We start from the raw sequence: 115,343 nt of genomic DNA, 5'->3' as shown, positions 1-115,343 counted from the left end.
TCAGTATCGAAACTTTCATCAGTTAACTGAACAATTTTATCGCTCATTTATATCTCCATTAAAGGTGGCCTATCGCCAATTGGTTAAGATTATACCTTCATCACCATTAATTACCAACATTGATATATAACAGTTATCGACGTTTTATTTCAAAATCAACTAATGCTATCAATTTATTAAGGCTTTTATGTGAATCTAATTTTTATTAATAGCGTAACCTGTTAAGCTAGCGGTATGAAAAAAACACACTTAACAGAAATAAAGTTCTCCGAACTTAAGCTCGAGCCTACCGTGGTAAACGGCCTCGAATCAATGGGCTTTGAATATTGTACTGCAATTCAAGCAAAGTCTCTTCCTATACTCATGACGGGCAAAGATATTGCCGGTCAAGCGCAAACTGGTGAAGGTAAAACTATTGCCTTTTTAGCGGCAACATTTCATCATTTATTACAGAAAAAAGATGTTAGCCACAATCAACCGCGTGCCTTAATTATGGCGCCAACACGTGAGCTTGCAATTCAAATTCATCGCGATGCCATTGAAATGGCAAAAAGTACCGGGTTACGCCTTGGTATTGTATATGGTGGTGAAGGTTACGAAAGTCAACGCCAAGAACTTGAACAAGGTGTAGATATTTTAATCGGCACTTGTGGCCGCTTACTTGATTACTTAAAACAAGGTATTTATAACCTTAGTAATATCGAAGTTGTGGTACTTGATGAAGCGGATCGTATGTTCGATTTAGGCTTTATTAAAGACATTCGTTATATGTTTGGAAAAATGCCAACAGCGACTGAGCGTTTAAGCATGCTATTTTCTGCTACCTTATCTTTTCGGGTTAAAGAATTAGCTTTTGAACACATGAATGATCCTGACAGTGTTGAAGTAGAACCCGACCAGAAAACCAATGTTCGTATTTCTGAAGAGCTATTTTATCCTTCTAACGAAGATAAAATGTCTTTACTACAAACATTGATTGAAGAAGATTGGCCAGACAAAGCGATTATTTTTGCCAATACTAAACATGTTTGTGAAAAAATATATGCCCACCTTGAAGCGGATAATATTCGCGTAGGTATGCTTACCGGTGACGTTATTCAAAAGAAACGTCTGAAAATTTTAGAGCAATTTACCGCGGGGCAACTTGATGTTTTAGTCGCTACCGATGTAGCAGCACGTGGTTTACATATTGAAGCCGTGACTCATGTATTTAATTATGACTTACCTGATGACTGTGAAGATTATGTACATCGTATTGGCCGTACAGGCCGAGCGGGTGCTACTGGCCATGCCATTAGTTTAGCATGCGAGCAATATGTTTTTAATTTACCCGCAATTGAAAGCTACATTGATCATTCATTACCTGTCAGTAAATATAATCATGATGCGCTATTGACCGACTTACCAAGACCTAAACCACGCCCGCGTCGTCATAAGCCTCACAATGGTGGCCAAAATCGAAGCCGCAATCCAGGTACTAGGCCTCAAAGGAACAGCTAATTAATGACGACCACTTCAATGGAGACTTTATCACCTCTGTATGCCGTGGTCGATTTAGGCTCCAATAGCTTCCATATGTTGCTCACTCGACAACTTGCCGATAGTGTGCAGGTTGTTGACAAAGTAAAGCGTAAAGTGCGCCTTGCTGCTGGCCTGAGTGCAGAAAATATATTGTCTGAGCAAGCCATGGCAAAAGGCTTAGAATGTTTAAGTTTTTTTGCCGAGCGCCTGCAAGATATCCCCAAAGAAAATATTCGAATTGTGGCCACTGCCACTTTAAGGTTAGCGCATAATCGTGCTGATTTTATGGCCAAAGCTGAGCAGGTTTTGGGACATAAAGTCACCTTGTTAAGCGGCATTGCTGAAGCTAAGCATATATACCTTGGCGTAGCTCATACCAGTTATAGCGCAGATAAACGCTTAGTTTTAGATATTGGCGGTGCTAGTACAGAGATTATTGTTGGCCGAGGCTTTAGGGTTAAACAAGCTCATAGCCTTAACTTGGGTTGCGTCACTTATAATCAACAGTTTTTCCCCGATGGTACGCTTACGGCTGAAAACTTCGCTGATGCAATATCCGCCGCTGAACAGACTATTGCCACGGTAAAAGCTGATTTTTGTGCAATTGGTTGGCAATGCGTACTAGGCGGTTCAGGTACTATGCAAGCATTAGCCGAAATGTTGATTTATCAACATAAGCCCAGTGTGCTTTCATTGGACTTTCTTTATCAGGTGCAAAAACAATTACAAACCTTTGAGCATATCAAGGATATTAATTTACCCGGTTTATCAACCGAGAGAAGTCCTGTGATTGCCAGTGGCTTAGCTATTCTCATTGCCTTATTTCAACAATTTTCTATTCAACAATTAACACTCTCTAGTGGTGCCTTACGTGAAGGCTTACTATACGAAATGTTACCCGATAGCCACACCACTAATATTCGCCAGCGCACTATCCAGGCGTTAAGCCAACGTTTTCATATTGATCAACAACATGCCGATAGTGTAAAGCGGCAAATTCGCACGCTGTTTACCCAATTGAAAAGCTCATGGAATTTACCTGAGGGTAATGCATTAGAGTTATTATTGGCCAGTGGGGACTTGCATGAAATAGGTTTATTGCTTGAATACAAATACCATCAACAGCACAGTGCTTATATTCTTACTCATGCAGACCTTGCGGGCTTTAGTCAGCCAGATCGGCAATTACTGGTGAGTTTGGTCACACTTTATAAAGGTGATATCAACCAAGTGCTTATTGAACAACAATCAGCGATAGAGGCTGAAAGTGCGACAAAATTATTAATTATTCTTCGCTTAGCGGTAAAATTGTGCCGTCGCCGCAAAGACGATAAATTACCAAACTACCATATAAGGCTCAATGAGAAAGCTTTGCACTTGTCCTTACCTAAAGCTTGGCTCATGCAACACGCGCTGATTCATGATGAATTAAAGCAAGAAAATGATCATATTGCTCGCCTAGGTTATCGCTTGCACATTGACTGTGAAAATGAGTTAAGCGTTTTGGCCACGCCAGACTGAAAAATCATCAAACTTGTACCCTTAACTCTTCTGATTATTAGTGTCTGGAAGAAAAAATCGCCCCTTGCTCCTGAGCATAAAAAAGTCGTGCTATATAGCACGACTATTAACTGACAGTAAATTCAGCACAGTTTTGAGTATTTCAACGGCTGTTTAGGCGTTTTGTTCTTCTTTTAACCAACGTGCTACTCGCTTAGCAAAATAGGTAAGAATACCGTCTGCTCCGGCTCGTTTAAAGGCCAACAAACCTTCCATTACACAAGGTTTTTCTGCTAACCAGCCATTTTGAATTGCGGCCATATGCATGGCATATTCACCACTGACTTGATAAGCATAAGTCGGCACTTGAAAATTATCTTTTACTCGGCGCACAATATCTAAATATGGCATACCCGGCTTAACCATCACCATATCTGCCCCTTCATGAATATCTTGTGCGACTTCATGCAAGGCTTCATTACTATTGGCGGGATCCATTTGATAAGAAAATTTATTACCCCCTTTGATATTACCTGCAGAGCCTACCGCATCACGAAATGGACCATAGTAGCTAGAGGCGAATTTGGCAGAATAAGCCAGTATTTTCGTATTAACAAAATGGTGCAGCTCTAACTCTTGACGAATGGCGCCGATACGACCATCCATCATATCTGAAGGAGCAACAACATCAGCACCCGCTTGTGCATGAGACAAGGCTTGTTTAACTAAAATATCCTTAGTCACGTCATTCAGTACATAACCGTTATCATCGATAATGCCATCTTGACCATGGGTAGTGAATGGGTCTAAGGCAACATCAGTTATTACACCTAAGCTTGGGAACTTTGCCTTCACTGCTCGCACGGTGCGTTGAGCCAAACCATCAATGTTATAAGCTTCTTCAGCCAACAATGACTTTTTATCAGCTGGGGTAACTGGAAAAATGGCAATCGCAGGTATGCCTAAAGCGACCAGTTCCTGACATTCTTCTAATAACAGATCGATACTCTTACGTTCGACACCTGGCATTGAGGCAATAGCTTCACACTGGTTTTCACCTTCTAAGACAAAAACAGGGTAAATCAGATCATTTACACTCAGTTGATGTTCTGACATTAAACGTCGTGAAAAGTCATCAGAGCGCATACGACGCATACGACGGGCGGGATATTGGCCAAAGACGTTGTTCATACTTATTTCCTATAATAATTTAATTTTACTTTTCTATACGTATAGCTACACCCACTGAATTAATGCACTGACAACTTTGCCTATAGCTTTTTAAACTGGCCCCTAGTGAGCTCACTAGCCATTAAATGGAGGCTAAAAATGCATGATAAAGAACTATACTTAACATGTTCTTCTTTTTATCAAATCGCTATTGAAGCACTAAGTTGACAGATTCATTATTTCAATGGGCATTACTTGTACTTGATCTCGACCCGCTTGCTTAGCTTTATAGAGGGCTTTATCTGCCTTATCAAAGATAATTTCAGGTGTCACACCTTGCTCTTGCTGATACCTTGTCAGACCACAACTGACGGTTAAATGAATAACATTTTCATGATTGAAAATATGTTGTTGGCGCGCACGTTGACAAATATCTTCTGCCAAAGCTAAAGCCCCTTTTTCATCTGTTTCAGGCAGGATCAAGCAAAACTCCTCACCACCATAGCGACAAGCAACATCCGTACTGAATTACGCATTGCGAGTACTTAAATTGAAAACGCGTTCACTATTAAGGGTTGTTTGTTTGATAATTTCCTGTTCACTATAACCCATTAATTCGGCTAACACAGTGACAATATAAGGTAAGTAGCTAGGTTCATTACGGCTACTTTTGGGTTTTGGACGAATGTTTCTTGGCGTTAAATAAGGCGCATCTGTTTCGATCATTAGTCGATCTAGTGGAATAAAAGGCACAATATCGCGTAACTCTTGACCACGACGCTCATCGCAAAGCCAACCGGTAATGCCAATATACATGTCAGCATCTATGCATTGCTGTAACTCTTTTTGATTGCCGGTAAAGCAATGGGAAACCATCGCGGGAATACGAGCAATATAAGGTTTTAAAATTTCAAACCAAGGTTCAAAGGCGTCACGTTGATGTAAGAATAAGGGTAATTGAAGTTGCTCTGCTAACGCCACTTGCTGAGTAAAAACATTTTTCTGATTGACGGCACTTGAGAAATTACGATTAAAGTCTAGCCCGCACTCACCAATCGCTTTAACGCAGCTATTTTCAGCTAAATCAGCCAGTTGTTGTTGGAAATTTTTCTCGGCATGGTCTGCGTCGTGCGGATGAATACCGGCAGTACTATATAAGTAGTCTGGATAGTCCTGGCAAAGCTCAATCGCTTGCTTACTTGCAAAAATATTAGTGCCAGTAACCAGTAAGGCATTAATATTTTTTGCTTTAGCGCGGGTAATAACAGCAGAAAGATCTTTGTCAAACCGTATGTTGGTTAAGTTGACACCAATATCAATCAAGGGACTATAAACTCGTTATTTCATGCGTTTAACACGAATCTTTCGATTGGAATCTGGGAGGTTTTTCTTCAAATAAACCGCACTCATAAAGCCTTTTTTAAGTAAGACACTATCGCCGACTTCAATTTTAAGAAAGTCATTATCAGTTTGCTGCCATTGTTGACCGTTGGTAAAGGTGAAGCGCCATTTATCGTAGTGATCTTTACTTAACTGCTCAACAATCAACACAACTTGTTGGTCTTCTTCAGCTACTTTGTATGTGGTTAAATGTTCTGCACCAAAGTCTGCTACTTTTGTCGACGTAGGAGCCATGGTAGTTTCATCTTTAACCTCGGGCGTATTTTTTACCATTTTAGCCTTCACATTGACGGCTGGCACAGCTTGCTCAGCTAAGTCATCAAAACAAACCAAACGCGCTAAACTGTCTTGAATTTTTAGACATTGGGCTAAGCTGACATTAAGTGTTTCTGCTTTTGTTGTTAATGATAACAAGGTCAAAATAGTAAGCGTTATAATAGAATTATTTTTCATTATTGTTCTTCCTTTGATGCTGTTTCTTCTTCTGTTCGATAATAAACAGAGGCGATAATAATACCTAACTCAAATAGCAATAGCATGGGTAATGCCAGCATGGTTTGAGAAATAATATCTGGTGGTGTTAACAACATACCAACGACAAATGCACCCACCACAATATAAGGGCGTTTAGTGCGTAAGCTAGCTGGAGTTGTTACGCCAGTCCAACACAGTAATATAATGGCAATAGGGATTTCAAATGCGGCACCAAAAGCAAAAAATAGTTTTAAAACAAAATCCAAGTAGCTGCTAATGTCTGTTGCAATGGTAACGCCATCGGGTGCTACCGAAGAAAAGAAGGCGAAAGCAACTGGAAACACCACATAGTAAGCAAACGCAATACCGCCATAAAACAATAAGGTACTACCGAGCATTAAGGGTGCCATTAAACGTTTTTCATGCTTATACAAACCAGGCGCAATAAACGACCACAATTGATATAAAATGTATGGCATGGCAAGAAATATCGATAAGACAATGGTGAGTTTAAATGGCGTAAAGAAGGGGGATGCTACATCAGTCGCGATCATTTGCGTACCCTCTGGCATAACGGCCAAAAGTGGCTTTGCGACATATTGGTAAATATCTTGGGCAAAGTAAATCAACGAACAGAAAATAACTAACACACCTAACACTGCATGCAATAATCGTGTTCTCAGTTCTAATAAGTGATCAAATAATGTGTGATTTTGTTTAGCGGCTGAACTCATTTACCCTGCTTTTCATTTTTATTATCATCGAGCTGTTCGACTTTTTCAGACGAGTCTGTTGTGTTTTCAGCTGTTTGATAAGGATTATTGACCATTGCTGCCGCTTCTTCTAGTGACTTCACTGACGCGGCAACTTCTGGTGATAAGTCTTTCATGCCAGCTTGTTCAGCTTTCTTTAAATTAGCATGCAGTTCATGAATACGCAGCTCTTCAGTGAGTTCATTTTTAACGCCCTCACTAAAATTACGCATGCTATTTATCCAGCTACGCACAGAACGAATTGCTACGGGTAATCGCTCGGGCCCTAGTACGACTAGGCCAATAATAGCAATTAATAGCAGTTCCCAAAAACCTATATCAAACATTAGACTTGGTCTTTCTCTTTTTCAGCCACAGTACTTTCTTTGGCTGTTTTATCACCTAAACTGTCGTTATTAGCTAAATCTTCTTGGCTAGCGTCTTCTTTTTTTGCTGTATCGTCAGTTACTGCACTTTTAAATCCTTTCACTGCTGATCCTAAATCAGTACCCAAATTACGTATTTTTTTTGTGCCAAACAACAATACGACAATGACCGCAATAATTAATAATTGCCAAATACTTATACCGCCCATAAAAAACTCCAATAATTTATTTGATTTCATTATAAAGTTTATAGAAAAAAAATCACCAACTGATATGATAAATAGTGAGGTAAAACAAATTTTGATAAGAATGTATTGTAAAAACCAGTGTTATTGGCATTTTTGCCTAGTGTTATTTTACTTTGCATTTGCAAGTTCAGCACAAGCTTATGCTTCAGTAGAAGTAAAAGCGCCCGCTGAACAAAAAGATGAACACTGGATGCAAGGATTGCATGAAACGGTTTCTGACTCCGTTTATCAATCTGCGCAATGGTTTGATAGTTTTTTTATTGCAAATGATAGTGAACAACAAAGTCCAAAAACAACCGCAAAAATTAGTTTTGCTTGGTTGCCAAAAAGTCGTGACTGGAGTGAAATCAAGCCACGCTTTCGATTGCGTGTTAAATTGCCGCATTTTCAAGACAGAGTTAGTGTGGTGTTATCTGACGAAACAGATGATGAACTCAACAATCTACCGCTAGAGTCAGTCAACACCAATTCGAGCACTGAAGAAGAAAAATTTTCTTTAGCACTAAACTATACACAAGATAAAAAAAATGACCGGTTAATGAATTATCGTTTGGGTATTTCAGGTGGCGATATATTTGCTAGAGCAAAACATAAACGTCGCTTAACTATTAATACCAAGCAAGGTTTTTTAGTTGAACCGTCAATGTATTACTACCTTAATGATGGCCTTGGCGCTAAATTATTGTTGGAGTACGATTATCAATTAAGTAGCAAATCACTTTTTCGTCTAAATTATAGTATTCGAGGCTCTGCGGCCTTTAGTGGTATTCGCTGGAAGCATGGTTTTTATAAACTAGAGCAAATAAATCACACCACGGCATCAGTGCTGAGCTTACAAGCTGAAGGTGAACGCAACGGGGCACGAGGCTTTGTTATTGATAAGTACACCTTAAGTTATCGATACCGCTTTAATGCTGTGCGCGATTGGTTGTTTTTTGAAATAGAGCCTTTTGTCGAGTTTCCCGAGCAAGAAAATTACAACACAACCCCGGGTATCGCCTTACGCATTGAAGGCTTTTTTCACAAGGGTTAGCGCTAACTTGTTCGAGCGTTAAACTAGGCCTGAATCATTGCTACCGCATTACTGTTAGTATCAATATAACTTTCATTTTCAGTATCAGTTTCAGCATTATTGCCCACTATTTTTCCTGGCCGGTTAATATAATAACCTTGGCCAAATTGACAACCTACGGTTTGTAGCTTCTTGAACATGACTTCAGATTCAATGCCTTCCGCCACTAGTTGGTAGCCAAATTTTGTCCCCAGCTCATGCAAGGCCTTAATTAAAGATAAGTTTTTATCATTGTGATTTAAAGCATGGATAAAACTGCGATCGAGTTTAATAAATTCAAACGGGTAATTATGTAAAAAATTTAAAGACGATAAACCAGCACCATAATCATCTAAAGCTAACTTAACGCCAAACTCTTTCAAGCTCTTTAAGCCTTTAAGTGCGAGTTCGGTATGTCGAGCAAAAGCAGATTCATTAAACTCAAGAATCAGTCGTTCAGGCTCAACTGTATTAGCACTGATTAAGGCCATTAATTTTGCTAATTGGTTCGCTTGAATTAAGTGACGGCCTGATAGGTTGACACCAATATAAGTGTGCTCATATTCTTTTGACTGTTGCCATCGTTTTAACTGCAAACAAACTTGTTCAATCACCCAGGTTTCTATATCCAAAATCATACCGGTTTCTTCTGCCATAAAAAGAAACTCACTCGGGGTTAACAAGCCCTTTGTTGGATGCTGCCAACGTAAAAGTACTTCAAAGCCTATAGTTTTAGTTGAGGTTAAATCTAAAATTTGCTGATAATGTAATTCAAACTGTTTGCTTTGAATGGCTTGCCTTAATTCTTGCTCAAGCGTCATGCTGGCAATAATTTTTTCCCGCATGCTGTCCTCAAAGAAAACGTATCGACCGCGGCCTAAACTTTTTGCTTCATACATTGCGGCATCAGCATCACGTAATATTTCGCTGGCATCTTTATAGCCAACCCGACTTTGAGCAATGCCCATACTGGCATTTGAATACAAGGTATGACCCTCAAGTTCAAAGGGTTGCGCAATTGATGTAATGATACGAGATGCAATTTCTTCAATATCTTCACGTGCTTGTAATGAGTCTAATAACACTACAAACTCATCACCACCTAACCGAGCTAAAGTGTCATTGTCGCGCACACAATAGCCTAGGCGACGCGCAATTTCGATTAAAAATTGATCGCCAGCGTGATGTCCTAGGGTGTCGTTGATCATTTTAAAGCGATCTAAATCAATAAATAAAACGGCAAACCTATGGCTAGGATGGCGCTTTAAATGTCGAATAGCATAGGTTAAACGCTCTGAAAACATCGATCTATTCGGTAGTTGTGTTAAAGCATCATGATGCGCGTCATGATACAAACGTGCCTCTGCTTTTCGACGTTCTTCAATTTGCATACGTAAATTGAGATTGGTTGCTTGGAGCTCTTGGGTGCGTTTATTGACTCTTTCTTCAAGCACTTCATGGTTTTTTCTTGCTTGTTGTTGCGTTTTTTGTCGTAAAATTTCAATGGCAATATGGTGACTAACAAAACGCATAAGCTCGAGATCTTTACTGTGATAAGCATTTTTGTCTTGATAATGCTGGATAGCAATAACCCCAAAAATCTCACCCTGATTAGATAAAGGGGCGGCCAGCCAAGCCTGTGTTAAGGCGAAATCAGGAGATGGCGAGCTAAAGTCACATTGTGTTACTTCACCTTCTGCCGCTAACGTGTACATTATGCTATCGCTCAAAAGAATAGGTTTACCCTTTCTTATGACCATTTCAGACAGGCCGCTACTGAGCTTTCTCGTCGCGGGCTGTGTAAATTTCTCATCACAATAGTAAGGAAATTCTAATTGGCTTTTATTTTCAGATAATAAGGCGATATAAAAATTTTTTGCGGGTAATAGCTTATTGATTTCGTCATGCAAGGCTTGATAAAGTTCGGAGATAGCTTGCGATTTTGTTGTTAGTTCAGAAATATTAAGCAGCACTTGATGTGTTTTAACTGCCAATTGCCTTTCAACAATTTCACGCTGTAACTCTTGATTGGTTTGCGTTAATTTAATGGTACGTTGTTGAATACTAGACTCTAATAACTCTCTACTTCGAACGCGATCTATAGCTGTGACTAAATGTTCAGCAATAAACTCTAAAATTTGGCAATTTTCCTCAGAAAAATAGCGTTTTTTATCATAACTTTGTAGAGAAATAACACCGATAACCTGTTCGCCACGTTTTAATGGCACACCAAGCCAATCTGTCCATACTGAGCCATACAAGACAATTTTATCCGCTTTGGCCAGTGCCATTCTTTCTTTGGCAGAACAATGTATTGGTGCTTGGCTTTCTAAAACTAGGCCGGTTAGACTTTTTCGTCCTTTAGCTACATCAAGATCTTCATGTAAACGCTTTTCTACAGGATTATGGCAGTAAGTGAATTGTAATTCGTTAGAGGGGGTTAACAAGGCTATATTGAAACTGTCAGTAGCTAGTAAGGTTTTAATTACGGATTCAAGACCTTGATAAAACGCATCTAGATCGGTTATTGAACTGGATAATTCAGACAGTTGTAACAAACTCGATTGTTTGTTTTTAAGCTGTCGATACTTTTTAAGTAGCGATTTTAACTTAGGAAGTTGGCGTATCGCATGAGTATTTTCCGTCGCCATCAAGTCCACTTATAAATTCCGTTTTATCATTAGTATTATTTTTGTACGGCTAGTCTAACAAAATAAATAGGCTTAGCGAGAGCTTAGCGTCATTTATTCTTTAATTATCATCAGATAAGTTCAGTTCTGGCTAAAAATTTCACGATTTCAAATAAATAGACTGTGACACAGCCTGCATAAACGATAAAAAAAGCATAGTTTAACTATGCTTTTTTTATGAGTAATTATGCACTATTACATGGTAAAGATGCAAGTTGCTTGATATAACTAGATGTTTTAATAAGGATGCTTTTAATATGATTTCATTATCCGCAGTGCAATGCCGCATTATCGGCGTGATGCTAGAAAAAGAAACGACAACACCAGAGCAATGTCCTCTTTCTATCAACAGCATAACCTTAGGCTGCAATCAAAAAAGTAACCGTGAACCTGTGATGTCACTGGCAGAAAATGAGGTGCAAAACGTTGTTGATGAACTGGTACAAATGCATCAGTTTATGATAGATCAAAAAGCTTCCAGCCGAGTAAATAAATACTTTCATCGCTTTTGTAATACTGAATTTGGCAATCTACAATTTTCAGCTCAGCAAAGAGCCATTATTTGCGTGTTATTCCTCAGAGGGCCACAAACACCAGGAGAGTTAAGAATACGTACCAACCGTCTAGCTGACTTTACTGATGTTAGCGAAGTTGAAGCGGCCTTAAATCAACTACAAAATCTTAACAACCAAACGCTAGTGAAAAAACTCGAGCGAGAGCCAGGAAAGCGTGAGTCCCGCTATGCACATTTACTCTCAGACCTTGATGCAGCTGACTTAGCTCAAAGGGACTTAGTTAAAGGGAACTTAGTTAAAGGGAACTTAGCTGAACCTAGCGTCACTCAAACAGAAAATATTGCCTCAGCCAATGATCCTAAACTAGCTCAGAGAGTAACCGGGTTAGAGCAACAAGTGGCGGCATTAACAGAACAACTGGCTTGTTTAACTGAGCTACTTGAAGACAATGACGATTAATTTACTCGCTGTGTGGAGCCAGTTTAGGTAACACTTATACTTGATTGAATTGTTTTGATTATTCTTTTGATCATTATTGCAGATGGACTAATCCGCTATCATCACGTTCAAAACCATGGCAGATATAACCGCTTTGTGGACGTTTTTTCTTGGCGATTTGATGGAAATGCTCAAAGCCGACTGAAAAGGCAAATGGGTTGGCGTTGTAGTCGGCATAAGCTTGATCACTGCCGTTCTTCGCTTCTCTGACGCCAGCAGCGAATGAGCTTAAAAAGTCATCTCTGTTATTGAGCAAAATGGTGGTTGGGCCATTTACATCTTCAACGAGTTCAAACGCGCCGAGTGCAATATACTTATCAACAATTAGGTTATTGAATACGCCACAGTATTGTTCAGTTTCTTGATCATAAGCCACGGGTGAGTCATCGCTTGCTTCCATTAAAGAGACAAATAACTCTCTTACTTTTTTTGAAATCATAAACTATTCCTTTTCAAGCCATATTTGCGTCGTCAGTTTAAGTTTAAGCTTTAACCCTTGTTTGCCATTATAAAGCTTTGATTAATTTATACGGCAAAGCTGCGTTCTGCCATAGCGTAAGAAGAGCTTATGCGGGTTAAGTTGATAACATTAATTGCCAGCCAACTTAGCCCGCGCTCAGCTTAACTACTGACAATGTGAACTGACAAATGTTAACTGCCTAATATTTTAAGTGGTAGCGACAATGCGTCATTGCCTGTTTGGCCCACTAGCCAAATAATGGCAGATAAACCCCCAACGGTAACGACATACCATAATGCGGAGACAATTTGTGCATAGCGATTAAGGGGCAGTAACTGGCTTAAATGTCGGCGTTTATATTCAAAAAATATTTCTATGCTACCAATAGCCAGTAAAAAGCCTAACAGCGCTAAACCAAAGTAATAACTGATATAAATACCCAGCGCTGCGCCTAAGGCACAAGCGACTAAACCTACTTTAGAGTTGATTGAAAAAGCGATGCTTTTCAGCACATGGCCACCGTCTAACGGCAATATGGGCAATAAGTTAAATAAATTGAGCAGGGCATTAAATACGGCCAAACCGGCGAGTATTTCTATATCGGTCAGCCAATAACCCACTAAGCAAGCGATAGAAAGTATTAAGCCGAAAAAGGGCCCCATAATTGAAATAACAATGTCTTGCCAGCGGGTATTAATTTTGTCATCGCTCAGCGCTAAACCGCCAACAAAGGGGATGAGATATATGCCTTTAGTTTTCAAGCCAAAGTATTTCATCGCTCGAATATGACCATATTCATGAAAAACGAGGCAAAGAATCAGTGCGATGGCAAACTCAATAGAGAATAACCAGCTATAAGCCGCTAAACTGCCGGCAGCAAATAGCACTTTAACCACCTTGGCACTTTTCAATAGCTTCAAGCCAAGGCCAGCCATACCGACTAAACTAAATTTAATTGGTTGCTTTTCCCCTTTGACAATTTGGCGTTGCTCTATGTCTTTTTCATTGAGGGTATTATCGTGTAATAGCTCGTTATTGACTAACAGTTGAAATTGCAGCGCAAAAGGTTGCCATTGCAGTGAACCATTGAGTTCTACGGGTAATTCGCCATGCTCATTTTGTAGGGTAAATTTATGTGTAAATGACTCACTGTCGGCATGAGCATTAATTTGTGAGACACATTGCTCATCCCAAAATACTTGCTGCCATCCAGCCATTGACCCTTCTAATCTTAGTGTTTTTCCTAGACATTCTACTTCTAATAATTGCAATTAATTAACTCAGCATATAAAACCTTGCCCGATTATCGCTATATTTGCAGCCGCATCAAGGTTTATTGATAAAACATTAAGGACAGTTAATATTTTAAAATATGTTGGACCTCATTTATTTGGCCCTGTTGACGTTAATTGTTGCCGCCTTAGACAGCATTAACTTGGCTATTCATATTGTGCCCATCAGGTTGATTTCCTGTGTAACGCTTGACGGACTCAAGTGTGAGCGACAAAAAAATGGCCTAAAGCTATACTGTGAACTGTAAAGCAATCTTAGCTTAAAGACTTACTTTCTCTCTCTCTAAGCTATCAAGCGCGCTGTAAAACACGGTAATTTATTGGTTATTGCTCAACTCGTGTCACCGCTAAAACACTGGCGACTAAGTAATCCATATGTTGCTCTGGAATGGATGCCAGATTAATGCGTCCGTTATTCAAGCCGTATATGGCATATTGATCTCTGAGTATTTCCATTTGCTCTGCGGTTGCTGGCAACATAGAAAACATGCCTTCTTGAGATAAAATATAATCAAAATAATTATCGCCTGAGTGTTGACGAAAGGCAGCGCAAAGTTTTGCTCTGATGGCTTTAATTTTAATATTTATCTGTGTCAGTTCATCTGACCACACTTTTCTCAGCTCAGGGGTTTTAACAATGGTTTTTACAATTTCAGCGCCATTAGACGGTGGTACCCAATAAGTGGTTTTACTCATAATAGCAAGTTGAGCTTGCGCTTTGTCTGCCTCTTCTTGTGTTGGACTTAAAATATAAGCCGCACCGACTCGATCACTGTATAAACCGAAGTTTTTTGAACAACTCACGCAAAGTGCGAGGCGTTCAACCGTATTTGCGATAGTCAGTAAGCCAGCAGCATCTTCATTTAATCCGTCGGCAAAGCCTTGATACGCCGTGTCGATTAAGGGTAAAAAGCCGGTAGATTTTGAGAGCTGAGCAATTTGCTGCCAATGTGGCAATGTTAAACGTAATCCTGAAGGGTTATGGCAAGAGCCGTGCAAGAGCACAACATCATTTTCACCCAATTTTTCAAAGGTATTGAACATGCCCATTTCATCAAGCATCATGGTTTTTTTGTTAATAAAAGCGTATTCCTCATAAGCCAAGCCGGCGGCTATAATGGTGGGAATATGGTTGGCATAGGTGGGGTCACTTACCCAAATTTTGGCCTCAGGATTGGCGAGCTTAATTAAATCTAATATGGCGCGTAAGCCGCCACTGCCACCGGCTGTTTGAATGCCATTGACGTAGCCATTCACGGTTTGGTTTGCAAACACCATTGCTTGTAGTAATTGCACATATTCAAGATCACCTTTTGAACCGACATAGCTTTTATTTCGCCCGGCATTGGCGAGCTGTTGGTCGGCTTGCTTTACTGCTTGCATTAGCACGACCTTGTCATGGCTATCTTTATAAACGCCTACGGTTAAATCAACTTTAAAAGGCCTTTCATCTTGAGATGAACGTGCCATTAACTCTATAATTTCGTCAGTAGCAGGTAAGGGGATATTGGCAAACATGAGTTCTCTTTAATTAACTAATCAATAAGTAAGGTAATCGAATATATTCAAGGCAAGAGTATACGCTATTATTTACCATGATTTTTAGCCGAATTATTTAGCAGTATGATAAGGCAAAAAATATTTAAGGCCTTATTTGCGATACTGGCATAGGTTAATCTCAGACAAAAAACAGTCAGTAACATTATTTAAAATGTTACTGACTTAAATAATTTAACTAAAGAGCCAATAAAAAAGGCCGATACGTTAAGTAGCGGCCGTTAAATTCAGCTAAATCACATTAAGGTTTATCGGCACTTAGCCTTACTAAACCTTTAAGCTATTCATCTTCAGCATATCCGGCCCAAATATCGGCATTGACGGTCGGCTTCTTTTTGCGTTTTTTCTTACCGCTGCCTTCAGGTGCAGCCATCGGCTTTTCTGCGGCTAAAATTGAATCATCGCTAATTTCATCGGCCTCAAAACCTTCGACTTGCTCGCGTTCAAGCCAAATTTTATTCTTTTTCTCGATCACTTTAAAGTGATGATAATCTTCATGATCGATAAGCGATATCGCCAAGCCTACTTCGCCAGCACGGCCACTTCTGCCAATACGATGCATGTAGTCTGATGGACTTCTGGGTAAGTTAAAATTGATCACCACGGGTAGTTTTTCAATGTCTAGGCCACGGGCCGCAATATCAGTGGCAATTAACACGGCAATCTCGCCGGCTTTAAAGCCATCAAGCACTCGACTACGTTCGCCTTGGCCTTTATCGCCATGAAACACGGCAGCAGTAATGCCATGTTTAGCCAATTTTTCAGCCAAATGTTCACAGTGGTGTTTGGCATTGACGAAAATAAGCGCTTGTCGCCATTGCTGTTGCTGAATTAAATGCGCTAATACCGCTGTTTTTTCGCCCTTGTTAACAGTAAAAACCCGCTGTACCAAGGTGCTGGCGTCGCTACTTTGTAATTGTATTTCAATCGGGTTATTAAGCAGTTCTTGGGTTAATGCCTTGACTTGCTCAGGGAAGGTCGCTGAAAACAATAAGGTTTGTTTTTTCTTGGGCAATAAGGCTAACAGCGCAGAGAGTTCTTCAGTAAAACCGAGACTTAACATTCTATCGGCTTCATCAAGCACTAAGGTGTTGACCTTATCGAGCTTAATGGCATTACTTGAAATTAAATCCAGTAATCGACCTGGCGTTGCCACTAAAATATCACTGCCGCCACGTAAGGCCAGCATTTGCGTATTGGCTGATACACCACCAAAAACCGCCACGGTTTTTATTTTGCCGTTAAAATGCACAGCATAAGACTTAATGCTGTCCGCTACTTGCTTGGCAAGTTCACGGGTAGGCACCAAAATTAGGCCAGTAACATAGTTACCTTTAGTACTACTCGCTAATGATTTTTCAGCCTGTGGTGGCAAAGTAAGTTGCTGTGCTTGTATTTTTTGCAATAGCGGCAGTGCAAAGGTAGCTGTTTTACCTGAGCCAGTATTTGCCCCGGCAATTAAATCACGTCCGGCTAATACACTTGGAATAGCTTGCGCTTGAATGGGCGTGGGCTGTTGATATTCCAGTTCAGTTAGTCGAGCTAACAAAGGTGGAATTAGGCCAAGTTCTGTAAAATTGGCTGGCGTTGTGACAGAGGTCATTAATATAAAGGGCTCAAAGCTAGGGTAATAACTGCCTATTTTAGCGTATTTATGCCCAGCTGAGTTAGTGAAATCGATCATATCTTGGCGTAATCTTATGCCATCTTATTTCAGGTAAGCATACGGCGTACTATACATTGGTATCATCAGGAGCATTGAAGGTTTTAAGTCTCAGTGGTATTATTCGTATGAAACATGAGTAATCCGCAATCAGCAGTTAACCCTGAAAGTTCTATTACTATACTTAATACTTTTATCCTGTTGAGAAGATATAATGACTTAACTTTTCAACTTACCCATCTATTTGAGTTCTTAATAATTAAAACCTTATGGCTAAAAATACGTTTACACCTGAGTTACTTGAACAACACTTTACCAAAAATGAATGGAAAAAAGGCACGAGAATTTTTCAGGCTAAAGGTATTAAAACCTGTGCTCTTGACGGTGAAACAATTCGTGGCGTAGTTTTTAGTGAGCGCTCTCGCCAAGTAGGGTATTTAACACGGTTAGTTTTTGAAGAGAAACAGGGTGATATTACCAGTTATTGTGACTGTTATATTGGTCGCGATTGTAAACATGGCGCTGCTTTAGCGCAGTATTTTGTTGATGAACATTTTGATCACAATAGTATCGCCTCATCTGAAAAAATAGTGGATAAATGGCTGACCCGCTTTCAAGCTCAGCCCAGTAGATACCAACCCAATAGCCAACAAAAGTCATTATTATACTTTTTAAAGCCTAACAGCTATAACGAAGATGATTATTTTACCTTAGGGATTAAATCAGCTCGACCAAAAAATAGTGGTGGTTGGAGTCATACTCTTGGTAGTGAATATTCTGCCAGTTCGTTAATTAATAGTGCCTATGCGACGAACGAAGATGTTGGGGTACTAACCGAGCTTATTCGCACAAATCAATATGGCGATAACATTAAATATTTTGATTTATTTGCCCGTATTATAAAAACTAATCGCTGTTTTTGGCAGACAAATTATGACCTGAACGACGCAATTACCTTAGGTGATCCCCTAGAAGCACAATGGCAGTGGTTGGCATTGGGTAACCATTTACATACCTTGCAGCTGGTTTTTATGCAGCCATCAAGCAGTATTCTTATTATCAAAGCACAACCGCTGTGCTATTACGATGAAGAGCAAAATTGTTTTGGGGAAATTAAGACCAATACTCAATGTGATTTTGAAGCCGACTTACTCAATTCACCTATTTTTGAAGAAGATAAATTACCTTGGGTAATGAGCAAGTTGTCAATGTCGTTAGGTGATGCAGTGCAGCGCTTACCAAAACCAAAAACAGAATTTTCCCAAGAGTTAACTAAGCCTGAAGTGCATTTGCACTTTTCTACCCCTGCAGAAGCTAATCCACAGTCAGGTTTTGTGCGAGTTAATTTCTCTTATCAAGGTAATTTAGTTAATCCGCATAATGACAGTGTCACGGTTTCACCTGCTAACTTGACTGACGGTGACAGTGACGGCGCTAGCAAGGTAAAGCTGTATCGGGATTTATCCTTTGAACAAACGGTCATTGATAAACTCTCGACCTTAAAATTTAATGCTCAGCCTAAGCCTAAGCGTTACACTTTTACCAATGAAGACTATTTAAATAAAGACAAAGTGCCTAAGTTTTCAATGCTGATGCAAGGGCGCTATGCTTGGCATCACTTTTTACATCAAGAATTACAGGTACTTAAAGATCTGGGCTGGCATATTAGCTTTGCGGATAATTTTTATTATAAAGCACTTTCCACCGACAGCATATTTGACGCAGAAGTGATTGAAACTGATGATCATGATTTTTTCTCTTTAGGGTTAAATTTAACCATTGATGGTAAGAAAATGCCGGCGTTTCCTATTTTGCTAGGGGCTATTGAACAATTACCTAAATCGGTATTATTTGATCGTGACAAAGTGGCTGGCGATAAAATCGGTGGCGAAAAAACACAGCTTATAGCACCCGACTCACCGATTTATGTTGATCTAGATAATGGGGACTTTGTTGCTTTGCGTTATCAAAGCGTACAGCCGATCTTAAAACAATTTATTGAACTGTTTATGCCCAACGCCTTAAATAAAGATGGCAGGATGGAGTTATCACGCTTTCAAGGACATCAAACATTATCCATGTTAGATGACCAAGGCATGATAGCAACAGGTACCAGTAAGTTAAGAGCGCTGGCGGATAAATTGAGCAACTTTCAACAAGTTACCACCGTGCCTGTGCCCCTTGGTTTAAACGCTACGTTAAGAACTTATCAGCACCAAGGACTAAACTGGTTACAGTTTTTACGCGAGTATCAATTAAATGGTATTCTGGCGGATGACATGGGCTTAGGTAAAACCATTCAAGCCTTGGCGCACTTACTGGTTGAAAAACAGCAAGGCCGACTCAACAAGCCAGTACTCATTGTGGCGCCCACCAGCGTTATTTTTAACTGGGCTAATGAGATAGAAAAATTTACCCCACAACTTTCATATCAAGTATTACACGGTAGCAAACGCCAGCAACACTTTGACTGTTTTGATCAGAGTGCAGGTGGTGAAAATCAAGTTGATATCATTATTACCAGTTATGCCTTAATTATTAAAGATTTAGAGCATTACTGTGAACAACAATTTTATTACCTTATTCTTGATGAAGCGCATTATATAAAGAACACTAAAACTAAGTTATATCAAGCATTTATGGCATTAAAGGCGCAGCATAAATTATGCTTGACGGGTACGCCGATGGAAAATCATTTAGGCGAGTTTTGGGCGCAATTTAATTTTTTACTGCCAGGATTTTTAGGGGGACAAAGACAATTTACTAAGCTCTTTAGAACCCCGATAGAAAAACATGGTGATCATGAACGTAAGCAGCTATTAAACCAGCGTATTAAACCGTTTATTTTACGCCGAACCAAAGATAAAATAGCCACAGAGTTACCACCAAAAACTGAAATAATTCAAAAGCTACGTATTGAAGGTAAGCAAGCTGAGCTCTATGAATCAGTACGCTTAGCCATGGACAGTCGCTTAAAAGATATTATTGCCGATAAAGGTTTAAAACGTAGTCAGATAGAAGTTTTAGACGCGTTATTAAAACTAAGACAGGTATGTAATCACCCTAAGTTATTATCACTTGAAGGCGCTAAAAAGGTTAATCAATCGGCTAAGCTTGATTATTTAATGGAAACGCTGCCAGAGCAAATTGATGAAGGCCGTAGAATATTAATCTTTTCACAGTTCACCAGTATGCTGGCTTTAATAGAGGCAGAGCTGATTGAAGCGGGTATTGGTTACGTTAAATTAACTGGTTCAACTACTAAAAGACAAGAGGTAGTTGATAAGTTTCAACGTGGTGAAGTGCCGGTATTTTTAATTAGCTTACGTGCTGGCGGTGTGGGCTTAAACTTAACCGCCGCCGATACCGTTATTCATTTTGATCCTTGGTGGAATCCTGCGGTGGAAAACCAAGCCACGGACAGAGCGTATCGCATTGGCCAAGACAAACCTGTTTTTGTCTACAAATTGATTATTGAAAATTCAATAGAAGAAAAAATTCAAAAAATACAGCAAAACAAAGCCGAGCTTGCAAAAGCCTTATTATCTGAAGAAGTCAGTGACAGCAAATTGAGTTTAACCGATGATATTTTAACCTCACTGCTTGCACCGCTAAGCTAGCGCAGCAGGTAATAGCCATTAAATTAATGGCTATTACCTGCGGCAAAAACCCAGCCACCTTCTTGCTTCAAACATCGGTTAAGTCAATAACTGAAGATATTGCACACCTGATGACGAATATAGCCAGAATAACAGCACTAAATTAATCATTACCGTGCTCCAAAAAACACGTCTAAAGGTTTTTTTAGATGATTTATGCCGAAAAATTTGTTGCGCGAGCGCTGCACCCGGCCACCCCCCTATTAAAGCAAGCATATGCAAAGTGCTTTCTTGAGTGCGCCATGCACCACGTTGTGCTTTTGATTTATCGACCGCATAACTGAGAAAAGTTAAAAAACTTAACCCCATATAGATAGACATTAATTTTTGCGGTAAATAGCCTAAAGTAAAAGTGATCATGATGGCAGCTAAAAAGATCAGCGAGAAATAAATAGAGAATTGATTGATTTTTTTTGGTTGCTTTTTCTTGAGTTTTTCACCTAAGAAGGTGGCATCACAAGCGCAGTATCGACCGGCTTTATCTTTGGTGATTGAAAAAGTAATAATGTCACTCAGTTGCGGTATTCTAGTTTTATTAGCAAAGGCAGATTGATGAATAAAAACCTGGCTAGCAACATCGTTAGGGGCAATAAAGCCAAAAGCTTTATCCGCATGCCATTTTGTTAACTTCCCTTTAAAGCGCATTTCCTTGTATCCCTTCTACTTTGCATCTTCCTGGTGAGAGATATCACTTGGCTAATGAATTGCCTAACTGATATTCAATTTGGTATTCAATTCGGCATTCAATGCGATATGCATCATAACTATCTCATAACATTAAATAAAAAACCAGATAGAAAGCTAGCTTTTAATGGCTGAAATTTCAGCAGAAAAGTTTATTGAACATTATTAAACTCACAGGCTAGCGTCACTTTTAGGATTGTCATACCATGGTGGTCTATTATTTTTAATACCGGCTATTTATGCGCCTTGGTTTATTTTGTTTACTTTTTACACTGGTCACTTTTCACTGTGCAGCCCAAACACCCTTGAGGTTTTTTAAGCTCGACAACACGCCTGAATTAGGCAAAATGACTGACTTTAAAGCCAGCGCTTTGTGTGATGTAGCCGAGGCAACTCAGCGCTATTTAACAAGATTTTCAGCGGACAAATTTGCCGTGCACGCAGGTAAAGTATTTGATAACAGTGTAACGCTAGTGAGAGTAGAAAAAACCCTAGCATTTATCTGCCAAACTTATCGTGAAGATGTACGGGCAAAGCGTGATAGTCGATTACATGATAAAGGCTTTTTAACCGAAAATTTTGACTTTTATCGCTGGACGCCAGATGTAGCCACAGCCAGAGAAATTGCCTTAAAAAGCACTCATGCCAGAAAAACCAGTATGTTAAATGCTATTTCACGTGACAAAATATTTCTAACTAAATATTACACTAAGCTATTAACGGCGAGTGCGGTTAGAACCCCAGTCTATAATCAAGCACTTTATGCACTGCCTTATGATGAATTAGGTTTGACACTCACCCAGGCTAATAACGACCTAACGCTCACTCGTCATCAATATACCCGCCAAGACATTATTGCTGGCGCTCTAGCAGAAAAAAAATTAGCTAGGGCGTTAATCTGGCTCACCGAAGAAGCCTTACATGACGTGTTATTACAAGGTACGGGTGTGGTTGATGTTAATGGCGTGCGGCGTTATTTTAATGTTCATCGTAATAATGGTATTGCTTATGACTATGCCATAGGTAAGCGCGAACAAGCACGCTATTGGTATTTTGCAGAAGTACCTAGCATTATGGGTTATGGCAAAACGCTTGAGAGTAAAATAGCGCTTAAAGCACAGGTTTCTTTTGCGGGCAATGTGGCAGAACTTGGCTTAGGTAAGTTATTTATGGTCAGTTATCCGCAGGCGGATAAAAACATATCACGCTTGGGTGTACTGGCTGATCAAGGCGGCGCCTTTGATAATAATCTTTTTCAACTCGACCTATTAGCCGATAGTTATTATGGTTGGCAAGATTATCATCAAGCCAATAAGCATCTGCCTGATTATGCTAAAGCCTGGTTAATGCTAATGAAACCATAATGAAGCCATAACCCAGCCATAATGACCCAAGACAAACTAGGCTAGTTTTTTAGCGCTTATAATAAGCTTACCTTAGGCGGTTACCCATATCATATTAAAATAGCGTGTTTGTTATAGTGCGGTGTCAAATAATGTCATAGCTAAAGCGTAAGTACTTTATATCAATTAGTAATGATAAATAATACAAATGATATTGATTCCCATTCAACTGTGTGGTTAAATGCGGGCAATTAAAATCATTGTTTCTTTTATAGGCTTAGCTATGCGAATTTCTTCTCTTTTTCAACCCGCGTTGATCGCTTTATCTGTTGTTAGTGCTATTGCAAATACGGCCGTTGCCGATGATGATATGGAACATTTAACTATTTTTGGTAGTGGCCAAACGGTTAACGATGTACCTGGCAGTGCTCATATGATTTCTCAGGCAGAATTAGAGAAATTCGATTATACCGATATTATGCGTACCTTAACCACGGTGCCGGGTGTTTATGTTTTAGAAGAAGATGGTTACGGTTTACGTCCAAATATTGGCATGCGCGGTACTGGCCAAAACCGCAGTGAAAAAGTCACTATCATGGAAGATGGTGTTTTAGCCGCACCTGCACCGTATTCAGCACCTGCAGCCTACTACTTTCCAACGGCAGGTCGCATGCAACAAATTGAAGTGCTAAAAGGTACGTCAAGCGCTATGTATGGTCCGCGTACTACGGGCGGTGTGATTAATATGCTATCTCGCACTATTCCTGAAGAAGCGCTAGCAGGGCAGGTTAATTTAAGTGCTGGTGAAGACGGTTTTGCTAAAGCCCATGCCTATATAGGTGGCGCAGGTAAAAATGTTTCGTCAGTGGTTGAAATATTTCGTTATCAAGCGGATGGTTTTAAAGAAGTTAATCATACCGGCGATGATACCGGCTTTGTCAAAAATGACATCATGGCAAAAATGATGATCAACAGTGATACCGATGCGAAATATTATCAAGAATTAGAATTTAAATTAAAATATTCAGATGAAAATTCAGATGAAACCTATATGGGGTTAACGGACGCTGATTTTAACACTAAGCCTTATTCTCGTTATTCTGCCTCACAGTTCGATAATATGGATACTGAGCATAAACAGTGGCAAATTAACCACCATATTAAGTTGTCTGATCGCTTTAACTTAGGCACATCAGCTTATTACAATGAGTTTAGCCGTAACTGGTATAAAACCAGTAAAGTCAACGGTAAGAGCTTAAGTGACGGTGCTATTGACGATGCTGCTGCGTTTGATAATGGTAGCTTTAGCGATGATGAAATTAGTGTTGATGTCAAAGCCAACAGCCGTGCCTATCAATCAAAAGGCCTTCAAACCGTGTTAAATGCTGACTTTGGCGCACACCAAGTCAAATTTGGTGCTCGCTACCATGAAGATGAAATGGACCGTTTTCAATGGGTTGATAACTACACACTCGACACGAGTTATGAAATGAGCTTAATTAATGCCGGTATCCAAGGGTCAGATTCTAACCGTATTGATTCCGCAGAGGCAATAGCCTTATTTGTCCATGATGAATATAGCGTGGGTGATTTCATTATCAATGCCGGCTTACGTTATGAAGATATGACCATTTCCCGTAAAGACTGGGCGAAAGGGGTTATCGATAGAAATGCACCTTTAACTAAAGATGTTAGTAACAATACTCAGGTGTTGTTACCGTCTTTAGCGGTAACTTACCGTGTTAATAATGATTTAATTATTATTGGTGGCATACAAAAAGGCTTTGCGCCACCAGCCCCGGGTAACGATAAAACAGAAAATGAAGAAAGTATTAACTATGAACTAGGCTTTCGTTACAACCAGCAAGCATTCAACGGCGAAGCCTTGGTCTTTTATTCTGATTACGAAAATATGCATGGCAACTGTACCGCGAGCCAAGGTTGTGATGAAGAAAATGTTGGCAATCAATATAATGCTGGTGCAGTAAAAGTTTCAGGTTTAGAAGTTAAAACCGGTTATGAGTTTGCTGCCGGTGCATTGAGCATTCCGGTTGATTTAACTTATACCTTCACGACAACAGAGTTTCAAAACGCTTTTCAATCAGGTTTAGATACTTGGGGCAATGTTTTAACGGGTGACGAATTACCTTACGTACCTGAAAACCAGCTGCAATTTACGGTTGGCGTGGTTGGTGAGCAATGGCGCAGTGATATTTTAGTGCGTTATGTTGACGAAATGCGCACTACCGCAGGCCAAGGGGCAATTGCTGCCGATCAGTCTATTGACAGCCGCACTGTTGTTGATATGGCGGCTCATTATACTCTTGCTGATAACCAAGAAGTCACCTTGAATATTGATAATTTACTTGATAAACAATATATCGCGACACGTACACATGGCTCGATTATGGCAGGTAAACCACGCAGTTTAACCTTAGGTTACAAGTACAGCTTTTAAGTTATTGCGACCCTGGTTTTAAAAGCGAGCCACTGAGCTCGCTTTTTGCTTGTGGTTAGGTTACTAGGATTTAGTTTTCACTAGGCTAGGCTATTAATAAACTAGCGCAAATAGTAGATTATGATCTGTTGAGTGCTACCAAACAGACTAACTTTCGCTAAGCGGTGAATAATAAATTCAATTAATCTAGGGGAGTTAATAGCGCTTTAATTTCTTGTTCATAAGCGGATTTTTTTTCTTCATTAAAGCCTACATGTGCGCTGACTATTTGACCTTGTCGGTTAATAATGAAACTGCTGGGCATACCCTTTAATTGATACTTTCTTGCAATGCTGCCTTTAGGGTCGTAAATAACTGGGAAATTAGCCGGTATTTGCGCTAAAAATTCATCAGCTAATACTCGGCTGTGATCTAGATTAATGCTGAGAATGATTAAGCCTTGAGTTTGATACTGTGCGGCTAAGTTATTCATCCACGGGAATGACTTTCGACAAGGAATGCACCATGAGGCCCAAAAATCAACGTAGACGACTTTGCCTTTTGCCTTGTTAAGCTGCTGATCTAATAACTCAGTAGTACTGAGATCAGTATTTAGATCAGTACTTAGGTTAGTATTTGAATTAGCTGTGATATTAACATCATCAAATGCCCATAGTGGACTAGAAAAAGTTAGTAATGTAATGAAAAAAAAGCCTATTTTAAAATTTTGTCTCACGATATAGTCAACATTATTAGCATCTATTTTAGCTAGTTAACCACGTTAAGCCCGATTAGAAAAGTGTCGCTATTATTTAATGCGCTGCCAAATGGCGACATTAATACGTTTTCAATAGTCGAGTGAAGTCGACAAGTTATGGAATACCTTATGAACATCAATCTATTAAGTCAGAAAAATAAAGCTTTTTGCTTTATTAGCCTGCTGGTGAGTGCACCGCTGCAAGCGGCGCAGAGCCAAACACTTGAGATGAACCAATGGTTAAAAGCACGTTTTGGCGCGCAACATCAGGCACTTATTCCTATTGTTGCGGTGGCAGATATGCTTTATAGCTGTCAGCAGCAAAAGAAAAAAGCTGACAGTTTAACGATTAAAGCCTTAATTACCCAATTAGATAAAAATACTTTAGCTGAACAACTTATCACTTGTTTGGCGGGCGAGTCACCTAAGTCGGATACAGCATTAAATTATGGTTTGAAGGCTTGTTTTTATGAGCAATTTAGTCATTTATCTCTAGCAGAAAAACAGCAGAAAATGGCTATAGTCACTCAAACTATCGCTACGCTTTCAAGGAGCGAGCGACAAAAAAGTTTTACTCAATGTGTTACTGATCAAGCGATTCACTATTTACGCTAGTGAGGGGCTAATAGGCTTATCGGGGTGGTTTTTTACCATCAACAAATGAGCTGGGTAGTATTTCGACGCCAACCCAGCGGCCAATTTTTATCATCAGAGGTATAGTAATAGGGGCAAAGGGCAGAATAGCGACAACACCAACGCCAAGGCCTTTTAAAATATCAATAAATTGTTGGTTGGCAATGCGCATTTCTTCAGCACTTGCATCACGCTTGGTGTAGCGTTTATAAATACTTAGCATTGCTCTTGTTTCTACTTTCTCTTGAGCTAAAGCTATTTTTATTTTAACCATACTGCGCTTAAGCTGGACAATATTACGCCTTTTACTGATGCGTAAAACACGAAGTGGTACTTTGTGAAAATGGAGCCAAATTTTCATTTGCGTATTCTCCCACAATAATTAGTCAAAGTAAGTAATTCAATTGAGGATATCTGGGCCTTAGTTATGTTACTCAGTGATGTTACTCAGTAACAGGGCAACTCACTCATTAAGTCGCTACTCGCGTTGCCTTAATAGGAAGTATTATGGTCAATTGTTTATTTAAATGATAAAATTTACATAATTAATACTTCCTGTAAACTATATTGCAACATAGGCTTGTGGCAAATGTGGCAAATGTGGCAAATGGGTCGAAGTTGAGACAGCACAGGTTTTTATATTTCAAGTAAGATGATTTATAGCCGACCTTTATTAAAATAAAAAATGGAATCAGTATAATGGGATATGAAACACCGAAAATTTTGGTAGTTGATGATGATATGCGTTTACGTGCCTTACTCGAGCGGTATTTAGTTGAACAAGGATTTGTCGTTCGCAGTGCGGCAAACTCAGAGCAAATGGATAGATTGCTTGAGCGTGAAAATTTTCATCTGTTGGTACTCGACTTAATGTTGCCAGGTGAAGATGGCTTATCTGTTTGTCGCCGCTTACGCCAAAACTGCAATGATATCCCTATTGTTATGTTAACAGCCAAAGGTGATGAAATAGACCGTATTATTGGCTTGGAGCTTGGCGCAGATGACTATATGCCAAAACCTTTTAATCCACGTGAATTATCAGCCCGTATTAAAGCGGTGTTACGCCGCCGAGTTCAAGAAGCTCCAGGTGCGCCTTCACAAGAAGAAAATGTTATTGCCTTTGGTGACTATAAGCTTAATCTTGCTACTCGCGAAATGCTTAAAGGCGATGTTAATATGCCATTAACCAGTGGAGAATTTGCCGTATTAAAGGCACTGATCACCCATCCTAGAGTGCCATTATCACGTGACAAGTTAATGAACTTAGCACGTGGCAGAGACTATTCTGCTTTAGAGCGTAGCATTGATGTGCAAGTATCCCGCTTGCGTCGTATGTTAGAAGAAGACCCAGCAAAGCCACGTTATATTCAAACTGTTTGGGGTCTAGGATATGTATTTGTTCCCGAAGGAAGAACTGTGGTATAAATTTGTTCAAATGCATTGAAAACAACACTAACCTAGTAGAAGTCTATGAAAATATTGCCACGCAGTGCCTTTGGTCAAACGGTACTCTTAATTGGTGTGTTGCTGTTAATAAATCAAGTCGTGTCATTTATATCGATGTCGATATATATTATTCAACCCAATGCGCAACAGGTTAATCAGCTGCTGGCAAAGCAGGTGCGTGTTGTATTTATCGATATTGCTGATGAAGCAATAAGTCCTGCTATGGGAGAAGCGTTTCAGCGAGAAACCGGTATTGGTGTATATCGTGAAGCTGCTGCGATGAAATTAGGTCTACAAGAGGCGGTATATTACGCCTTTCGTTCTGATGAAATGTCTAGCCTATTAGGCGGTCCAGCCGAAGTAAGAATTTCCCAAGGTGATGAATATCTATTTTGGATTCGTCCACCCCAAGCCCCTGAATACTGGGTTAAAATTCCAATTAATGGCTTAAGAGAAGAAAACTTTTCACCACTTATTTTTGTGCTAATGATTTTAGGCATTTTAAGTGTGATGGGGGGGTGGTTATTTGTGCGACAACTTAATCGTCCGTTAGCTGCATTACAACATGCGGCTCATGATGTGGGTCGCGGCGACTTTCCTGAGCCATTAACGGAAATAGGTACCACTGAAATTGTTGCAGTAACTCGGGCTTTTAATCATATGTCTAAGGGTATTAAGCAACTAGAAGATGACCGAAATTTATTGATGGCAGGTATATCTCATGATTTACGCACACCCTTAACTCGCATTCGTTTAGCCACTGAAATGATTGCTGAAGATGAATTTTTAAAAGCCGGTATTGAAGGCGATATTCAAGACATGAACACCATCATAGATCAGTTCATTGATTACATTCGCCATGATAGTAAAGACAAAGTTGAGTTGGCTGATATTAATCTCTTGATCGACGAAGTGGTGCAGTCTGAAAGTATGCTAGAGCGAGAAATTATTATTAATGCCCAGCCGCTACCTAAAGTGCCTCTGCGTTATGTTGCTATGAAGCGGGTATTGGCAAATTTAATTCAAAATGCGCTACGCTATTCCAACGGCAAGACCATAGTAACTAGCGCATTCGATAAAGCTACACAGGAGGTTTGTTTTTGTGTTTCTGATGAAGGGCCAGGTATTGCTGAAGTGGATATTGAGCGCTTATTTCAGCCCTTTACGCAAGGTGATGAAGCAAGAGGAACCGGTGGCAGTGGCTTAGGTTTAGCTATTATTAAACGTATTGTCGATACCCATGGTGGCCGAGTGGAATTGTCTAATCGAGTAGAAGGGGGCTTAACAGCGAAAGTTTGCTTACCTATTAGCCACGGCTAATCACATCTTGTAATACTTAATGGTATTGATTTTATTAGCAAAATAGCAGGCATTAAAAAGCCGTCGTAGTTACGACGGCTTTTTAGTTTTTTTTAGCTTAGTGCGGTACTTATTTAACTATAGTTTAGGGCCTGCTGCGACTAACGATTTACCGTTGTCAGTATCAGTAAACTTATCAAAATTGTTAACAAAGCGAGTCGCTAAATTTATGGCTTTATCTTGCCATTGTGCTGGCTCAGCATAAGTATTACGTGGGTCTAAAATACCATCATCAACCCCATCAATGCTAGTTGGAATATCTAAATTGAATAAGGGCAAAACTTGTGTTTCTGCATTATCAATTGAGCCATCAAGAATCGCATCGATAATAGCGCGCGTATCTTTAATTGAAATACGTTTGCCTGTGCCATTCCAACCTGTGTTAACCAAATAAGCTTCAGCACCAACCGCTTGCATACGATTACGTAACACTTCAGCGTATTGTGTTGGGTGTAGACTTAAAAATGCGGCGCCAAAACAACTTGAGAATGTTGGTGTTGGCTCTGTTATACCACGTTCAGTACCAGCAAGTTTGGCTGTGAAACCCGACAAAAAGTAATATTCTGTTTGCGCAGGGGTTAATTTAGCCACTGGAGGTAACACACCAAAAGCATCAGCAGTTAAGAAAATAACTTTTTTCGCATGGCCGGCACGAGAGACAGGTTTAACGATATTATCAATATGATGAATCGGGTAAGAAACACGGGTGTTTTCAGTTTTTGAATTATCGTCAAAATCAATTGTGCCCTTTTCGTCAACGGTGACGTTTTCTAGTAAAGCGTCACGACGAATAGCATTATAAATGTCAGGTTCATTCTCTTTGCTTAAGTTGATGGTTTTTGCATAGCAACCGCCTTCAAAGTTAAAGACACCATTTTCATCCCAGCCATGTTCGTCATCACCAATCAGTTGGCGTTTAGGATCAGTTGATAATGTGGTTTTACCGGTACCAGAAAGGCCGAAGAAAATCGCCGTGTCACCATCTTCACCAACGTTAGCACTACAATGCATTGAAGCTATGCCTTTTAGCGGTAAAAAGTAGTTCATCATTGAGAACATCCCTTTTTTCATTTCGCCGCCGTACCAAGTACCACCAATAAGTTGCACTTTTTCCGTTAAGTTAAAGGCAACAAAATTTTCTGAATTTAAGCCTTGTGCTTGCCAATTTGGATTGGTGGTTTTTGCGCCATTCATGACAATGAAGTCAGGTTCGTAATGTGCTAATTCTGCATCGGTGGGGCGAATGAACATGTTTTTAACAAAATGTGCTTGCCAAGCCACCTCAGTGATAAAGCGCACTTTTAAGCGGGTGTCATCATCTGCGCCACAAAAGGTATCAACAACAAATAAACGTTTGCCGGATAACTGTTCGGTGACTAAACCTTTTAGGCTAGTCCAAGTCTCTTGAGACATTGGCTTGTTGTCATTTTTACCTTGATCTGACCACCAAACGGTATCACGGGTTGTATCATCACGAACAATATATTTATCTTTAGGTGAGCGACCCGTAAAAATGCCGGTATCAACTGAAACAGCGCCGAGTTCGGTAACCACACCTTTATCAAAACCACTGAGATCGGATCTTGTTTCCTCAGCAAAGAGTAACTCATAAGATGGATTGTAAACTATCTCAGCAACATTACTGATGCCGTATGAAGATAAATCGATTGAGTTTTCTAAAGCTGCCATTGCGAATTCGCTCCTAAAGGTATGACGATTTTTAAATAATTAGTTTCGGTGTTCCGAGTTTGGAGGCCAATTTTAGGCGATCAATGAACAAAACGAAAGTTTTTTTTCTTTCGTTGTGAAAGTTTTCATACTAACTTTCATAATTTTTTAAGCAAAGATGTTTATGATGAAAAAAAATTAATGATAAGGTCATGAATGAATACCGCAGAATATTCATTTATATTAAATAAAAACAATTACTTATGAATGTAGGTTTATTGACTGATTGGTCAAGAAGTTATCACTTAAAGGGTGTTATAAAAGTAATATAAAATTTAAAAATGTTCTAAAAAATGGCGAACAAAAACAAAATTTTCATCCGCATACTTTCCTAACGAAACTTTTAGTGGGGATTATTGATATTTTCACAAGAAAATATAGTGCGGTAATCGACAGTTCGAAAGTTCAAGACAAGTTATGCTTAATCGAATATTCCCTCTTCACTGACGTTATCTGAACCACCATCGAGGATTTGACTGCTAATGTCTTTGCTAATATATTCAGTAGGTGCTGTGCCTAATTCAAAATACTCAAAGCGACTCGATTTATCTGTTTTTGTGGTTAACTTTCCTGACACTTTGTCTATTCGCACCGACATTAACGCTTCGGGTTGTTCAAATGGCTCAATAGGAAGTTCTGCAAGTGCTACTTTCATAAAGTTGATCCAAGCGGGTTGAGCTGACTTAGCGCCAAACTCTTTACCTGTTGTTTGCGCTTTACCTAAATTGCTATTGTAGGTTGTTTGGCCAAGCTTACTACTGGGGTTGTCAAAACCTATCCAGGATGTGGTAACTAATCGGCGACTGTAGCCAGAGAACCAAGCGTCTTTTGCTTGATTGGTCGTACCTGTTTTGCCTGCAATATCTCTACGTTTTAGTACCCGTGCACGAAAGCCAGTGCCTTGCCAAAAAGGTTTTACATTCCAGTCAGCACCCCAAATTGCCGAGTTAAGTGCTTCGGTCATTAAAAAGGCATTTTGAGCACTAATAACACGCTTGGCTTTATTGATAGTTTTTGCGGCTAGTGTATTACCTTCAGCAACAGCCAATGGCTCATTTTCAAGGTTGTTGGTGCTGTCAGCCTTGTTGTCAAAAGTCTCAAGCTCTGAGGCTATAGTCTCTTCGCAACGATCACAGGCAATAGCTGGGTTGGCTTGAAATAATACCTTACCGAAGGAGTCTTCAATGCGTTCAATTAAGTAGGGTTGAATTAAAAACCCGCCATTGGCAAATGTGGCAAAGCCAGTCGCCACTTCCAATGGTGTCAAAGACGCTGAACCGAGTGCTAAAGACTCGTTACGTGGTAAGTCGTCAGGATCAAAACCAAAAGAGGCTAAATAGGGAATAATTTTATCTAAGCCAACATCTCGAAGCAAGCGCACAGCAATAACGTTTTTAGATTGCGCCAAGGCTAAACGCAGTCGAATTTCGCCGTTATAAACGGGTGGCGAATTTTTAGGGCGCCAGACTACGCCTGAGCTTCTATCCCACTGGTTAATTGGCGCGTCATTGACTATTGATGCCAAAGTATAGCCGCTGTCTAATGCTGCTGAGTAGATAAAAGGCTTAATGTTAGAGCCCACTTGTCGTTTTGCTTGGGTAACACGGTTGAATTGGCTATGCTCAAAACTAAAACCACCCACGGCCGCTTTTATCGCGCCATTATCCGTTGCTAGCGAGATAAGTGCTGAACTGACATCGGGCAATTGGCTTAAGCGATAGCCAGATGCTGTTGCCGAAACCATAATAATATCACCCAGTGTCAATATATCACCGGCTGTGTTTGGTGGCGGTGCTTGCTTATCATCATTGATATAAGCTCGCGCCCACGATAGGCCATGCCAATCAATTTCTACCTCAGAGCCATCTTGTAGTTTCACTTGTGCAGCACGATCAAATGTTGCCGTAACAACCGCTGGTACCAGTGAGTGATAGCTCGACATTGAAGCAAGTGCTTGTATAACTTCTTCGTCACTTATTGGCGCACTTGCGATTTTGATTGAGTCATCTGTGCTAATAGTTTGAGCTTCGTTATCAAGGGGGCGTAAGGTACTAATAGGGCCGCGATAACCATGGCGTTCATCATAAGCTAAAATATTATTCACTACCGCTTGTTCAGCGGCATATTGCAAAGTTGAGGTTACGGTAGTAAATACTTTATAACCACCCGTGTAGGCAGTTTCTTTACCAAAACGGTCGATCATTTCTTGATGGGCCATCTCGGCAATATAAGGCGCGCTTAATTCAATTTCCGCACCATGTTTAATGGCGGTAATAGGTGCCTTATTGGCGACCGACATTTCTTCTGCACTAATATAGCCAGCACTATGCATACGATGTAATACTACGCTTCGGCGCTGCATTGCTCGATCAGGTCGGCTAATAGGGTTCATGGTTGAGGGCGCTTTTGGTAAACCGGCTAATACCGCAATTTGCGCTAAAGTCAGTTCTCTAGTTTCTTTACCATAATAGACCTGTGCGGCGGCACCAAAACCGAAAGAGCGATGGCCTAAGGAAATCTTATTCATGTAGAGTGTAAGAATTTCATCTTTTGTTAACAGGCTTTCAATATGGAAAGAAATAAATATTTCGCGAATTTTTCGGACATAGGTTTGTTCACGGCTGAGAAAAAAGTTTCGTGCTACCTGCATAGTGATGGTACTTGCACCCCCTTTGTTTTGTCCGGTGAGTTGACCTAGGATAGCTCGACCCATACCGATAGGGTCAACGCCAAAATGAAGATAAAAGCGGTCGTCTTCGGTAGCTAAAATCGCATTGATTAACTGTTGTGGCATTTCTTCTAAGGTAAGGGGAATACGTTTCTTTTCACCAAATTGAGAAATAAGTTTGCCGTCAGCGCTAAAAATTTGCATTGGCGTTTGCCATTGCAAATCTTTCAGTGATTCAACACTGGGTAAACTTGAACGCATCGACAAGTAAATTCCGGCCAATGCCAGCATGCCGATAAAGACCAATACAGCACCTGTTTTGAACAGGTTTTTTATAGAAAACACAAAAAAAAGCTCGATAAATGTTATAAAATAGGGGTAATAGTACTAGTATATCCTGTAAAAGCATGTGATAAATGATTTTATGCCAATTTTTTTATCTAATCTTATAAAAATAAAATGTTCTAGAAGGATTCTATGTTAAGTAGTTTATGGAAAAAAAAGACCACTTTAATGGTTGGAATTGACATTGGTTCTCACTCTATTAAAGCGGTTTTACTGAACCAAAATGACAACGGATATGTTTTAGAAACTGTCGCCATTGAGCCGATGCCAAGAGGGGCAATTGTTGACAGAGAAATTCAAGACATTGATGCTGTTGGTAAAGTGATAGCAAAAATACGAAAAAAAATTTCCTCGTCTGTACGACAAGCCGCGTCTGCAGTATCTGGACAAACGGTTATCACAAAAATAATTTACATGGATGTAGCCTTAACTGAGCAAGAATTGGCTAGCCAGATAGAAATTGAAGCTGATAGTTTAATTCCCTACCCCCTTGATGAAGTCAGCTTAGACTTTGAATCGCTCGATATTAATGAATCAGACCCGAGTAAAATGAATGTGTTACTTAGCGCCGCGCGAACAGAGTCTGTTGAAGCCAGAGTTGCGGCATTAGAAGCCGGTGGTTTTGAAACTAAAGTTATTGACGTTGAGTCTTACGCTATCAGTCGCGCCTATGATTTAATTTTAAGGCAATTACCTGACGATGCAGCGGACAAAATTATTGCTACCGTAGATTTGGGCGCGACAATGACCCTATTTTCGGTCACTGAATCAGGTACTCATATTTACAGTCGTGATCAACTGTTTGGCGGTGAACAATATACTCGTTCGATTGTCTCCTATTATAATAAGTCTTTTGAAGAAGCAGAGTTAGCGAAATTAACCGATGATCTACCACCTAACTACACCTTTGAAGTTTTAGCGCCCTTTCACACCATATTAGTGCAGCAAATTCGTCGTGCCATTCAAATGTTTCTGACCACCAGTGGTAAAGCAAAAGTTGATTACCTGGTTATTTCAGGTGGTAGTGCTTTAGTGGAAGGCGTTAAGCAACTATTGTCAGAAGAATTGGGTATTCATACCGTCATAGCTGACCCATTTGCCGGCATGGAAATTTCGAGCACTATTAATCAAGAAGTGTTAGCGAAAACAGGACCGCGCTATATGGTGGCAGCTGGATTAGCATTAAGGAGTTTTTCCCCGTGGCATATATAAACCTACTACCATGGCGTGAAGAAGCTGAAAAAGCTCGGCAACGAGAATATTTTACCATGTTAACCCTAGTGGCCGTCGTGGCATTGCTGATCGTATTTTCAGTGAATCAGTTTTATCAAATGCATATTGATGGGCAAAATGCTCGTAATCAATTTTTACAAAATGAAATTCAAAGACTGGATTTACGCATTGCAAAAATAAAGTCGCTTAATGAAAAGAAAAAAGAACTTAAAAAACGCACCCGTGTTGTTGAGCAACTGCAACGTAGTCGCAATGTGGTGACTCAAGTGTTAGACGAAATAGCAAAAGTAGTCCCCAATGGTATTTATCTTACACAGCTAGAAAAACAGGATAATAGTTTAAATATTATCGGTAAAAGTGAGTCTAATAATCATCTAGCCAACATGATCAGGGAAATTGAGCGTTCTGATTTATTTGAAGACGCGATACTTGAATCTATCACTTCCAACGATGCAAAAAGTAAATTATTAAGTGATTTTAAAATGCGCGTTCGAATTAAAGGTTTGATTAATTCGACCGAATCGACCGAGCAAGGAGCACCATAATGAATTTTGACTCATCGGAATTTATGGAGCAATTTGAAGGCTTAGAGCTTGATAATATTGGACAATGGCCAAAAGCTGCCAAAATAGTTTTATCAATATTTTTAGTGGTTTTAGTCTTAAGTTTGGGTTATGTCTTAATGATCAGCGATCAAATTAAGCAACTTGAACGTGTGACAGCACAAGAGCTTACCCTTAAGCAAGAATACCAAGCTAAATATCATGTAGCGGCTAATTTAGAAGTATTTGAACAACAAATGATTGAAGCGGAAGCTATGTTTGCCAAACAACTAAAAAGCTTACCAGAAAGCCATGAAACCCCAGGCCTGCTAGATGACATTACCTTTGTCGGTACGACTACCGGACTTGATTTTGTTAAATTAAATTGGCAGCCGGAAATAGAACAAGAAATTTATGTCGAATTACCCATAGATATTGAAGTGTTGGGCTCTTATCATGAGTTTGGTGAATTTGTCAGCCGAATTGCTGGCTTACCGCGCATAGTTACCCTGCATAATTTTGACATTAATTTGCAAAAACAAGCTTCAGGAGATTTAACCTTAAAGCTGCAAGCTAAAACCTACCGTTATCGGGAGGCAGACGAATAATGAAAAAATTCATTATATTAAGTGCTGTTTTATTAACCGGCTGTTATAGCAATACGGACGATTTGCAACAACACATTGCCGATGTGCAAGCGAGCACCACTAGTACAATAGAGCCGATGCCTAAAGTGAAAAATTTTGGTCACTTTGATTATTCTGCCAATGTACTTCGTAGCCCATTTGACGAGCCAAAACCTGAAGCTATTCAAGAAAAAATTCAACAAATGTCAGGCTGTTTAAGTCCTGATCCACGTCGAAGAAAACAACCTTTGGAGAAGTTTTCATTAAGTGATTTAGTGATGCGTGGCACCTTAGGTGAATTAGGTGTTACTTGGGCACTACTCGAGGCGTCTGACAATACCCTACATAGGGTTGCTGTTGGTGGTTATGTCGGCTTATATCATGGGCGAATTACCGCCGTAAGCCAAGATCATGTAAAAGTATTAGAGTTAATCCCAGATGGCGCAGGTTGCTGGGTGGAACGTGAGACTGTCGTTACCATGACACAGGCAAGTGCAGAGGGGCAAAGGAAGTAATGTTGCTATTTAATAAAATAAAAAACGATAATCTTATGACACATTGTAAAAAAATAAAGTTAATTATGGCCGCCTATTTATGCGTGTTATCAACTTTCTCGTGGGCGAACGAACTAACAGGGATCACTTATAACACCATTCAAAGTAATGAAATTGAATTGATATTTGAACTATCAGATAAAATTGTTGCGCCGCCAACCGTAACGACGACAATGACACCGGCACAAGTGAGAATAACCTTCGATGCAGAGCAATTTAACCCTGCGATAGCGACAACGCTGATTAAACATGCAGGGGTAAAAAATATTACTGTGCGAAAAATGGCCGGTAAAGTTGTTGCCGATGTTAATTTGCAGAAACTATCAATATTCGATGTTAGCCAAAAAGATAATACTTTTGCCCTAACTTTAAATACCGGTCAGGTAAATAAAGCAATAACACAGTTAATTCCGCTAGGACATGGTTTTATAAATCAGATCGATAATATTGACTTTAAACGTGGTCAGCAAAATGAAGCACAACTTTTGGTTAAGCTTATCGACAGTAAGGTCGCTGTCGATGTCAGCGATAAATTAGGAAAACTTTATATTGAATTTCACAATACTGAAATTCTGGAAGACTATATTTATAAATTAGATGTGACTGACTTTGGCACCTTGGTTAACGGGATTGAAACCTTTAAAGAAGGACGCAATGCCCGTTTAGTCGTTGATATTGAAGGGCCGTTTGAATATAAGCATCAGCAGTTTAATGATGTTTTTTCATTAACAATAAACCCTAAAGTGAAAGAAGACGGTTACCTAGGTGAAGAAGAAAACTTTAGTGGCAGGGCAATCTCATTAAATTTTCAAGATATTTCGGTACGCACTGTCTTGCAAATTATTGCTGATTATAATGGCTTTAATTTAGTGACCAGTGACACTGTGGTTGGCAATATTACCTTGAGACTAGACGGTGTACCTTGGGATCAAGCCCTTGATATTATTTTAAAGGTCAAAGGCTTAGACAAGCGTATGCAAGGCAATATTCTTATGGTGGCGCCTAGTGATGAACTAGCTGCTCGAGAAGCCCGTGACTTGCTGGCCCAACAACAAGTGCAAGAACTCGCACCATTATATTCTGAATACGTGCAAGTTAACTACGCCAAAGCGGCTGAATTTGCGGCATTAATTAAAAATCAAGATAACAGCATTTTATCTACCCGCGGCAGTGTTAGCGTTGATGAAAGAACCAATACTTTATTGCTCCGTGATACGGCTAAAAGTATTGAAGATATTAAACGTATGGTCTTGGTATTAGATATCCCTGTTCGCCAAGTTATCATTGAATCTCGCATGGTGACGGTAAAAGATAATATTAATGAAGAGTTGGGTATTCGCTGGGGCGTAACAGACTCTGATGGTGAGTCTTCAATCTCAGGCTCTTTAGCCGGTGCGGGCAGTAGCACTGTGCCGGATTTAAGTGACAGATTGAATGTAAACTTACCCGTCGCAAACCCGGCGGGCAGTATCGCCTTTCAGGTTGCGCGCTTGGCCGATGGCACCATTCTTGATCTTGAATTAAGTGCGATGGAAAAAGAAAACAAAGGCGAAATAATTGCCAGTCCGCGCATTACTACGGCAAACCAAAAAGAAGCGTATATCGAGCAAGGTGTGGAAATTCCATACCAAGAAGCCGCTTCGAGTGGCGCTACATCAACACAATTTAAAAAAGCGGTATTAAGTTTAACCGTAACACCGCACATTACCCCTGATGATAGAATTATTTTGGACTTGGTGGTAACGCAAGATACGGTGTCTGATCTTTCAAATGGCACGGCACCTGCTATCGACACACAAAGAATAGGTACGCAAGTTTTAGTTAATAATGGTGAAACCATCGTATTGGGTGGAATCTATCAACAACAAATTATTAGTTCAGTGTCAAAAGTACCTGTTTTGGGTGATATTCCCTATTTTGGTTGGATGTTTAGGAATAGCAGTAACTTTAATGAGAAAAAAGAACTGTTAATATTCGTTACACCACGCATAGTTACCGAAAGATTTTAAGTTAATTTGCATGTAAGTTGGTGTTTTCATCTTACATGCTTGCAATTTGTACCCAACAATTGCGATAATTGCGCCCTTGAAATTTTCGAGAGAGGTTCTCTCTTACCTGTTCACGTAATAAATAAACGAGTATTAATTAATCTAATGGCAGAAAAACGTAATATTTTCCTTGTAGGCCCAATGGGCGCAGGCAAAAGCACCATTGGTAGAGAATTAGCGGATAAGCTACATCTAGAGTTTTTTGATTCCGATCAAGAGATCGAACGTCGTACTGGTGCAGATATCGCGTGGGTTTTTGATCTTGAAGGCGAAGAAGGTTTTCGACTAAGAGAAGAGTCAGTTATTGAAGACTTAAGTGAAAAACAAGGAATTGTTTTGGCTACTGGCGGTGGATCTGTGATCAGCGCTCAAGTACGTAATCACTTATCAGCACGCGGCATTGTAGTTTATCTAGAAACAACGATAGATAAACAAGTCGCTCGCACTCAAAGAGACCGACGTCGTCCGCTACTACAAACTGATGAAGAACCTAGAACAGTACTTGAAAACTTAGCGATAGAACGTAATCCGTTATATGAAGAAATTGCCGATGTTATCGTGCAGACGGATGACCAAAGTGCGAAAGTTGTTGCAAGTAAAATAGTTGAACGCTTGGACTTTTAAACGACATAATTATGACCACACTTCAGGTTAAACTCGGTAAGCGCAGTTATCCAATCTATATAGACAGCGGACTATTAGCAAATAGTGAACTGCTGTCTAGTCACATCCGCAGTAAGCGTGTTTGCATTGTCAGTAATGATATCGTTGCACCCCTTTATATTGAGCAAATTAAACATAGCCTTAGGGATTTTGACCTTGATGAAGTGATATTACCTGATGGTGAAGCTCAGAAAAGCTTAGCGAATTTTGAACGGATAATGTCACATCTGCTAGCAGGTAATCACGGTAGAGACACGACCTTAATTGCGTTAGGCGGTGGGGTTATTGGCGATATCACGGGTTTTGCCGCCGCATGTTATCAGCGCGGTATTGATTTTATTCAAATCCCTACTACTGTGTTGTCTCAAGTAGACTCCTCAGTTGGCGGAAAAACAGCCGTTAATCACCCTTTAGGTAAAAATATGATAGGCGCGTTCTATCAACCTAAAGCGGTATTTATTGACCTAGCAAGCTTAGCAACTTTACCGATTAGAGAATTTAATGCCGGTATGGCTGAAGTGATTAAGTACGGTATATTAGGTGATGGTGATTTTTTTACTTGGCTTGAACAGCATATTAATGCAATAAAAGCCGGTGAAAATAAGATTTTAATGCAGATGATCGAACGTTGCTGTCAATGCAAAGCGAATATTGTTGCTGAAGATGAAACAGAAACCGGTGTGCGTGCTTTATTAAACTTAGGACATACCTTTGGCCACGCTATTGAAGCTGACCAAGGTTATGGTAATTGGTTACATGGTGAAGCTGTTGCTACTGGCATGGTACTTGCTGCTAAGTTATCAGTAACAATGAATTTGCTTGAAGTGTCAGATCTTCGTCGTATTGAAACTTTGCTGTCTGCTTTTGATTTACCGTTAACTGCGCCAGAAAATATGGGTTTTGATGAATTTATTTGTCATATGCGTCGTGATAAAAAGAACTTAGCTGGAAAGCTACGTTTTATTCTTCCAACAGCTATTGGCCAATCTGAAATTAATGACGATGTTAGTGAGGAACACCTTCAACAAATTCTGTAATTTTATTCAGAATAGGTGAAGCATGTCAGCGTTAATGAAAAATATTGGCCTATCTAATGATAACACCAGTGTCACTAAAATTAGTGCCCATGCCCGCATAGACTATATTCTACGTTTTTCAAAACAAGCTATTTTAGTTATCGACGAAAGCGTTGAACAAAGCGCGCCCAGTGCTAGCCAGTTTTTAGCCAGTTTACCCGAGCAGCATAATGCTGCCTATATCTCACTTGCTGCACAGTTTAATAATATTCAAATTCGTTGTCGTATAATCGAGCAGTTATATACCGGTGAGTTATTTGATCCAGAAATATCATTAGCGGTTAGTGTGATTAATTTAGCTAAAAAATCACCGCAGGGCATTAGTATTGTGCTCGACAGTGCTCAGCACTTATCATTACAGATATTTCATGAACTGTCACAATTAGCCGCTATCGCTAAAAAAGCCAATTTGGTGGTTAACATTGTGATGTTTGGCTCAGTACAAGCGGGTAAAACTGTGGCGAATAATAAAAGTTTATTTGACAATAAACTGACATTATTATCGGCACAATCGGGTCAACTTCTGTCAACCACATCAGCAATATTTAAAAATACTCAGCCAAAATGGCAGTTTATTAATCAAAATAAAGGGTTAATTAGCGCATTGGTTTTTTTATTAGGCCTTGGCGTCTTGGTTATTAATTTATTGCAATTAGATAGTTTTAATTTTTCGAAATTAATCAGCGCTAATAAACAAGCAGAAATATCATTAACTGAAGTATTAGCAAAACCACAAACTATGGTGTTAGCCATTAATCGTGAGAATAAAGCTGAGGTTGCTGGGCCAACCACTGAAACTAAAATCGAAAACACTAAGCTTGCTGCCAGACCTAAAGACATTTACTCGTCGTTAATTAATCCATTGTCAGTATTGCCAATAAAAATGCCGAGTTTACCGGCCTCACCTGCCGAGGTTATGTCAGCGATCACAGCAGAAAGTATGAATAGTGCAAAAGCCAATGGTGCAGTGCTTAAACCTTCAGCGAGTCGGCGTAAACTACAAGCGATAATTGCGCAGAATAAGCGAGCGAATCAAGTTAGCGTTAACAATGACTACTACAGTAATCACCTTGGCTATGTTATTCAATTTGCCGCTTATAGCGATTTAACATTGCCAAAATCATTACTTGAAGACTTAACAAGGATTGACTACCAAGTTTATCAGCGTTTATTAAATAATAAACCGTCAGTGGTTATCACCAGCTTAGCCTATGCAGAAAAATCAGCAGCACTATCTGCCTTAGCCGCTTTACCAAAATCGTTATTAGCACGGCAACCCTGGATAAAGCCAGTTACGGTTATTAATAACGAAATCAATGCATTTCTGCTCTCCCAATAAAGGTTAATTCAGGATACAATCCCCGCTTACTTTTCAGATGCTAAGTATCTGTTGCTAAATTTTTGGATTTGTAGGTGCTATGAAGAAAAAACATCGAGCTTTTTTAAAATGGGCGGGTGGTAAATACGCGCTTACCGATGTCATAAATTCTATGTTACCAAAAGGAAATCGTCTGATTGAACCTTTTGTTGGCGCCGGCTCTGTGTTTCTAAATAGTGATTATGACGAATACTTACTCAATGATATAAATCAAGATCTGATCAATTTATATCGTATCGTGCAGCGAACACCTGATAAATTTATCGCCGATGCTCGCCGATTGTTTTCACCTGAAAATAATCAGGCAGAAAGCTACTATCAGCTGCGAAAAGACTTTAATGCCAGCTCAGACCCTTATTTTAGATCGCTAGTGTTTCTCTACATGAATCGTCATGGCTATAATGGCTTATGTCGATACAATAAATCTGGTGGTTATAATGTTCCTTTTGGGCAATATAAGCGCCCGTATTTTCCTGAAGCTGAACTGCACTATTTCGCAGAGAAAGCGGCCAAAGCGATTTTTATTTGTGACGGTTATCGACAAACCTTTGCACATGCGAAATCCGGTGATGTTATTTATTGCGATCCTCCTTACGTGCCGTTAAGTAAAACAGCGAGTTTTACCAGTTATTCAGGTAACGGCTTTGGGCTAGATGAACAAGCCGATTTAGCCAATGCGGTAGAAGAAGTGACCAAAAATCGTAAAATATCAGTATTGATCAGTAATCACGATACTATCTGGACACGAAAAATATATCAGCATGCGAAAAAACATCACTCAATAGAAGTGTCACGAACGATTAGTCAAAAAGGTAATGCACGCAATAAAGTGTTTGAGTTACTCGCGCTTTATTAAATAACGCCAACTCACAAATCAATGGCTTATATTATCTTGATGAAAGTGGATAACCTAAAGTCAGCAAGCGATGGAGGTAATACCATCTGGTTGTAAGATTGAGCTAACACCATTGAGTTTTGCGTGACTTATGGCTTTACTTAAGATTTTAGTCGAATTCAGTGGTGTGATACTAAACAATATTAGCTGGGTAAAACGAAACTTACAATGGTAACTAAGGCCGCTATAAATAGCACCACAGCAATTAAACCCGCAATAATGAAATGACTAAATTTGCCATGAGTAAAGTCTCGCTCTCTATTTTTATCACTTTGCACACCAAAAAATGCTGCGCCAACACTTTTGAGGGTTTCTTTAAAGTTACTTGAGGCCATCATTATCCTTAATTGCCAATGCGGCAAATTTGTATATTAGTGTAAAGTTTAGTCAGTATGTTCTAATGCACAGTGTCATTCAAGTGCAGCTAATGTAACCGTATTTTGTCAGGCTCCATCTCACCGGGCACTTTAGTATTGACATTTTAATTAATCTGTTCAATGTTAAGCATAATTATCGATTGTTAACGAACCTGATTGAGCGCTCAAGCATGGGTTGAAAAATTGCATTTTTTTAGCATGGCATTAATCGCATGCATATATTCACTATGTAGTGAGCACAATAGTGATCTACCCTAAGCACAAAAGCCATAAAAGGCATAAAATATAGCTTAATACTTATACACTTTGTTTGTTCTAGGCTAGCTAATTAAGCGTTAGGACGAGGCACTATCATTTTAATAGCTACTACTTATACGAATGGAACTCATGTTGAAAAATTTCTCTGGTGATACTAAGTTTACTACTAAGGTCAAAGTTTTATTAACTAAAATTTACGGACCTAGTCCTTTAAAAGATTCTGTTTTGGAAAGGGCTATAGCATTTTACGATTTAGAGTTGCTCTCTCAAGGCGAAGTTAAGAGCCTTAACAATGAAATAGCCAAGTTAGTACAAATTGATAGTGATAAAAGTAACAGGAAACTTTTAAAGCTTGAACGTGAGCAGCAGAAAAACTTAACAATGTTAAGCGCAAAGCGCAATGAACGCGCTCAACATTTGCAGCGTATTTGTCGCGATATCTTCGAACTTTGTGAAGGTGAAAGTTTGGCTGAAACTAAGCGAAAATCAGCAGAGCTATTAGGCACTATGCAGTTATTATTGCCGACCGAAGGCAGTAAAGTGGCAGTTGAAAACGAACGCAGTAAACCTTTGTATAGAGCTGTACTGGCGTTAAGGTTACTAGATCAAATCTGTTTAAAAAATTTTTCATCCGAAGACACTTTAGTGCAAGAATTAATGGCACTTGTCGCTTTTGATTTTAACGAATTAAGCAGTGGCAGTGCAGAGGTCTTACGTCAATTTACAGATCTTGTGAAAATACCTGTGTTAATGGCCGCTATATTACAAGATATTGGCCATTATCATCCTAATGCACAGAAGATTATACAAGGCGTTGATGGCAAGCTAGACTGTTTTCGCACTTTAGAGCTTGAAGAGCGGAAAGCCTTATTGCAGATTAATTATCGTGAAACCATAAATTATCTTCTCAATGGTATTGGTATGGTAAATTATCTAGGTGACTCTGTAGCTGAAAGAGAGGCTTTTAATAGCACACAAACTCATAGCTTACGCTTTGTTAAGCAGCTGCTAATGAGGAGTTTCCAGCCGAGGTTAGGTGTGGGCAACATATTAAAAATACCGCAAATATATACCGGCATTGTCTTATCAACCAAAAGCAACTACAACTACAAATTATTACCGAGAGTATACCAAGCCCTATATAAGAACGCTGAAGCAGGCCGTTGTAGTCGGCCGGTTGTTGATGCCTTATATCAAATCACTGGTGATTTTCCACAAGGGTTTGGGGTAATTTACATCCCGAATGATGTTGACCAGGACGTGCGCTATGAATATGCGATAGTCACTCAGCTCTACCCTGAAAAACCTAATGAACCTAAGTGCCGTATAGCATCAAGACGATTGACCTTCATTGGTCACGGGCATGACTTGGTCGTAAAAAAAAGCAATAATTTATACTTTGTAGAAACAGCACAAGAGTGCTCCAATATAAGCAAAGCAAGATTGGATGAAATTCTACCTTTGTTGTCATCAAATTATCTTGAACGTAAGGAACGCGATTTATTGCCGCGTTGTTGGCAACCAGGGGAGTACTTTTTGAACATAGGTAACCAAAAGCTCTGGAGTCGAGCCCGCTAAGCATAAATAGGGTATAGATTAGCGGGTAAGCTTAATTTTATTCTGCCAACTGCTTTGTGCTTGACTGACTAAAAGTACTAAAAATTAAAAACAATAATGATGAATGAGTTTAGTCAGTAATAGCTCAGTTTTTGTAATTTCACTATGGGCTAAATACTCATTAGGTTGATGTGCCTGATCAATCGAGCCTGGGCCCATAACAATAGTTTGGCAACCCAATTGTTGAATAAATGGTGCTTCTGTTGCGTAATTTACCGCACAACAATGATGACCAGAAAGTTTTTCAGCGGTATGCACTAATTCACTTTCAGGGGTTTGCTGAAAACTCGGTGAACTAGGGTCAAGCTCGTCTATGCTGAGTCGACCAGGATATTTTTCCGCAATGGGCTGCAAGGCCTTTGCTAACCAAGCCACTAGCTCTTCATCTTTCATACCGGGTAAAGAGCGCATATCAATATCAAGCTCACAATGGCCACAAATTCTATTCGCATTGTCACCGCCTCTAATAGCCCCTAAATTTAGCGTAGGTGTTTGAACATCAAAAGCTTCATTTTGATAGCTTAGGCTGAGTTTTTCTCTGAGTTTGAATAATTCATTCATCACTTGATGCATTATTTCAATCGCATTAACGCCGCTTGCCGGTTTACTTGAATGTCCAGCCTGACCTTTAATACTAATTTTATGAGACATATGACCTTTGTGCATTACCACAGGCACTAAATTTGTTGGCTCACCTATAATGGCAACGTCAGGTTTTATTATTCCACTGTTAGCAAAAAATCGTGCGCCAGCCATGGTGGTTTCTTCGTCGGCAGTGGCTAAAACGTATAATGGCTTGTTTAATGTTTTAAGGTCGATATGTTGGCAAGCTTGCAAAATAAAGGCAAAAAAACCTTTCATGTCGCAGCTACCAAGGCCAAAAAGTTTATTATCGTTATCGGTGATTTTTAACGGATCGGATAACCAGCTATTTTCATCAAAAGGTACAGTGTCGCTGTGGCCTGCAAGTAATAAACCCCCTGTGCCTGTGCCTAATTTAGCCAACATATTAAACTTACCTTTAGCCTGTGGAACCGCTTGAATAGTGACAGTAAAGCCTAAGGTTTCAAACCAAGCTGACAGTAAATTTATTACCCCTTCATTACTTTGATCCCAGCTCGCCTGCGAAGAACTAATACTGGGTTGTGCTATTAATTGGCTAATGGCCTGGGTAAAGTTGGGGAGTTTTTTATTGAGCTTTTTCATGATATTTAAGCACCTAAAATTATTTACTGGGTAATTATGCTAATTTGTTGCATAACTATTTATATGGTGGTATTTTAGCAACTTAATGTAAAGAGCCTAATTTAACCACACTATGAAAATGTATATAATGTATTCAACTAAGCCAAGACACTAGTGTCAAATATTAGTTTTGGTCAGTCTTGATTCTCTAGATAGTGATATGTTTTTGGTCATAAAGCGAGAGAATAATTGCTTAAAGTTGAATAGAATTGCAAAATTTACAGGTAAATAGTACCGTGAGTTTTAGTTTCTAATCGTAAAAAAATGGTAAGTAAATGAACGTCGTAGTTATTGGTGCAAGTGGATATGTGGGGGCTGAATTAATTGGCTTGTTAACACAGCATAATAAAATCTCAATTCAACATTTATTGGTGTCTGAAAATGGTACCTCTAGTGGTCAAACTTTTTCACAATTACATGCTCGTTGGCAAGGTATATGTGATTTGCCGCTAGAGCCTTTTTCTCCACAATGGTTTGAGCAACATATTAGTGCTTCTAAACACAAGATTGATGCGGTATTTTTTGCCACACCCCATGAGTTTAGTGCGCAATGGGCCCAAGCCTTTATTGATCAAGATGTTAAAGTGTTCGACTTATCGGGTGGTTTTCGTTTAAAAGACGCTAAGCAATATCCCGTGCATTATGGTTTTGAACATCAAGCGTTAAACGCACTACAACAGGCTCAATATGGTTTAGCCGAATGGCAAGCCGCCGAGATTGCTACCAGCAATTTAATTGCTGTGCCAGGGTGTTATCCGACCGCGAGTTTATTAGCGTTAAAGCCCATCACCAGCAATGATCTTCATCAAGAAAATTCATTAATTGTGGTTAATGGTATTAGTGGCGTAACGGGGGCCGGTCGTACAGCGTCATTAGCGACAAGTTTTTGTGAAGTGAGTTTAACCCCGTACAATATTTTGCAGCACAGGCATCAGCCAGAAATTAGTCAAGAAGCTAATGTTGAGGTGATTTTTAATCCACATTTAGCCCCTTACAAACGTGGACTATTAGTGACAGTGACCTTACAGTTAAAAGCTGGGGTTACTAGTCAACAAGTTGACAGTGCCTTTACAAAAGCCTATCAAGACACGCCATTGGTCAGAATAGTAAACACTTGGCCTAAAATAGACAATGTTGCCTATAGCCCATTTGCTGATGTGCATTGGTTAGTTGATGAAGACAAACAGGTGGTGGTGGTGAGCTGCGCTATTGACAACTTGTTAAAAGGGGCGGCGTCACAAGCCATACAATGTGCCAATATTAGTTTGGGCTTACCTAGTGAATATAGCTTATTAACCGCAGGGAATTACTGATGAAGAAGCCTGTTGTGATCAAAATTGGCGGCGCTATTTTAGATGGTTACAATCAAGGCAACACCTCTGCCTTAGCTGCGTTGTTAACCGTAATTGCCAGTTTAAAAGATCAACCTGTAGTTATCGTTCACGGTGGTGGCTGTGTGGTTGATGAAATGCTTGCTCAAGCAGGTTTTGTTACTGAAAAAAAACACGGTTTACGAGTGACACCCAAAGAGCAAATGCCGATTATTAGTGGTGCGCTAGCCGGTAATGTTAATAAAGCTATTGTGGCCAGTGCCGCGAGTTTAAAACTACCCGCTGTTGGTTTGTCACTTACCGACGGTCAAATGGTGCAGTGCCATTTAAGCCCTCTAGCATTAGGCCAAGTCGGTGTACCTAAACCTTTTAGTAGCGCGTTATTAGATACGCTACTCAAAGCAAAATTTTTACCTATTGTTTCATCCATTGGTGCTTTGGACAATGGTGAGTTAGTCAATGTAAATGCTGATGATGCCGCGGTAGTGATATGTCAGTTGCTTAATGCTGAATTATTGCTGTTGACCGATGTTAATGGCGTTAAAGGGGCAACGGGCGAGTATTTAAGTTCATTGAATGCTCAGCAAGCAGAACAACTTATTACCAGTGGCGTTATTGCCGGAGGCATGACCGCTAAAGTAAACGCAGCATTGCGAGCGGCGAATCAATTACGACGAAGTATCGCGGTTGCTAGTTGGCAATCACCTGAGCAAATTGTCGACTTGCTCAACGGCGACAGTGTCGGCACTCGTATACAGCCTAATGGTTGTTAGTTTCATATAAGCCATTTTAATTGTCATAAGACAAGTTGTTAACCGGTTTCGCACAGGATTAAAGATTGATGAACTTACAACACTTCTTAGCTGATGATCAGCTAAATAAAGCACAAATACTCGACTTAATTACCTTAGCACGTGATATAAAACAGCAACCTGAAAAGTACTCTCAGGCTTTGGCGGGTAAATCAGTTGCCATGATTTTTGAAAAACCCTCGCTAAGAACCCATGTTAGTTTTGATATTGGCATTAATAAATTAGGGGGTCATGCCCTGTATTTAGGCCAACAAAATGGTAAATTAGGTGAACGTGAGCGAGTTAGCGACTATGCTAAGAACCTTTCTTGTTATGCCGATGCTATTGTTGCACGAGTTTTTAGCAACAATTCGATAGAGCAACTGGCACAGCATGGCAGTGTACCTGTGATTAATGCCTTGTGTGATGTATATCATCCATGCCAAGCATTAGCTGACTTTGTTACTTTAGCCGAAAGTTTTTCTGATTTGAGCAAAATCAAACTTGCTTACATTGGTGACGCAAATAATGTCTCTAATTCATTAATGCTAATGGCAGCAATCGTCGGGGTTGATTTTACTTTAGTGTGCCCAGTAGGGCATGGTCCGGATGAACAAATGTATAATAAAGCCGTGAGCTTTAGTGCAGCATCAGGGACTAAATTATCTTTAACCCACGATATAGCTGAATTAGGACAACAAGATGCTATTTACACTGACACCTGGATATCTATGGGTGATAATACCAATGTCGCTGATATTTTAGCGACCTTTAAACCGTATCAAGTGAATCATCAAGTGATGGCAAACGCAGGGGCAAGTATTGTTATGCATTGCCAACCCGCGCATCTTGAAGAAGAAATTACCACTGAGCTGTTTGATAGCGAAATGTCAGTGGCTTTTCAGTCGGCTGAAAATCGCATGTGGGCACAAAATGCGGTGTTAGTCACTTTATTAGCGGATTGATCTCTGTTTTACTAAGCAGATGAGCAAATTAAATTTAAAAAACATTTCAGGCTAGCCAATGACTCGTTGTTGGCTAGCCTGATGATAAAATATTGTTAAGGAATAAAATCATGGCGTTAGCCGCAAAAAAAGACATTAAAAAAGTAGTATTGGCCTATTCAGGTGGTTTAGATACCTCAGCTATCATTCCTTGGTTAAAAGAGAATTATCAAGGCTGTGAAGTGGTGGCATTTTGTGCTGATGTTGGTCAGGGCGAAGAAGAGCTTGTTGGCATTAAAGAAAAGGCCATCGCCTCGGGTGCTTCAGAATGTTATGTAGTTGACTTAAAAGAAGAATATGTTAAAGACTATATTTACCCTATCATTAAAACGGGTGCGGTTTATGAAGGCCAGTATTTATTAGGTACCTCAATGGCGCGTCCAGTGATCGCCAAAGCACATATTGAAATTGCCTTAAAAGTGGGTGCTGATGCGGTTTGTCATGGTTGTACCGGTAAAGGTAACGACCAAGTGCGCTTCGAAGCTTGTTTTGCTGCCTTAGCACCACAGCTAACCGTTATTGCTCCTTGGCGTGAGTGGGACATGGTTTCACGTGAAGACCTATTAGATTATTTAGCTGAGCGTAATATCCCTTGTTCGGCTTCATTAACTAAAATTTATAGTCGTGACGCTAATGCTTGGCATATATCGCATGAAGGTGGCGAGTTAGAAGACCCTTGGTGTGAGCCTTCAAAAGAAGTGTGGACCATGACAGTTGACCCTATGGACGCACCGAACGAAGCCGGCAAGGTAATGCTTAGCTTTGATAAAGGTGAGTTAGTTGCCGTCGATGGCGAGCCCATGTCGGCTTATCAATCATTAATGTATTTAAACGAAAAAGCCGCTGCACATGGTGTTGGCCGTATCGACATTGTCGAAAACCGTTTAGTGGGTATGAAGTCTCGTGGTTGTTATGAAACTCCCGGCGGCACCGTTTTAATGGCCGCATATAAAGGGCTAGAGTCATTAATACTAGACAAAGAGTCATTAAAGTATCGTGAATCTGTTGGTCATGAGTTCTCACACGTCATTTATGACGGTCGTTGGTTTACACCACTTGCGAAAGCACAACTTGCTTCTGCCGCCTCTTTTGCTGAAAAAGTTACTGGCGATGTCGTCGTCAAACTTTATAAAGGTATGGCACAAGTGACTCAACGTCGTTCACCAAACAGCTTATATTCAGAAGCGTTTGCCACTTTTGGCGCTGATGATGTTTATGACCAAAAACATGCGGAAGGTTTTATTCGTTTGTTTAGCTTATCCAGTAGAATTACCGCGCTTAAACAAGCAGACTCAGTAATTACGGCAAAAAAATAAAGGTAGAGGAATTTAGTAATGGCATTATGGGGTGGACGGTTTAAAGAGCAAGCCAGTGTGCAGTTTAAAAAGTTTAATGACTCTTTACCTGTTGATTATCGTTTGGCAGTGCAAGACATTGTTGGGTCTATTGCCTGGGCAGAAGCATTAACTACGGTTAATGTCTTAAGCCAAGCAGAGTTTGAAGAATTAAAAGCGGCATTGTTAGCATTAAAAGCTTCAGTTGAAGAAAATCCAAAGCAAATTTTAGCATCGGATGCAGAAGATATTCACAGTTGGGTGGAAATTAACCTAATAGAAAAAACTGGCGACTTAGGCAAAAAGTTACATACAGGTCGCAGTCGTAATGACCAAGTAGCCACCGATTTAAAACTGTGGTGCAAAGAAACTGGCAATGATTTACTTTATGCCTTAGTGAATTTGCAACAGGCAGTATTAGACCTAGCTGAACGTGAGCGTAATACCGTATTGCCAGGCTACACCCATTTGCAACGCGCACAACCGATCACCTTTGGTCATTGGTGCTTGGCTTATGTTGAGATGTTTAACCGTGATATTGGTCGCCTAAAAGACGCCTTGTATCGCGCTGACACTTCACCCCTAGGCTCTGGCGCCTTAGCCGGTACCGCTTATCCGATTGATCGTGAAAAATTGGCCCATAATCTTGGCTTTCGTAGTGCCACATTGAATAGCTTAGATGCCGTTTCAGACCGTGATCATGTGATTGAATTATTATCAACCGCCAGTATTAGCATGATGCATTTATCGCGTTTTGCAGAAGACTTGGTTTTTTACAATTCAGGTGAAGCCGGTTTTGTTGAAATGAGCGACTTAGTTAGCTCAGGTTCTTCATTAATGCCACAAAAGAAAAACCCAGATGCTTGTGAATTACTACGCGGTAAAGCTGGGAGAGTGATGGGTTCACTCACCGGTATGATGATGACCATGAAAGCTTTACCACTGGCTTACAATAAAGACATGCAAGAAGATAAAGAGGGCTTATTTGATGCGCTTGATACTTGGCAAGAATGCATGCAGATGGCGGTATTAATTGCTGAAGGCTTAACGGTCAATCGTGCGCGTACTTTAGCGGCGGCTCAGCAAGGTTATGCCAACTCAACCGAGCTTGCTGACTACCTTGTGAGTAAAGATATTCCCTTTCGAGAAGCACATCACATTGTTGGTGAAGTTGTATTGGCGGCTATTGATGCGGGACACGCCTTGGAAGATTTTTCAATTGCACAACTGCAAAAATTTAGCGATAGAATTGAACAAGATGTCTACCAACATTTATCAATTGAATCTTGTTTAGATAAGCGCGACGCTATCGGCGGCACTTCTCGTCAACAAGTCGACAAAGCCTTAGCAGAAGTTCAGTCAGGCAATATTTTAGCGGACAACCAAGATACCTTAAATACCCAAGTCTTAGGTGCGCCAAGTAAAACGCAAATTAACTTAACCCTAAAACAAGTAAAACAACGCTTAAATGCCCAGCGTGCAGCAGCTATGTCGGTGCGCAGAGCAAGAATGTCAGATATTGATAGTATCTCAGCCTTGGTCGATTACTGGGCCGAGCGCGGTGAAATACTGCCACGCAGTCGCGATAATATTATTCATGCAGTGCAAAATTTTGTTGTTGCTGAAGTTGACGGCGTGGTAGTTGGCTGTGCGTCACTGTATATCTACCAAACCGGTCTTGCCGAGATTCGTAGTCTAGTGATTGATAAAACCGCCCATGGTCAAGGTCAAGGCCAGGCACTGGTACAATATTTATTAGAATTTGCTCATCAAATGCAACTACAAAAAATTATTGTGCTGACTTATATTCCAAGCTATTTCCAGCAGTTAGGGTTTAATTTAATTGATAAAAATTCTCTAGCAGACAACATCATAGAAGACAGTGAGCAAAGCCCACATAAAAACCCTGAAGATGAAGTTGCCATGGAATATATTGTTAATCGTGGTGCTGAAAAAGTTTAACTACTTTAATGTTTATACCCGTTCTCGACTTGCACAAAGTTACCCCTTGAAGTCGAGCGGGTATATATAAGTTATTCATAAGTTATATATACGTATTAAGATAAGCGATAGATATTAGTGATCAGATGTCATGAATAGTAATGAAGATAATGTAAAGTGGTTTAGAAGTGCAGCGCCCTATATCAATGCTCATCGTGGTAAAACGTTTGTCTTGATGTTTGGTGGTGAGGCGATACAACACCCAAATTTTGCCAATATCATTCATGATATAGCTTTGTTAAGAAGTTTGGGCGTTAAGTTGGTTTTGGTGCATGGTGCGCGCGTGCAAATCGAAGAGCGACTTATTGCTCGTGCCCTACCGCAACAAATTGAAGGTAATATACGTGTTACTGACGCAGAAACCTTAACGGCGGTAAAAGACGCCACAGGTTCGTTGCGTATTCATATTGAAGCCTTATTAACCATGGGCTTAGTTAACTCACCTATGCATGGTGCACAAATTCGGGTCAGTACCGGTAATTTTGTTATTGCTAAGCCTATTGGTGTGCGTGACGGCATTGACTTTAAGTATACTGGCTTGGTGCGTCGAATTGACGCTGAAGGTATTAATACCCAATTAAATTTCGGCTCAATAGTCTTGTTATCGCCTGTGGGTTACTCATCAACGGGTGAAGTGTTTAATTTAGCGTTAGAAGATGTGGCAGCAAAAACTGCGATAGCGTTAAAAGCCGACAAACTTATCACCTTAACTGAACAATCAGGGTTACTCGATAAGCAGGGGGCCTTAATTCGAAGTTGTGGGGTAGCGACCGTTAGTGATTTACTTGCAGAGCAAGAAGATCATGTTCAGCAGTTACTGTTACAAGCGATTATACAATGTGGTAAACAAGGGGTAGAGCGTTGTCATAGTGTAAGTTACGCTAGTGATAGCGCCTTATTACAGGAGCTGTTTACTCGTGATGGTGCAGGCACCTTGATTGCCAAAGACTATCAAGAGCAATTGTCAGCTGCCGGCATTGATGACGTTGGCGGTATAGTAGAATTAATCGCGCCACTGGAAGAAGAGGGTGTGCTGGTTAAACGCTCACGCGAATTGCTTGAAATTGAAATTGACCGCTTTACGGTGATTAAAAAAGAAGATGTTATCATCGCTTGTGCGGCTCTTTACCCTTACCCAGAAGCAAGAACAGGTGAAATAGCCTGCTTAGTTATTCACCCAGATTATCGTGGTGGTAATCGGGGTATTCGTCTTATTCAAGCACTAGAGCAGGCGGCGAAAAGGCAGAATCTTACGTCAATTTTTGTCTTGACTACGGTTAGCGCACACTGGTTTATTGAGCAAGGCTACAGTGAACAAGCTATTGACAAGTTACCGGAAGATAAGCAAAAAATGTATAATATTCAGCGTAAGTCAAAGGCGTTTACCAAGATTATTTAATCACTTTTTCAAAGTTAAAAAGCAAAGCAACCATAGAGGTTGCTTTTTTTATGTCTATAAAATCCGTAGGTAAAGATCATTTTATTAACAAATTGATAACAAATGATTTCAATAAATATTTTTTGTGTGCATACTGGGTTTCATATAAATATAAATTGGATTAATTTTCTTCTTCAATTTTTATAATAATAATAACAGGTAAATTTGAGATATGAATTTTTCTTGGCTTGTTGCCATATTTTTTGCGATCAGCGCATTCAGTGCTTTAGTTCAGGCAGAATCTGATAATAATGCGGAGTTTACTTTAGCTTCTGAAGCGGGCTATATAGATAATTTTTTCTATCAAGCTCGCAATGAGCAAAGTACGGCTTATTACACCTTATCGTCTGATTTAGCTTTAACATCTAACCGCCAACATTCAGCTTTTAATTTTGATGCAAAACTTGCCACTTACTTTTTTGATAAGTTTAACAACGATGATCATACCGACTTCACCATCACGCCTACATATCAATTCAAGTTTAGCCAAAATCAACGACTGTACATGTCTGCTCTTTGGCTAAATAGTTATAACTATAGAGGTACGGGCTTATCTTTAAGCCAGGCTGAAGCTTTATCTAAAGGTGATGAAAAAGAAAATATAGGTGCTAGTATTGGCTACGAATATGGCACGTTTGAGTCACAAGGGAAATTAAATTTCGACCTGACCTACCATGAAAATAAATTCACTACTCGTCGCACTGACACCCGTCGTTTAGACACAGAAATACTTAATTTTAAGTCGAACTTTGATTATTTGCTATCAGGTAAAACCTTTCTGGCATTTGATATTGCTTATAAAGTCACTGAATATCCGAACGATCCCATCAGTAACCGAGATAGCATTACAGCCTTAGTGGGGGTTAAGTGGTTTAGTACCGTGATTAGTGAGTTAAATTTTTTAGTGGGTTATCAACAGCTAAAATTTTCAGATAACCGATTACGTGATGACCATGCTTTTAAGTGGCGCTTTGACTATATTTGGCGCCTTGCTGACTTTACTCGAGTACATATAGTGTCTAACCGTCACTTTGATGAAAGCTATCGGTTAATCAGTAGTTACCGCTTAGTTCAAAGCCAGCAAATTGATTTTGAACATGGGTTTACCGAGCGTTTTAATGTCTTGGCCACAGTAGGCCTGACGAATGAAAAATTTATTAGTCGCCAGAACACTGAGCAAGAAGATTATTTATTCTCTACTTTGACGTTAGCTTACCAACATAGCGATAGATTGAGTTTGCAATTGAGTTATGACTATCAGGCATTGGACACCCGTGATGTCAATATTGATTACTCGTACAATAAAATGGCTTTAAATGTGAAGATTAAATTGTAGTTAATTGATTAAGATAGTTAATGCAGATTTATAGCTAGTAGTAGTAGTAGTAGTAAGTGAACTTATTAATGTTGGTTACTCATTGTTTTGAACTCAGTACTTGTTGAACTCAATACTTTTTTAACTCAGTAATAGTAATAACAATGCGAGTTTATCTATCACTAATAAGTAGTTTACCGATGATGTAACAGTTTTAACCTAGTTGGATGAAATATGCGAATTTTGATGTTTTGTTTGTTGTTTTTTCTCGGCCATGCAACAGGCGATGATTATAAGTTAGGTGCTGGGGATCAAATTCAGATAATGGTTTATGGCGAAGCAGATTTAACAACCCAAGTTAAAGTCAATAAATCAGGTGTTATTTCATTTCCGTTTTTATCTGATATTGTCGTTACAGGGATCTCATCAAAAAATTTAGCAAATAAAATAACTAACGGCTTACGCGGTGATTATTTAATAGATCCTCAAGTAATGGTGTCTATTGTTCAATACCGGCCCTTTTTTATTCACGGACAAGTTAAGCGCCCCGGTGGTTATCCCTTTCAGGAAGATTTAACCTTAGATAAAGCCATTGCTATTGCTGGTGGATTGGCCGCGCGAGCGTCAAAGTCGTCGTGGAATATCACCAGATTAATTGCAGGCAAAAAAATGGTTCTTGAGGGCAATGTTGCTAGTGTGATCTTGCCTGATGACATCATAGAAATTGAGCAAAGTTTTTTTTGAAAACACTAGAAAATGAACATTTGCTATCAACAAATGATGAAATAGATTTAAAAGAAATTTTAACGCCACTTTGGGCGGGCCGTTGGAAAATTTTATTTTTTACCTTAGTGATCACTTGTTTGACCACCTTTTATACTTCATTACTCAAGCCTTCATACCGTGCTAGTGCTATTTTGCAAATCGGTACCAATAAGCCAGCCAATACATTGTCTATTAACAATGCCTTTAATGAATCAAACGCTAGTAAGGAGCAGATTCAAACACAGTTCGAATTATTACGCTCGCGTAAGTTCGCTGAACGGGTAATATCTCAGTTGGATTTGGTGCAACATCAAGCATTTAATAGTGGGAAATATAATGACAAACTGGCCATTTTTGCTCGAATTGGCCAGCGCAGTGCGACGGCGTCAGTGAGTGATCTTGTTGGCCAGTTTCAACAAAATTTAAGTATTGCTCCTATTGTCGGTACTGAGCTAGTGAATATATCTTATGGGTCTTATTCGCCCCAGTTGTCACAAGAAATAGCCAATCAGGTGGGTATTACTTACCTGGAGTATCAAGACGAAATTCATAGTGCCTCAAAAGAAACCACCTCTGATTGGTTGGTTAATCAACTTGAAGAACTGGGAAAAAAGTTGCAGAAATCAGAGCTGTCGTTACAAGCCTATCGAGAAGCTGAGGGTATTGTTGATATCCATGGCGTTGTTGGTCTAGTTGGCACTAAACTAACCGAGTTAAGCTCTGCTGCACTTAAAGCGACAAAAGTTGCAGACGACCTCGCAATTTCTTATCAAGAGATTCAACAGCACAAGGGGAATATTAAAAAATTAAGCGATTTACCTGAAATTAGTAGTCATGCCACGCTAATGCGATTACGTGAAACTAAAGAAAAAATTGAACGTAAAATGTTTGAACTATCGCAGCGTTACGGCCCCAAGCATCCTAAAAAAATAGCTGTTCATGCCGAATTAATCGCCCTTAACAAAGGCATTGTGGAACAAGTTCTCGATATTGTTATTGCCATAGAAAAAGAATACTTTAGTGCGGTAGAAAGAGTCAATGGCACAAAGCAGCGGTTGGCGACTGCGAAAAAAGATTACTTACGTTTAAGTCGTTTACAAAATAAATTTTCGCAGCTCAGCCGTGAAGTTGACACTAACAAAGAGCTTTATAGCAATTATTTGGTGCGCTTAAAAGCAGCTGATGCTATGGATAACTACAAAGCGAATTTTTATGTGCGCTTTATTGATAAGGCAATTGTGCCCAAAAGCCCGTTTGCTCCTAAGAAGTCTTTGATGATAGTGCTGGCATTTCTCCTCGCCATTATGTTGAGCTCTATTATTATTATTATGCGTGAACTCTTAATGGACACACTTAACTCTCGACACAAACTGGATAATTTCAATGAAGCACCAATTATTGCGGTTTTACCAAAAATTCAGGCGAGTTCACAGGCACTAAAAGACGACAGTTACAGCACGGACAATCGCTTTACAGAAGCTATTCGCACCTTAAGAACCGCCTTACTATTTAACAGTGAAACCACCCCAGCTAAAATAATTGCCGTTACCTCTTCAGTGCCCAGTGAAGGCAAGTCTACTGTTGCTCTTCACCTTGCTCGCTCGTTTAGTGAGATGGAAAAGGTGCTACTTATTGAAGCGGACATGCGCCACCCGACCATAGCTAAAAATATGAATTTGAATGAATATCGTCCAGGTCTTTCAAATTTGTTGGCCAACACACATCAAATTCATGAGTGTATTATTCGTGATAAAAACGTCAAATTAGACATTTTGACTTCGGGCATTACGCCAGCTAACCCGCTGGCTTTTCTTTCCATGAAGCGCTTTAATACGCTAATAAAGGTTTTTGGTAATTTTTATGACCGTATTATTATTGAAACTCCGCCGGTTAATGTCGTCAGTGATGCAGTGATTATCTCTAAATTAGTCGACAGTGTCTTATATGTTGTCCATGGTAATAAAACCAAGCGAGAACAAATATCGGCGGGTCTTAAAATGCTGAAACAGGTTAATGCACCTATTGAAGGTGTGGTGATTAACCACAGTGAAAATATTGCTACCGACGAATATCAGAATAAATATTACACTCAAGGTAATAATATCATCAATCTTTCAGCAAGAAAGCGCGGTTAACTGCACCTAATAGAGTTTATGCGCAGGCTATTTTTGCGTACAATAAGACAAATTTTTTATAGTCACTGTTATGAAAATACGCGCTAACTTCCCTTTACAAGCATTAAATAGCTTAAATGTGCCAGCCGTCACCGCTGAGATACTGTTCCCATCTACCGTTAAAGAGCTGTTTGAAATAAACACGGATAAAGCGCTCAGGTCTTATATTCTTGGTGAAGGTACAAACACCTTATTCTGCCAAGCGAAGGCGCCAACCATTATTAAGCCCAGCTTAATGGGTATTGAGGTCACTGAACACGATGAATATTTTCAGGTCAGTGCCGCTTGTGGTGAAAATTGGCATAACTTGGTTTTGTTTTGCAGTAATCGCGCTATATACGGTTTAGAAAATTTGGCCCTAATCCCTGGCAGTGTGGGGGCCGCGCCGGTACAAAATATCGGTGCTTATGGTATTGAGGTGAGTGACTTTATTGAACGTGTTACTTGGTTTGATTTTGCCAAGAAAAAGTTGATAGATTATAGTAACGCCGCCTGTCAATTTGGCTATCGTAACAGTATTTTTAAGCAGGCATTAAACGGCAAAGGTATTATTACCCAGGTGCATTTTTCATTGCCAAAAGCTTGGCAGCCGGTCAACAGTTATCAGGGCTTAAACACTATTATTGCCCCTGTGACTCCGCAGGCTATTATGGCAAAAGTTATCCAGTTACGTCAGGCAAAATTACCTGAGCCTAAATTACTGCCTAATGCTGGCAGCTTTTTTAAAAACCCGCTGGTGAGTGAAGATTTTTTTCATGCTTTACAGCAGCAGTATCCTAAGATGCCTTATTATCGACAACAAAGTGGTGAAATAAAGTTAGCCGCAGGTTGGCTGATTGAGCAAGCAGGTCTTAAAGGTTTTCGTGACGAGGGTGTTGGTGTGCACGAAAACCAAGCTTTAGTGATTATTAACTATGACAGTCAGCAGGGTGAGCATATTGTCGCCTTGTCAGTCTATATTCAGGAAACAATCATGGCCAAATTTAATCTTCAATTGATACCAGAAGTTAGATTCATTGGCGCTGATGGTGAGCTAAGTCGTATCAACACAGGGTGTCAACAATGAAAGCAATTCGTGAGCAGTTGATTAAAAAATTGGTTAAAGGTGAGTTTTTGTCGGGGCAAGCCATAGGCGAAGAGCTTGGCGTCAGCCGCGCGGCTATTTCAAAGCATATTAGTGCATTACAAGAAATGGGCTTTGATATTTTTAGTGTCACCGGCAAAGGCTATCGATTAGCCGAACCCATTGAACTGCTCAACGAAAGTCTCATCGTTGCAGAATTGGCCGAGCAAAATACTAGTGCCAAGGTAGAAGTTCATAACTTAATCGACTCAACTAATAGTTATTTAATGCGCCGTTTGCCCAACCAAAATGTTATCGGGCAAGTGTGTATTGCTGAATATCAAAGTGCTGGTCGAGGGCGCAGGGGGCGACAATGGATTTCACCTTTTGGCTCACACATTTACTTGTCAATGTATTGGTATTTAGAACAAGGTATGTCAGCAGCCATGGGGTTAAGCGTTGTGGCGGCATTGGCGGTGAGTGATGCAATAAAAGCACTTTATCAAGTGGAAGTTGAATTGAAGTGGCCAAATGATATTTATTTCAATGGTGTTAAACTTGCTGGCATTTTAATTGATCTTGAAGGTCAAGCGATGGAGCCTTGCCATTGTGTTATTGGCATTGGCCTCAATATTAAAATGCCCGCCAAGAGTGCTGTATTAGTCGATCAACCCTGGATTGATTTGTCGAGCGCTATAGGTGTTGATATTGATCGAAACATGTTAGCGGCCAACATCATTGCAGCCTTACATAGGCGTTTAAAAGTGCATAGCGAAACGGGCATCAATACTATGGTGACTCAGTGGCATGCACAAGATTTCTACATTAACAAACCTGTTGCTTTGATTACGGGTGAGAAAGTCACTCGGGGTATTTGTCGCGGTATTAACGGCCAAGGGGCATTAATGTTGGAGGTAAATGGCCAAGTAAGTCCTGTGTATGGTGGTGAAGTTAGTCTAAGGGCTGGGTTATGAGGCTGTTAATTGATGTCGGTAATACCCAGGTAAAATATGTTTTTCAAGCATTGGGTGTTTCTGCGCCACTTTCTGACATTGTTTATCTCAACTATCACGCTTTTCAAGCACAGTTATCGCAAGGTAAATTTTCACAGGTGAGCGAAGTTATTCTTGCTAACGTGCATGGTAGTGAAGTGCATGATGCGATCGAAAAGTGGGTAACAGACTATAATATTGCTTTTGTACAAGTACAGAGTTCAGCAAGCGCGTTTGGAATATCCTCGTCTTATCAGCAGCCAGAAAGCCTAGGCGTTGATCGTTGGCTGGCTATGATAGGGGCGAAACAGCTTTATCCACAAAATAACTTACTTATTATCGATGCTGGCACTGCGACAACGGTTGATCTGTTAGCGGCGAATGGTCAGCATTTTGGTGGTTGGATCATGCCGGGCGTACAAACTCTATTTGATAGTTTATTAACCCGTACCACTAAAATTATCGCCACACCTAAAGTTACCGCAAGTATATCTTTTGGTCAGGACAGCTCAAATTGTTTGAACCATGGTAGTTGGGCGATGACTATAGGGGCGATTAAAGAAGCTATTATTCAAGCAAATAGTTTGTTAACACTCGACAAGGTACTGATAACTGGCGGCAATGGTGAACAGATTGCAAAGCTAATGGCTGAGCACTGTCAACTTGAACCCAAGTTAGTTTTTCTTGGTTTAAGCTGTTTTCAAGCGCGTTAAGATCTGTGTTTATAGTTAAAAATTTGTGATTGTGGGTAAAAAACCATCAAACGCATAAAAACATGCTTATTATTTGCATTTTGCTGTTGCAAGCACGAAAACATTACTCTAGAATTCGCACCACTTAATGTAGTGCCGACTTAGCTCAGTTGGTAGAGCAACTGACTTGTAATCAGTAGGTCGCCAGTTCGACTCCGGCAGTCGGCACCATTAATACATTACTTGTAATGTGATATTAAAATTTGGAGGGGTTCCCGAGTGGCCAAAGGGATCAGACTGTAAATCTGACGGCTCAGCCTTCGGTGGTTCGAATCCACCTCCCTCCACCATTTTAACAGAGATAATCTGATAGAATTTAGCGGGTGTCGTATACTGGCTATTACCTCAGCCTTCCAAGCTGATGAAGCGGGTTCGATTCCCGCCACCCGCTCCAGTCTTTATAGAGAAATGCTGATATGGCTCAGTTGGTAGAGCGCACCCTTGGTAAGGGTGAGGTCGGCAGTTCGAATCTGCCTATCAGCACCACTTCTTTAGGCCTTCTATAGATTAATCAATGTTGACTAAGAAATTAATAGATTTAATCTACCCAGAGGTACTTTAAGATGGCTAAAGCAAAATTTGAACGTTTAAAACCGCATGTTAACGTTGGTACTATCGGTCACGTCGATCACGGTAAAACAACTTTAACAGCCGCTATCTCTGCGGTATTAACTAAAGTTCACGGCGGTGAAGTTAAAGACTTCGCACAAATCGATAACGCTCCTGAAGAACGTGAACGTGGTATTACGATTAATACTTCTCACATTGAGTACGATACAGCTGCACGTCACTACGCGCACGTAGATTGTCCTGGTCACGCCGATTACATCAAAAACATGATCACCGGTGCTGCACAAATGGATGGCGCTATCTTAGTAGTTGCTGCTACAGATGGTCCTATGCCACAAACACGTGAGCACATCTTGTTATCACGTCAAGTTGGCGTACCTTTCATCATAGTATTCATGAACAAATGTGATGTTGTTGATGATGATGAATTATTAGAATTAGTAGAAATGGAAGTTCGTGAACTTCTTTCTGAATATGACTTCCCAGGTGATGATTTACCAGTAATTCAAGGTTCAGCACTTGGCGCTCTTCAAGGCGACGAGAAATGGGAAGCGAAAGTAATCGAACTTGCTGATGCATTAGATAACTACATTCCAGAGCCAGAGCGTGCAATCGACGGAGCATTCATCATGCCTATCGAAGATGTATTCTCAATCTCAGGTCGTGGTACGGTTGTAACAGGTCGTGTTGAACGCGGTATTGTTAAAATCGGCGACGCAGTTGAAGTTGTTGGTATTCGTGACACACAAACATCTACTTGTACTGGTGTTGAAATGTTCCGTAAGCTTCTTGACGAAGGTCGTGCTGGCGAGAACTGTGGTGTTCTTCTTCGTGGTCTTAAGCGTGAAGACGTTGAACGTGGTCAAGTACTATGTAAGCCTGGTTCAATTTTACCTCATACTAAGTTTGAGTCAGAAGTTTATGTACTAAGCAAAGATGAAGGTGGTCGTCATACGCCATTCTTTAAAGGCTACCGTCCACAGTTTTACTTCCGTACAACGGATATTACTGGTGCAGTAGAGCTTCCTGAAGGTGTTGAAATGGTAATGCCAGGCGACAACTTGAAGTTTGTTGTAGAGCTTATCAACCCAGTTGCGATGGATGAAGGTTTACGCTTCGCTATCCGTGAAGGTGGTCGTACAGTTGGTGCTGGTGTTGTATCTAAAATTATTGCATAATTTTAGAAGACATTAACACGATAAAAAAAGACGCTTAGGCGTCTTTTTTGTTTTCTAGTTAAGCTATAGTGAAGTGGAAATAGGTTAACAGTTGCTAGTGTGTTATCTGCTTTTACCTTAACGAATCGTTGCTTGATTTTAGAACGTATTAAGGCGATAAAAAAGCCGCTTAGTCGGCTTTTTTTGCAGATTTTTGCGTGTCAATGTTATTTATAAAAGCCAATAAGCAGGGTGAAAAATCAAGGCTGATACAGCATCTAGTTAAAACTCGAAAATAGTCCTTGAGTAAAATATTTTGATTAGTATAATAGCGCCTCACTTCTAGAGTCTCTCTTAATTCCCAAACAACTAAGAATCACTCGGTAAGTGTAAGTACAGATTGAAGGGGTATAGTTCCAATTGGTAGAACAGCGGTCTCCAAAACCGACGGTTGGGAGTTCGAATCTCTCTACCCCTGCCATTTTTGAGTAAAGTGCTTATTAATAAAATAATAGGGGCTTTAGATTTTAACTCCGATTGTATCGGGGTGCTTTGTCTTAGATTAGACATGTAATTACGGGTAGTAGATATGAATGCAAGTACTGAAGCTGAACCAAGTGGTTCATTTGATTTTTTAAAGTGGAGCGTAATCGTTTTACTTCTAGCTGGCGCTGTTTTTGGTAATTACATTTTTGCTGAACAATCAGTTCTCGTGCGCGCTATAGCGGTAGTTGCTGCTATTGTTATTGCAGGGCTTATTGCTATGCAAACAGTTAAAGGCCGTACAGCTGTAGCATTTGCTAAAGAGTCTCGTACTGAAGTACGCAAAGTGGTTTGGCCAACGCGTCAAGAAGCCGTGCAAACAACGGGTATAGTATTAGTAGCAACATTAATTATGTCTTTATTACTTTGGGGTTTAGATTCAGTTCTGTTCTGGGTTGTTGGATTAATTACTGGATTAAAAGTAGGTTAAGGTACCGTCATGACTGAAGAAATTACAATTACAGATACGCCTGAAAAAAATAACAATCCTAAATTACGTTGGTATGTAGTCCAAGCGTTCTCTGGCTATGAAGGCCGTGTACAAAAAACATTGCTTGAGCATATTGGTATTCATGGTTTAGAAGAAAAGTTTGGTGAAATTCTTGTGCCGACTGAAGAAGTTATTGAAATGCGCGCTGGGCAAAAGCGTAAAAGTTCACGTAAATTCTTTCCAGGCTATGTCTTAGTTCATATGGAATTAGACGATGAATCATGGCATTTAGTTAAAAGTGTGCCGCGTGTATTAGGTTTTATTGGTGGCACTAAAGAAAGACCAGCACCTATTTCACAAAAAGAGGCGGATCGCATTTTACAGCGCCTTGAAGACACTGACAAACCTAAACCTAAAACATTGTTTGAACCAGGCGAAGTGGTACGTGTTATTGACGGTCCATTTGCTGACTTTAATGGTGTGGTTGAAGAACTTGATTACGAGAAAAATCGTATTAAAGTCTCTGTGCTTATTTTTGGTCGTTCAACACCTGTTGATTTGGAATTTGGGCAAGTCGAAAAAGGCTAGCAATAAATATTCCCAAAAAAGCCAGAGTTTTTACTCTGGCTTTTTTATATCCTCTGATCTATGCCTTCTCCTTCAGTCCTGCCTTTTTTCTTCCTGTGCACTATTTTATTTATGTTTTTACAGGGAGGAAACAATGAGAAGGGAATGAGTAGAGACTGAAAAAGTTTAAAGATGCCCTGATTTATACTTTATCATTCTTCTTTTCTTCCTGTTAATTATTTTATTATGTTTTTACAGGGAGGAAACAATCAGAAAAGAAGGCGTAGATCCCCCCTTGGCTTACTGATAGCGCATTTCGGTCTTTTTTTATACAAATCAAGCATCATGTCTTGCACTACCACCTTGTAATAATATATAATCCGCTGCCGATTTTATCTGATGATTTTATCTGATGAATAAAAAATCGATTTTTTGTTAACGGGGAGCTGTTTTAAATCATCAGCGTTTGAACCCATACTAAAGGTATTAAAACCATGGCTAAAAAAGTCACAGCTTTAATTAAGCTACAAGTTGCTGCTGGTGCAGCAAATCCGTCACCGCCAGTTGGTCCTGCACTAGGTCAACACGGTGTAAATATCATGGAATTTTGTAAAGCGTTTAACGCAAAAACTGATTCTTTGGAAAAAGGCGCTCCAGTACCAGTAGTTATTACTGTTTATGCTGACCGTTCTTTCACATTTGAAACAAAAACTCCACCCGCTGCTTATTTACTTCTAAAAGCTGCTGGTGTTAAGAGTGGTTCAGGTCGTCCTAACACTGATAAAGTTGGTACTGTTACTACAGCACAACTTGAAGAGATTGTTAAGATGAAAGAAGCCGATCTTACTGCTGGTTCTTTGGAAGCTGCAGTGCGTACCATTGCGGGTTCTGCTCGTTCAATGGGTTTAGTGGTAGAGGATTAATTATGACTAAATTATCAAAACGCACTCGTCTTATCCGTGAAAAAGTAGACGTACTAAAAGAATATGACATCGCTGAAGCACTTTCTTTATTAAAAGAATTGGCTACTGCTAAATTTCGTGAAAGCGTAGATGTTGCTGTTAACCTTGGCATTGATGCTCGTAAATCAGATCAAAACGTACGTGGCGCGACTGTATTACCAAATGGTACAGGCCGTGACGTTCGTGTTGCTGTATTTACGCAAGGCGCTAACGCTGATAAAGCGAGAGAAGCCGGTGCTGATATCGTAGGTATGGAAGATTTAGCAGAACAAGTTAAAGCCGGTGTAATGGACTTTGACGTGGTAATTGCTTCTCCAGATGCTATGCGTGTTGTTGGTCAACTAGGTCAGATTTTAGGTCCACGTGGTCTAATGCCTAACCCGAAAGTTGGCACAGTTACACCTGACGTTGTTACTGCAATAAAGAACGCAAAAGCGGGTCAAGTCCGCTACCGCAATGACAAAAACGGTATCATCCATACTACCATTGGTAAGGCTGATTTCGACGATGCTAAATTGCAGGAAAACCTTGAGTCATTATTGGAAGCGCTTAAAAAAGCAAAACCAGCTAATGCTAAAGGCCAGTACATTAAGAAAATTTCTGTTTCAACTACTATGGGTGCCGGCGTTGCCGTTAACCAAGCTAGCTTGACGCTGTAGTTTTCAATAAAGTGTCGGTAATCGATGCTTTACAGGGGTTAAATTGTAGACTATAATTTCGCCCCTTAAATTTTGGTAGGTGTTGTCTACTTAATTCGCGTAAATTAGCGTTAATTAATTTTAGACAACCCCGTCAAAGACCGTAGGAGCCGAGACGATTCTTCGTTGAAAGCTTAATTTTTCCTACGTAGATGGTGATTACCCAGTATTTCCTAATTCTGGTCCTCGCCGTAACGGCCTAAGCGAATCTTAGTTTGCTTAGGGATAGTAAATACCGGTTTTTTATTACCGGTGAACCAGGAGTAAAGCCAATGGCTATCAATCTTGATAACAAAAAAGCAATAGTTGCTGAAGTTCAAGAAGCTGCTAATGGCGCTCAATCAGCTGTAATCGCGGATTCTCGCGGTGTTGCAGTTGAAGCAATAACGACTTTACGTAAAGAAGCTCGTGCAAATGGTGTATGGATGAAAGTTATCCGTAACACGTTAGCACGTCGTGCTTTACAAGGTACTGACTTTGAATGTGTTGCTGACACATTGGTTGGTCCATCGTTAATTGCATTCTCAAACGAGCATCCAGGTGCAGCAGCGCGTTTATTTACAGACTTTGCGAAGAAAAATCCATCGTTTGAATTAAAAGCCGCCGCATTTGAAGGCAATTCAGTAGACGTAAATATGTTAGCTAAGCTACCAACTTACGACGAAGCAATTGCCCGTTTAATGAGCGCAATGAAAGAAGCATCTGCAGGCAAATTGGTCCGCACGATTGCTGCAGTACGCGATCAGAAAGAACAAGAAGCTGCTTAATAATTGTTTATCTCTTAAATTTAAGAGCACAATTTGCACTTTTTGTATTTATAGTTATTTATAACAGCCAACAGGTTGTTAATTGAACAGGAAATTTAAAATGTCTATTTCTAAAGACGATATCCTAAACGCAGTTGCTGAAATGTCAGTAATGGACGTTGTTGCACTTATTGAAGCAATGGAAGAAAAATTTGGCGTATCTGCATCAGCTGCTGTTGCCGCTGCTGGACCTGCTGAAGCTGTTGAAGAACAAACTGAATTTGATGTAGTGATGACTAGCTTCGGCGAGAAGAAAGTTGCTGTAATCAAAGCAGTTCGTGGCGCTACAGGTCTTGGCTTAAAAGAAGCTAAAGATTTAGTTGAGTCAGCTCCAAAAGCAATTAAAGAAGGCGTTGATAAAGCTGAAGCTGAAGCGCTTAAGAAAACTCTTGAAGAAGCAGGTGCTTCTGTTGAGATCAAATAGTCTGTTTTTAAACAGATTATTTGCCTGAAAAGGCAATGGCTGGTGATTTAAACGTCACCGGCCTTTTTGCGCTAAAGAAAGTGGTTTTTTTTTAAACCAAAACAGTGCATTATTTGATGCTTGATAAAAAAAGTATCACTGCTATATCCTGTCTTTTTTAAGACAGATTCGGCCATAACCAGCAAGCTGAGGAACCCCATGGTTTACTCTTACTCTGAAAAGAAACGTATTCGTAAGGACTTTGGTAAAAGTGTTCAAGTAATGGATTATCCATTCTTGTTATCAATCCAACTCGAATCTTTCCGTAAGTTTATTGATATTGATCCAACAGGTGAAACAGGCCTAGAGGCTGCATTTCATTCTATTTTTCCAATTAAAGCTTATTCTGGTAGCTCAGAATTACAATTTGTAAGCTATCGTTTGGGCGAACCGTTATTTGACGTCAAAGAATGTCAAATCCGCGGTATCACCTACTCTGCGCCATTACGCGTTAAATTGCGTTTAGTCGTTTATGATAAAGAAGCGGCGGCAGGCACAGTAAAAGATATCAAAGAACAAGAAGTATACATGGGTGAAATACCATTAATGACTGACAACGGTACGTTTGTCATCAATGGTACAGAGCGTGTTATTGTTTCACAATTACACCGTTCTCCAGGTGTGTTTTTCGATCACGATAAAGGAAAAACGCATTCATCAGGTAAAGTGTTATATAACGCTCGTGTTATACCTTACCGTGGTTCATGGTTAGATTTCGAATTTGATCCAAAAGATAACTTATTTGTTCGTATTGACCGTCGTCGTAAATTACCTGCGTCGATAATTTTGCGTGCTTTAGAGTACTCAACGGAAGAAATTTTAGATATCTTCTACGATACAACAGAATTTTCTATTAAAGGCGATAAGCTAGTAATGGATTTAATTCCAGAACGCTTACGTGGTGAAACGGCTACTTTCGACATAAAATTACCTAAAGGTGATGTTTTAGTTGAGCAAGGCCGACGTATCACTGCTCGTCATATTAAATCGCTAGAAAAAGCTAAGCTTGAAAAATTAGAAGTACCTGCTGAATATATCGTTGGTAAAGTACTGTCTAAAGCTTACATTGACAAATCTACGGGTGAAGTCATTGCTGAAGCCAATGCTGAAATCACGCTAGAAATGTTAGCTGAGTTAAGCCAAGCTGGCCATAAAGTACTTTCTACTTTATATATGAACGAATTTGATGTTGGTTCATATATGTCAGACACACTACGTGTTGACAATTCAACTAACCGCTTAGAAGCGTTAGTGGAAATTTATCGTATGATGCGTCCAGGCGAGCCGCCAACAAAAGACGCAGCCGATACGCTATTTAACAACCTATTTTTTGCATTAGAGCGTTATGACCTGTCAACAGTAGGTCGTATGAAGTTCAACCGTCGTGTTGGCAATGCTGATGATATTGGTACTGGTGTTTTATCTAAAGAAGACATCATTTCAGTGATGAAAACCTTAATCGGCATACGTGACGGTAAAGGTGAAGTTGATGATATTGATCACTTAGGTAACCGTCGTATTCGCTCTGTAGGCGAAATGGCAGAAAACCAATTCCGTGTTGGTTTAGTTCGTGTTGAACGTGCTGTTCGTGAACGTTTAAGTCTTGGTGACTTAGATGCGATCATGCCACAAGATTTAATTAACGCTAAGCCGATTTCTGCTGCCGTTAAAGAATTCTTTGGTTCATCACAATTGTCACAATTTATGGATCAAAACAACCCGTTATCAGAAGTGACGCATAAGCGTCGTATTTCTGCTTTAGGGCCAGGTGGTTTGACACGTGAACGTGCTGGTTTTGAAGTACGTGATGTACATCCAACTCACTATGGTCGTGTTTGTCCAATTGAAACACCGGAAGGTCCAAACATTGGTTTGATCAACTCGTTATCGTGTTATGCACGTACTAACGATTTCGGTTTCTTGGAAACACCTTACCGTAAAATTGTTGATGGTTTAATCACTGACGACATAGATTACCTTTCTGCTATTGAAGAAGGTAACTTTGTTATTGCACAAACCACTGCTGAAGTTGATGCAGAAGGTAAATTAGTTGCAGGCTTAGTGGCTTGTCGTCATAAAAACGAATTTACTTTGATGTCTGCTGAACAAGTTCAGTATATGGATGTTTCTCCACAGCAGATCGTTTCTGTTGCAGCGTCACTTATCCCATTCCTAGAGCACGATGATGCGAACAGAGCCTTGATGGGCTCGAACATGCAACGTCAAGCAGTACCGACACTAAGAGTGGATAAACCACTTGTGGGTACCGGCATGGAGAAAATTGTTGCTGTTGACTCTGGTGTAACTGTTGTTGCTAAACGTGGTGGTGTTGTTGCTTACGTTGATGCTTCACGTATTGTCGTTAAAGTTAATGAAAATGAAATGCACGCTGGTGAAGCGGGTATTGATATTTATAACCTAACTAAATACACCCGTTCAAACCAAAACACTTGTATCAACCAACGTCCAATTTGTCGTATGGCTGAGCCTGTAGTTCGTGGTGATGTGCTAGCCGATGGTCCTTCAACGGACATGGGCGAATTAGCCCTTGGTCAGAACATGCGTATCGCATTTATGCCTTGGAACGGTTACAACTTCGAAGATTCAATGTTGTTATCTGAGCGTGTAGCTACTGAAGATCGTTTTACGACGATTCATATTCAAGAGCTAACTTGTATCGCTCGTGACACTAAGCTAGGCAGCGAAGAAATAACGGCTGATATTCCAAATGTTGGCGAGTCTGCATTATCTAAACTAGATGAAGCGGGTGTTGTTTATATTGGCGCTGAAGTTAATGGTGGCGACATCTTAGTGGGTAAAGTTACTCCTAAAGGTGAAACACAGTTAACGCCAGAAGAAAAACTATTACGTGCCATCTTTGGTGAAAAAGCGGCTGACGTTAAAGACAGCTCTTTACGTGTACCTAACTCAGTGTCTGGTACCATCATCGATGTACAAATCTTCACCCGTGACGGTGTAGAAAAAGATGCTCGTGCTGTTGAAATCGAAGAAATGCAACTTAAACAAGTTAAGAAAGACTTGGGTGATGAGTTTAGTATTTTAGAAGATGGTATTTATGCACGTGCGAAAAAATTATTGCTAGGCTCAGGTTTAAATGAATCTGATCTTAACAGCATGTCTCGTGATAAGTGGTTAGTTCAAAACTTAGCTGATGAAGGTCAACAGTCAGAGCTTGAGCAAATTGCTGAACAATACGACAACATTAAAGCAGACTTTGATAAAAAGTATGAAGTTAAGCGTCGTAAAATCACTCAAGGTGCTGATTTAGCGCCAGGCGTGTTAAAAATTATTAAAGTGTATTTAGCGGTTAAGCGTCGTATCCAGCCAGGTGATAAAATGGCCGGTCGTCATGGTAACAAAGGTGTTATTTCAAACGTAGTACCAGTTGAAGACATGCCTTATGACCAATACGGTGTTCCTGTTGATGTAGTACTTAACCCGTTGGGTGTACCATCACGAATGAACATTGGTCAGATCCTAGAAACACATTTAGGTATGGCTGCACGTGGTATCGGTGAAAAAATTAACCGTATGTTGGAAGCTCAATTAGAAATTCACAAATTACGTGAATTCTTAAAGGAAGTTTACAACCTAGGTGAATCTCGCCAAGAAGTTGATATTGATTCATTCTCAGATGATGAAATCATGCGCTTAGCGGGTAACTTACGAGCAGGTCTTCCGATTGCGACACCAGTATTTGATGGTGCCAGCGAGAAAGAAATTAAAGACTTATTTAAACTTGCTGATATGCCTGAAAGTGGTCAGTTTACGCTGACAGATGGCCGTACTGGTCGTAACTTTGAGCGTCCTGTGACGGTTGGTTACATGTATATGTTAAAACTAAACCATTTAGTTGATGACAAAATGCATGCACGTTCTACGGGTTCATACTCGCTAGTAACGCAACAGCCTCTAGGTGGTAAAGCACAGTTTGGTGGTCAGCGTTTCGGTGAGATGGAAGTATGGGCACTTGAAGCATACGGTGCTGCTTACACCTTGCAAGAAATGTTAACGGTTAAATCTGATGATGTTAACGGTCGTACTAAGATGTATAAAAACTTAGTTGACGGTGATCATCGCATGGAGCCGGGTATCCCTGAATCATTCAACGTATTGTTGAAAGAAATTCGTTCGTTGGGTATCAACATCGAATTAGATCAGGACTAAGCTACCTCAAGCTACATTGCTGACTTTTAGCATCAGCTGAAGTCAGTACAGGGAGAGAACAGATAACTGTTCTCTCCGGTATTTAACTCCGACAGGAGAGAGTGTGTGAAAGATTTACTTAAGTTTCTTAAGCAACAAAATCAAACAGAAGAGTTCGATGGTATTCGCATCGGACTAGCTTCACCTGACATGATTCGTTCATGGTCATTTGGTGAAGTAAAGAAACCTGAGACGATTAACTATCGTACTTTTAAGCCGGAACGTGATGGTTTGTTCTGTGCGCGTATTTTTGGCCCAGTTAAAGACTACGAATGTCTTTGTGGCAAATACAAACGCCTTAAGCACCGTGGTGTAATTTGTGAAAAATGTGGCGTTGAAGTTACATTAACTAAAGTTCGTCGTGACCGCATGGGTCATATCGAACTAGCAAGTCCAGTTGCCCATATTTGGTTCTTAAAGTCATTACCATCTCGTATCGGTCTATTATTAGACATGACGTTACGTGATATTGAGCGTGTGCTTTATTTTGAATCTTACGTTGTTACCGAACCTGGTATGACAACATTAGAGAAAAGCCAAATTCTAACCGAAGAAGAATATCTTGATGCGTTAGAAGAGCACGGTGACGAATTTGACGCCCTAATGGGTGCTGAAGCGGTACTTGCGTTATTACAACAGATTGATCTTGATGGTGAAGTAGCGCAAATGCGTGAAGAGTTACCTGAAATTGGTTCTGAAACAAAGCGTAAGAAAATCACTAAACGTTTGAAATTAATGGAAGCATTCGCGGCATCAGGTAATAAGCCTGAGTGGATGATCATGAACGTTTTACCAATTTTGCCACCAGATTTACGTCCGTTGGTACCATTGGATGGCGGTCGTTTCGCGACGTCTGATCTAAACGATTTATACCGTCGTGTTATTAACCGTAACAACCGTTTAAAACGTCTTCTAGATCTAGTAGCACCAGATATTATCGTACGTAACGAAAAGCGTATGTTGCAAGAATCTGTTGATGCATTATTAGATAACGGTCGTCGTGGTCGCGCTATTACTGGTTCTAACAAACGTCCTCTTAAATCTCTTGCCGATATGATCAAAGGTAAGCAAGGTCGTTTCCGTCAGAATTTATTGGGTAAACGTGTTGATTATTCTGGTCGTTCAGTAATCACTGTTGGTCCAACGCTACGCTTACATCAGTGTGGTTTACCTAAGAAAATGGCACTTGAATTATTCAAACCATTTATTTACGGTAAATTAGAAGCACGTGGTTTAGCAACAACAATTAAAGCCGCTAAGAAATTAGTTGAACGTGAAGGCGCTGAAGTTTGGGATGTACTTGACGAAGTAATTCGTGAACATCCGGTTATGCTTAACCGTGCACCAACACTTCATAGATTGGGTATCCAAGCGTTTGAACCTGTATTAATTGAAGGTAAAGCGATTCATTTGCATCCATTAGTTTGTGCGGCCTATAATGCCGATTTCGATGGTGACCAAATGGCGGTACACGTACCGTTGACAATCGAAGCACAAATGGAAGCACGTACGTTGATGATGTCAACGAACAACGTACTTTCTCCAGCGAACGGTGATCCAATCATCGTACCATCACAGGATGTTGTATTAGGTCTATATTACCTAACGCGCGATCGTGTGAATGGTTTAGGTGAAGGTATGGTTTTTACCGACATCAAAGAAGTTGAAAAAGCTTACCGTACAGGTTTTACTGAACTTCATGCCCGCGTGAAAGTTCGTATTACTGAACATGTTCGTAACAGTGATGGTGTTTTTGAACCGGTAACTAAGCTGCGCGATACCACGGTTGGTCGTGCAATCTTATGGCAAGTATGTCCAGATGGCATGCCTTATGATCTTATTGATCAGCCACTAGGTAAAAAGCCAATTTCAAAACTGATTAACCATGCGTACCGTAACTTAGGTCTTAAAGATACCGTTATCTTTGCTGACCAAATTATGTACACAGGTTTCCACTACGCGATGATCGCGGGTGCTTCAGTTGGTATCGACGACATGGTTATTCCAGAAGCGAAATACACCATCATCGAAGATTCAGAAGAAGAAGTTAAAGAAATTCAAACTCAGTTCGAGCAAGGTCTTGTAACTCAGGGTGAAAAATACAACAAAGTTATTGATATCTGGTCATCTGCCAACGAGAAAATCTCGAAAGCTATGATGGACAACTTATCAAAAGAAACTGTTATTAACCGTCATGGTGAGCCAGAAGAGCAAGACTCTTTCAACTCAATCTACATGATGGCAGATTCAGGTGCTCGTGGTAGTGCTGCGCAGATTCGTCAGCTTGCAGGTATGCGTGGTTTGATGGCGAAACCAGATGGTTCAATCATCGAAACACCAATTACCGCTAACTTCCGTGAAGGTTTGAACGTATTACAATACTTCATCTCGACTCATGGTGCGCGTAAAGGTTTGGCCGATACGGCATTGAAAACAGCTAACTCGGGTTACTTAACTCGTCGTTTAGTTGATGTTGCACAAGATTTGGTCGTAACCGAACATGACTGTGGAACATTAGACGGTTTACAAATGACGCCATTGATTGAAGGTGGTGATGTTGTTGAGCCGTTACGCGAACGTGTGCTCGGTCGTGTTGTAGCTGAAGATGTTGTCAAGCCAGGTACTGACGAAGTTCTATTACCTCGTAATACGCTAATTGACGAAGCTTTATGTGATTTCATTGAAGAAAATTCAATTGATCAAATGAAAGTACGTTCAATCATTACCTGTAAAACTGATTTTGGTATTTGTGCTCATTGTTACGGCCGTGATTTGGCTCGTGGACATATGATCAACCAAGGTGAAGCGATTGGCGTTGTGGCAGCACAATCTATCGGTGAACCAGGTACACAGTTAACTATGCGTACGTTCCATATTGGTGGTGCGGCATCTCGTGCATCAGCAGAGAACAACGTACAGGTTAAGAATACAGGTACACTGAAATTACAAAATGCTAAATTTGTAACTAACTCTGAAGATCACTTAGTGATTACCTCTCGTTCATCTGAGCTAACCGTAATTGATGAGCTTGGTCGTGAGAAAGAGCGTTATAAAGTACCTTACGGTACCATTCTTAATAAGAAAGATGGCGAAGTACTAAACTCAGGCGATATCATTGCCAACTGGGACCCGCATACGCATCCTATTATCACAGAAGTAGCTGGTAAGGTGCAATTCGTTGAGCTTATTGATGGCGTAACTATGGTTCGCCAAACTGATGATCTTACGGGTTTATCAAGTATCGTAGTCACAGATGTTGGTCAACGTAATACTGCGGGTAAAGAAATGCGCCCAGCAGTTAAATTGGTTGATGCTAAAGGCAACGATGTGATGATCGCGGGTACTGAAATTCCAGCACAATACTTCTTACCAGGTAATGCAATTGTTAACCTAGAAGATGGTGCAGAAGTTGGTATTGGTGATGCGTTAGCGCGTATTCCTCAAGCGTCGTCAAAAACGCGTGATATTACCGGTGGTTTGCCACGTGTAGCTGATTTATTTGAAGCGCGTAAGCCAAAACTTCCAGCGATACTAGCTGAGAAGACAGGTATCATCGCCTTCGGTAAAGAAACTAAAGGTAAAGTGCGTTTATTAATCACACAACCAAGTGGTGAAGTATACGAAGAGATGATCCCTAAAATGCGTCAATTAAACGTGTTTGAAGGTGAATCTGTACTTAAAGGTGAAGTTATTGCCGATGGTCCAGAGTCTCCACATGACATCTTACGTTTACGTGGTGTAGCGCCAGTAGCTAACTATATTGTTAACGAAGTACAAGAAGTGTACCGTTTGCAAGGTGTTAAGATTAACGATAAGCATATTGAAGTTATCGTGCGTCAAATGATCCGCAAGTGTGAGATCTTAGATGCCGGTGATAGTACCTTCCTTAAAGGCGAAATCCTGGAAGTTGCCCGTGTCAATATCTCTAATCGTGAATTAGAAGCTGCAGGTAAACAACCGGCTGAATACGAAATGCAAATGATGGGTATTACTAAAGCATCATTAGCTACTGAGTCATTCATCTCGGCAGCCTCTTTCCAAGAAACGACGCGTGTACTGACTGAAGCAGCGGTAGCTGGTAAGAAAGATAAACTTCGTGGCTTAAAAGAGAATGTTATTGTTGGTCGCTTAATCCCAGCAGGTACAGGTTATTCTTATCATCAAGAACGAGCGCGTGCTAAAAACGCCGTTCCTGTAGAAGAAGTAACAGTATCAGCTGACGACGCAGCGCAAGCATTAACGGATGCTTTGAATGCAGATTTGTCTTCTTAGGCAATCGTATTGAAAAAGTGGTTAAAGCAGATGATTAACCTGTCTATTGCGAGTAAAGCTTGACAGGTTAAAGCTTGACCTATAGAATTCCGCGACCCTGTATTCCCTACTTTTAAGTATTGAATATGAGGTCGCGGATTTTCACGTTTATAAGGGTGTAAATTTCCCCATTGATTGGAATTTACACAAATTTAACTAATCGGGAGCTATTTAATGGCAACTATTAACCAATTAGTACGTAAACCACGTGTAAGACAAGTAACTAAAAGTAACGTACCAGCGTTACAAGCTTGTCCACAACGTCGTGGCGTATGTACTCGTGTGTATACAACTACACCAAAAAAACCTAACTCAGCATTACGTAAAGTAGCTCGTGTTCGTTTAACTAACGGCTTCGAAGTAACTTCATACATCGGTGGTGAAGGTCATAACTTACAAGAGCATAGTGTTATCTTGATTCGTGGTGGTCGTGTTAAAGATTTACCGGGTGTGCGTTACCACACCGTTCGTGGTGCACTTGATTGTTCAGGTGTAAGCGACAGAAGACAAGGCCGTTCTAAATACGGTGCTAAACGACCTAAATCTTAAGCTATTTTATTTCTTTAATTAGAGATAGAAAGCGTTAAGTAAGGCCAAATAAAATATTAAATTTTGGGTTATACCTGAAAACAACGGAGAATTAAGATGCCAAGAAGACGCGTCGTAGGGCAACGTAAGATATTGCCAGATCCTAAGTTCCATAACGAACTTTTAGCAAAATTCATCAACATCCTTATGGTTGATGGTAAAAAATCTACTGCAGAAAAAATTGTTTACGGTGCATTAGACATTTTAACTGAGAAAGACACTGAGAAGACTCACCTTGAGTTATTCGAAACAGCGTTAGACAACATCCGCCCACAAGTGGAAGTAAAGTCTCGTCGTGTTGGTGGTTCTACTTATCAAGTTCCAGTTGAAGTTCGTCCTGTGCGTCGTAATGCACTAGCCATGCGTTGGTTAGTTGAAGCATCTCGTAAACGTGGTGAAAAATCAATGGCTCAGCGCCTAGCTAACGAAATGTTAGATGCGTCTGACAGCAAAGGTTCAGCGGTTAAGAAACGTGAAGACGTTCACCGTATGGCCGAAGCTAACAAAGCATTCGCTCACTACCGTTGGTAGGCACTATGAATTAGCAAGCTTTGCTAATTTTATAGTAACAAGCGTAATGCCGTGGTTATCACCGTGTATCAACATTGATATAAAGTGATAACCACAACTGTTTTATAATCTGAGATAAAGTCTCAGAAAGAGGAAGTAATTGTGGCACGTATAACCCCTATTGAGCGTTACCGAAACATTGGTATTTGTGCTCATGTCGATGCCGGTAAAACGACAACAACAGAAAGGGTACTTTTCTACACTGGTCTTTCACATAAGATCGGCGAAGTTCATGATGGCGCAGCCACTATGGACTGGATGGAGCAAGAGCAAGAGCGTGGTATAACCATAACTTCTGCGGCAACAACTTGTTTCTGGAAAGGCATGCAAGCCCAGTTTGAAGACCATCGCATTAATATCATCGACACCCCTGGTCACGTAGATTTTACGATTGAAGTAGAACGCTCATTACGTGTATTAGACGGTGCGGTATTAGTATTATGTGCTTCTTCAGGAGTTCAACCACAAACAGAAACTGTTTGGCGTCAAATGGAGAAATACTCTGTTCCACGGCTAGTTTTTGTTAATAAGATGGACCGCACAGGTGCAGACTTCTTATTAGTAGTTGAGCAACTTAATTCTCGCTTGAAAGCTAATGCAGTGCCTATTCATTTAGCAATCGGCGCTGAAGATGACTTTACTGGTGTTGTCGACTTAATCAAGATGAAAGCCATTAACTGGAACGAAAGTGACCAGGGTATGACTTTTACTTATGAAGATATCCCAGCAGAGATGCTAGAGCAAGCCGAACATTGGCATGAACATCTGGTCTCTGAAGCTGCAGAAGCCTCTGAAGAATTAATGGATAAATACCTTGAAGAAGGTGACTTATCCGAAGCAGAAATAAAATCTGCGCTGCGTACCCGTACGCTAAACAATGAAATTGTCCTTTGTGCTTGTGGCTCAGCTTTCAAAAACAAAGGCGTTCAAGCAGTACTTGATGCTGTTGTAGAATTTTTACCTTCGCCAACTGATGTTGAAGCGATAAAAGGTATTAATAACGACAAAAACGAAACTGAAGGTTTTCGCGAAGCTGATGATAAAGCGCCATTTGCTGCTTTAGCATTTAAAATCGCCACTGACCCATTTGTCGGTACGTTAACGTTCTTTCGCGTCTATTCAGGTGTAGTAAAAACTGGTGACAGTATATACAATCCTGTGAAAGGTAAAAAAGAACGTTTAGGTCGTATTGTGCAAATGCATGCAAATGACCGTCAGGAAATTAAAGAAGTAAGAGCGGGCGATATAGCTGCGGCTATTGGTCTTAAAGATGTCACTACAGGTGATACTTTATGTGATGTAAATCATGTGATCACGCTCGAACGAATGGAGTTTCCTGAACCAGTAATTTCTGTAGCAGTTGAGCCAAAAACTGTCGCTTCCCAAGAAAAAATGGGCATTGCGTTAGGTAAATTGGCCGCAGAAGATCCGTCATTTAGAGTAGTCTCTGATGAAGAAACGGGTCAAACCATCATTTCAGGTATGGGGGAATTACACCTCGATATTCTAGTTGAACGTATGAAACGTGAATTTGGCGTTGAATGTAATGTCGGTAATCCACAAGTGGCTTATCGCGAAACCATTCGTTCAGCAGTTGAAGTGGAAGGTAAATTTGTTCGTCAATCAGGTGGTCGTGGTCAATTTGGTCATGTTTGGTTGAAAATGGAGCCCTTGCCAAAAGGTGAAGGCTTCGAGTTTGTCAATGAAATTGTCGGTGGTAGTGTTCCAAAAGAATTTATCCCCTCAGTTGAACAGGGTTGTAGAGAGCAAATGGACAGTGGTGTGTTGGCGGGTTACCCGTTATTAGACATCAAGGTCACACTCTTCGATGGCTCTTTTCATGAAGTTGACTCAAACGAAATGGCGTTTAAAGTCGCTGCATCGATTGGTTTTAGACAAGGGGCGCTAAAAGCGTCACCGGTAATTCTTGAGCCTATGATGAAAGTTGAAGTTATTACGCCAGACGCAAACATGGGTGATGTTGTTGGTGACTTAAACCGTCGCCGTGGCATGATCGATGGCATGGACGAAGGTCCAGCTGGTTCGAAGATAGTGAATGCATTTGTACCGCTATCTGAAATGTTTGGTTACGCTACTGCATTGCGTAGTGCAACTCAAGGTCGCGCATCATATTCAATGGAGTTTCACGAATACAGTGAAGCACCAAAGGCTGTTGCCGACAAAATAATTGAATCTTAGTAAGGCTTTTTGAAAGTCTGGCTCGGTCTTTTGGCCGGGCTTTTAATAAACTTTAAGGTAATTGAAAAATGGCTAAAGCAAAATTTGAACGTTTAAAACCGCATGTTAACGTTGGTACTATTGGTCACGTCGATCACGGTAAAACAACTTTAACAGCTGCTATCTCTGCAGTATTAACTAAAGTTCACGGTGGTGAAGTTAAAGATTTCGCACAAATCGATAACGCTCCTGAAGAACGTGAACGTGGTATTACGATTAATACTTCTCACATTGAGTACGATACAGCTGCACGTCACTATGCACACGTAGATTGTCCTGGTCACGCCGATTACATCAAAAACATGATCACCGGTGCTGCACAAATGGATGGCGCTATCTTAGTAGTTGCTGCTACAGATGGTCCTATGCCACAAACACGTGAGCACATCTTGTTATCACGTCAAGTTGGCGTACCTTTCATCATAGTATTCATGAACAAATGTGATGTTGTTGATGATGATGAATTATTAGAATTAGTAGAAATGGAAGTTCGTGAACTTCTTTCTGAATATGACTTCCCAGGTGATGATTTACCAGTAATTCAAGGTTCAGCACTTGGCGCTCTTCAAGGCGACGAGAAATGGGAAGCGAAAGTAATCGAACTTGCTGATGCATTAGATAACTACATTCCAGAGCCAGAGCGTGCAATCGACGGAGCATTCATCATGCCTATCGAAGATGTATTCTCAATCTCAGGTCGTGGTACGGTTGTAACAGGTCGTGTTGAACGCGGTATTGTTAAAATCGGCGACGCAGTTGAAGTTGTTGGTATTCGTGACACACAAACATCTACTTGTACTGGTGTTGAAATGTTCCGTAAGCTTCTTGACGAAGGTCGTGCTGGCGAGAACTGTGGTGTTCTTCTTCGTGGTCTTAAGCGTGAAGACGTTGAACGTGGTCAAGTACTATGTAAGCCTGGTTCAATTTTACCTCATACTAAGTTTGAGTCAGAAGTTTATGTACTAAGCAAAGATGAAGGTGGTCGTCATACGCCATTCTTTAAAGGCTACCGTCCACAGTTTTACTTCCGTACAACGGATATTACTGGTGCAGTAGAGCTTCCTGAAGGTGTTGAAATGGTAATGCCAGGCGACAACTTGAAGTTTGTTGTAGAGCTTATCAACCCAGTTGCGATGGATGAAGGTTTACGCTTCGCTATCCGTGAAGGTGGTCGTACAGTTGGTGCTGGTGTTGTATCTAAAATTATTGCATAATTTTAGAAGACATTAACACGATAAAAAAAGACGCTTAGGCGTCTTTTTTGTTTTCTAGTTAAGCTATAGTGAAGTGGAAATAGGTTAACAGTTGCTAGTGTGTTATCTGCTTTTACCTTAACGTGTCGTTGCTTGATTTTAGAACACGTTAACACGATAAAAAAAGACGCTTAGGCGTCTTTTTTGTTTTGTAGCTGAGTATAGTAAAGTGCGAATAGCTCAATAGTGGCTAGTATGGTATCTACAATTGCCTGCACAAATCATAGATAGGTATTGACCTATCAGCGTTACTTTCATCACAAGTGTAAAGCGGTGATGACGATAATGCTGAAACCAGTCACTTTAGCAGAAAGTTAGCGTCTTAGTAGTGTGTTAACCGCAGCATGAATTCACACTACGGCGGTTTTTAGTCTGTAAGAGGTTTCCGCTTAGGCTAAACGTTAAATTGGTTGACGACTTTTGACAATGAATTAGCTTGATCAGATAAATTGGCCAGACTAGTTTTCATCGTTGTGGAGACATCAACAGTATCGTCAGTTAACACTCTAACGTTCTCAATGTTTTTCGATACTTCTTCGGCGACATTGGCTTGTTGTTCTACTGCATGGGCTACTTCAAACGTTTGGCTTTGAAACTGACCAATAACCTCTGCAATATCAGCTAATACTTGCTGTACTTGCTGTGTTAGCTGGACACTATTTTCTGCCTGCAAGCAGCTAGACTCCATCACTCCTACGGCATTTACCGCGGTTGCTTGTAGCTCTTCAATTATGCGTTGGATATTAGCGGTAGATTCTTGGGTACGTGACGCAAGGGTGCGAACCTCGTCAGCAACAACAGCAAAGCCTCGGCCTTGTTCTCCGGCTCTAGCCGCTTCAATGGCTGCGTTTAACGCCAATAAATTTGTTTGTTCAGCGATACTGCGTATTACGGTGACAACATCACCAATGGTTTGCGTGCCTGTTTTTAGCTGATGCACAACCTGTGATGCGTCATCAACATTATTTGAAAGTTGTTGAATGCCAATCGTAGCTTGGTTCACAACATCAGAGCCTAAGGCCACTTTCTCTTCAGCTTTCGTCACCAATTGTTTTGAATAATTTGTGTTGTTAGATATCTCGATGCTGGTTTGAGCTAATTCGGTGGCTGCGGTGGCGACAAGATCTATTTCTCGTTTTTGCGCTTCAACAATATGAACTGTTTTTTTGCCGATTTTCTCTGCGGCACCACTTGAAGCTGACACTTCTCTAGTAATAACGATAGTTTGACTGACCAGTTGTTGAATTGAATCAACAAAGAGATTGAATTCATCAACCAACTTGCCAATTTCATCATTCTTTAACGGCGCTATTCTTTGGGTTAAATCACCATCCCCATCGGCAATGTCTTTCATGGCATTTCTAAGGCTTGTTATGCGCTTAACAAAAGGTAATACGCTTAGCCACACAACAATAGCAATCATAATAATAATCGCGATAACAATAGCCACAGAAGACCTAAAAGCTGCTTCAACCGGCTTTGCTATTAGTTGCTCAGGGACCAGAAAGCCAAGTTTCCAATTCATTAGCGGATAGTCACTTTTGACTTGATTAAAAATGACTTGATAGTCTATGCCACGCAGAGATACCTGGGTAATGCCACTATCGTTCTGGGCAAGAGTCGTTTGCAATTGTGAAAAGCCCGATGTGTTTGAGAATTGGCTATCTACACTGGCCATAGTATCTCCAGGTTTGAAATTATCATCAAAGCCAGGGAAGAAGACTAATTTTCCTGTGTCTGTCATTAAGAAGGCTTCTCCTTCGTTTTTATATTTAATAGGGGCGAGTAAATCATGTCCTATGGTGGTAATTAAAATGTCCATACCACCAATACCTAATAATTGTCCATCGGGTAAATAGTAGGGTGAAGTAATAGTGGCTGAAATTGAACCGTCGTTATTGTCTACTGCGGGTTCAGTGACATACATTGTGGCTGCGCTAAGACTGCTCGACCACCAAGGTCGCTCATTGGTGTAATATTTTTCATCGTCATAACGACCATTTAAGTCGAAATATTCATGGGTATTTTCGCTGCCAAAAAATACACTTTTTATCGCAGGGTCTTTTTCTGAAAAGAATTTAAAATACCGGGTTACATCTTGGTATTGCTTATTATCACTGATATTGGAAAGTCGTTTATCGTAGTTGTTAAACCAATCTATAACCAAGGGGTTAGCAAATACACTATGATTTATTTGGCCTTTTGCGACAAAAAATTCTTTCACTTTGGTTGATTGCAAAGTAACAATATTCTCTATATCAGAGATAAGTTGCTCTCTGGTATTATCACTCACATTGGATAAAATAAAGAATGAGGTAATGACCAGTAGTATGGCAACTGCGCTTGATATGGTAATCACCAATTTTCGCATTATTGATTGACTAAAAAAATTGAACATACTATTTAATACCTATTTGAGAAATCTTATTATTAAGAGGGTAAATCGTACTAACATCAGTAATAACGTCAGTAATAACAAGTGGATGAAACATTCATAAAACATCAGCACTTAAAGAAAATAGTATCATGTGCTTTATCTCATGGCTATATTTTGCGCGCTTGCTGAGGATGTTTTAGGCAATAAAAAAGGATGCCGAAGCATCCTTTTATAAAAAGACTAAAGTAAGTGAATTACTTTTTAGCTTTAGCTTTAGCTTCTTTCATTTCTTTTACTTCAGCAATAACGGCTTCTGCCACGTTGCTTGGACATGGAGAGTAGTGAGAGAATTCCATAGAGAATTGACCACGACCTGATGTCATTGTACGTAAAGTTCCGATGTAACCGAACATTTCTGAAAGTGGTACATCAGCTTTAATACGAACACCAGAAACACCAGCATCTTGACCTGCGATCATGCCACGACGACGGTTTAAATCACCAATAACATCACCAACGTGATCATCAGGCGTAAACACATCAACTTTCATGATAGGTTCGATTAACTGGGCACCAGCTTTTGGAATTGATTGACGGAAAGCACCACGAGCAGCGAGTTCAAATGCAACAGCAGATGAATCGACAGCATGGAAGCCACCATCGTACAATTCAATTTCAACGTCAAGTACAGGGAAACCAGCAAGAACACCAGTATCCATCATGCCTTTGAAGCCTTTTTCAATAGCTGGGAAGAATTCTTTTGGTACATTACCACCAACAACTTTTGATGAGAATGTAAAACCAGAATTTGGTTCACCTGGACGGATAATATAATCAATTTTACCAAATTGACCAGAACCACCCGATTGTTTCTTATGCGTATAGCTATCATCAATTTCTTGAGTAATAGTTTCACGGTAAGCAACTTGTGGTTTACCAACAGCTAATTCAACACCGTAAGTACGTTTTAGAATATCTACTTTGATATCTAAGTGAAGTTCACCCATACCAGATAAGATTGTTTCACCTGAATCTATGTCAGTTTCAACTTGGAATGTTGGATCTTCAGCAACCATTTTACCGATAGCAATACCCATTTTCTCAGTTGAACCTTTATCTTTTGGTGTCACAGAAATTGAAATTACAGGCTTAGGGAATACCATAGCTTCTAGGATGATTGGGTGCTTTGGATCACATAATGTGTGACCTGTCTGAACGTTACTTTTCATACCAACAATCGCGATGATATCACCGGCTTGTGCTGAAGTAAGTTCGTTACGGTCATCGGCTTGCATTTCACACATGCGGCCAACACGCTCAGTTTTTCCTGTTGCAGCATTAAGAATGCTATCGCCTTTCTTCAACGTACCTGAATAGATACGTACGAAAGTTAATGTACCAAAACGGTCATCAGTGATTTTGAATGCTAACGCTTTGAATGTTTCATCTGCAGAAACGATTGCGTATTTACCATTAGGCTCACCTTCTTCATCAGTAAGTGGTTGTGGATCAACATCCACTGGTGATGGTAAGTAATCAACAACGGCATCAAGAATGTTTTGAACACCTTTGTTTTTAAACGCAGAACCACAGTAAGTAGGGAAGAAGTCCATAGTACGTGTGCCTTTACGGATACAACGTTTGATGTCTTCCATAGATGGCTCTGTGCCTTCTTCTAGATAGGCTTCGAAAAGATCATCATCTTGCTCAAGAGCAGTTTCAAGAAGCATTTCGCGGTATTCTTCTACTTTATCAACCATGTCTGCAGGTACATCAGTGATTTCGAAGTTTTCTGGAAGACCGGTTGCATCCCATATCCATGCTTTGCGGGTAAGTAGGTCAACAACACCAACAAACTCATCTTCTTCACCAATTGGCAACACCATGATAAGTGGGTTAGCACCAAGTACTGTCTCAGTTTGTTTAACAACACGATAAAAATCAGCACCTAAACGGTCTAATTTGTTTACAAAGATAATACGGGCAACTTTTGAGTCATTCGCATAACGCCAGTTAGTTTCTGATTGTGGCTCAACACCACCAGAGCCACAAAATACACCAATACCGCCATCAAGTACTTTAAGTGAACGGTAAACTTCAACGGTGAAATCAACGTGACCAGGAGTATCGATTACGTTAAAACGGTGATCGTCCCAAAAACAGCTTACCGCAGCAGACTGGATGGTAATACCGCGCTCAGCTTCTTGTTCCATGAAGTCAGTCGTAGATTCACCATCATGTACTTCACCTGTTTTATGGATCTGACCGGTAAGTTTAAGGATACGTTCAGTTGTTGTGGTTTTACCAGCATCAACGTGAGCGAAGATACCAATGTTTCTGTATTTAGATAAATCTGCCATTACTTTACTCTATTTAAGTCGCTACTAAAAAAGCGGAATTGTTGAAAATTTGCGCGCGAGTATACCATTACTCAAGACGAATCGACATAAAAAATCATTTAAGTTTGCTAATTTTTGCTCAGCGCAGTTAAAAAGCTCAGTTGTGAAGCATATTTGGTGGTATTGAGATAATAAATAAAAAAATAACAAACGAATAGCTCTGCTTATATATGGCTATTAAATATAGCGATTGAAAACTGCAATGAAATTTGAATCAAGGCCATATGGCTTTAAATATTGTTTTGACATTGTGTTGATAGTGTTTTGATAGTGTTTTGACATTATCTATACCGCTTGAGTTAATATTTTTAGCCTAGATTAAACCATCTAATATTAGTCTATATTGAGCAAACACCATAATAGTGTCATAAGACTATACCTGACTTACTGCAATATACTCTTACAGCAATAAACTAGGCAATCAGATTAAAGGACAATTCGAAGGTAAGTGCCATTTTCAGTAATTAGGTTCAGTGCTGCTTTAATGGCAACAGTGGCAACAGTGGTGAGACAGCTTAATTGATGAAGAAATAACTCAACGACGCGAGCAGAAAACCATTGCTCTGATTTATTAAAGCTACTTATAGAAGGTTTTGTTTGCTGGCCCCAGCTTATTGAGTGTTGTTCAGACTCAGCATTTATATGCTCTTACAGACTAAATTCAATAGGCTACGGGGAATATAAGACGCTTGATAGCATTATCTATATCAGCATTTGATTAAGTATGATGGTAAGAGGCGACTTTGCTAGCGTTAAGATCAACTTCTTACAGCCAAGTTATTAAAGGCTCATTTGTTATATTATTGATTGCAAGAAAAGCACAATTATTACTGATCAGGATAGCCTACTTTACACAACACTCATCATCGATAGTCTAGTCTTCAATCCATATATAGCTAAGCCTTTCTAGACTTGCAAGCCTGTATTTAAAAGCGAAAAGGTTATAGGTGTTAAAGCGGTTAAATAAATAGTTGAAATTATCATCGCTCTCTGTATAATACGCCTCCACGTCGAGCTAGTCTCAACGTGTTTATCAGTTAACGTATTAGTTTAAATTATTAATAGTTAACACACAGCAATTCCGATATGGAGTTGAATGTTATAGCGATACTCCCCCCTTTTATATAAAAAGGTGATGGGCAGTATTTTGTTGTTCTTTAAAATGGGGATTTGTCTTAATGTCAAATCAAAGAATTCGCATTCGTTTGAAAGCGTTCGATCATCGCTTGATTGATCAATCAACAGCTGAAATCGTTGATACTGCTAAACGTACTGGCGCACAGGTTCGTGGTCCAATTCCACTTCCTACACGCAAAGAACGTTTCACTATCTTGACTTCACCACACGTTAACAAAGATGCACGTGATCAGTACGAAATTCGTACTCACAAACGCATGATTGATATCGTAGAACCAACTGAGAAGACTGTAGATGCATTAATGCGTTTAGATCTTGCAGCTGGTGTTGACGTTCAAATCAGCTTGGGTTAATAGGAGTTTTAACATGACTATAGGTCTAGTTGGACGTAAAGTGGGCATGACTCGCATCTTCTCTGAAGATGGCGTATCTACTCCTGTCACCGTCCTAGAAGTTGAAGCGAACCGTGTTGCTCAGGTTAAAACTGTTGACAACGATGGTTATTCGGCGCTTCAAGTTACTACGGGAAGCAAAAAAGCTAACCGTGTTAACAAGCCAACAGCTGGTCATTTTGCGAAAGCTGGTATCGAAGCAGGCCGTGGCCTGTGGGAATTCCGCTTAAATGCAAATGAAGGCGAAGGTCTTGTAGCTGGCAGTGAAATCACTGTTGAGCTATTTAATGACACGAAATTAGTAGATGTTACTGGCACCTCAAAAGGTAAAGGTTTCCAAGGTGGTATTAAGCGTTGGAATTTTTCAATGCAAGATGCAACTCATGGTAACTCACTATCTCACCGTTCAAACGGTTCGATAGGTATGTGTCAAACACCAGGTCGTGTTTTCAAAGGCAAAAAAATGTCTGGTCACATGGGTGCTGCAAAAGTTACAACGCAAAACCTTGAATTGGTTCGTGTTGATGTAGAACGTAACTTGCTCCTTATTAAAGGTGCGGTTCCGGGTGCAATCAACGGTAGCGTAATCATCAAACCAGCTGTTAAAGCCTAGTCCAGGAGATTTGTGATGGAATTAGCATTAAAAGACGCTTCAGGCGCTCTTGAAGTTTCTGAAACAACTTTTGGACTTGAGTTTAATGAAGCTCTTGTACACCAAGTAGTAGTTGCTTATGCAGCTGGTGCTCGTGCAGGTACTCGTGCTCAAAAAACTCGTTCAGAAGTTAGTGGTGGTGGCGCAAAACCATGGCGTCAAAAAGGTACTGGCCGTGCACGTGCTGGTACTAGTCGTGGTCCAATCTGGCGTACAGGTGGCGTAACATTCGCTGCTAAGCCACAGGATCACAGCCAAAAAGTAAACCGTAAAATGTACCGTGGTGCGATTAAAAGCATCCTTTCTGAGCTTGTTCGTCAAGAACGCTTGATCGTGGTAGAAAATTTTACAGTTGAAACACCAAAAACTAAAGAGTTAGTAGCTAAACTAAACGCATTGGAGCTAAAAGACGTATTAATCGTTACTCCAGATGTTGATGAGAACTTGTTCTTATCAGCGCGCAACTTGTATAAAGTTGACGTGCGTGACGTAGACGGTATTGACCCAGTTAGCTTGGTAGGTTTCGAAAAAGTTTTGATGACTGCATCAGCAGTTAAGCAACTTGAGGAGATGTTAGGATGATAAACGAAGAACGTTTACTGAAAGTGCTTTTAGCACCGAACATTTCTGAGAAAAGCACAATGGCTGCTGAAGTTAACAACACAGTTGTTTTCAAAGTTGCCACTACTGCTACTAAAGCTGAAATCAAAGCTGCTGTTGAGAAACTTTTTGAAGTTTCAGTTGATGGTGTTCGTACATTAAATGTCAAAGGTAAAGTGAAACGTACTGGTGCTCGTTTTGGTCGCAGAAGCGATTGGAAAAAAGCATACGTTACACTTGCTGAAGGCAGCGACATCAACTTCGTTGGCGCGGAATCATAGGAGTTTACGAAAATGGCTATAGTTAAATGTAAACCTACTTCTCCGGGTCGTCGCCACGTTGTTAAAGTGGTAAACACGGAGTTGCATAAAGGTAAGCCTTACGCACCATTGTTAGACACTAAGTCTAAATCTGGTGGTCGTAACAATAATGGTCGCATTACTGTTCGTCACATTGGTGGTGGACACAAGCAACATTATCGTATGGTTGACTTTAAACGTAATAAAGATGGTATCCCTGCTAAAGTAGAACGTTTGGAATATGATCCAAACCGTAGTGCAAATATTGCATTAGTACTTTACGCTGATGGTGAACGTCGTTACATCCTAGCCCCTAAAGGCTTAAGCGCTGGAGATTCAATCCAGTCTGGTGTCGATGCTCCTATTAAGCCAGGTAACACTTTACCACTTCGCAACACACCATTAGGTAGTGTTGTTCACGCAATCGAACTTAAACCAGGTAAAGGTGCTCAAATCGCACGTGCTGCTGGTACTTACGCTCAATTAGTTGCGAAAGACGGTGCTTATGTCACTTTACGTCTTCGCTCTGGTGAAATGCGTAAAATAGAGTCAGATTGTCGTGCTACTTTAGGTGAAATCGGCAACGCTGAACACATGCTTCGCTCTTTGGGTAAAGCTGGTGCTTCACGCTGGCGTGGTGTTCGCCCAACTGTTCGTGGTGTTGCCATGAACCCAGTTGATCACCCACACGGTGGTGGTGAAGGTAAAACATCAGGCGGTCGTCACCCGGTATCACCTTGGGGTGTACCAACTAAAGGTTACAAGACTCGTTCTAACAAGCGTACCGATAAATTTATCGTACGTCGTCGTGCTAAATAATAGTACTTTTAATTAAAGAGGAATCACCATGCCACGTTCTCTCAAGAAAGGTCCATTCATAGACCTACACTTGTTGACGAAGGTAGAGACAGCGGTGGAAAGCGGGATTAAAAAGCCAATTAAGACTTGGTCTCGTCGTTCAATGATCATCCCTACGATGATCGGATTGACCATTGCCGTCCATAATGGCCGTCAACACGTACCTGTATTTGTAACTGATGAAATGATCGGTCACAAATTAGGTGAATTTGCACCAACTCGTACTTACCGTGGCCATGTCGCGGATAAGAAAGCGAAGAGATAGGGGAAATTAGATGGAAGCTATTGCTACACATAAATTTGCCCGTGGCTCTGCACAAAAAGCACGCTTAGTTGTGGATCAGATCCGCGGCTTGCACGTTGAAAAAGCACTTGAGATCTTAACATTCAGCAATAAATCTGCTGCTGTTTTGGTTAAAAAAGTACTTGATTCAGCTATTGCTAACGCAGAGCACAACGAAGGTGCAGACATTGACGAGCTTATCGTAAAAACTATTATGGTTGACGATGGTCCAACAATGAAACGTATTAAGCCTCGTGCGAAAGGTCGCGCGGATCGAATCCTTAAGCGTACAAGTCACATTACTGTGATTGTATCTGATAGCTAGGAGATATTAGAATGGGTCAAAAAGTCCATCCAAATGGTATTCGCTTAGGTATCACGAAACCTTTCGCGTCTACTTGGTTTGCAAGTACTAAAGATTTCGCAGCTAATTTACACGGTGACCATTTGGTTCGTGAATATTTAACTGAAAAGCTTAAGCGTGCTTCATTATCAAAAATTGTAATTGAACGTCCAGCTAAATCTATCCGCGTTACAATCCACACGGCTCGTCCGGGTGTTGTAATCGGTAAGAAAGGCGAAGATGTTGAGAAACTACGTTTAGCGGTTTCTAAAATTGCTGGTGTTCCTGCTCAAATCAACATTGCTGAAGTGCGTAAACCAGAAATGGATTCGCAGCTTGTTGCTGATAGCATCGCTAGTCAATTAGAACGTCGTGTAATGTTCCGTCGTGCGATGAAACGTGCTGTACAAAATGCTATGCGTTTAGGCGCAAAAGGCATCAAAGTACAAGTAAGTGGTCGTTTAGGCGGTGCAGATATTGCACGTGCTGAATGGTATCGTGAAGGTCGTGTTCCATTACACACTTTACGTGCTGACATTGATTACTCAATTGCGCGTGCTGATACCACTTACGGTGTTATCGGTATCAAAGTATGGATCTTTAAAGGCGAAGTAATTGGCAACATGCCATTACAAGTAGAGCAACCAGCTGCTAAGCCTAAAAGAAAACCTAACCGCAAGACCAGTAAGTAGGGGAATAAGTAATGTTACAACCAAAACGTACTAAGTTCCGCAAGCAATTTAAAATGCGTAACCGCGGTCTTGCACATGTAGGTAGTTCAGTAAGCTTCGGTACTTTCGGGTTAAAATCAATGGAACGTGGTCGTATGACTGCGCGTCAAATTGAAGCGGCTCGTCGAGCAATGACTCGTCACGTGAAGCGTCAAGGTAAAATCTGGATCCGTGTATTCCCTGATAAGCCAATTACTAAAAAACCTCTTGAAGTTCGTATGGGTAAAGGTAAAGGTTCAGTGGAATATTGGGTATGCCAAATTCTACCTGGTCGTGTTCTTTATGAAATGGAAGGTGTTTCGGAAGAGATTGCTCGTGAAGCATTTGCTTTAGCAGCAGCTAAACTTCCGTTCAAAACAACTTTCGTAACTAGAACGGTGATGTAATGAAAGCTAGTGAATTGAAAGAAAAAAGCATTGAAGAGCTAAACGCTGAATTGCTTGAGTTGTTACGCGAACAGTTTAACTATCGCATGCAAGCAAGCACAGGTCAGTTAACGCAAACTCATTTGCAAAGAAATGTACGCCGTAACATCGCGCGTGTTAAGACTATCATAACTGAGAAGGCAGGTAAGTAATGAGCGAAGCAAAAATTCGTACACTACAAGGTCGTGTCGTCAGTGACAAAATGGATAAGTCTATCACTGTCCTGATCGAACGACGTGTTAAGCACCCTATGTACGGTAAGTACATGACGCGTTCAACTAAGTTGAAAGCGCATGATGAAACTAACCAATGTGCAGCTGGTGATTTAGTATCTATTCGTGAATGTGCACCAATTTCTAAGACTAAGTCTTGGACTTTGGTAGCCGTATTAGAGAAAGCTTAATCGCCTGATCTAATTCACAATAAGAACTTTGAAAAGGCTCTGCTTCGGCAGGGCCTTTTTTTTCAACAAAAAATTATAGATAGATTTTAAACGTCATTTTTTAAATGTGATATTAATACGGGATAATTAAGTGAATTATACCCTTGGTATAGTGCATTTTTCGGAGACTGTGGCAGCAATCCTCCTACAGACCCCTCCTAGCATAGTGGTTACTTTTTAGCTAAATAAAGTATCACTTTTAAATCACCGGTGTTATAATCTCGCGCCCGCTCGTTGTGAGTGGGATTTAGAAGGCAGTGACGGGTCAAATTTCTGGCCTTGAATTTAATCTTTTATAAAGATAATTTAGCGGAGACATATTAAATGATCCAAATGCAATCACAACTGAACGTAGCTGATAACAGCGGCGCTCGACGTGTACAATGTATAAAGGTTCTTGGTGGTTCGCACCGTCGCTACGCACGCATTGGTGACATCATTAAAATTGCAGTGAAGGAATCAACTCCTCGCGGCAAAGTTAAAAAAGGTGATGTCCTAACTGCAGTAGTGGTGCGCACTAAGAAAGGTGTTCGTCGTTCAGATGGTTCTACCATCCGTTTTGATGAAAATGCGGCTGTAATGTTAAATGCTAACTTACAACCAATTGGTACTCGTATTTTCGGTCCTGTGACTCGTGAACTTCGTAATGAAAAATTCATGAAAATTGTTTCACTTGCACCAGAAGTACTATAAGGAGTCACGATAATGGCATCTAAGATTCGTCGTGATGATGAAGTAATCGTACTTGCAGGTAAAGACAAGGGCAAAACTGGTAAAGTGACCAAAGTTCTTGTTGAAGACGGCAAAGTATTTGTTGAAGGTATTAACTTAATCAAGAAGCACACTAAGCCTGTACCTCAGTTACAGCAGCCTGGTGGGATTGTTGAAAAAGAAGCACCTTTAAATGTATCCAACGTTGCGATTGTTAACCCAGCTACTGGCAAAGCAGATCGTGTTGGTTTTAGAGATGAAGACGGCAAAAAAGCCCGTTTTTTCAAATCTAATAACGAATTAATTTAATTGGAGTAAACGATGGCGAAACTGCATGATTTATATAAAGATACAGTTGTAGCTGAATTGCAAAAGCAATTTGGTTATAAAAGTGTCATGCAAGTCCCTCGGATTGAAAAGATCACCCTTAACATGGGCGTTGGCGAAGCTATTTCTGATAAAAAAGTTTTAGAACACGCCACAAATGATCTTACTGCAATCTCAGGTCAAAAGCCGGTCACGACAGTAGCACGCAAATCAGTTGCGGGCTTCAAAATTCGTGAAGGCTATCCTATAGGCACAAAAGTAACTCTACGTGGCGAACGTATGTGGGAATTTTTAGAGCGTTTAATCTCTATTTCTATTCCTCGTATCCGCGATTTCCGTGGCTTAAATCCTAAGTCATTCGATGGTCGTGGTAACTACAGCATGGGCGTACGTGAGCAAATCATTTTCCCTGAAATCGAGTACGATAGAATCGATAAAATTCGCGGAATGGATATCACTATCACTACAAGTGCGAAGAACAATGAAGAAGGTCATGCATTATTGACTGCCTTCAACTTCCCATTTAAGAAGAAGGTGTAGAGTTATGGCAAAAACGTCAATGAAAGCTCGTGAAGCTAAAAGAACCAAGTTAGTTGCACAATATGCTGAAAAGCGTAGTGCACTAAAAGCTATCATCTCTGGTGCTGATTCTTCTGAAGAAGATCGCTGGGATGCTGTATTGAAACTTCAAAGTTTACCTCGTGATTCGAGTAGTAGTCGTCAACGTAACCGTTGTAATATTACTGGCCGTCCACATGGTTTCTTACGTAAATTTGGTTTAAGCCGTATTAAATTACGCGAAACTATGATGCGCGGTGAAGTTCCAGGTCTTAAGAAAGCTAGTTGGTAATTCACGGGAGTAAATGGTTATGATGACTGATCCTATCGCGGACATGTTTACACGCATCCGCAACGGTCAATCTGCAGCAAAAACTGCAGTAAAAATGCCATCTTCTAAGGTAAAAGTTGCACTTGCCAACTTGCTTAAAGAAGAAGGTTACATTTCAGAGTTTACAGTTTCAAGCGATGCAAAGCCTGAATTAACTGTTGAATTGAAATATTTTGAAGGTAAAGAAGTAATTGAAGTGATCAAACGTGTTTCACGTCCAGGTCTTCGCGTATACAAAGGTGCTCAAGAGCTTCCTAAAGTATTAGCGGGCATGGGTATCGCAATTATTTCTACTTCTAAAGGTCTAATGACTGATCGCGCCGCTCGCAATGCGGGTCTTGGCGGTGAAGTTCTTGGTTTCGTAGAGTAAAGGAGCAGAATTATGTCTCGTGTTGCAAAAGCACATGTCGCAATCCCTGCTGGCGTTACTATTACGTTATCAGGTCAAGACATCAAAGTTAAAGGTCCAATTGGCGAATTATCGCATACGATCCATAGCGCTGTTGTTGTTTCTCAAGAAGAGAGCAAGATCATCACTAATATCGTCGCCGATACTAAAGGCGCTTGGGCTCAAGCCGGAACTGTACGCTCTTTAATCAATAATATGGTTGAAGGTGTTAGTAAAGGTTTTGAAAGGAAATTATTGTTAAACGGTGTTGGTTACCGTGCTAAAGCTGCAGGTAAGGTTTTAAACTTATCTTTAGGTTTTTCGCATCCGGTTGAGCACGCAATCCCTGAAGGGATTACCGTTGAAACTCCTACCCAAACTGAAATCATACTGAAAGGTGCTGATAAACAGTTGGTCGGTCAAACTGCAGCGAACATTCGCGCATACCGTAAACCTGAGCCTTACAAAGGTAAAGGGATTCGTTATAGCGATGAGAATGTCCGTCGTAAAGAAGCTAAGAAGAAGTAGGGTAATACTATGGATAAGAAAACATCTCGTTTGCGCAGAGCTAAACGCTCTCGTGCAAAAATTAGCGAGTTGGGTGCGAATCGTTTAGTTGTATTCCGTACTCCTCGTCATATTTACGCGCAATTGATTGCACCAACAGGTTCTGAAGTAATCGCATCAGCGTCTACTTTAGATAAAGAAGTTAGTGCTCAGTTAGAAAAAACAGGCAACGTTGAAGCAGCTACGGCTGTAGGTAAGGCTCTTGCAGAACGTGCAGTAGCTAAAGGCATCACAAGTGTTGCTTTTGACCGTTCAGGTTTCCGTTACCATGGTCGCGTGAAAGCGTTAGCAGATGCAGCTCGCGAAGCTGGTCTTCAGTTTTAGGGGTTGATAATGGCTAATCATAATCAAGAAAACTCACAACAAAGTGATATGGCTGAAAAGCTAATCGCAGTTAACCGCGTTTCAAAAGTGGTTAAAGGTGGTCGTATTTTCAGTTTCACAGCATTAACCGTAGTTGGTGATGGTGCTGGTCGCGTTGGTTTTGGTTACGGTAAAGCACGTGAAGTGCCTGCTGCAATCCAAAAAGCAATGGAAAAAGCGCGTCGTAACTTAGTAACCGTAGATTTGAAGGGTACTACTCTTCAGCATGTCATCATTGGCAAGCATTCTGGTTCTAAAGTTTACATGCAACCAGCTTCTGAAGGTACGGGTATTATCGCCGGTGGCGCTATGCGTGCAGTACTTGAAGTTGCAGGCGTACAGAACGTATTGTCAAAAGCATACGGTTCTACTAACCCAATCAACGTAGTTCGCGCTACTGTATCTGCTCTTGCGAATATGCATTCGCCTGAAGCTGTTGCAGCAAAGCGTGGCAAAAGCGTTTCAGATATCTTGGGGTAATTGAGCATGGCTAAAACAGTTAAAATAACTCAGTTAAAAAGTTCTATCGGTCGTTTACCGAAGCATAGAGCTACATTAAAGGGTCTTGGTTTACGTCGTATCCGTCATACAGTAGAGTTAGAAGATACTCCTGCTGTACGTGGTATGATCAATCAAGTATCTTATATGATTAAGGTGGAGGATTAATAATGCATTTAAATACTTTATCTCCTGCACCAGGTGCTAAGAAAGCCAAGAAACGCTGTGGGCGTGGTATTGGTTCTGGCATAGGTAAAACAGGCGGTCGTGGTCACAAAGGTCAGAAATCTCGTTCTGGCGGTAGTGTACGTCCTGGTTTCGAAGGTGGTCAAATGCCATTGAAACAACGTTTACCTAAGTTTGGTTTCACGTCACGTAAATCTTTAGTTCGCGCTGAAGTACGTTTACATGAACTAAACAACATCACAGGTGATGTTGTCGATATCTTTGCCCTGAAAGATGCTAACCTAATCACACGTAACATTGTCGCGGTGAAAATCATGCTTTCTGGTGATATCACTCGTCCAATTACTGTACGTGGTTTAGGTGTTACTAAAGGCGCACGTGCAGCTATTGAAGCGGCAGGCGGAAAAATCGAGGAATAGTACAGGTTATGGCTACACCAGGAATTGATAATAAAGCAAAGGGCGGCTTGTCTGAGCTTAAACAAAGATTATGGTTTGTATTCGGTGCACTTATTGTGCTTCGTTTGGGAACATTTGTGCCAATCCCTGGTATTGACGCCGCTGTATTAGCTCAGTTGTTTGATCAACAAAAGGGCACCATTGTAGAGATGTTTAACATGTTCTCTGGTGGTGCACTTGAGCGAGCCTCTGTATTGGCACTGGGTATTATGCCGTACATCTCAGCTTCAATCATTATGCAATTGCTTACGGTCATGCACCCAGCAATGGCAGAATTGAAAAAAGAAGGTGAAGCTGGACGACGTAAAATCAGTCAATACACCCGCTACGGCACTTTAGTTCTAGCGACTGTACAATCAATTGCAATAGCAAGAAGTTTACCGGGAATGATGCCAGGTCTAGTAATGGACGCAGGTTTCGGATTCTACTTTGCTGCGGTAGTAAGTTTGGTTACTGGTACCATGTTTCTAATGTGGTTAGGTGAACAAATTACTGAACGCGGTATTGGTAACGGTATTTCTGTCTTGATATTTGCAGGTATAGTTGCTGGTATGCCGTCAGCTGTTGCTCAAACAGCAGAGGCGGCGCGTCAAGGTGAATTGCACTTATTAGTATTATTGCTAATTGGCGTAATTATATTTGCTACTACTTTCTTTGTAGTATTTGTGGAACGTGGTCAACGACGTATTGTTGTTAACTATGCTAAACGTCAGCAAGGCCGTAAGGTTTTCGCTGCTCAAAGCACGCATTTACCGCTCAAAGTCAATATGGCAGGTGTTATTCCACCAATTTTCGCTTCAAGTATTATCTTGTTTCCAGGCACGCTTGCGAGCTGGTTTGGCCAAGGTGAAGGTATGGTTGCTGATTTCCTACAAGAAGTATCAATTGCTATTTCTCCAGGACAGCCGTTGTATGTCATGTTACTTGCCGCTGCGATAATATTTTTCTGTTTCTTTTACACGGCGCTTGTTTTCAATCCGCGTGAAACGGCAGATAACCTGAAAAAATCCGGTGCGTTTATTCCTGGGATCCGTCCTGGTGAGCAAACGTCAAAATATATCGATAAAGTTATGACTCGCTTAACCTTAGCTGGTGCGATGTATATTACCTTTATCTGTTTGGTACCTCAGTTTATTATCATGGCATGGGACGTCAATTTTTACTTTGGCGGCACATCACTACTTATTATTGTAGTTGTGATAATGGATTTTATGGCACAAGTACAGACCCATTTGATGTCACATCAATATGACAATGTACTTAAGAAAGCAAACCTTAAGGGCTACGGTCGTTAGACTGAGTCGTTAGGTAACGGAGTATATAGAATGAAAGTACGTGCATCCGTAAAAAAGATTTGTCGTAACTGTAAAATTGTTAAACGTGCTGGTGTTATTCGTGTAATTTGCGAAGAGCCAAAACATAAACAACGTCAAGGCTAAATCTTTAAGCAGTAGCATTATGCAGATAAGTCTGTATAATGCCGCTTCGATTTACAAAGAAATGCGGCTGGTTGAGTATCCTAACGGGCTTTTCAACTGGTAAATTTTAATTTAAAAATAGGAGATGTGTTTAGTGGCCCGTATCGCTGGCATTAACATCCCTGATCGTAAGCATGCAGTAATCGCCATTACTGCGATCTTCGGTATCGGAGCAACACGTGCGAAAGCAATTTGTGTTGCAACTGGTATTGCAGAGTCAACTAAGATCAGTGAATTGGACGAAGCTCAAATTGATTTGCTTCGTACAGAAGTGGATAAATACACCGTAGAAGGTGATTTACGCCGTGAAGTTTCAATGAACATTAAACGTCTTATGGATTTAGGTTGTTACCGTGGTATTCGCCACCGTCGCAGTCTTCCTCTACGTGGTCAACGCACTAAAACTAATGCGCGCACCCGTAAAGGTCCTCGTAAGCCAATTAAGAAGTAAGAGGAACTAGATAATGGCTAAAACACCTGTACGTACGCGTAAACGCGTTAAAAAACAAGTTGCTGATGGCATGGCTCATATCCATGCATCTTTCAACAACACAATCGTAACTCTTACAGATCGTCAAGGTAACGCCTTATCATGGGCGACTGCTGGTGGTTCAGGTTTTCGTGGTTCACGTAAATCTACCCCATTTGCTGCGCAAGTAGCTGCAGATCGTGCTGGTAAAGCTGCACAAGAGTTTGGCTTGAAGAATATTGAAGTGTTCGTTAAAGGTCCGGGTCCAGGTCGTGAATCTGCTATCCGTGCTCTAAATGCTGCTGGTTTTAAAATCACCAACATTACAGACGTAACACCGATTCCTCATAATGGTTGTCGTCCTCCTAAGAAACGTCGCGTTTAATCGTACTTTTTTTAGGATTGTTGGAGAAAGAAAATGGCTAGATATTTAGGTCCTAAGTTAAAGCTTAGTCGCCGCGAAGGTACAGATTTGTTCCTTAAAAGCGGTGTTAGAGCAATTGACACTAAATGTAAAATCGAAACAATACCAGGTCAACATGGCGCCCGTCGCGGTCGTTTATCTGATTACGGTATTCAGCTTCGTGAAAAACAAAAAGTTCGTCGTATTTATGGCGTACTAGAAAAACAATTCCGCAACTACTATAAAGAAGCGGCTCGTCTAAAAGGCAATACAGGTGAGAACTTGTTGCAACTTTTAGAGAAACGTCTTGATAACGTAGTATACCGTATGGGCTATGCCAGCACTCGTGCTGAAGCTCGTCAACTTGTTAGCCATAAAGCTATCGTAGTTAACGGTGTTGTTGTTAATATTCCATCTTTCACTGTTAAAGCTGAAGATGCAGTTTCTGTACGTGAAAAGTCTAAAACTCAAGCGCGTATCATCGCTGCTTTAGAATTAGCTGAACAACGTGAGAAGCCAGTTTGGATTGAAGTAGATAACAAGAAACTTGAAGGCGTTTTCAAACGTGTTCCTGATCGTTCTGACTTGTCTGCCGAAATTAATGAACAGTTGATTGTTGAACTTTACTCTAAGTAAAGTTGCACTTTAAGAGAGGACATAATGCAGGGTTCTGTAACCGAATTCCTTAGACCACGATTGGTTGGTATCGAAACTATTAGCCCTACTCGTGCTAAAGTAACTTTAGAGCCATTAGAACGTGGTTTTGGTCACACTTTAGGTAATGCGTTACGCCGCATTCTTTTATCTTCAATGCCAGGTTGTGCTGTAACTGAAGTTGAAATTGACGGTGTACTTCATGAGTACAGTAGTAAAGAAGGTGTGCAAGAAGACATCATCGAAATACTGTTAAACCTTAAAGGATTAGCTATAAGTTTAGAAGGTAAAAATGAAGCTGTTCTTACCTTAACTAAATCTGGTGAAGGCCCTGTAACGGCAGCCGATATCCAACATGATGGTGATGTAGAAATTGCAAATCCAACTCATGTAATCTGTCATTTGACAGGTGATGGCTCTATCAGTATGCGTATAAAGGTTGAAATGGGACGTGGTTATGTTCCTGCTTCAACTCGACGTGATGCCGAGGAAGAAGATCGTGCAATTGGACGTTTGTTAGTTGATGCTTCATTCAGTCCTGTTGTAAGAATTGCCTATGACGTTGATTCTGCACGTGTTGAACAACGTACAGATTTGGACAAATTAGTCTTAGACATGGAAACTAACGGTACGTTAGACCCTGAAGAAGCAATTCGTCGCGCTTCAACTATTCTAGCTGAACAGCTAGATGCGTTTGTAGAGCTTCGTGATGTAACTGAAGTAGAGCCAAAAGAGGAAAAACCACTGTTTGATCCTATTTTGCTTCGTCCTGTTGATGACCTTGAACTTACTGTTCGTTCAGCAAACTGCTTAAAAGCAGAAGCAATTCAATATATTGGCGACTTAGTACAGCGTGCTGAGGTTGAACTTCTTAAAACACCTAATTTAGGTAAGAAGTCTTTAACCGAAATCAAAGACGTTTTGGCGTCTCGTGGTTTGTCTCTGGGCATGCGCCTAGAAAACTGGCCACCAGAAAGCATAGCTGATAACGACTAAGTCGATCATCGTTTTTTAATAGTTGAGATAAGGATTAACTTATGCGCCATCGTAAAAGCGGTCGCCAGTTAAACCGTAATAGCAGTCATCGTAAAGCGATGTTCCGCAATATGGCAAGCTCTTTAGTGAAGCACGGTTTGATTAAAACGACTGTAGCTAAAGCTAAAGAACTACGTATGGTCGTAGAGCCATTGATTACATTGGCTAAGACCGACAGTGTTGCAAATCGCCGTTTAGCGTTTGCTCGTACACAAGATAAAGAAGTAGTAGGTATTTTATTCAACGAACTTGGTGCTCGTTACCAAGATCGTCCAGGTGGTTACACTCGCATTTTAAAATGTGGTTTCCGTACTGGTGATAAAGCCCCTATGGCTTATGTTGAACTTGTTGACCGCCCAGCAGTAGAAGATGCAGCTGAAGTAGTTGAAGAAGTCAGCGCAGAAGCATAATTTAGTACTTGTACTAAATTTATTCTGACGATATTAAAAGCGGAGCTTAGGCTCCGCTTTTTTGTGCGCTAAAATTACTTACCCTAAGATAAGAACATTAGCTAAAGCTTGACCCGCCTAGTAATACCTCGTATAACAATTGTCCATTAATAATAAGGTCAGCCATTATGTCGTCACGAAATCCTATCATCGCTGTTACCGGTTCTTCGGGTGCAGGCACTTCTACGACAACAGAATCGTTTGAGCATATTTTTCGTTCATTGGGCATTACATCAGCAAACGTTGAGGGAGATAGTTTCCATCGCTACTCGCGCCAAGAAATGGATTTAGAAAAGCGCAAAGCGAAAGAACAGCAACTTAAATTAAGTTACTTTGGCGCTGCGGCCAATGATTTTGACGCCTTAGAAAAATTATTTAAAGACTACTCAGAAACAGGTAAAGGCAAAATGCGCCGTTATCTGCATACATTCGATGAAGCTGTGCCTTATAACCAAATGCCGGGTACTTTTACACCGTGGGAAGCTCTGGGCGAGGGTACGGATCTACTTTACTACGAGGGGTTACATGGCGGAGTTGTTACCGAGAATAATGACGTAGCCAAGCATGTTGATCTACTCATTGGTATGGTACCGATTGTAAACTTAGAATGGATACAAAAGATAATACGTGACACTGACAAGCGCGGTCATAGTCGTGAGGCTGTAACGCAAAGCATTGTGAGAAGTATGGAAGATTACATTTCATTTATAACACCCCAGTTTTCGCGTACCCATATTAACTTTCAAAGAGTACCCACTGTTGATACCTCAAACCCTTTTAGTGCTAAAGCGATTCCAACGTTAGATGAGAGTTTTGTGGTGATTCGTTGCCGTGAATCAAGTCAACTTGATTTCCCCTATTACCTCAGCATGATCGATGGGTCATTTATGTCTCGTATGAACACCTTAGTTGTACCTGGCGGAAAAATGGGTTTAGCGATGGAATTATTATTAACCCCGTTGATTAAAGACTTAATGCTTAAAAAGAGTGAAGCAAACAAACAACTTGATTGGATGAGTGACTTGTAACCCAAGGCTAATACTTTTTAAGCCTGTAACAAATTGTTTGATTTAACCTTTACTGCTTCTGCCGTTCTGCTTCTTTTCTCCCTGTGAATCATTTCTTATTTTACAGGGAGGAAACGATGGGGGAAACAATGAGTAGCGACTGAAAGGAGTTCAGACCAAGTGGTATTTATAACAAGTCTATTAATATCGGCTAGTATCTAAGCCTTGGTATCTTGATGCTGGCTATTTAATCTTTAATCAGCAAGCTGACTTTAGCATTCAATATAAAAAGCTTAAAGCGCTGCTAGGGTAAAAAGAAAGTTACCCTAGCAGCCACAAAGAAAGTTACCCTAGCAGCCACAATGATGGCAAATCCGTTACCGGCTAATAACCTCGAAGTCGTGAGTAATATTAACCGACTTATTAAGCATCAATGCTACCGAGCAATATTTATCGGCAGATAAACTGACCGCACGCTCAACATGCTTAGTACCTACATCGTCACCTTGAATAACGAAATGTAAGTGGATATCAGAAAATAATTTTGGCACAGAATCAACACGCTGAGCTGATATTTCAACTTTACAGCTAGTAATAGTTTGTCGTGCTTTTTCCAATATACTCACCACATCAACGGAAGAACAAGCGCCTAGAGATATTAATACACTTTCTAATGGGCTTGGCGCAAGAGCACCTGCGTTCGCATCTAATACAATCGTGTGGCCACTTTCAGAGGTGCCGATAAACATTTCTTCGCCGATCCATTTTACCTGTGCTTTCATTTATATCTTCCTGAGTGTTAAATTCAGCTGAATCTTAACTATTTATAATAACATTAGCTACTAACTCCAATGACATTTGTTGCTAAAATCATATCAATGGCGGCTAGGCAAATCTAAGTCTATTTATATTGTTATCAATGAAACTTTTGTTGATCGCAGGACAAATCAGGCAAATATTGGATCGCCTGTTAATTGTCAATAAAATGATGGAAAAATGTTTAGTTTCACTGTAAATTTATCGCCACAAATTTGTGGTTTTTTCTATTTCTAAATTAAAGGTGAAAAAGTTGTTCTTTAATAAATACTTTCGTTTACACACCCTAGCTATCGCTATAGGTACATCATTTTCTTGCTCATCATCTTTTGCGGCTGCTACAGCCTCTGTTGATGAAAGTTTAGAAACCATTGCAATACTTGGCTCTCGTGTTTCAAGTAGAACAGCAACTGAGTCAAGTTCCCCCATTGATATTATTTCCAGTGAGTCACTAACTAAAGGTGGTTTTAGCGAATTAGGTCAAAGTCTTCAGGCGATGGCTCCGTCATTTAACTTTAGTAGAACGCAAGTATCAGATGGCTCTGATTTATTTAGACCGGCAACGCTTCGAGGTCTACAACCTGATCAGACCTTAGTGCTAGTCAACGGCAAGCGACGTCATAATCAAGCCATTTTTGGTTTAAATGGTACCGTTGGTGCCGGTGCTGCCGGTACTGATATGAATGCAATCCCCATGACCGCGTTAAAAAATGTGCAAATACTTCGCGACGGTGCCGCTGCTCAGTACGGCTCTGATGCCATAGCGGGTGTGATAAACCTTGAGCTTAAAGACAGCACAAATGTGACATCGGGCTTTATCCAAACAGGTGCTACAGGAGAGGGCGACGGTGATGTTTTAGTTGCAGGCTTAAATACGGGTTTTGATTTAGGCAACGAGGGCGGATTTATTAATTTAACCGCTGAATATAGAGATTACGACGGCACTAATCGCGCGCAAAAAGATACCGGCGGCAGTTCAACGACGCCACCAGGTACTTTATCTGAAAAGGTACGATGGGGCCAAGGTAATGCTGAATCAAGCTTTAAGTCATTTTTCTATAACGCCATGCTACCATTAGAAAATATGGAGCTTTATGCTTTTGGCGGATACTCAAATAGAACCGCTTTAGGTAATGGCTTTTACCGTAGCTTTAATGAAGCCGAAAAGAATGTCCCCCAAATCTATCCAGATGGCTTTTTACCTAGAATTGATAATGAAGCACAAGATATATCAACAGCATTGGGTCTAAGGGGGGAGCTAAGTGATGATTGGGTTTTTGATGTTTCCGCTACCTATGGCGAAAATGAATATGACTTTTATTCAAACAATACTATCAACGCTTCTTATGCTGCAGAATATCTAGCACTGAACCCTACCGCAAGCGATCAAGACATTGCTAATAATGCCGGCCCAACATCAGGTTACTCTGGTGGCTTTAGGTATGATCAATTAACCTTTAACGCTGATATTTCAGGGCTTATTGAAATGAATAATGGCGAAACGCTGTTTGTTGCTTTTGGTGCTGAATATCGCCAGGAAAATTATGAAATTGTTGCCGGTGAAGTAGCCTCTTATGCTTGTGGTGCAAATAATAGTTCAACCTCTTCTGCGTCTGTGATCGACAGTAATGTTTTCGCGGGTTGTGGTTTTCAAGCTTATCCAGGCTTAAGACCAGATGCAGCAAATGATGCAGACCGTCACAGCTATGCCTTATATCTTGATCTTGAACAGCAAATAACAGAGCAATGGAACTTAGGCGCAGCATTGCGTTATGAAGATTTCTCTGAAGCTGGCAGCAAGCTCATCGGTAAGTTATCAACGCGTTATGAACTTACAGATAGTTTAGCCGCTAGGGGAGCAGTATCAACAGGTTTTAGAGCACCATCTCTTCAGCAAAGTGCATATACTGCCTATACCACTAATTTAGGTGCAGGTGGCGTGTTATTGTCATCATTCACCGCAACAGCGGGTTCAGCATTTCCCTCAGCATTAGGTGTAGACAGTTTACAGCTTGAAACATCTAAAAATTTAAGCTTAGGGCTGGTTTATGATGTTAACAGTGCACTGTCGGTATCTTTAGATGCCTATCGAGTAAAGATTGATGACCGTATTACCTTAGGCAGTTTGTTGAATGCGGATAACGTGTCATTTAACACTGAAGCAGTGACGGCGCTAAACGCTACAGGGGCAGTACAAGGTAATTACTTCTCAAATGCAGTGAACTCAACTACCCAAGGGCTTGACCTTGTTATTACTTATCAGACAGAGCTATTAGCAGGTAATTTAGACGTAACGCTCGCGGGTAATTTAAATGAGACTACAATTGATAGTGTAAACTCGCCAGAAGGTATTCCAGAAACTGTCGCGTTAGACGATTTACAACGTAGCTTCTTAACGGATGGACAACCGAAACAACGTGCTACTTTGACCTTTGACTATAGTAACCAAGCATGGAGTGGCGTTATTCGAGCCAATTACTATGGTGAAACTGACATTATGTATTTTGGTAATGATCATATCGGACTACCGGGATTTTTATCACCAACAGGCACTTTTAAACCGTCCAGTGTCGTAGAGTCAGCAGTATTAATTGACGTTAATTTAGCGTATCAGCTTAGCGATACTTTGCAATTATCTGCCGGTATAAATAACGTATTTGATAAGACACCCGACGAGCTTGGTGAAGATGAAGTGTTAAACTTCATTACTAATGGCGCCTTTAAATACCCGGTCAGAGCACTACCTTATGGCTTCGATGGCATGAGCTATTACGCTCGAGTAAACTTTAGTTTCTAGTGCCTAGTTTCTAGTCTCTAGTTTAGAAGATTACATTAAATTTTATTATCATTAGAGCACTACACAGTAGTGCTCTTTTTATTTAATAACAGCCATAATCTGAGGTTTGAATGAGCGCTTGGTAAGTAACTGAAATTAATCTAGGCATCTCTTGAGAAAGTGGCCCACCCGACAGGAATCGAACCTGTGACCACACGCTTCGGAGGCGTGTACTCTATCCAGCTGAGCTACGGGTGGTTTTTGACTTGTATTACATAGGTACAACAAACAATAAATTATCAATCAATAAGAATAAAATTATCTAATGATCAAATTGATTGTTAACGCTTTATTAATCAACTTACCTTTTAGAGACATTGCTGTATCTAGCTAAGCCATAGGAGCATATTGAAAAGATTTAAGCGCGGCAAATACTATAGATTATCGTCGTTTATGTCTAGAAGATTGCGACATTTATTATGTAAAAACTTCACTTGTGAGTTATTTATGTAAATTAGCTTTAAATGCGCTATTAATCTGGCTGCATAACAAGGTGTTTGAGCGGTTTGCACTAGGCGACGAATAGGCCATTACATTAACATAAGATTAATATATTGTTAATGTAATGGGGAAAAAGATGTACTTTCGTCATGAAGATGCCTAAAGTAAAGACCATAATATCTTTTATCTCAAGACGCTATAAGTAAACACTTGGAAGTAAACACTTGGCTATGAAACGATTCTTAATTGTATTTACCTTATCACTTATTTCAATAGCGAAACCGTTATTGGCTCAGTCATATGATACAGAAGTTATCAGCGCTGAACTTTACCGTGACATCATTGAACGTACTGGCAAGCTTGATTACAAGAGAACATTGAGCCTGTCATTTAAAACTAGTGGCTACTTAACGTTACTCAGTATTGACGAGGGCGAGCAATTTAAGAAAGGGCAATTGTTGGCGTCGCTTGATATTACTGAGTTAACAGAACAGAAAAATTCCAACTATGCACAAATGACACAAGCAAAGCGTGAAGTGAAACGCATTAGTGGTTTAATGGATAATCAACTGGCTTCTGAGCGCGATATGGACGCCGCTATCACTCGAGTAGAAATTACTCAGGCGGCTTATCAAGTAGCTTATTATAATTTAGTCAAAGCCAAAATATACGCACCGTTTTCAGGCGTTGTTTTAGCCCGCGATACAGAGCTTGGTGAGTTTCAAAGCCCAGGCCATCAAGCACTGAAAGTTGCCAAGCTAGACTGGGTGGTAAAAGTGGCACTAACGGGCCAAGAAATTAGCCAAGTTCGATTAGGTCAAAAAGCCAGCGTAGCTTTAAGTCAAACCGGTATTGTTGAAGGCATTATTAGTAAAATCCCTGCCATGGCTAATGAAAGCAGCCACTTATTCATTATTGAGGTTTTGTTACCGAAAATAAAAATAACCTCAGGTATGATCGCGGGACAACTTGCCAAAGTTAGCATCGCTTTTGAAAGTGACAAGTTTGTTTATCAGCTGCCAATCGCAGCACTTGTTGCTGTTGATGACGAAGATAAAGCCATTTTTATTGTACAGTCATCAGATAATTCAGTTTTTAAAGAGCAGAGTTTCCAAGTCTTCCAGATAGACAATGATTATGTCTACTTAAAAGCAGTGCGTAATAGCCAACCTTTAAAAATAGTCACTAAAGGTTGGCAAAATATCGTCGTGGCTGGAAATTAGTTATTATGCAGCTCCCTCGTATTGCCATAAAAAATGCTCAGTTTACCTTCACTATTGTTGTGCTGATGGTACTTGTTGGCATTGTTTCCTATTTTCATATGCCTCGTTCTGAAGACCCTCAATTTGATATTCCAATTACCTTGCTGGAAATTATCTACCCAGGCGCGTCACCTACTGATATTGAAACCTTAGTGGTTGACCCGCTTGAAGAAGAATTTTCTGATATTGAAGGCATTAAAAAAATTGAGTCACAAATTAAAAATGGTGGTGCCCGCATCGAGGTAACTTTTTTATATGGTAGCGATCCAAATACCGCTTATAACGAAGTTAAACAAGCGGTATCAACGGTCAAGCCAAGCTTACCTCAAGGTGTACAAGATCTCTTAGTGTTAAAAGCAACACCCACTAGTGTGGCTATTATTCAGTTGGCGCTTTGGAGTGAAACCACTGACTATAAAAGTATGGAATTTCACGCAAAACAGCTTGAAAAACGTTTAGAAGCTATTGAAGCGGTAAAAAAAGCCGATATATGGGGTTATCCCACACAAGTGGTTGCCGTAGATTTAAACCTTGAAATGTTAAAACACTACGGCATTAGTATGCTCACCATTAATAGTTTGCTACAAAAACGGGCTATTAACATCACACCCGGTTTTGTTGACGCTAATACACGGCGATTTAACGTTAAAACCAGTGGTAACTTTCAACATATTGACGAGCTTAACAACACAGTGGTATTTTCGAATGACACGGGCGTTATTCGTTTGAAAGATATCGCCAGTGTCGGTTTTTCTAGTAGAGAGCCGAGCTATTTGGCGTACTATGATACCAAGCCTGTGATATTTTTGACGGTAGAGCAAAGATCAAATACCAATATATTTGCGCTCACTGAAGCCATCGATGAAGAAATATTGGCGTTTAAACAAACCCTGCCTGACACCATTAAAACAGCCATGCTGTTTAAACAATCTGACGGTGTAGAAAATCGCGTTAACGGCTTTTTTGATAACTTATGGCAAGGTTTAGTACTTGTCGGGCTAATGTCATTAATATTTTTAGGGTTACGCGAAGCTATTGTGGTCATTATTGCCATCCCATTGTCTTTCTTAATTGCTATTGGTTGGCTCGATTTTGCCGGTTTTGGCCTGCAACAAATGTCTATCGTGGGGTTAATTATTGCCTTAGGTTTGTTAGTTGATAATGCCATTGTCGTCACAGAGAGTATTCACCGGGAAAAGAAAAATGCACCAACGTTGGCGCAAGCCTCGGCAGTAGGCACCAGTAAAGTCGGTTGGGCCATTACGAGTGGCACAGTAACGACCATGTTGGCTTTTTTACCCATGCTTATGCTGGCGAGCGACACAGGTGATTTTGTGCGTTCGATGCCAGTGACTGTGGTATTGGTACTGTTGGCGTCTTTGCTGATTGCCCTAACACTTACCCCCTTACTGGCCAGTAAATTTTTTAGTCAAAAACCCAGTAAAGTTAAAGCGCTACAACATTATGCCAACCTATTTGCTGAGCGCTATTATGTTGGGTGGCTAGGTCGTTTAATGAATATAAAAATTATCATGTTAGTGCTCGCCTTCGTCGCCTTATTTGCTATGGCATCTCTCTTTGGGCAAGTAGGTGTGAGCTTATTTCCGAAAGCTGAAAAAGCAATGTTGTTAATTGACGTTGAAACACCGGCTAATTCATCATTAGATTATACCAACGATGTTATGCACTCGATGACCGCATTTATTAAAACTCAACCCTATGTTGATAAAGTTGCCCTTAATGTTGGTAGCTCTAATCCCCGTATTTATTACAACGAAATTCCTAAACGTGGTGTAGCAAGTTATGGTCAAGTGCTATTGGTATTGCAGTCATATGATGAAACAGCAGTAAATACTTTGGTCAAAGCGTTACGAGCAGAATTTTCACAATGGCATCAAGCAAAAATTACTGTGAAAGAATTTACTCAAGGCCCGGTGACTGATCAGCCGATTACCGTTAGATTGATCAGCGAATCCTTATCTGATCTTGAAGAGGTTGCTGGTGATTTACAAAGCCAAATGGCTGCAATTGAAGGTGTGATTAATATAGATAACCCTATTGGTATTGCCAATACTGAATTAGCCTTAGCGATAGATTATGATAAAGCGGCACTGTCAGGCATTGACATAAATCAGTTGGATAATAGTATTCAAACCGCGCTCTCAGGCACATTTATTGGACAATTTAATGATGTTAATGGTGAAAACTATCCTATTTTAGTACGTCGGCCTAAAAGTGGTTTAACTGGGCTTTCTGATATAACGATTGTTAATCAACAAGGAGAGAGTATTCCTTTAGGCCAGTTTGTTGAGATAAAATTGCAGAAAGGCCGGACAGATTTTTTTCATTATCAAAAGTTACGTATGGCACGCGTATCAGCTGATGCAGCCCAAGGTTATTCTGTGCAAGCCATCACCAGTGAAGTGGTTAACTACCTAGACAAGTATACATTGCCAGCAGGTATGTATTACCGCTTAGGCGGAGAAGAAGAGTCTCGACAAGAGTCTTTTTCCGGCCTGTCACAAATTATGTTAATAACCGCTATCGGTATTTTTGCTATTCTAGTGTTGCAGTTTAAATCATTTTCACAGCCACTGATCATTTTTACTTCAATACCTTTTGCTATGGCAGGCGCAGTATTTGGCTTGTATTTAACTAACCTGTCATTTTCTATGATGGCTTTTATTGGCTTGATAAGCCTCTTTGGTATTGTGGTTAATAATGCCATTATTTTAATCGACACAACCAACCGAAATTTATCAACAGGTTTAGATAAAAAACAAGCTATTTTATCTGCCAGTGCCACGCGTTTTACGCCGATATTATTAACAACAATGACGACTATTGGCGGTTTATTACCCTTAACACTTTTTGGTGGCAGTTTGTGGCAACCCTTGGGTGTCGTTATTATTTCTGGCTTATGTGTCTCGGCTATTGCGAGTTTTATCATTGTGCCCATACTCACCGAGTTATTTACAAAAACAGGCCCTTCAAGAAAGATCAAAGCATAATTTATGGATTTTATTGGTTTATTAGGCTTCTCTTTAGCCGTCGTGGTCTATGTATTACTCGCACTGCTGATTATTGCTGCCCGTAACCGCAGCTTAATTGCACAGGCGGTATTATTTTGTACCTTAGTCACGTTAAGCAGTAATCTAGTGGCTGCCCTACAAATTAAATTAGGTTATGGCCTGCAATGGGCTATGTTAGCAGATGGCATTAAAATAGCCTGTTGGTCGTTATTAATTATTTTATTTAATACTGAACATCGTGACTTTAAAGCACTGATGAGCAATTACACCGTTCGCCAATACCTTGGTGTTTGGCTACTGTTGATGTTGGGCTGTTGGCTAGCAAGCTACTGGTTAGATTCCGCCTACAAATATATATTCTTGCTGTTTATCGTGCTTAATTTGTGGATATTGGTGTTGCTTGAACAGCTTTATCGCAATGCTAGCCGACAAGTGCGTTGGGCTATTTGGCCCTTGGTCGTCGCTCTTGCCAGTGTTGCTATATTTGACTTTGTGCTATATGCACAAGCTGCCATGGTTGATGGCATTGATTTTAACTTTTGGTTTAGCCGAGGTTTCTTAGCGCTACTTGTTGCACCACTTTTATTGATCAGCATTCGCCGTATTAACAATGGCGAAGTGCGTATTTTTGTCTCTCGTCACGTTGTTTTTTACAGCTCAATGCTGATGATAGCAGGCGCTTACTTACTGTTAATGTCATTTACTGGTTATGTTATAAATTACCTAGGCGGACAATGGGGTGATTTAGTTAGCATTGGCTTTTTAATGCTCAGTGGTATTGTCCTTGTTGCTTTGCTGATTACAGAGTCTTTGCGCCGTCGCGTTAAAGTTTTTATCGCCAAAAACTTTTTTGCCAATAAATATGAATATCGCGACGAGTGGTTAAATCTGATTGAAAAAATCGAAACGGCTAGCGGCGAAAGTCATTATCAAATGGCAACACACATTATGATGTCTAAAGTAGATGCTTCACGTGGGGCGATCATTAAAAAGTTTACCAACCAACAATATCAAATTCAATACAGCGATGGGCTTGAAATCAATGAAGAGATAGAAAAACAGCTTTTGGAGGTTGGGCTATTCTGCCACCAAAAAGGTTGGATAGTTGACGTCAATGAATACGAAAACTCTCCTTTGCTTTATCCTGAGTTAACCTTAGATGTTGCGCTATGTCGGTCTAACAAGATTCAGATTATAGTGCCAATATTTATTGGCAAAGCATTTTATGGCTTATTTTTACTTGCTGATGAAAATGAACTCAAAGGATTAAATTGGGAGGACAGAGATTTATTATTTGCCATATCTAAACAACTTGGCAATTTTATTTCACTCTATGAAGCCACCGATAAGCTCAGTGAATCAAAGCAATTTGATGCCTTTAATCGTATGTCAGCATTTTTGGTACATGATCTGAAAAATGTTCAGGCGCAATTAGCCTTAATTACGTCAAATGCCGAAAAGCATCGCAATAATCCTGAATTTATTGATGACGTTTTTGAAACGGTCGAATCAGCAACACAAAGGCTAGAAAAAGTATTGTCTCAACTGCGAAAAAAACAGATTGAGCAGTCTTCTCATAGCCAGACTGATTTAGCTACAATCGTTCAAAAAGTTGTTTCGCAATGTAATCAAAGCTTACCAAGGATTGAATTTGAGCAACACGGTAGTTGTGTGACTTATATAGATAGTGAATCTTTTCAGTCTGTTATGCATCATTTGATACAAAATGCACAAGAGGCAACAACAAAGGATGGCTGGATAAAAGTATCCCTTATTGAAAAAAAACGCACCATTAGAATTATCATTGCAGATAATGGCTGTGGCATGAGTGAAGAATTTATTAAAAGTCGACTGTTTCGACCTTTTGACTCAACCAAAGGTAATGCTGGCATGGGCATTGGGGTATTTGAAGCAAAGCAGTTTTTTGAAAATATGGCGGGTATTATCAAAGTAGCAAGTACGCCTAAACAAGGAACAGTTTTTACTATTGATCTGCCATTAAAATTAGCGGGCGCAATAAGCGGTCAAGATTTACTATAAGGATCCAACCAGCATGGAAAAGTTGTTAATCGTAGACGATGATAAAGGCATCCAAAAGCAATTAAAATGGAGTTTATCTGATTACGATGTTGTACTCGCAGGCGATCGTGAAAGCGCGATTGCTGCAGTTCGCCGTCATGAACCTAAAGTTATCACCTTAGATTTGGGCTTACCACCCGATCCAGCTAACGCGTCAGAAGGTCTGGCTGCATTAAAAGAAATTTTGACTATTGCACCCCATAGTAAAGTTATTGTCATCACCGGCAATGATGATCGAACCCATGCGTTAGCAGCGATTTCTGCTGGCGCGTATGACTTTTATCAAAAGCCGATTGAAACTGACGTGATTAATGTCATTGTTTCTCGTGCATTTAGTTTGGCAGCCATTGAAGAAGAAAACCGGAAAATGCGGGCGGTTGCCGGTAGTGATATGGGTATTATTGGCAACAGTGAGAGTATTGAACGTTTGCGCATGATGGTAAAACGTATTGCTCCAACAAGCATAACAGCTTTACTGTTAGGCGAAAGTGGCACCGGTAAAGAGGTAGCGGCTAATGCTGTGCACTTAGCGAGTGATCGTAAAAAAAAGCCTTTTATTGCGATAAATTGTGCCTCTATTCCAGAGACTTTATTAGAAAGCGAATTATTTGGTTTTGAAAAAGGCGCTTTTACTGGCGCGCACCGGACCACCAAAGGAAAAATTGAATGTGCAGAAGGTGGGACATTATTTCTCGATGAAATTGGTGATATGCCCTATAGTTTACAAGCCAAATTATTACGCTTTTTGCAGGAAAAAAATATAGAGCGTCTTGGCGGCCGACAAGAAATTTCAGTTGATGTTAGAGTTGTTTGCGCGACAAATCAAAATCTTGAACAGATGGTTGCTGATAAGACCTTTCGAGAAGATTTGTTTTATCGTGTGAGTGAAATTACTTTAAATATTCCGCCGTTGCGTGATCGAGATGAAGACGTCATCATCCTTGCACAGTACTTTCTTCAACATTATGCTATGGAATATAAGCGTAACGTTAAAAGTTTCTCTGAAGATGCATTAAGCGCGATTAAAGCGCACAAGTGGCCAGGTAATATCCGTGAGTTACAAAACAAGGTTAAAAGTTCGGTTATTATGACGACTGGCACACAGGTCACCGCAATAGACTTAGGCTTCTTTGATCATCAAGATAAAAGTTTTGAACTCTCACTTAATTTACGTGTAGTACGTGAGCAAGCTGAATCAATCGCCATTCAAAAAGCCTATACACTATCTGACGGCAACATGTCTAAAGCTGCTGATTTGCTTGGTGTAACCCGACCAACACTTTATTCATTAATAGAAAAGTATGGGTTAAAAGTTAATGGTTAAATATCATTTAACTTGATGGACTAAAATTCAACCTACATTGATCCTAGGGGTGATAATCTCCCTTAGGAAATTTTTTGTAGGTCGGACTTCAGTCCGTCAATCGTTAAGCGGGTAATTAACCTGATAGGCCAAAAAACATTCGCAGTGGTTACACTTCATCGATTGGCATTTAGCTCAACCCAAGCAGGGCAATTTTTTTGTAGGTCACACTTCAGTCCGTCAATCGTTAAGCGGGGGATTAACCTGATAGGCCAAAAAATATTTGTAGTGGCAACTATTTCATCGATTGGCATTTAGCTCAACCCAAGCAGGGCAATTTTTTTGTAGGTCGGACTTCAGTCCGTCAATCGTTAAGTGGGCAATTAACCTGATAGGCCAAAAAAATTCGCAGTGGATTACAATTTCATCGATTGGCATTTAGCTCAACCTAGGCAGGCAATTTTTTTGTAGGTCGGACTTTAGTCCGTAAATGGTTAAGCGGGTGATTAACGTGATGGGCCAAAAAACATTCGCAGTGGTTACACTTCATCGATTGGCATTTAGCTCAACCTACGCTTAAACTGCGCAGGCAAAGCTATAACCATAAGGTGGGTTATTTTTGGGTGCTCTCGTCTGTATTGGTGTAAATACGGCTTTTATGTTTGAGTATTTTATCAACATAACGAGCCATTTTTATTTTTTGTTTTATATTACCTTCCAATATTTCTTCAACTTCTCTTAATATCTCTTTAATGCTTTCCACTTTTTCTGAAGAATTGACCACAACTTGACTTGGCTCATTACTGACCAGCTCTGCGGTATTTAGTGAGCCGGTAAGTTCAACTGTCATTTCTTGTGCAACTTCATTAATCGCATTAGTGTCTATACTTTTAAGTTCCTCCAAAAAACCAAATAAAAGTAAGCGGTCAACAAAAATATTTATCTTTCGTGGCACACCAAGTGTTTTCTCATGAATGAGGTCAAATGCCGCATTGGAAAACAAATCATCTTTAATACAACCTGCCTGGTGCAAGCGATGATTTATGTATTCCTTCACTTCTGCTTTTGATAAAGGTTTCAAATGTGCAGAAGCAATAATACGTTGGCGAAACTGCTCCATATTAGGCGCTTGTATAATACCTTTTAGTTCTTCTTGGCCAAGTAAAAAACTCTGTATTAAAGGTTTATTATCCAGCTGGAAATTAGACAACATACGTAACTCTTCAACAGTTTCACTCGGTAAATTTTGCGCTTCATCAACAATTAATAAGGCTCTTTTTCCTTGCTGATGTAATCGAATTAGAAATTTTTCAATGCCTTGCAGTAAATCTGCTTTGCTATTACCAATAACAGAGATGTCAAATTCTGAAGCGACTAACTCAAGTAACTCCTGAGGGTTTAGTTTAGTGGTAACAAGCTGAGCTGCTACGATACTTTTATCACCTAAGTTATTTAATAAATTGCGGGCGATAGTAGTTTTTCCAGTACCTATTGGCCCAGTAACCACGATAAACCCTTCACCTTGATCTAAGCCATATTGAAGGTATGACAGGGCTCTTTGATGATGACTAGAAGCAAAAAAGAATCTTGGATCGGGACTTAATTGAAATGGTCTTTCTTTAAAACCATAATAACTTTCATACATACGACTAGAAGCCTTTG

General features: G+C 40.3%; 103 protein-coding genes, 6 tRNA genes and 1 pseudogene (2 of these 110 running past the window's edge). 84 read left to right on the top strand and 26 right to left on the bottom strand.

Annotation, left to right across the window (positions count from 1 at the left end; all coding sequences use genetic code 11):
- Window positions 1–47, bottom strand: the 5' portion of a protein-coding gene (gene trxA / locus H4J61_RS16920) for a thioredoxin TrxA (protein ID WP_182186423.1). The gene continues 280 nt to the left of window position 1, outside the view; the window shows 47 of its 327 coding nt (coding positions 1–47); it begins with the start codon at window positions 45–47; its stop codon lies off the left edge, out of view.
- A 187-nt stretch (window positions 48–234) separates the two neighbouring features.
- Here trxA and rhlB point away from each other — a divergent pair, with 187 nt between their 5' ends.
- Window positions 235–1,500 carry an ATP-dependent RNA helicase RhlB gene (gene rhlB, locus H4J61_RS16915; RefSeq protein WP_182137177.1) on the top strand — a complete coding sequence of 422 codons (1,266 nt, stop codon included), beginning with the start codon at window positions 235–237 and terminating at the stop codon, window positions 1,498–1,500.
- 3 nt (window positions 1,501–1,503) lie between these two features.
- Window positions 1,504–3,042, top strand: coding sequence for a guanosine-5'-triphosphate,3'-diphosphate pyrophosphatase (locus H4J61_RS16910; RefSeq protein WP_259363418.1), 1,539 nt, complete (start codon window positions 1,504–1,506; stop codon window positions 3,040–3,042).
- A 153-nt stretch (window positions 3,043–3,195) separates the two neighbouring features.
- Here H4J61_RS16910 and hemB read toward each other — a convergent pair whose 3' ends face one another.
- From hemB to tatA, 7 genes and pseudogenes are all read right to left on the bottom strand, one after another.
- Window positions 3,196–4,212, bottom strand: coding sequence for a porphobilinogen synthase (gene hemB / locus H4J61_RS16905; protein ID WP_182186421.1), 1,017 nt, complete (start codon window positions 4,210–4,212; stop codon window positions 3,196–3,198).
- A 198-nt stretch (window positions 4,213–4,410) separates the two neighbouring features.
- Window positions 4,411–4,701 (bottom strand): annotated as a pseudogene (locus H4J61_RS16900) (GGDEF domain-containing protein); the annotation flags it as partial.
- 18 nt (window positions 4,702–4,719) lie between these two features.
- Window positions 4,720–5,514 carry a TatD family hydrolase gene (locus tag H4J61_RS16895; protein ID WP_182186417.1) on the bottom strand — a complete coding sequence of 265 codons (795 nt, stop codon included), beginning with the start codon at window positions 5,512–5,514 and terminating at the stop codon, window positions 4,720–4,722.
- 15 nt (window positions 5,515–5,529) lie between these two features.
- Window positions 5,530–6,045, bottom strand: coding sequence for a hypothetical protein (locus H4J61_RS16890; protein WP_182137181.1), 516 nt, complete (start codon window positions 6,043–6,045; stop codon window positions 5,530–5,532).
- Window positions 6,045–6,800: a twin-arginine translocase subunit TatC gene (tatC, locus tag H4J61_RS16885; protein WP_182137182.1), complete on the bottom strand. Its 756-nt coding sequence runs from the start codon at window positions 6,798–6,800 to the stop codon at window positions 6,045–6,047. The genes H4J61_RS16890 and tatC overlap by 1 nt, the downstream gene beginning before the upstream one ends.
- Window positions 6,797–7,165, bottom strand: a complete 369-nt coding sequence (gene tatB, locus H4J61_RS16880; RefSeq protein ID WP_182137183.1) for a Sec-independent protein translocase protein TatB — start codon at window positions 7,163–7,165, stop codon at window positions 6,797–6,799. Before tatB ends, tatC begins: the two co-directional genes overlap by 4 nt.
- Window positions 7,165–7,413, bottom strand: coding sequence for a Sec-independent protein translocase subunit TatA (gene tatA / locus H4J61_RS16875; RefSeq protein ID WP_182137184.1), 249 nt, complete (start codon window positions 7,411–7,413; stop codon window positions 7,165–7,167). The genes tatB and tatA overlap by 1 nt, the downstream gene beginning before the upstream one ends.
- A gap of 139 nt (window positions 7,414–7,552) precedes the next feature.
- Here tatA and H4J61_RS16870 point away from each other — a divergent pair, with 139 nt between their 5' ends.
- The gene (locus tag H4J61_RS16870) at window positions 7,553–8,485 is read left to right on the top strand and encodes a hypothetical protein (RefSeq protein WP_182186414.1); all 933 of its coding nucleotides are present in this window, start codon (window positions 7,553–7,555) and stop codon (window positions 8,483–8,485) included.
- Window positions 8,486–8,508: 23 nt separating this feature from the next.
- Here H4J61_RS16870 and H4J61_RS16865 read toward each other — a convergent pair whose 3' ends face one another.
- The gene (locus tag H4J61_RS16865; protein WP_182186412.1) at window positions 8,509–11,154 is read right to left on the bottom strand and encodes an EAL domain-containing protein; all 2,646 of its coding nucleotides are present in this window, start codon (window positions 11,152–11,154) and stop codon (window positions 8,509–8,511) included.
- Window positions 11,155–11,450: 296 nt separating this feature from the next.
- Between H4J61_RS16865 and H4J61_RS16860 the strand changes: the two genes are divergently transcribed.
- Complete coding sequence (locus H4J61_RS16860) at window positions 11,451–12,167, top strand: YceH family protein (protein WP_182186410.1); 717 nt, start codon at window positions 11,451–11,453, stop codon at window positions 12,165–12,167.
- Between the two features lie 73 nt (window positions 12,168–12,240).
- On the opposite strand, the gene H4J61_RS16855 is transcribed toward H4J61_RS16860, so the two are convergent.
- The 4 genes from H4J61_RS16855 to H4J61_RS16840 all read right to left on the bottom strand — a co-directional run bounded on the left by H4J61_RS16855 (window position 12,241) and on the right by H4J61_RS16840 (window position 17,118).
- Entirely contained in the window at window positions 12,241–12,645 is a 405-nt protein-coding gene (locus tag H4J61_RS16855) for a hypothetical protein (RefSeq protein WP_182186407.1), read from the bottom strand.
- Window positions 12,646–12,857: 212 nt separating this feature from the next.
- The gene (locus tag H4J61_RS16850; protein ID WP_182186405.1) at window positions 12,858–13,937 is read right to left on the bottom strand and encodes a site-2 protease family protein; all 1,080 of its coding nucleotides are present in this window, start codon (window positions 13,935–13,937) and stop codon (window positions 12,858–12,860) included.
- A gap of 345 nt (window positions 13,938–14,282) precedes the next feature.
- Complete coding sequence (locus tag H4J61_RS16845) at window positions 14,283–15,476, bottom strand: aromatic amino acid transaminase (protein WP_182186403.1); 1,194 nt, start codon at window positions 15,474–15,476, stop codon at window positions 14,283–14,285.
- 319 nt (window positions 15,477–15,795) lie between these two features.
- Entirely contained in the window at window positions 15,796–17,118 is a 1,323-nt protein-coding gene (locus H4J61_RS16840) for a DEAD/DEAH box helicase (protein ID WP_182137387.1), read from the bottom strand.
- Window positions 17,119–17,447: 329 nt separating this feature from the next.
- Between H4J61_RS16840 and H4J61_RS16835 the strand changes: the two genes are divergently transcribed.
- Complete coding sequence (locus H4J61_RS16835) at window positions 17,448–20,798, top strand: DEAD/DEAH box helicase (protein ID WP_182186400.1); 3,351 nt, start codon at window positions 17,448–17,450, stop codon at window positions 20,796–20,798.
- A gap of 78 nt (window positions 20,799–20,876) precedes the next feature.
- Here H4J61_RS16835 and H4J61_RS16830 read toward each other — a convergent pair whose 3' ends face one another.
- The gene (locus H4J61_RS16830; protein ID WP_182186398.1) at window positions 20,877–21,482 is read right to left on the bottom strand and encodes a cold shock and DUF1294 domain-containing protein; all 606 of its coding nucleotides are present in this window, start codon (window positions 21,480–21,482) and stop codon (window positions 20,877–20,879) included.
- Between the two features lie 386 nt (window positions 21,483–21,868).
- Between H4J61_RS16830 and H4J61_RS16825 the strand changes: the two genes are divergently transcribed.
- Window positions 21,869–22,885: an MltA domain-containing protein gene (locus tag H4J61_RS16825; RefSeq protein WP_259363417.1), complete on the top strand. Its 1,017-nt coding sequence runs from the start codon at window positions 21,869–21,871 to the stop codon at window positions 22,883–22,885.
- Window positions 22,886–23,147: 262 nt separating this feature from the next.
- Window positions 23,148–25,322 carry a TonB-dependent receptor domain-containing protein gene (locus H4J61_RS16820; RefSeq protein WP_182186393.1) on the top strand — a complete coding sequence of 725 codons (2,175 nt, stop codon included), beginning with the start codon at window positions 23,148–23,150 and terminating at the stop codon, window positions 25,320–25,322.
- 181 nt (window positions 25,323–25,503) lie between these two features.
- On the opposite strand, the gene H4J61_RS16815 is transcribed toward H4J61_RS16820, so the two are convergent.
- Complete coding sequence (locus H4J61_RS16815) at window positions 25,504–26,037, bottom strand: redoxin family protein (protein ID WP_310650073.1); 534 nt, start codon at window positions 26,035–26,037, stop codon at window positions 25,504–25,506.
- A gap of 150 nt (window positions 26,038–26,187) precedes the next feature.
- Between H4J61_RS16815 and H4J61_RS16810 the strand changes: the two genes are divergently transcribed.
- On the top strand, window positions 26,188–26,673 hold the full coding sequence (locus H4J61_RS16810) for a hypothetical protein (protein ID WP_182186390.1): 486 nt from the start codon (window positions 26,188–26,190) through the stop codon (window positions 26,671–26,673).
- Between the two features lie 16 nt (window positions 26,674–26,689).
- Here H4J61_RS16810 and H4J61_RS16805 read toward each other — a convergent pair whose 3' ends face one another.
- Window positions 26,690–27,052 (bottom strand): hypothetical protein, encoded by a 363-nt coding sequence (locus tag H4J61_RS16805; protein ID WP_182137196.1) that lies wholly within the window; start codon window positions 27,050–27,052, stop codon window positions 26,690–26,692.
- Between the two features lie 338 nt (window positions 27,053–27,390).
- Here H4J61_RS16805 and ompR point away from each other — a divergent pair, with 338 nt between their 5' ends.
- Window positions 27,391–28,116 carry a two-component system response regulator OmpR gene (gene ompR, locus H4J61_RS16800; protein WP_182137197.1) on the top strand — a complete coding sequence of 242 codons (726 nt, stop codon included), beginning with the start codon at window positions 27,391–27,393 and terminating at the stop codon, window positions 28,114–28,116.
- Between the two features lie 45 nt (window positions 28,117–28,161).
- On the top strand, window positions 28,162–29,457 hold the full coding sequence (gene envZ / locus H4J61_RS16795; RefSeq protein ID WP_182186387.1) for a two-component system sensor histidine kinase EnvZ: 1,296 nt from the start codon (window positions 28,162–28,164) through the stop codon (window positions 29,455–29,457).
- A gap of 117 nt (window positions 29,458–29,574) precedes the next feature.
- Here the strand turns inward: envZ and pckA are convergent, their stop codons facing one another.
- Together pckA and H4J61_RS16785 are read right to left on the bottom strand one after the other, a co-directional pair.
- Window positions 29,575–31,185, bottom strand: a complete 1,611-nt coding sequence (gene pckA, locus H4J61_RS16790; protein WP_182137199.1) for a phosphoenolpyruvate carboxykinase (ATP) — start codon at window positions 31,183–31,185, stop codon at window positions 29,575–29,577.
- Window positions 31,186–31,645: 460 nt separating this feature from the next.
- On the bottom strand, window positions 31,646–34,237 hold the full coding sequence (locus tag H4J61_RS16785) for a penicillin-binding protein 1A (protein WP_404852072.1): 2,592 nt from the start codon (window positions 34,235–34,237) through the stop codon (window positions 31,646–31,648).
- A gap of 132 nt (window positions 34,238–34,369) precedes the next feature.
- Here H4J61_RS16785 and H4J61_RS16780 point away from each other — a divergent pair, with 132 nt between their 5' ends.
- The 9 genes from H4J61_RS16780 to H4J61_RS16740 all read left to right on the top strand — a co-directional run bounded on the left by H4J61_RS16780 (window position 34,370) and on the right by H4J61_RS16740 (window position 43,213).
- On the top strand, window positions 34,370–35,449 hold the full coding sequence (locus tag H4J61_RS16780; protein ID WP_182186378.1) for a pilus assembly protein PilM: 1,080 nt from the start codon (window positions 34,370–34,372) through the stop codon (window positions 35,447–35,449).
- Window positions 35,437–36,015 (top strand): PilN domain-containing protein, encoded by a 579-nt coding sequence (locus tag H4J61_RS16775; protein ID WP_182186375.1) that lies wholly within the window; start codon window positions 35,437–35,439, stop codon window positions 36,013–36,015. Before H4J61_RS16780 ends, H4J61_RS16775 begins: the two co-directional genes overlap by 13 nt.
- Window positions 36,015–36,620: a type 4a pilus biogenesis protein PilO gene (locus tag H4J61_RS16770; protein WP_182186373.1), complete on the top strand. Its 606-nt coding sequence runs from the start codon at window positions 36,015–36,017 to the stop codon at window positions 36,618–36,620. The genes H4J61_RS16775 and H4J61_RS16770 overlap by 1 nt, the downstream gene beginning before the upstream one ends.
- Window positions 36,620–37,153 carry a pilus assembly protein PilP gene (locus H4J61_RS16765; RefSeq protein ID WP_182186370.1) on the top strand — a complete coding sequence of 178 codons (534 nt, stop codon included), beginning with the start codon at window positions 36,620–36,622 and terminating at the stop codon, window positions 37,151–37,153. Before H4J61_RS16770 ends, H4J61_RS16765 begins: the two co-directional genes overlap by 1 nt.
- 35 nt (window positions 37,154–37,188) lie before the next feature.
- Window positions 37,189–39,201 carry a type IV pilus secretin PilQ gene (locus tag H4J61_RS16760; RefSeq protein WP_182186367.1) on the top strand — a complete coding sequence of 671 codons (2,013 nt, stop codon included), beginning with the start codon at window positions 37,189–37,191 and terminating at the stop codon, window positions 39,199–39,201.
- 144 nt (window positions 39,202–39,345) lie between these two features.
- Window positions 39,346–39,864 carry a shikimate kinase AroK gene (aroK, locus tag H4J61_RS16755; protein ID WP_182137206.1) on the top strand — a complete coding sequence of 173 codons (519 nt, stop codon included), beginning with the start codon at window positions 39,346–39,348 and terminating at the stop codon, window positions 39,862–39,864.
- A gap of 8 nt (window positions 39,865–39,872) precedes the next feature.
- Complete coding sequence (gene aroB / locus H4J61_RS16750; RefSeq protein WP_182186588.1) at window positions 39,873–40,940, top strand: 3-dehydroquinate synthase; 1,068 nt, start codon at window positions 39,873–39,875, stop codon at window positions 40,938–40,940.
- Window positions 40,941–40,962: 22 nt separating this feature from the next.
- Entirely contained in the window at window positions 40,963–42,318 is a 1,356-nt protein-coding gene (locus tag H4J61_RS16745; RefSeq protein ID WP_182137207.1) for a hypothetical protein, read from the top strand.
- A 79-nt stretch (window positions 42,319–42,397) separates the two neighbouring features.
- Complete coding sequence (locus tag H4J61_RS16740; protein ID WP_182137208.1) at window positions 42,398–43,213, top strand: Dam family site-specific DNA-(adenine-N6)-methyltransferase; 816 nt, start codon at window positions 42,398–42,400, stop codon at window positions 43,211–43,213.
- Window positions 43,214–43,395: 182 nt separating this feature from the next.
- On the opposite strand, the gene H4J61_RS16735 is transcribed toward H4J61_RS16740, so the two are convergent.
- Complete coding sequence (locus H4J61_RS16735) at window positions 43,396–43,587, bottom strand: DUF2970 domain-containing protein (RefSeq protein ID WP_404842455.1); 192 nt, start codon at window positions 43,585–43,587, stop codon at window positions 43,396–43,398.
- Window positions 43,588–44,016: 429 nt separating this feature from the next.
- On the opposite strand from H4J61_RS16735, the gene H4J61_RS16730 reads away from it, so the two are divergent.
- Complete coding sequence (locus H4J61_RS16730) at window positions 44,017–45,465, top strand: hypothetical protein (RefSeq protein WP_182186364.1); 1,449 nt, start codon at window positions 44,017–44,019, stop codon at window positions 45,463–45,465.
- A gap of 84 nt (window positions 45,466–45,549) precedes the next feature.
- Here the strand turns inward: H4J61_RS16730 and argE are convergent, their stop codons facing one another.
- The gene (argE, locus tag H4J61_RS16725; protein WP_182186362.1) at window positions 45,550–46,710 is read right to left on the bottom strand and encodes an acetylornithine deacetylase; all 1,161 of its coding nucleotides are present in this window, start codon (window positions 46,708–46,710) and stop codon (window positions 45,550–45,552) included.
- A 314-nt stretch (window positions 46,711–47,024) separates the two neighbouring features.
- Between argE and argC the strand changes: the two genes are divergently transcribed.
- The 30 genes from argC to tuf (H4J61_RS16575) all read left to right on the top strand — a co-directional run bounded on the left by argC (window position 47,025) and on the right by tuf (H4J61_RS16575) (window position 81,053).
- Window positions 47,025–48,062 (top strand): N-acetyl-gamma-glutamyl-phosphate reductase, encoded by a 1,038-nt coding sequence (gene argC / locus H4J61_RS16720; protein WP_182186359.1) that lies wholly within the window; start codon window positions 47,025–47,027, stop codon window positions 48,060–48,062.
- Window positions 48,062–48,853, top strand: coding sequence for an acetylglutamate kinase (gene argB, locus H4J61_RS16715; RefSeq protein ID WP_182137213.1), 792 nt, complete (start codon window positions 48,062–48,064; stop codon window positions 48,851–48,853). The genes argC and argB overlap by 1 nt, the downstream gene beginning before the upstream one ends.
- A gap of 68 nt (window positions 48,854–48,921) precedes the next feature.
- Entirely contained in the window at window positions 48,922–49,836 is a 915-nt protein-coding gene (locus tag H4J61_RS16710) for an ornithine carbamoyltransferase (RefSeq protein ID WP_182186585.1), read from the top strand.
- 110 nt (window positions 49,837–49,946) lie between these two features.
- A complete protein-coding gene (locus H4J61_RS16705) occupies window positions 49,947–51,191 on the top strand; it encodes an argininosuccinate synthase (RefSeq protein WP_182137214.1) in 1,245 nt (414 codons plus the stop codon).
- An 18-nt stretch (window positions 51,192–51,209) separates the two neighbouring features.
- Window positions 51,210–53,171 (top strand): argininosuccinate lyase, encoded by a 1,962-nt coding sequence (gene argH, locus H4J61_RS16700; protein ID WP_182186357.1) that lies wholly within the window; start codon window positions 51,210–51,212, stop codon window positions 53,169–53,171.
- A gap of 130 nt (window positions 53,172–53,301) precedes the next feature.
- A complete protein-coding gene (gene argA / locus H4J61_RS16695; protein ID WP_182186355.1) occupies window positions 53,302–54,609 on the top strand; it encodes an amino-acid N-acetyltransferase in 1,308 nt (435 codons plus the stop codon).
- Window positions 54,610–54,820: 211 nt separating this feature from the next.
- Complete coding sequence (locus H4J61_RS16690; protein ID WP_182186353.1) at window positions 54,821–55,984, top strand: outer membrane beta-barrel protein; 1,164 nt, start codon at window positions 54,821–54,823, stop codon at window positions 55,982–55,984.
- A 213-nt stretch (window positions 55,985–56,197) separates the two neighbouring features.
- On the top strand, window positions 56,198–56,707 hold the full coding sequence (locus H4J61_RS16685; protein ID WP_182186351.1) for a polysaccharide biosynthesis/export family protein: 510 nt from the start codon (window positions 56,198–56,200) through the stop codon (window positions 56,705–56,707).
- Window positions 56,704–58,863, top strand: coding sequence for a polysaccharide biosynthesis tyrosine autokinase (locus tag H4J61_RS16680; protein WP_182186349.1), 2,160 nt, complete (start codon window positions 56,704–56,706; stop codon window positions 58,861–58,863). The genes H4J61_RS16685 and H4J61_RS16680 overlap by 4 nt, the downstream gene beginning before the upstream one ends.
- Before the next feature lie 70 nt (window positions 58,864–58,933).
- On the top strand, window positions 58,934–59,968 hold the full coding sequence (murB, locus tag H4J61_RS16675; protein WP_182186347.1) for a UDP-N-acetylmuramate dehydrogenase: 1,035 nt from the start codon (window positions 58,934–58,936) through the stop codon (window positions 59,966–59,968).
- The gene (gene birA, locus H4J61_RS16670) at window positions 59,965–60,939 is read left to right on the top strand and encodes a bifunctional biotin--[acetyl-CoA-carboxylase] ligase/biotin operon repressor BirA (protein ID WP_182186345.1); all 975 of its coding nucleotides are present in this window, start codon (window positions 59,965–59,967) and stop codon (window positions 60,937–60,939) included. Before murB ends, birA begins: the two co-directional genes overlap by 4 nt.
- Entirely contained in the window at window positions 60,936–61,670 is a 735-nt protein-coding gene (locus tag H4J61_RS16665; protein WP_182186343.1) for a type III pantothenate kinase, read from the top strand. The genes birA and H4J61_RS16665 overlap by 4 nt, the downstream gene beginning before the upstream one ends.
- 134 nt (window positions 61,671–61,804) lie before the next feature.
- Window positions 61,805–61,880, top strand: a tRNA-Thr gene (locus H4J61_RS16660).
- Between the two features lie 34 nt (window positions 61,881–61,914).
- Window positions 61,915–61,999: transfer RNA gene (locus H4J61_RS16655), tRNA-Tyr, on the top strand.
- A 29-nt stretch (window positions 62,000–62,028) separates the two neighbouring features.
- Window positions 62,029–62,103, top strand: a tRNA-Gly gene (locus tag H4J61_RS16650).
- Window positions 62,104–62,119: 16 nt separating this feature from the next.
- Window positions 62,120–62,195 (top strand) — tRNA-Thr (locus H4J61_RS16645).
- 77 nt (window positions 62,196–62,272) lie between these two features.
- Window positions 62,273–63,457: an elongation factor Tu gene (tuf, locus tag H4J61_RS16640; protein WP_182137223.1), complete on the top strand. Its 1,185-nt coding sequence runs from the start codon at window positions 62,273–62,275 to the stop codon at window positions 63,455–63,457.
- A gap of 383 nt (window positions 63,458–63,840) precedes the next feature.
- Window positions 63,841–63,917, top strand: a tRNA-Trp gene (locus H4J61_RS16635).
- 108 nt (window positions 63,918–64,025) lie between these two features.
- A complete protein-coding gene (secE, locus tag H4J61_RS16630; RefSeq protein WP_182137224.1) occupies window positions 64,026–64,409 on the top strand; it encodes a preprotein translocase subunit SecE in 384 nt (127 codons plus the stop codon).
- 9 nt (window positions 64,410–64,418) lie between these two features.
- Entirely contained in the window at window positions 64,419–64,997 is a 579-nt protein-coding gene (gene nusG, locus H4J61_RS16625; RefSeq protein WP_126667296.1) for a transcription termination/antitermination protein NusG, read from the top strand.
- Window positions 64,998–65,470: 473 nt separating this feature from the next.
- Window positions 65,471–65,899, top strand: coding sequence for a 50S ribosomal protein L11 (rplK, locus tag H4J61_RS16620; protein ID WP_182137225.1), 429 nt, complete (start codon window positions 65,471–65,473; stop codon window positions 65,897–65,899).
- Window positions 65,900–65,901: 2 nt separating this feature from the next.
- The gene (gene rplA, locus H4J61_RS16615) at window positions 65,902–66,597 is read left to right on the top strand and encodes a 50S ribosomal protein L1 (RefSeq protein WP_182137226.1); all 696 of its coding nucleotides are present in this window, start codon (window positions 65,902–65,904) and stop codon (window positions 66,595–66,597) included.
- A 311-nt stretch (window positions 66,598–66,908) separates the two neighbouring features.
- On the top strand, window positions 66,909–67,403 hold the full coding sequence (gene rplJ / locus H4J61_RS16610) for a 50S ribosomal protein L10 (protein ID WP_182137227.1): 495 nt from the start codon (window positions 66,909–66,911) through the stop codon (window positions 67,401–67,403).
- A gap of 100 nt (window positions 67,404–67,503) precedes the next feature.
- Window positions 67,504–67,866 (top strand): 50S ribosomal protein L7/L12, encoded by a 363-nt coding sequence (gene rplL, locus H4J61_RS16605; RefSeq protein WP_146877795.1) that lies wholly within the window; start codon window positions 67,504–67,506, stop codon window positions 67,864–67,866.
- Window positions 67,867–68,064: 198 nt separating this feature from the next.
- Complete coding sequence (gene rpoB, locus H4J61_RS16600) at window positions 68,065–72,093, top strand: DNA-directed RNA polymerase subunit beta (RefSeq protein ID WP_182137228.1); 4,029 nt, start codon at window positions 68,065–68,067, stop codon at window positions 72,091–72,093.
- 105 nt (window positions 72,094–72,198) lie between these two features.
- On the top strand, window positions 72,199–76,404 hold the full coding sequence (gene rpoC, locus H4J61_RS16595) for a DNA-directed RNA polymerase subunit beta' (protein ID WP_182137229.1): 4,206 nt from the start codon (window positions 72,199–72,201) through the stop codon (window positions 76,402–76,404).
- A gap of 213 nt (window positions 76,405–76,617) precedes the next feature.
- Window positions 76,618–76,992 (top strand): 30S ribosomal protein S12, encoded by a 375-nt coding sequence (gene rpsL, locus H4J61_RS16590; RefSeq protein WP_011045492.1) that lies wholly within the window; start codon window positions 76,618–76,620, stop codon window positions 76,990–76,992.
- 96 nt (window positions 76,993–77,088) lie between these two features.
- The gene (gene rpsG / locus H4J61_RS16585) at window positions 77,089–77,562 is read left to right on the top strand and encodes a 30S ribosomal protein S7 (RefSeq protein ID WP_182137230.1); all 474 of its coding nucleotides are present in this window, start codon (window positions 77,089–77,091) and stop codon (window positions 77,560–77,562) included.
- Between the two features lie 141 nt (window positions 77,563–77,703).
- Complete coding sequence (gene fusA, locus H4J61_RS16580) at window positions 77,704–79,800, top strand: elongation factor G (RefSeq protein ID WP_182137231.1); 2,097 nt, start codon at window positions 77,704–77,706, stop codon at window positions 79,798–79,800.
- Window positions 79,801–79,868: 68 nt separating this feature from the next.
- Window positions 79,869–81,053 carry an elongation factor Tu gene (tuf, locus tag H4J61_RS16575; RefSeq protein ID WP_182137223.1) on the top strand — a complete coding sequence of 395 codons (1,185 nt, stop codon included), beginning with the start codon at window positions 79,869–79,871 and terminating at the stop codon, window positions 81,051–81,053.
- Window positions 81,054–81,486: 433 nt separating this feature from the next.
- On the opposite strand, the gene H4J61_RS16570 is transcribed toward tuf (H4J61_RS16575), so the two are convergent.
- Both H4J61_RS16570 and fusA (H4J61_RS16565) read right to left on the bottom strand, forming a co-directional pair.
- The gene (locus tag H4J61_RS16570) at window positions 81,487–83,490 is read right to left on the bottom strand and encodes a methyl-accepting chemotaxis protein (protein WP_182137232.1); all 2,004 of its coding nucleotides are present in this window, start codon (window positions 83,488–83,490) and stop codon (window positions 81,487–81,489) included.
- Window positions 83,491–83,723: 233 nt separating this feature from the next.
- Window positions 83,724–85,829 carry an elongation factor G gene (gene fusA, locus H4J61_RS16565; RefSeq protein WP_182137233.1) on the bottom strand — a complete coding sequence of 702 codons (2,106 nt, stop codon included), beginning with the start codon at window positions 85,827–85,829 and terminating at the stop codon, window positions 83,724–83,726.
- A 1,217-nt stretch (window positions 85,830–87,046) separates the two neighbouring features.
- Here fusA (H4J61_RS16565) and rpsJ point away from each other — a divergent pair.
- The 29 genes from rpsJ to H4J61_RS16420 all read left to right on the top strand — a co-directional run bounded on the left by rpsJ (window position 87,047) and on the right by H4J61_RS16420 (window position 101,933).
- Complete coding sequence (rpsJ, locus tag H4J61_RS16560; RefSeq protein WP_070375080.1) at window positions 87,047–87,358, top strand: 30S ribosomal protein S10; 312 nt, start codon at window positions 87,047–87,049, stop codon at window positions 87,356–87,358.
- Between the two features lie 13 nt (window positions 87,359–87,371).
- The gene (rplC, locus tag H4J61_RS16555) at window positions 87,372–88,010 is read left to right on the top strand and encodes a 50S ribosomal protein L3 (RefSeq protein WP_182137234.1); all 639 of its coding nucleotides are present in this window, start codon (window positions 87,372–87,374) and stop codon (window positions 88,008–88,010) included.
- A 15-nt stretch (window positions 88,011–88,025) separates the two neighbouring features.
- On the top strand, window positions 88,026–88,631 hold the full coding sequence (gene rplD / locus H4J61_RS16550) for a 50S ribosomal protein L4 (protein ID WP_146877787.1): 606 nt from the start codon (window positions 88,026–88,028) through the stop codon (window positions 88,629–88,631).
- On the top strand, window positions 88,628–88,930 hold the full coding sequence (gene rplW / locus H4J61_RS16545) for a 50S ribosomal protein L23 (RefSeq protein ID WP_182131657.1): 303 nt from the start codon (window positions 88,628–88,630) through the stop codon (window positions 88,928–88,930). Before rplD ends, rplW begins: the two co-directional genes overlap by 4 nt.
- 12 nt (window positions 88,931–88,942) lie before the next feature.
- Window positions 88,943–89,767 (top strand): 50S ribosomal protein L2, encoded by an 825-nt coding sequence (rplB, locus tag H4J61_RS16540; RefSeq protein WP_182137235.1) that lies wholly within the window; start codon window positions 88,943–88,945, stop codon window positions 89,765–89,767.
- A 28-nt stretch (window positions 89,768–89,795) separates the two neighbouring features.
- Window positions 89,796–90,071 carry a 30S ribosomal protein S19 gene (gene rpsS / locus H4J61_RS16535; RefSeq protein ID WP_146877784.1) on the top strand — a complete coding sequence of 92 codons (276 nt, stop codon included), beginning with the start codon at window positions 89,796–89,798 and terminating at the stop codon, window positions 90,069–90,071.
- Between the two features lie 10 nt (window positions 90,072–90,081).
- On the top strand, window positions 90,082–90,414 hold the full coding sequence (gene rplV / locus H4J61_RS16530) for a 50S ribosomal protein L22 (protein ID WP_126667308.1): 333 nt from the start codon (window positions 90,082–90,084) through the stop codon (window positions 90,412–90,414).
- An 11-nt stretch (window positions 90,415–90,425) separates the two neighbouring features.
- The gene (gene rpsC / locus H4J61_RS16525) at window positions 90,426–91,124 is read left to right on the top strand and encodes a 30S ribosomal protein S3 (RefSeq protein WP_146877782.1); all 699 of its coding nucleotides are present in this window, start codon (window positions 90,426–90,428) and stop codon (window positions 91,122–91,124) included.
- An 11-nt stretch (window positions 91,125–91,135) separates the two neighbouring features.
- A complete protein-coding gene (gene rplP, locus H4J61_RS16520) occupies window positions 91,136–91,549 on the top strand; it encodes a 50S ribosomal protein L16 (protein ID WP_146877781.1) in 414 nt (137 codons plus the stop codon).
- Window positions 91,549–91,740: a 50S ribosomal protein L29 gene (gene rpmC / locus H4J61_RS16515; RefSeq protein ID WP_182131655.1), complete on the top strand. Its 192-nt coding sequence runs from the start codon at window positions 91,549–91,551 to the stop codon at window positions 91,738–91,740. The genes rplP and rpmC overlap by 1 nt, the downstream gene beginning before the upstream one ends.
- A complete protein-coding gene (gene rpsQ, locus H4J61_RS16510; RefSeq protein ID WP_182137236.1) occupies window positions 91,740–91,991 on the top strand; it encodes a 30S ribosomal protein S17 in 252 nt (83 codons plus the stop codon). The genes rpmC and rpsQ overlap by 1 nt, the downstream gene beginning before the upstream one ends.
- Window positions 91,992–92,354: 363 nt before the next feature.
- Window positions 92,355–92,723, top strand: coding sequence for a 50S ribosomal protein L14 (rplN, locus tag H4J61_RS16505; protein ID WP_182137237.1), 369 nt, complete (start codon window positions 92,355–92,357; stop codon window positions 92,721–92,723).
- Between the two features lie 12 nt (window positions 92,724–92,735).
- On the top strand, window positions 92,736–93,050 hold the full coding sequence (gene rplX / locus H4J61_RS16500; RefSeq protein ID WP_182137238.1) for a 50S ribosomal protein L24: 315 nt from the start codon (window positions 92,736–92,738) through the stop codon (window positions 93,048–93,050).
- Between the two features lie 12 nt (window positions 93,051–93,062).
- Window positions 93,063–93,608, top strand: a complete 546-nt coding sequence (rplE, locus tag H4J61_RS16495) for a 50S ribosomal protein L5 (protein ID WP_182137239.1) — start codon at window positions 93,063–93,065, stop codon at window positions 93,606–93,608.
- Between the two features lie 4 nt (window positions 93,609–93,612).
- Window positions 93,613–93,918 (top strand): 30S ribosomal protein S14, encoded by a 306-nt coding sequence (gene rpsN, locus H4J61_RS16490; RefSeq protein ID WP_146877776.1) that lies wholly within the window; start codon window positions 93,613–93,615, stop codon window positions 93,916–93,918.
- 19 nt (window positions 93,919–93,937) lie between these two features.
- Complete coding sequence (rpsH, locus tag H4J61_RS16485) at window positions 93,938–94,327, top strand: 30S ribosomal protein S8 (RefSeq protein ID WP_404842454.1); 390 nt, start codon at window positions 93,938–93,940, stop codon at window positions 94,325–94,327.
- Between the two features lie 12 nt (window positions 94,328–94,339).
- On the top strand, window positions 94,340–94,873 hold the full coding sequence (gene rplF / locus H4J61_RS16480; protein WP_182137240.1) for a 50S ribosomal protein L6: 534 nt from the start codon (window positions 94,340–94,342) through the stop codon (window positions 94,871–94,873).
- Window positions 94,874–94,882: 9 nt separating this feature from the next.
- Window positions 94,883–95,236 carry a 50S ribosomal protein L18 gene (rplR, locus tag H4J61_RS16475; RefSeq protein WP_182137241.1) on the top strand — a complete coding sequence of 118 codons (354 nt, stop codon included), beginning with the start codon at window positions 94,883–94,885 and terminating at the stop codon, window positions 95,234–95,236.
- Window positions 95,237–95,245: 9 nt separating this feature from the next.
- Entirely contained in the window at window positions 95,246–95,755 is a 510-nt protein-coding gene (gene rpsE, locus H4J61_RS16470; protein WP_146877772.1) for a 30S ribosomal protein S5, read from the top strand.
- 6 nt (window positions 95,756–95,761) lie between these two features.
- Complete coding sequence (rpmD, locus tag H4J61_RS16465; protein ID WP_182137242.1) at window positions 95,762–95,941, top strand: 50S ribosomal protein L30; 180 nt, start codon at window positions 95,762–95,764, stop codon at window positions 95,939–95,941.
- A gap of 2 nt (window positions 95,942–95,943) precedes the next feature.
- A complete protein-coding gene (gene rplO / locus H4J61_RS16460; RefSeq protein ID WP_182131650.1) occupies window positions 95,944–96,378 on the top strand; it encodes a 50S ribosomal protein L15 in 435 nt (144 codons plus the stop codon).
- A gap of 8 nt (window positions 96,379–96,386) precedes the next feature.
- Window positions 96,387–97,712: a preprotein translocase subunit SecY gene (gene secY / locus H4J61_RS16455; RefSeq protein ID WP_182137243.1), complete on the top strand. Its 1,326-nt coding sequence runs from the start codon at window positions 96,387–96,389 to the stop codon at window positions 97,710–97,712.
- A 30-nt stretch (window positions 97,713–97,742) separates the two neighbouring features.
- Window positions 97,743–97,856, top strand: a complete 114-nt coding sequence (gene rpmJ / locus H4J61_RS16450; RefSeq protein ID WP_182137244.1) for a 50S ribosomal protein L36 — start codon at window positions 97,743–97,745, stop codon at window positions 97,854–97,856.
- A 133-nt stretch (window positions 97,857–97,989) separates the two neighbouring features.
- Window positions 97,990–98,346 carry a 30S ribosomal protein S13 gene (rpsM, locus tag H4J61_RS16445; protein WP_182137391.1) on the top strand — a complete coding sequence of 119 codons (357 nt, stop codon included), beginning with the start codon at window positions 97,990–97,992 and terminating at the stop codon, window positions 98,344–98,346.
- A gap of 13 nt (window positions 98,347–98,359) precedes the next feature.
- On the top strand, window positions 98,360–98,749 hold the full coding sequence (rpsK, locus tag H4J61_RS16440) for a 30S ribosomal protein S11 (protein ID WP_076420861.1): 390 nt from the start codon (window positions 98,360–98,362) through the stop codon (window positions 98,747–98,749).
- A 33-nt stretch (window positions 98,750–98,782) separates the two neighbouring features.
- A complete protein-coding gene (rpsD, locus tag H4J61_RS16435) occupies window positions 98,783–99,403 on the top strand; it encodes a 30S ribosomal protein S4 (RefSeq protein WP_146877767.1) in 621 nt (206 codons plus the stop codon).
- A 24-nt stretch (window positions 99,404–99,427) separates the two neighbouring features.
- Window positions 99,428–100,417 carry a DNA-directed RNA polymerase subunit alpha gene (locus H4J61_RS16430; RefSeq protein ID WP_146877766.1) on the top strand — a complete coding sequence of 330 codons (990 nt, stop codon included), beginning with the start codon at window positions 99,428–99,430 and terminating at the stop codon, window positions 100,415–100,417.
- Between the two features lie 41 nt (window positions 100,418–100,458).
- Window positions 100,459–100,866 (top strand): 50S ribosomal protein L17, encoded by a 408-nt coding sequence (gene rplQ / locus H4J61_RS16425; protein WP_182137245.1) that lies wholly within the window; start codon window positions 100,459–100,461, stop codon window positions 100,864–100,866.
- Window positions 100,867–101,033: 167 nt separating this feature from the next.
- Window positions 101,034–101,933, top strand: a complete 900-nt coding sequence (locus tag H4J61_RS16420; protein ID WP_182137246.1) for a phosphoribulokinase — start codon at window positions 101,034–101,036, stop codon at window positions 101,931–101,933.
- A gap of 356 nt (window positions 101,934–102,289) precedes the next feature.
- Here H4J61_RS16420 and H4J61_RS16415 read toward each other — a convergent pair whose 3' ends face one another.
- Window positions 102,290–102,694: an OsmC family protein gene (locus H4J61_RS16415; protein ID WP_182137247.1), complete on the bottom strand. Its 405-nt coding sequence runs from the start codon at window positions 102,692–102,694 to the stop codon at window positions 102,290–102,292.
- A gap of 287 nt (window positions 102,695–102,981) precedes the next feature.
- Between H4J61_RS16415 and H4J61_RS16410 the strand changes: the two genes are divergently transcribed.
- The gene (locus H4J61_RS16410) at window positions 102,982–105,525 is read left to right on the top strand and encodes a TonB-dependent receptor domain-containing protein (protein ID WP_182186340.1); all 2,544 of its coding nucleotides are present in this window, start codon (window positions 102,982–102,984) and stop codon (window positions 105,523–105,525) included.
- Window positions 105,526–105,685: 160 nt separating this feature from the next.
- On the opposite strand, the gene H4J61_RS16405 is transcribed toward H4J61_RS16410, so the two are convergent.
- Window positions 105,686–105,762 (bottom strand) — tRNA-Arg (locus tag H4J61_RS16405).
- A 473-nt stretch (window positions 105,763–106,235) separates the two neighbouring features.
- Between H4J61_RS16405 and H4J61_RS16400 the strand changes: the two genes are divergently transcribed.
- Genes H4J61_RS16400 through prsR form a run of 4 tightly spaced genes read left to right on the top strand, consistent with a single transcriptional unit; the run spans window position 106,236 to window position 113,702 of the window.
- Window positions 106,236–107,228, top strand: a complete 993-nt coding sequence (locus tag H4J61_RS16400; protein ID WP_182186338.1) for an efflux RND transporter periplasmic adaptor subunit — start codon at window positions 106,236–106,238, stop codon at window positions 107,226–107,228.
- A 5-nt stretch (window positions 107,229–107,233) separates the two neighbouring features.
- Window positions 107,234–110,278 carry an efflux RND transporter permease subunit gene (locus tag H4J61_RS16395; protein ID WP_182186336.1) on the top strand — a complete coding sequence of 1,015 codons (3,045 nt, stop codon included), beginning with the start codon at window positions 107,234–107,236 and terminating at the stop codon, window positions 110,276–110,278.
- Between the two features lie 3 nt (window positions 110,279–110,281).
- Window positions 110,282–112,339 (top strand): XrtA/PEP-CTERM system histidine kinase PrsK, encoded by a 2,058-nt coding sequence (gene prsK / locus H4J61_RS16390; RefSeq protein ID WP_182186333.1) that lies wholly within the window; start codon window positions 110,282–110,284, stop codon window positions 112,337–112,339.
- A gap of 13 nt (window positions 112,340–112,352) precedes the next feature.
- On the top strand, window positions 112,353–113,702 hold the full coding sequence (prsR, locus tag H4J61_RS16385; protein WP_182186330.1) for a PEP-CTERM-box response regulator transcription factor: 1,350 nt from the start codon (window positions 112,353–112,355) through the stop codon (window positions 113,700–113,702).
- A 592-nt stretch (window positions 113,703–114,294) separates the two neighbouring features.
- Here prsR and H4J61_RS16380 read toward each other — a convergent pair.
- A complete protein-coding gene (locus H4J61_RS16380; RefSeq protein ID WP_182186583.1) occupies window positions 114,295–115,326 on the bottom strand; it encodes an XrtA/PEP-CTERM system-associated ATPase in 1,032 nt (343 codons plus the stop codon).
- Window positions 115,327–115,330: 4 nt separating this feature from the next.
- Window positions 115,331–115,343 carry the end of a TIGR03016 family PEP-CTERM system-associated outer membrane protein gene (locus H4J61_RS16375; protein WP_182186328.1) on the bottom strand. Its footprint extends 1,616 nt past the window's final position, so 13 of the gene's 1,629 nt are visible here — the last part of the coding sequence; its start codon lies beyond the right edge, outside the window — the gene reads right to left on this strand; the stop codon is at window positions 115,331–115,333.

The organism is Colwellia sp. MB3u-4 (assembly GCF_014077065.1).
Classification (GTDB): Bacteria; Pseudomonadota; Gammaproteobacteria; order Enterobacterales; family Alteromonadaceae; genus Cognaticolwellia.
Note: the sequence above shows the minus strand (reverse complement) of the source record. Positions and strands in the feature narration are given on the sequence as shown.

Bases quoted from the DNA above. Each gene is read 5' to 3' on its own strand.
- rpsQ (WP_182137236.1), top strand. From the start codon at position 91,740: ATGAGCGAAGCAAAAATTCGTACACTACAAGGTCGTGTCGTCAGTGAC.
- rplW (WP_182131657.1), top strand. From the start codon at position 88,628: ATGATAAACGAAGAACGTTTACTGAAAGTGCTTTTAGCACCGAACATT.
- fusA (WP_182137233.1), bottom strand. From the start codon at position 85,829: ATGGCAGATTTATCTAAATACAGAAACATTGGTATCTTCGCTCACGTT.
- rpsK (WP_076420861.1), top strand. From the start codon at position 98,360: ATGGCTAAAACACCTGTACGTACGCGTAAACGCGTTAAAAAACAAGTT.
- rpmD (WP_182137242.1), top strand. From the start codon at position 95,762: ATGGCTAAAACAGTTAAAATAACTCAGTTAAAAAGTTCTATCGGTCGT.
- H4J61_RS16685 (WP_182186351.1), top strand. From the start codon at position 56,198: ATGCGAATTTTGATGTTTTGTTTGTTGTTTTTTCTCGGCCATGCAACA.
- H4J61_RS16855 (WP_182186407.1), bottom strand. From the start codon at position 12,645: ATGATTTCAAAAAAAGTAAGAGAGTTATTTGTCTCTTTAATGGAAGCA.
- rplX (WP_182137238.1), top strand. From the start codon at position 92,736: ATGGCATCTAAGATTCGTCGTGATGATGAAGTAATCGTACTTGCAGGT.
- rpsJ (WP_070375080.1), top strand. From the start codon at position 87,047: ATGTCAAATCAAAGAATTCGCATTCGTTTGAAAGCGTTCGATCATCGC.
- aroK (WP_182137206.1), top strand. From the start codon at position 39,346: ATGGCAGAAAAACGTAATATTTTCCTTGTAGGCCCAATGGGCGCAGGC.
- H4J61_RS16910 (WP_259363418.1), top strand. From the start codon at position 1,504: ATGACGACCACTTCAATGGAGACTTTATCACCTCTGTATGCCGTGGTC.
- nusG (WP_126667296.1), top strand. From the start codon at position 64,419: ATGACTGAAGAAATTACAATTACAGATACGCCTGAAAAAAATAACAAT.
- rplK (WP_182137225.1), top strand. From the start codon at position 65,471: ATGGCTAAAAAAGTCACAGCTTTAATTAAGCTACAAGTTGCTGCTGGT.
- rplO (WP_182131650.1), top strand. From the start codon at position 95,944: ATGCATTTAAATACTTTATCTCCTGCACCAGGTGCTAAGAAAGCCAAG.
- H4J61_RS16705 (WP_182137214.1), top strand. From the start codon at position 49,947: ATGGCGTTAGCCGCAAAAAAAGACATTAAAAAAGTAGTATTGGCCTAT.
- H4J61_RS16730 (WP_182186364.1), top strand. From the start codon at position 44,017: ATGTTGAAAAATTTCTCTGGTGATACTAAGTTTACTACTAAGGTCAAA.
- H4J61_RS16690 (WP_182186353.1), top strand. From the start codon at position 54,821: ATGAATTTTTCTTGGCTTGTTGCCATATTTTTTGCGATCAGCGCATTC.
- envZ (WP_182186387.1), top strand. From the start codon at position 28,162: ATGAAAATATTGCCACGCAGTGCCTTTGGTCAAACGGTACTCTTAATT.
- rplQ (WP_182137245.1), top strand. From the start codon at position 100,459: ATGCGCCATCGTAAAAGCGGTCGCCAGTTAAACCGTAATAGCAGTCAT.
- H4J61_RS16395 (WP_182186336.1), top strand. From the start codon at position 107,234: ATGCAGCTCCCTCGTATTGCCATAAAAAATGCTCAGTTTACCTTCACT.
- H4J61_RS16380 (WP_182186583.1), bottom strand. From the start codon at position 115,326: ATGTATGAAAGTTATTATGGTTTTAAAGAAAGACCATTTCAATTAAGT.
- rplF (WP_182137240.1), top strand. From the start codon at position 94,340: ATGTCTCGTGTTGCAAAAGCACATGTCGCAATCCCTGCTGGCGTTACT.
- H4J61_RS16765 (WP_182186370.1), top strand. From the start codon at position 36,620: ATGAAAAAATTCATTATATTAAGTGCTGTTTTATTAACCGGCTGTTAT.
- rpsC (WP_146877782.1), top strand. From the start codon at position 90,426: ATGGGTCAAAAAGTCCATCCAAATGGTATTCGCTTAGGTATCACGAAA.
- hemB (WP_182186421.1), bottom strand. From the start codon at position 4,212: ATGAACAACGTCTTTGGCCAATATCCCGCCCGTCGTATGCGTCGTATG.
- H4J61_RS16420 (WP_182137246.1), top strand. From the start codon at position 101,034: ATGTCGTCACGAAATCCTATCATCGCTGTTACCGGTTCTTCGGGTGCA.
- rpmJ (WP_182137244.1), top strand. From the start codon at position 97,743: ATGAAAGTACGTGCATCCGTAAAAAAGATTTGTCGTAACTGTAAAATT.
- H4J61_RS16805 (WP_182137196.1), bottom strand. From the start codon at position 27,052: ATGAAAATTTGGCTCCATTTTCACAAAGTACCACTTCGTGTTTTACGC.
- tatC (WP_182137182.1), bottom strand. From the start codon at position 6,800: ATGAGTTCAGCCGCTAAACAAAATCACACATTATTTGATCACTTATTA.
- H4J61_RS16890 (WP_182137181.1), bottom strand. From the start codon at position 6,045: ATGAAAAATAATTCTATTATAACGCTTACTATTTTGACCTTGTTATCA.
- rplA (WP_182137226.1), top strand. From the start codon at position 65,902: ATGACTAAATTATCAAAACGCACTCGTCTTATCCGTGAAAAAGTAGAC.
- murB (WP_182186347.1), top strand. From the start codon at position 58,934: ATGAAAATACGCGCTAACTTCCCTTTACAAGCATTAAATAGCTTAAAT.
- birA (WP_182186345.1), top strand. From the start codon at position 59,965: ATGAAAGCAATTCGTGAGCAGTTGATTAAAAAATTGGTTAAAGGTGAG.
- rplP (WP_146877781.1), top strand. From the start codon at position 91,136: ATGTTACAACCAAAACGTACTAAGTTCCGCAAGCAATTTAAAATGCGT.
- H4J61_RS16740 (WP_182137208.1), top strand. From the start codon at position 42,398: ATGAAGAAAAAACATCGAGCTTTTTTAAAATGGGCGGGTGGTAAATAC.
- rpsN (WP_146877776.1), top strand. From the start codon at position 93,613: ATGGCAAAAACGTCAATGAAAGCTCGTGAAGCTAAAAGAACCAAGTTA.
- rhlB (WP_182137177.1), top strand. From the start codon at position 235: ATGAAAAAAACACACTTAACAGAAATAAAGTTCTCCGAACTTAAGCTC.
- H4J61_RS16820 (WP_182186393.1), top strand. From the start codon at position 23,148: ATGCGAATTTCTTCTCTTTTTCAACCCGCGTTGATCGCTTTATCTGTT.
- H4J61_RS16430 (WP_146877766.1), top strand. From the start codon at position 99,428: ATGCAGGGTTCTGTAACCGAATTCCTTAGACCACGATTGGTTGGTATC.
- H4J61_RS16840 (WP_182137387.1), bottom strand. From the start codon at position 17,118: ATGACCTCTGTCACAACGCCAGCCAATTTTACAGAACTTGGCCTAATT.
- rpsL (WP_011045492.1), top strand. From the start codon at position 76,618: ATGGCAACTATTAACCAATTAGTACGTAAACCACGTGTAAGACAAGTA.
- rplR (WP_182137241.1), top strand. From the start codon at position 94,883: ATGGATAAGAAAACATCTCGTTTGCGCAGAGCTAAACGCTCTCGTGCA.
- H4J61_RS16570 (WP_182137232.1), bottom strand. From the start codon at position 83,490: ATGTTCAATTTTTTTAGTCAATCAATAATGCGAAAATTGGTGATTACC.
- argC (WP_182186359.1), top strand. From the start codon at position 47,025: ATGAACGTCGTAGTTATTGGTGCAAGTGGATATGTGGGGGCTGAATTA.
- secE (WP_182137224.1), top strand. From the start codon at position 64,026: ATGAATGCAAGTACTGAAGCTGAACCAAGTGGTTCATTTGATTTTTTA.
- rplB (WP_182137235.1), top strand. From the start codon at position 88,943: ATGGCTATAGTTAAATGTAAACCTACTTCTCCGGGTCGTCGCCACGTT.
- rplE (WP_182137239.1), top strand. From the start codon at position 93,063: ATGGCGAAACTGCATGATTTATATAAAGATACAGTTGTAGCTGAATTG.
- argB (WP_182137213.1), top strand. From the start codon at position 48,062: ATGAAGAAGCCTGTTGTGATCAAAATTGGCGGCGCTATTTTAGATGGT.
- H4J61_RS16780 (WP_182186378.1), top strand. From the start codon at position 34,370: ATGTTAAGTAGTTTATGGAAAAAAAAGACCACTTTAATGGTTGGAATT.
- H4J61_RS16845 (WP_182186403.1), bottom strand. From the start codon at position 15,476: ATGTTTGCCAATATCCCCTTACCTGCTACTGACGAAATTATAGAGTTA.
- rplL (WP_146877795.1), top strand. From the start codon at position 67,504: ATGTCTATTTCTAAAGACGATATCCTAAACGCAGTTGCTGAAATGTCA.
- rplJ (WP_182137227.1), top strand. From the start codon at position 66,909: ATGGCTATCAATCTTGATAACAAAAAAGCAATAGTTGCTGAAGTTCAA.
- ompR (WP_182137197.1), top strand. From the start codon at position 27,391: ATGGGATATGAAACACCGAAAATTTTGGTAGTTGATGATGATATGCGT.
- tatA (WP_182137184.1), bottom strand. From the start codon at position 7,413: ATGGGCGGTATAAGTATTTGGCAATTATTAATTATTGCGGTCATTGTC.
- secY (WP_182137243.1), top strand. From the start codon at position 96,387: ATGGCTACACCAGGAATTGATAATAAAGCAAAGGGCGGCTTGTCTGAG.
- rplC (WP_182137234.1), top strand. From the start codon at position 87,372: ATGACTATAGGTCTAGTTGGACGTAAAGTGGGCATGACTCGCATCTTC.
- argA (WP_182186355.1), top strand. From the start codon at position 53,302: ATGAATAGTAATGAAGATAATGTAAAGTGGTTTAGAAGTGCAGCGCCC.
- tatB (WP_182137183.1), bottom strand. From the start codon at position 7,165: ATGTTTGATATAGGTTTTTGGGAACTGCTATTAATTGCTATTATTGGC.
- tuf (WP_182137223.1), top strand. From the start codon at position 62,273: ATGGCTAAAGCAAAATTTGAACGTTTAAAACCGCATGTTAACGTTGGT.
- H4J61_RS16400 (WP_182186338.1), top strand. From the start codon at position 106,236: ATGAAACGATTCTTAATTGTATTTACCTTATCACTTATTTCAATAGCG.
- H4J61_RS16810 (WP_182186390.1), top strand. From the start codon at position 26,188: ATGAACATCAATCTATTAAGTCAGAAAAATAAAGCTTTTTGCTTTATT.
- H4J61_RS16830 (WP_182186398.1), bottom strand. From the start codon at position 21,482: ATGCGCTTTAAAGGGAAGTTAACAAAATGGCATGCGGATAAAGCTTTT.
- tuf (WP_182137223.1), top strand. From the start codon at position 79,869: ATGGCTAAAGCAAAATTTGAACGTTTAAAACCGCATGTTAACGTTGGT.
- rpsE (WP_146877772.1), top strand. From the start codon at position 95,246: ATGGCTAATCATAATCAAGAAAACTCACAACAAAGTGATATGGCTGAA.
- H4J61_RS16770 (WP_182186373.1), top strand. From the start codon at position 36,015: ATGAATTTTGACTCATCGGAATTTATGGAGCAATTTGAAGGCTTAGAG.
- H4J61_RS16860 (WP_182186410.1), top strand. From the start codon at position 11,451: ATGATTTCATTATCCGCAGTGCAATGCCGCATTATCGGCGTGATGCTA.
- H4J61_RS16665 (WP_182186343.1), top strand. From the start codon at position 60,936: ATGAGGCTGTTAATTGATGTCGGTAATACCCAGGTAAAATATGTTTTT.
- rpsD (WP_146877767.1), top strand. From the start codon at position 98,783: ATGGCTAGATATTTAGGTCCTAAGTTAAAGCTTAGTCGCCGCGAAGGT.
- rpoB (WP_182137228.1), top strand. From the start codon at position 68,065: ATGGTTTACTCTTACTCTGAAAAGAAACGTATTCGTAAGGACTTTGGT.
- rplD (WP_146877787.1), top strand. From the start codon at position 88,026: ATGGAATTAGCATTAAAAGACGCTTCAGGCGCTCTTGAAGTTTCTGAA.
- H4J61_RS16835 (WP_182186400.1), top strand. From the start codon at position 17,448: ATGGCTAAAAATACGTTTACACCTGAGTTACTTGAACAACACTTTACC.
- rplV (WP_126667308.1), top strand. From the start codon at position 90,082: ATGGAAGCTATTGCTACACATAAATTTGCCCGTGGCTCTGCACAAAAA.
- rpsS (WP_146877784.1), top strand. From the start codon at position 89,796: ATGCCACGTTCTCTCAAGAAAGGTCCATTCATAGACCTACACTTGTTG.
- H4J61_RS16865 (WP_182186412.1), bottom strand. From the start codon at position 11,154: ATGGCGACGGAAAATACTCATGCGATACGCCAACTTCCTAAGTTAAAA.
- H4J61_RS16745 (WP_182137207.1), top strand. From the start codon at position 40,963: ATGTCAGCGTTAATGAAAAATATTGGCCTATCTAATGATAACACCAGT.
- H4J61_RS16760 (WP_182186367.1), top strand. From the start codon at position 37,189: ATGACACATTGTAAAAAAATAAAGTTAATTATGGCCGCCTATTTATGC.
- rpsH (WP_404842454.1), top strand. From the start codon at position 93,938: ATGATGACTGATCCTATCGCGGACATGTTTACACGCATCCGCAACGGT.
- H4J61_RS16825 (WP_259363417.1), top strand. From the start codon at position 21,869: ATGACTGACTTTAAAGCCAGCGCTTTGTGTGATGTAGCCGAGGCAACT.
- argH (WP_182186357.1), top strand. From the start codon at position 51,210: ATGGCATTATGGGGTGGACGGTTTAAAGAGCAAGCCAGTGTGCAGTTT.
- rpsG (WP_182137230.1), top strand. From the start codon at position 77,089: ATGCCAAGAAGACGCGTCGTAGGGCAACGTAAGATATTGCCAGATCCT.
- H4J61_RS16415 (WP_182137247.1), bottom strand. From the start codon at position 102,694: ATGAAAGCACAGGTAAAATGGATCGGCGAAGAAATGTTTATCGGCACC.
- prsR (WP_182186330.1), top strand. From the start codon at position 112,353: ATGGAAAAGTTGTTAATCGTAGACGATGATAAAGGCATCCAAAAGCAA.
- H4J61_RS16710 (WP_182186585.1), top strand. From the start codon at position 48,922: ATGAACTTACAACACTTCTTAGCTGATGATCAGCTAAATAAAGCACAA.
- pckA (WP_182137199.1), bottom strand. From the start codon at position 31,185: ATGGCAGCTTTAGAAAACTCAATCGATTTATCTTCATACGGCATCAGT.
- H4J61_RS16735 (WP_404842455.1), bottom strand. From the start codon at position 43,587: ATGGCCTCAAGTAACTTTAAAGAAACCCTCAAAAGTGTTGGCGCAGCA.
- rplN (WP_182137237.1), top strand. From the start codon at position 92,355: ATGATCCAAATGCAATCACAACTGAACGTAGCTGATAACAGCGGCGCT.
- prsK (WP_182186333.1), top strand. From the start codon at position 110,282: ATGGATTTTATTGGTTTATTAGGCTTCTCTTTAGCCGTCGTGGTCTAT.
- rpmC (WP_182131655.1), top strand. From the start codon at position 91,549: ATGAAAGCTAGTGAATTGAAAGAAAAAAGCATTGAAGAGCTAAACGCT.
- argE (WP_182186362.1), bottom strand. From the start codon at position 46,710: ATGAAAAAGCTCAATAAAAAACTCCCCAACTTTACCCAGGCCATTAGC.